This window comes from Pseudomonas sp. GW821-FHT03C07 (genome assembly GCF_059420925.1).
In genome coordinates, this window is record NZ_JBWKUQ010000003.1 from 115,344 (window position 1) to 229,723 (window position 114,380).

At 62.0% G+C, this 114,380-nt stretch carries 107 protein-coding genes and 1 pseudogene (2 of these 108 cut by a window edge); 34 read left to right on the forward strand and 74 right to left on the reverse strand.

Annotated features, from left to right (window positions below):
* The 41 genes from AC07VG_RS06700 to AC07VG_RS06900 form a co-directional block, all read right to left on the reverse strand.
* Positions 1-1,046, reverse strand: the 5' portion of a protein-coding gene (locus AC07VG_RS06700) for an ATP-binding SpoIIE family protein phosphatase (RefSeq protein WP_495020701.1). Its footprint begins 661 nt before the window's first position; only the first 1,046 of its 1,707 coding nucleotides appear in the window; the start codon lies at positions 1,044-1,046; the stop codon falls past the left edge of the window.
* A gap of 5 nt (positions 1,047-1,051) precedes the next feature.
* A complete protein-coding gene (locus tag AC07VG_RS06705) occupies positions 1,052-1,357 on the reverse strand; it encodes an STAS domain-containing protein (RefSeq protein ID WP_494999782.1) in 306 nt (101 codons plus the stop codon).
* Positions 1,358-1,445: 88 nt separating this feature from the next.
* Positions 1,446-1,895 carry a flagellar export protein FliJ gene (gene fliJ / locus AC07VG_RS06710; protein WP_103495957.1) on the reverse strand — a complete coding sequence of 150 codons (450 nt, stop codon included), beginning with the start codon at positions 1,893-1,895 and terminating at the stop codon, positions 1,446-1,448.
* Positions 1,896-1,901: 6 nt separating this feature from the next.
* Positions 1,902-3,260 carry a flagellar protein export ATPase FliI gene (gene fliI, locus AC07VG_RS06715; protein WP_494999781.1) on the reverse strand — a complete coding sequence of 453 codons (1,359 nt, stop codon included), beginning with the start codon at positions 3,258-3,260 and terminating at the stop codon, positions 1,902-1,904.
* Positions 3,250-4,032, reverse strand: a complete 783-nt coding sequence (gene fliH / locus AC07VG_RS06720) for a flagellar assembly protein FliH (protein WP_494999780.1) — start codon at positions 4,030-4,032, stop codon at positions 3,250-3,252. The genes fliI and fliH overlap by 11 nt, the downstream gene beginning before the upstream one ends.
* Positions 4,033-4,042: 10 nt before the next feature.
* A complete protein-coding gene (gene fliG / locus AC07VG_RS06725) occupies positions 4,043-5,062 on the reverse strand; it encodes a flagellar motor switch protein FliG (protein ID WP_100939016.1) in 1,020 nt (339 codons plus the stop codon).
* Complete coding sequence (gene fliF / locus AC07VG_RS06730; protein ID WP_494999779.1) at positions 5,055-6,842, reverse strand: flagellar basal-body MS-ring/collar protein FliF; 1,788 nt, start codon at positions 6,840-6,842, stop codon at positions 5,055-5,057. Before fliF ends, fliG begins: the two co-directional genes overlap by 8 nt.
* A gap of 21 nt (positions 6,843-6,863) precedes the next feature.
* Positions 6,864-7,193, reverse strand: coding sequence for a flagellar hook-basal body complex protein FliE (fliE, locus tag AC07VG_RS06735; protein ID WP_103495961.1), 330 nt, complete (start codon positions 7,191-7,193; stop codon positions 6,864-6,866).
* Positions 7,194-7,325: 132 nt separating this feature from the next.
* Positions 7,326-8,738, reverse strand: coding sequence for a sigma-54-dependent transcriptional regulator (locus tag AC07VG_RS06740; RefSeq protein WP_495020702.1), 1,413 nt, complete (start codon positions 8,736-8,738; stop codon positions 7,326-7,328).
* Positions 8,735-9,931 (reverse strand): sensor histidine kinase, encoded by a 1,197-nt coding sequence (locus AC07VG_RS06745; protein WP_495020899.1) that lies wholly within the window; start codon positions 9,929-9,931, stop codon positions 8,735-8,737. The genes AC07VG_RS06740 and AC07VG_RS06745 overlap by 4 nt, the downstream gene beginning before the upstream one ends.
* A 128-nt stretch (positions 9,932-10,059) precedes the next feature.
* A complete protein-coding gene (locus AC07VG_RS06750; RefSeq protein WP_495020703.1) occupies positions 10,060-11,535 on the reverse strand; it encodes a sigma-54 dependent transcriptional regulator in 1,476 nt (491 codons plus the stop codon).
* A 171-nt stretch (positions 11,536-11,706) separates the two neighbouring features.
* Positions 11,707-12,003 (reverse strand): flagellar protein FliT, encoded by a 297-nt coding sequence (gene fliT, locus AC07VG_RS06755; protein WP_495020704.1) that lies wholly within the window; start codon positions 12,001-12,003, stop codon positions 11,707-11,709.
* Positions 12,004-12,013: 10 nt separating this feature from the next.
* On the reverse strand, positions 12,014-12,409 hold the full coding sequence (gene fliS / locus AC07VG_RS06760) for a flagellar export chaperone FliS (protein WP_495020705.1): 396 nt from the start codon (positions 12,407-12,409) through the stop codon (positions 12,014-12,016).
* Positions 12,410-12,539: 130 nt separating this feature from the next.
* Positions 12,540-13,964, reverse strand: coding sequence for a flagellar filament capping protein FliD (gene fliD / locus AC07VG_RS06765; protein WP_495020706.1), 1,425 nt, complete (start codon positions 13,962-13,964; stop codon positions 12,540-12,542).
* Positions 13,965-14,046: 82 nt separating this feature from the next.
* A complete protein-coding gene (locus tag AC07VG_RS06770; RefSeq protein WP_495020900.1) occupies positions 14,047-14,418 on the reverse strand; it encodes a flagellar protein FlaG in 372 nt (123 codons plus the stop codon).
* Between the two features lie 73 nt (positions 14,419-14,491).
* Entirely contained in the window at positions 14,492-15,343 is an 852-nt protein-coding gene (locus tag AC07VG_RS06775) for a flagellin domain-containing protein (protein WP_495020707.1), read from the reverse strand.
* Between the two features lie 192 nt (positions 15,344-15,535).
* Positions 15,536-15,805, reverse strand: a complete 270-nt coding sequence (locus AC07VG_RS06780; RefSeq protein WP_495020708.1) for a hypothetical protein — start codon at positions 15,803-15,805, stop codon at positions 15,536-15,538.
* On the reverse strand, positions 15,802-17,094 hold the full coding sequence (locus AC07VG_RS06785; RefSeq protein ID WP_495020709.1) for a motility associated factor glycosyltransferase family protein: 1,293 nt from the start codon (positions 17,092-17,094) through the stop codon (positions 15,802-15,804). The genes AC07VG_RS06780 and AC07VG_RS06785 overlap by 4 nt, the downstream gene beginning before the upstream one ends.
* Positions 17,095-17,175: 81 nt before the next feature.
* Positions 17,176-18,102 carry a ketoacyl-ACP synthase III gene (locus AC07VG_RS06790; protein ID WP_494999769.1) on the reverse strand — a complete coding sequence of 309 codons (927 nt, stop codon included), beginning with the start codon at positions 18,100-18,102 and terminating at the stop codon, positions 17,176-17,178.
* Positions 18,103-18,331: 229 nt separating this feature from the next.
* The gene (gene pseI / locus AC07VG_RS06795; protein WP_495020710.1) at positions 18,332-19,384 is read right to left on the reverse strand and encodes a pseudaminic acid synthase; all 1,053 of its coding nucleotides are present in this window, start codon (positions 19,382-19,384) and stop codon (positions 18,332-18,334) included.
* The gene (gene pseG, locus AC07VG_RS06800) at positions 19,377-20,882 is read right to left on the reverse strand and encodes a UDP-2,4-diacetamido-2,4,6-trideoxy-beta-L-altropyranose hydrolase (protein ID WP_495020711.1); all 1,506 of its coding nucleotides are present in this window, start codon (positions 20,880-20,882) and stop codon (positions 19,377-19,379) included. The genes pseI and pseG overlap by 8 nt, the downstream gene beginning before the upstream one ends.
* Entirely contained in the window at positions 20,879-21,589 is a 711-nt protein-coding gene (gene pseF / locus AC07VG_RS06805) for a pseudaminic acid cytidylyltransferase (protein WP_495020712.1), read from the reverse strand. Before pseF ends, pseG begins: the two co-directional genes overlap by 4 nt.
* Positions 21,586-22,206: a pseudaminic acid biosynthesis-associated methylase gene (locus tag AC07VG_RS06810; RefSeq protein ID WP_495020713.1), complete on the reverse strand. Its 621-nt coding sequence runs from the start codon at positions 22,204-22,206 to the stop codon at positions 21,586-21,588. Before AC07VG_RS06810 ends, pseF begins: the two co-directional genes overlap by 4 nt.
* Before the next feature lie 34 nt (positions 22,207-22,240).
* Entirely contained in the window at positions 22,241-23,410 is a 1,170-nt protein-coding gene (gene pseC, locus AC07VG_RS06815; protein ID WP_495020714.1) for a UDP-4-amino-4,6-dideoxy-N-acetyl-beta-L-altrosamine transaminase, read from the reverse strand.
* Positions 23,407-24,408 (reverse strand): UDP-N-acetylglucosamine 4,6-dehydratase (inverting), encoded by a 1,002-nt coding sequence (pseB, locus tag AC07VG_RS06820; protein WP_495020715.1) that lies wholly within the window; start codon positions 24,406-24,408, stop codon positions 23,407-23,409. Before pseB ends, pseC begins: the two co-directional genes overlap by 4 nt.
* 30 nt (positions 24,409-24,438) lie before the next feature.
* Complete coding sequence (locus tag AC07VG_RS06825) at positions 24,439-27,381, reverse strand: TIGR00180 family glycosyltransferase (protein WP_495020716.1); 2,943 nt, start codon at positions 27,379-27,381, stop codon at positions 24,439-24,441.
* A 53-nt stretch (positions 27,382-27,434) separates the two neighbouring features.
* Entirely contained in the window at positions 27,435-28,169 is a 735-nt protein-coding gene (locus AC07VG_RS06830) for a cephalosporin hydroxylase family protein (RefSeq protein WP_495020717.1), read from the reverse strand.
* A gap of 20 nt (positions 28,170-28,189) precedes the next feature.
* Positions 28,190-29,260 (reverse strand): class I SAM-dependent methyltransferase, encoded by a 1,071-nt coding sequence (locus AC07VG_RS06835; RefSeq protein WP_495020718.1) that lies wholly within the window; start codon positions 29,258-29,260, stop codon positions 28,190-28,192.
* Positions 29,250-30,107 (reverse strand): NAD-dependent epimerase/dehydratase family protein, encoded by an 858-nt coding sequence (locus tag AC07VG_RS06840; protein WP_495020901.1) that lies wholly within the window; start codon positions 30,105-30,107, stop codon positions 29,250-29,252. The genes AC07VG_RS06835 and AC07VG_RS06840 overlap by 11 nt, the downstream gene beginning before the upstream one ends.
* A 5-nt stretch (positions 30,108-30,112) precedes the next feature.
* The gene (locus AC07VG_RS06845) at positions 30,113-31,339 is read right to left on the reverse strand and encodes a methyltransferase domain-containing protein (RefSeq protein WP_495020719.1); all 1,227 of its coding nucleotides are present in this window, start codon (positions 31,337-31,339) and stop codon (positions 30,113-30,115) included.
* A complete protein-coding gene (locus AC07VG_RS06850; protein ID WP_495020720.1) occupies positions 31,336-31,896 on the reverse strand; it encodes a dTDP-4-dehydrorhamnose 3,5-epimerase family protein in 561 nt (186 codons plus the stop codon). The genes AC07VG_RS06845 and AC07VG_RS06850 overlap by 4 nt, the downstream gene beginning before the upstream one ends.
* Complete coding sequence (rfbG, locus tag AC07VG_RS06855) at positions 31,893-32,975, reverse strand: CDP-glucose 4,6-dehydratase (protein ID WP_495020721.1); 1,083 nt, start codon at positions 32,973-32,975, stop codon at positions 31,893-31,895. The genes AC07VG_RS06850 and rfbG overlap by 4 nt, the downstream gene beginning before the upstream one ends.
* Positions 32,957-33,730 (reverse strand): glucose-1-phosphate cytidylyltransferase, encoded by a 774-nt coding sequence (gene rfbF, locus AC07VG_RS06860; RefSeq protein WP_495020722.1) that lies wholly within the window; start codon positions 33,728-33,730, stop codon positions 32,957-32,959. The genes rfbG and rfbF overlap by 19 nt, the downstream gene beginning before the upstream one ends.
* Before the next feature lie 286 nt (positions 33,731-34,016).
* The gene (locus AC07VG_RS06865; protein ID WP_495020723.1) at positions 34,017-37,610 is read right to left on the reverse strand and encodes a glycosyltransferase; all 3,594 of its coding nucleotides are present in this window, start codon (positions 37,608-37,610) and stop codon (positions 34,017-34,019) included.
* Between the two features lie 112 nt (positions 37,611-37,722).
* Positions 37,723-39,288: a flagellar hook-associated protein 3 gene (locus tag AC07VG_RS06870; RefSeq protein ID WP_495020724.1), complete on the reverse strand. Its 1,566-nt coding sequence runs from the start codon at positions 39,286-39,288 to the stop codon at positions 37,723-37,725.
* Positions 39,289-39,301: 13 nt separating this feature from the next.
* A complete protein-coding gene (gene flgK, locus AC07VG_RS06875; protein ID WP_495020725.1) occupies positions 39,302-41,353 on the reverse strand; it encodes a flagellar hook-associated protein FlgK in 2,052 nt (683 codons plus the stop codon).
* Positions 41,354-41,363: 10 nt separating this feature from the next.
* Positions 41,364-42,659, reverse strand: coding sequence for a flagellar assembly peptidoglycan hydrolase FlgJ (gene flgJ, locus AC07VG_RS06880; RefSeq protein WP_495020726.1), 1,296 nt, complete (start codon positions 42,657-42,659; stop codon positions 41,364-41,366).
* Between the two features lie 10 nt (positions 42,660-42,669).
* Positions 42,670-43,779: a flagellar basal body P-ring protein FlgI gene (locus tag AC07VG_RS06885; RefSeq protein ID WP_494999758.1), complete on the reverse strand. Its 1,110-nt coding sequence runs from the start codon at positions 43,777-43,779 to the stop codon at positions 42,670-42,672.
* Between the two features lie 11 nt (positions 43,780-43,790).
* Complete coding sequence (gene flgH / locus AC07VG_RS06890) at positions 43,791-44,468, reverse strand: flagellar basal body L-ring protein FlgH (protein WP_494999757.1); 678 nt, start codon at positions 44,466-44,468, stop codon at positions 43,791-43,793.
* 55 nt (positions 44,469-44,523) lie between these two features.
* The gene (flgG, locus tag AC07VG_RS06895) at positions 44,524-45,309 is read right to left on the reverse strand and encodes a flagellar basal-body rod protein FlgG (protein WP_494999756.1); all 786 of its coding nucleotides are present in this window, start codon (positions 45,307-45,309) and stop codon (positions 44,524-44,526) included.
* A gap of 46 nt (positions 45,310-45,355) precedes the next feature.
* Complete coding sequence (locus AC07VG_RS06900) at positions 45,356-46,096, reverse strand: flagellar basal body rod protein FlgF (RefSeq protein ID WP_494999755.1); 741 nt, start codon at positions 46,094-46,096, stop codon at positions 45,356-45,358.
* 334 nt (positions 46,097-46,430) lie between these two features.
* Between AC07VG_RS06900 and AC07VG_RS06905 the strand changes: the two genes are divergently transcribed.
* Positions 46,431-47,297, forward strand: coding sequence for a 2OG-Fe(II) oxygenase family protein (locus AC07VG_RS06905; RefSeq protein ID WP_495020727.1), 867 nt, complete (start codon positions 46,431-46,433; stop codon positions 47,295-47,297).
* On the forward strand, positions 47,294-48,016 hold the full coding sequence (locus AC07VG_RS06910) for a TylF/MycF/NovP-related O-methyltransferase (RefSeq protein ID WP_100938982.1): 723 nt from the start codon (positions 47,294-47,296) through the stop codon (positions 48,014-48,016). Before AC07VG_RS06905 ends, AC07VG_RS06910 begins: the two co-directional genes overlap by 4 nt.
* Before the next feature lie 157 nt (positions 48,017-48,173).
* On the opposite strand, the gene AC07VG_RS06915 is transcribed toward AC07VG_RS06910, so the two are convergent.
* The gene (locus AC07VG_RS06915) at positions 48,174-49,730 is read right to left on the reverse strand and encodes a sigma-54-dependent transcriptional regulator (RefSeq protein ID WP_495020728.1); all 1,557 of its coding nucleotides are present in this window, start codon (positions 49,728-49,730) and stop codon (positions 48,174-48,176) included.
* Between the two features lie 293 nt (positions 49,731-50,023).
* Here AC07VG_RS06915 and phhA point away from each other — a divergent pair, with 293 nt between their 5' ends.
* The 3 genes from phhA (at position 50,024) to AC07VG_RS06930 (ending at position 52,464) form a co-directional block, all read left to right on the forward strand.
* Positions 50,024-50,809 carry a phenylalanine 4-monooxygenase gene (phhA, locus tag AC07VG_RS06920; RefSeq protein ID WP_494999753.1) on the forward strand — a complete coding sequence of 262 codons (786 nt, stop codon included), beginning with the start codon at positions 50,024-50,026 and terminating at the stop codon, positions 50,807-50,809.
* Positions 50,810-50,911: 102 nt separating this feature from the next.
* Positions 50,912-51,268 (forward strand): 4a-hydroxytetrahydrobiopterin dehydratase, encoded by a 357-nt coding sequence (locus AC07VG_RS06925; protein WP_100938979.1) that lies wholly within the window; start codon positions 50,912-50,914, stop codon positions 51,266-51,268.
* On the forward strand, positions 51,268-52,464 hold the full coding sequence (locus AC07VG_RS06930; protein WP_495020729.1) for an amino acid aminotransferase: 1,197 nt from the start codon (positions 51,268-51,270) through the stop codon (positions 52,462-52,464). Before AC07VG_RS06925 ends, AC07VG_RS06930 begins: the two co-directional genes overlap by 1 nt.
* 151 nt (positions 52,465-52,615) lie before the next feature.
* Here the strand turns inward: AC07VG_RS06930 and AC07VG_RS06935 are convergent, their stop codons facing one another.
* The gene (locus AC07VG_RS06935) at positions 52,616-53,383 is read right to left on the reverse strand and encodes an anti-sigma factor family protein (protein ID WP_494999751.1); all 768 of its coding nucleotides are present in this window, start codon (positions 53,381-53,383) and stop codon (positions 52,616-52,618) included.
* Entirely contained in the window at positions 53,376-53,888 is a 513-nt protein-coding gene (locus AC07VG_RS06940; RefSeq protein WP_494999750.1) for a sigma-70 family RNA polymerase sigma factor, read from the reverse strand. Before AC07VG_RS06940 ends, AC07VG_RS06935 begins: the two co-directional genes overlap by 8 nt.
* A 149-nt stretch (positions 53,889-54,037) precedes the next feature.
* Between AC07VG_RS06940 and AC07VG_RS06945 the strand changes: the two genes are divergently transcribed.
* The 4 genes from AC07VG_RS06945 to AC07VG_RS06960 all read left to right on the forward strand — a co-directional run bounded on the left by AC07VG_RS06945 (position 54,038) and on the right by AC07VG_RS06960 (position 57,089).
* The gene (locus tag AC07VG_RS06945; RefSeq protein ID WP_494999749.1) at positions 54,038-55,009 is read left to right on the forward strand and encodes a metallophosphoesterase family protein; all 972 of its coding nucleotides are present in this window, start codon (positions 54,038-54,040) and stop codon (positions 55,007-55,009) included.
* Between the two features lie 12 nt (positions 55,010-55,021).
* Complete coding sequence (locus AC07VG_RS06950) at positions 55,022-55,336, forward strand: cupredoxin domain-containing protein (protein WP_494999748.1); 315 nt, start codon at positions 55,022-55,024, stop codon at positions 55,334-55,336.
* Between the two features lie 253 nt (positions 55,337-55,589).
* Positions 55,590-55,721, forward strand: coding sequence for a hypothetical protein (locus AC07VG_RS06955; protein ID WP_494999747.1), 132 nt, complete (start codon positions 55,590-55,592; stop codon positions 55,719-55,721).
* A 168-nt stretch (positions 55,722-55,889) separates the two neighbouring features.
* A complete protein-coding gene (locus AC07VG_RS06960) occupies positions 55,890-57,089 on the forward strand; it encodes an MFS transporter (protein ID WP_495020730.1) in 1,200 nt (399 codons plus the stop codon).
* 135 nt (positions 57,090-57,224) lie between these two features.
* On the opposite strand, the gene arfB is transcribed toward AC07VG_RS06960, so the two are convergent.
* From arfB to AC07VG_RS06985, 5 genes are all read right to left on the reverse strand, one after another.
* Positions 57,225-57,638 (reverse strand): alternative ribosome rescue aminoacyl-tRNA hydrolase ArfB, encoded by a 414-nt coding sequence (arfB, locus tag AC07VG_RS06965; RefSeq protein ID WP_191488724.1) that lies wholly within the window; start codon positions 57,636-57,638, stop codon positions 57,225-57,227.
* Between the two features lie 134 nt (positions 57,639-57,772).
* Positions 57,773-59,185, reverse strand: coding sequence for an amino acid permease (locus AC07VG_RS06970; RefSeq protein WP_494999745.1), 1,413 nt, complete (start codon positions 59,183-59,185; stop codon positions 57,773-57,775).
* Between the two features lie 500 nt (positions 59,186-59,685).
* On the reverse strand, positions 59,686-60,540 hold the full coding sequence (locus AC07VG_RS06975) for an alpha/beta hydrolase family protein (protein WP_495020731.1): 855 nt from the start codon (positions 60,538-60,540) through the stop codon (positions 59,686-59,688).
* Positions 60,537-62,633 (reverse strand): tetratricopeptide repeat-containing sulfotransferase family protein, encoded by a 2,097-nt coding sequence (locus AC07VG_RS06980; protein ID WP_494999743.1) that lies wholly within the window; start codon positions 62,631-62,633, stop codon positions 60,537-60,539. Before AC07VG_RS06980 ends, AC07VG_RS06975 begins: the two co-directional genes overlap by 4 nt.
* Before the next feature lie 134 nt (positions 62,634-62,767).
* On the reverse strand, positions 62,768-65,188 hold the full coding sequence (locus AC07VG_RS06985) for an autotransporter outer membrane beta-barrel domain-containing protein (RefSeq protein WP_495020732.1): 2,421 nt from the start codon (positions 65,186-65,188) through the stop codon (positions 62,768-62,770).
* Positions 65,189-65,432: 244 nt separating this feature from the next.
* On the opposite strand from AC07VG_RS06985, the gene AC07VG_RS06990 reads away from it, so the two are divergent.
* Positions 65,433-66,464: a helix-turn-helix domain-containing protein gene (locus AC07VG_RS06990; RefSeq protein ID WP_494999741.1), complete on the forward strand. Its 1,032-nt coding sequence runs from the start codon at positions 65,433-65,435 to the stop codon at positions 66,462-66,464.
* On the opposite strand, the gene AC07VG_RS06995 is transcribed toward AC07VG_RS06990, so the two are convergent.
* The 6 genes from AC07VG_RS06995 to AC07VG_RS07020 form a co-directional block, all read right to left on the reverse strand.
* Positions 66,424-67,773 carry an MFS transporter gene (locus AC07VG_RS06995; protein ID WP_494999740.1) on the reverse strand — a complete coding sequence of 450 codons (1,350 nt, stop codon included), beginning with the start codon at positions 67,771-67,773 and terminating at the stop codon, positions 66,424-66,426. The two genes, AC07VG_RS06990 and AC07VG_RS06995, sit on opposite strands and share 41 nt — an antisense overlap.
* A gap of 323 nt (positions 67,774-68,096) precedes the next feature.
* Positions 68,097-69,302, reverse strand: coding sequence for a 23S rRNA pseudouridine(2605) synthase RluB (rluB, locus tag AC07VG_RS07000; RefSeq protein ID WP_494999739.1), 1,206 nt, complete (start codon positions 69,300-69,302; stop codon positions 68,097-68,099).
* A 125-nt stretch (positions 69,303-69,427) separates the two neighbouring features.
* Complete coding sequence (gene scpB / locus AC07VG_RS07005) at positions 69,428-70,474, reverse strand: SMC-Scp complex subunit ScpB (protein WP_494999738.1); 1,047 nt, start codon at positions 70,472-70,474, stop codon at positions 69,428-69,430.
* A 12-nt stretch (positions 70,475-70,486) separates the two neighbouring features.
* The gene (locus AC07VG_RS07010) at positions 70,487-71,305 is read right to left on the reverse strand and encodes a segregation and condensation protein A (protein ID WP_494999737.1); all 819 of its coding nucleotides are present in this window, start codon (positions 71,303-71,305) and stop codon (positions 70,487-70,489) included.
* Positions 71,306-71,935, reverse strand: a complete 630-nt coding sequence (locus AC07VG_RS07015; RefSeq protein ID WP_494999736.1) for an L-threonylcarbamoyladenylate synthase — start codon at positions 71,933-71,935, stop codon at positions 71,306-71,308.
* A 13-nt stretch (positions 71,936-71,948) separates the two neighbouring features.
* Positions 71,949-72,812: a PHP domain-containing protein gene (locus AC07VG_RS07020; protein ID WP_494999735.1), complete on the reverse strand. Its 864-nt coding sequence runs from the start codon at positions 72,810-72,812 to the stop codon at positions 71,949-71,951.
* An 84-nt stretch (positions 72,813-72,896) separates the two neighbouring features.
* Here AC07VG_RS07020 and AC07VG_RS07025 point away from each other — a divergent pair, with 84 nt between their 5' ends.
* From AC07VG_RS07025 to AC07VG_RS07050, 6 genes are all read left to right on the forward strand, one after another.
* Positions 72,897-73,493 carry a septation protein A gene (locus AC07VG_RS07025; RefSeq protein ID WP_248800514.1) on the forward strand — a complete coding sequence of 199 codons (597 nt, stop codon included), beginning with the start codon at positions 72,897-72,899 and terminating at the stop codon, positions 73,491-73,493.
* A gap of 1 nt (position 73,494) precedes the next feature.
* Entirely contained in the window at positions 73,495-73,794 is a 300-nt protein-coding gene (locus AC07VG_RS07030) for a YciI family protein (protein WP_494999734.1), read from the forward strand.
* A gap of 109 nt (positions 73,795-73,903) precedes the next feature.
* Positions 73,904-74,314 carry an SH3 domain-containing protein gene (locus tag AC07VG_RS07035; RefSeq protein ID WP_494999733.1) on the forward strand — a complete coding sequence of 137 codons (411 nt, stop codon included), beginning with the start codon at positions 73,904-73,906 and terminating at the stop codon, positions 74,312-74,314.
* Positions 74,315-74,347: 33 nt separating this feature from the next.
* Positions 74,348-75,025, forward strand: a complete 678-nt coding sequence (locus AC07VG_RS07040) for a response regulator transcription factor (protein WP_495020733.1) — start codon at positions 74,348-74,350, stop codon at positions 75,023-75,025.
* Between the two features lie 289 nt (positions 75,026-75,314).
* On the forward strand, positions 75,315-75,740 hold the full coding sequence (locus AC07VG_RS07045) for a Spy/CpxP family protein refolding chaperone (RefSeq protein WP_494999731.1): 426 nt from the start codon (positions 75,315-75,317) through the stop codon (positions 75,738-75,740).
* A 74-nt stretch (positions 75,741-75,814) separates the two neighbouring features.
* Entirely contained in the window at positions 75,815-77,149 is a 1,335-nt protein-coding gene (locus AC07VG_RS07050) for a sensor histidine kinase (protein ID WP_494999730.1), read from the forward strand.
* Positions 77,150-77,151: 2 nt separating this feature from the next.
* Here the strand turns inward: AC07VG_RS07050 and AC07VG_RS07055 are convergent, their stop codons facing one another.
* Positions 77,152-77,712: a nitroreductase family protein gene (locus AC07VG_RS07055; RefSeq protein WP_494999729.1), complete on the reverse strand. Its 561-nt coding sequence runs from the start codon at positions 77,710-77,712 to the stop codon at positions 77,152-77,154.
* Between the two features lie 119 nt (positions 77,713-77,831).
* Here AC07VG_RS07055 and AC07VG_RS07060 point away from each other — a divergent pair, with 119 nt between their 5' ends.
* Positions 77,832-79,286: a TrkH family potassium uptake protein gene (locus AC07VG_RS07060; RefSeq protein WP_494999728.1), complete on the forward strand. Its 1,455-nt coding sequence runs from the start codon at positions 77,832-77,834 to the stop codon at positions 79,284-79,286.
* On the opposite strand, the gene AC07VG_RS07065 is transcribed toward AC07VG_RS07060, so the two are convergent.
* Entirely contained in the window at positions 79,243-80,304 is a 1,062-nt protein-coding gene (locus tag AC07VG_RS07065; RefSeq protein ID WP_494999727.1) for an AraC family transcriptional regulator, read from the reverse strand. The two genes, AC07VG_RS07060 and AC07VG_RS07065, sit on opposite strands and share 44 nt — an antisense overlap.
* A gap of 159 nt (positions 80,305-80,463) precedes the next feature.
* Here AC07VG_RS07065 and AC07VG_RS07070 point away from each other — a divergent pair, with 159 nt between their 5' ends.
* Both AC07VG_RS07070 and AC07VG_RS07075 read left to right on the forward strand, forming a co-directional pair.
* Positions 80,464-80,775 carry an Mpo1-like protein gene (locus AC07VG_RS07070; protein ID WP_494999726.1) on the forward strand — a complete coding sequence of 104 codons (312 nt, stop codon included), beginning with the start codon at positions 80,464-80,466 and terminating at the stop codon, positions 80,773-80,775.
* A 99-nt stretch (positions 80,776-80,874) separates the two neighbouring features.
* A complete protein-coding gene (locus tag AC07VG_RS07075; RefSeq protein WP_494999725.1) occupies positions 80,875-81,465 on the forward strand; it encodes an HD domain-containing protein in 591 nt (196 codons plus the stop codon).
* Positions 81,466-81,471: 6 nt separating this feature from the next.
* Here AC07VG_RS07075 and AC07VG_RS07080 read toward each other — a convergent pair whose 3' ends face one another.
* Positions 81,472-82,293, reverse strand: a complete 822-nt coding sequence (locus AC07VG_RS07080; RefSeq protein ID WP_495020734.1) for a UDP-2,3-diacylglucosamine diphosphatase — start codon at positions 82,291-82,293, stop codon at positions 81,472-81,474.
* A 129-nt stretch (positions 82,294-82,422) separates the two neighbouring features.
* Here AC07VG_RS07080 and AC07VG_RS07085 point away from each other — a divergent pair, with 129 nt between their 5' ends.
* From AC07VG_RS07085 to AC07VG_RS07095, 3 genes are all read left to right on the forward strand, one after another.
* Positions 82,423-83,172 (forward strand): AraC family transcriptional regulator, encoded by a 750-nt coding sequence (locus AC07VG_RS07085; protein WP_494999723.1) that lies wholly within the window; start codon positions 82,423-82,425, stop codon positions 83,170-83,172.
* 87 nt (positions 83,173-83,259) lie between these two features.
* Entirely contained in the window at positions 83,260-84,153 is an 894-nt protein-coding gene (locus AC07VG_RS07090; RefSeq protein WP_495020735.1) for a DMT family transporter, read from the forward strand.
* Positions 84,154-84,305: 152 nt separating this feature from the next.
* A complete protein-coding gene (locus AC07VG_RS07095; protein WP_495020736.1) occupies positions 84,306-84,599 on the forward strand; it encodes a hypothetical protein in 294 nt (97 codons plus the stop codon).
* Between the two features lie 8 nt (positions 84,600-84,607).
* Here the strand turns inward: AC07VG_RS07095 and AC07VG_RS07100 are convergent, their stop codons facing one another.
* The 4 genes from AC07VG_RS07100 to recQ form a co-directional block, all read right to left on the reverse strand.
* Positions 84,608-84,895, reverse strand: a complete 288-nt coding sequence (locus tag AC07VG_RS07100; protein WP_494999720.1) for an Rdx family protein — start codon at positions 84,893-84,895, stop codon at positions 84,608-84,610.
* A gap of 119 nt (positions 84,896-85,014) precedes the next feature.
* Complete coding sequence (locus tag AC07VG_RS07105; protein WP_495020737.1) at positions 85,015-87,192, reverse strand: motility hub landmark protein FimV; 2,178 nt, start codon at positions 87,190-87,192, stop codon at positions 85,015-85,017.
* A 175-nt stretch (positions 87,193-87,367) separates the two neighbouring features.
* The gene (locus AC07VG_RS07110) at positions 87,368-87,802 is read right to left on the reverse strand and encodes a MarR family transcriptional regulator (protein ID WP_218224036.1); all 435 of its coding nucleotides are present in this window, start codon (positions 87,800-87,802) and stop codon (positions 87,368-87,370) included.
* A 140-nt stretch (positions 87,803-87,942) separates the two neighbouring features.
* On the reverse strand, positions 87,943-90,072 hold the full coding sequence (gene recQ / locus AC07VG_RS07115) for a DNA helicase RecQ (protein ID WP_495020738.1): 2,130 nt from the start codon (positions 90,070-90,072) through the stop codon (positions 87,943-87,945).
* 252 nt (positions 90,073-90,324) lie between these two features.
* Here recQ and AC07VG_RS07120 point away from each other — a divergent pair, with 252 nt between their 5' ends.
* Positions 90,325-90,912 (forward strand): UPF0149 family protein, encoded by a 588-nt coding sequence (locus tag AC07VG_RS07120; protein WP_248800494.1) that lies wholly within the window; start codon positions 90,325-90,327, stop codon positions 90,910-90,912.
* A 142-nt stretch (positions 90,913-91,054) separates the two neighbouring features.
* Here the strand turns inward: AC07VG_RS07120 and AC07VG_RS07125 are convergent, their stop codons facing one another.
* Both AC07VG_RS07125 and AC07VG_RS07130 read right to left on the reverse strand, forming a co-directional pair.
* Entirely contained in the window at positions 91,055-91,678 is a 624-nt protein-coding gene (locus AC07VG_RS07125) for a tRNA-uridine aminocarboxypropyltransferase (RefSeq protein ID WP_495020739.1), read from the reverse strand.
* Positions 91,679-91,691: 13 nt separating this feature from the next.
* A complete protein-coding gene (locus AC07VG_RS07130; RefSeq protein WP_121137834.1) occupies positions 91,692-92,585 on the reverse strand; it encodes a LysR family transcriptional regulator in 894 nt (297 codons plus the stop codon).
* Between the two features lie 266 nt (positions 92,586-92,851).
* Between AC07VG_RS07130 and speB the strand changes: the two genes are divergently transcribed.
* From speB to AC07VG_RS07155, 5 genes are all read left to right on the forward strand, one after another.
* On the forward strand, positions 92,852-93,802 hold the full coding sequence (gene speB, locus AC07VG_RS07135) for an agmatinase (protein WP_494999716.1): 951 nt from the start codon (positions 92,852-92,854) through the stop codon (positions 93,800-93,802).
* A gap of 9 nt (positions 93,803-93,811) precedes the next feature.
* On the forward strand, positions 93,812-94,222 hold the full coding sequence (locus tag AC07VG_RS07140) for a YybH family protein (protein ID WP_494999715.1): 411 nt from the start codon (positions 93,812-93,814) through the stop codon (positions 94,220-94,222).
* Between the two features lie 54 nt (positions 94,223-94,276).
* A complete protein-coding gene (locus AC07VG_RS07145; protein ID WP_495020740.1) occupies positions 94,277-95,785 on the forward strand; it encodes a purine-cytosine permease family protein in 1,509 nt (502 codons plus the stop codon).
* A 150-nt stretch (positions 95,786-95,935) separates the two neighbouring features.
* Positions 95,936-97,318, forward strand: a complete 1,383-nt coding sequence (locus AC07VG_RS07150; RefSeq protein ID WP_494999713.1) for a sodium:solute symporter family protein — start codon at positions 95,936-95,938, stop codon at positions 97,316-97,318.
* Positions 97,319-97,684: 366 nt separating this feature from the next.
* Complete coding sequence (locus tag AC07VG_RS07155) at positions 97,685-97,936, forward strand: acyl carrier protein (RefSeq protein WP_495020741.1); 252 nt, start codon at positions 97,685-97,687, stop codon at positions 97,934-97,936.
* A gap of 146 nt (positions 97,937-98,082) precedes the next feature.
* Here the strand turns inward: AC07VG_RS07155 and AC07VG_RS07160 are convergent, their stop codons facing one another.
* Together AC07VG_RS07160 and ptrR are read right to left on the reverse strand one after the other, a co-directional pair.
* A complete protein-coding gene (locus AC07VG_RS07160; RefSeq protein ID WP_017903325.1) occupies positions 98,083-98,208 on the reverse strand; it encodes a PA1414 family protein in 126 nt (41 codons plus the stop codon).
* A gap of 126 nt (positions 98,209-98,334) precedes the next feature.
* Positions 98,335-99,237 carry a putrescine utilization regulator PtrR gene (ptrR, locus tag AC07VG_RS07165; protein ID WP_494999711.1) on the reverse strand — a complete coding sequence of 301 codons (903 nt, stop codon included), beginning with the start codon at positions 99,235-99,237 and terminating at the stop codon, positions 98,335-98,337.
* 103 nt (positions 99,238-99,340) lie between these two features.
* Between ptrR and AC07VG_RS07170 the strand changes: the two genes are divergently transcribed.
* On the forward strand, positions 99,341-100,519 hold the full coding sequence (locus AC07VG_RS07170) for a YbfB/YjiJ family MFS transporter (protein ID WP_495020742.1): 1,179 nt from the start codon (positions 99,341-99,343) through the stop codon (positions 100,517-100,519).
* Positions 100,520-100,697: 178 nt separating this feature from the next.
* On the opposite strand, the gene AC07VG_RS07175 is transcribed toward AC07VG_RS07170, so the two are convergent.
* Complete coding sequence (locus tag AC07VG_RS07175) at positions 100,698-101,534, reverse strand: CvfB family protein (RefSeq protein WP_495020743.1); 837 nt, start codon at positions 101,532-101,534, stop codon at positions 100,698-100,700.
* Positions 101,535-101,880: 346 nt separating this feature from the next.
* On the opposite strand from AC07VG_RS07175, the gene AC07VG_RS07180 reads away from it, so the two are divergent.
* The gene (locus AC07VG_RS07180; RefSeq protein ID WP_176987101.1) at positions 101,881-102,069 is read left to right on the forward strand and encodes a PFL_1563 family small protein; all 189 of its coding nucleotides are present in this window, start codon (positions 101,881-101,883) and stop codon (positions 102,067-102,069) included.
* A gap of 220 nt (positions 102,070-102,289) precedes the next feature.
* The gene (locus tag AC07VG_RS07185) at positions 102,290-103,159 is read left to right on the forward strand and encodes a DUF6279 family lipoprotein (protein ID WP_495020744.1); all 870 of its coding nucleotides are present in this window, start codon (positions 102,290-102,292) and stop codon (positions 103,157-103,159) included.
* An 87-nt stretch (positions 103,160-103,246) separates the two neighbouring features.
* Here the strand turns inward: AC07VG_RS07185 and AC07VG_RS07190 are convergent, their stop codons facing one another.
* From AC07VG_RS07190 to AC07VG_RS07210, 5 genes are all read right to left on the reverse strand, one after another.
* Entirely contained in the window at positions 103,247-104,605 is a 1,359-nt protein-coding gene (locus AC07VG_RS07190; RefSeq protein ID WP_495020745.1) for a hypothetical protein, read from the reverse strand.
* On the reverse strand, positions 104,605-105,852 hold the full coding sequence (locus AC07VG_RS07195; protein WP_495020746.1) for a DUF6384 family protein: 1,248 nt from the start codon (positions 105,850-105,852) through the stop codon (positions 104,605-104,607). The genes AC07VG_RS07190 and AC07VG_RS07195 overlap by 1 nt, the downstream gene beginning before the upstream one ends.
* Position 105,853: 1 nt before the next feature.
* Positions 105,854-106,981, reverse strand: a complete 1,128-nt coding sequence (locus AC07VG_RS07200; protein ID WP_495020747.1) for a merozoite surface protein 3b — start codon at positions 106,979-106,981, stop codon at positions 105,854-105,856.
* A 345-nt stretch (positions 106,982-107,326) separates the two neighbouring features.
* Positions 107,327-108,673 (reverse strand): DEAD/DEAH box helicase, encoded by a 1,347-nt coding sequence (locus AC07VG_RS07205; protein WP_494999704.1) that lies wholly within the window; start codon positions 108,671-108,673, stop codon positions 107,327-107,329.
* 28 nt (positions 108,674-108,701) lie between these two features.
* A complete protein-coding gene (locus AC07VG_RS07210; RefSeq protein ID WP_494999703.1) occupies positions 108,702-109,679 on the reverse strand; it encodes an AraC family transcriptional regulator in 978 nt (325 codons plus the stop codon).
* Positions 109,680-109,957: 278 nt separating this feature from the next.
* Between AC07VG_RS07210 and AC07VG_RS07215 the strand changes: the two genes are divergently transcribed.
* The 3 genes and pseudogenes from AC07VG_RS07215 (at position 109,958) to AC07VG_RS07225 (ending at position 113,079) form a co-directional block, all read left to right on the forward strand.
* Positions 109,958-111,271 carry an ABC transporter substrate-binding protein gene (locus tag AC07VG_RS07215; RefSeq protein ID WP_494999702.1) on the forward strand — a complete coding sequence of 438 codons (1,314 nt, stop codon included), beginning with the start codon at positions 109,958-109,960 and terminating at the stop codon, positions 111,269-111,271.
* A 97-nt stretch (positions 111,272-111,368) separates the two neighbouring features.
* Complete coding sequence (locus AC07VG_RS07220; RefSeq protein WP_494999701.1) at positions 111,369-112,142, forward strand: L-iditol 2-dehydrogenase; 774 nt, start codon at positions 111,369-111,371, stop codon at positions 112,140-112,142.
* Positions 112,130-113,079: pseudogene (locus AC07VG_RS07225) on the forward strand (mechanosensitive ion channel family protein). The gene AC07VG_RS07220 and the pseudogene AC07VG_RS07225 overlap by 13 nt, the downstream one beginning before the upstream one ends.
* On the opposite strand, the gene AC07VG_RS07230 reads toward AC07VG_RS07225, so the two are convergent.
* Positions 113,076-113,936: a carboxylate/amino acid/amine transporter gene (locus AC07VG_RS07230; protein ID WP_494999700.1), complete on the reverse strand. Its 861-nt coding sequence runs from the start codon at positions 113,934-113,936 to the stop codon at positions 113,076-113,078. The pseudogene AC07VG_RS07225 and the gene AC07VG_RS07230 sit on opposite strands and share 4 nt — an antisense overlap.
* A 376-nt stretch (positions 113,937-114,312) precedes the next feature.
* Positions 114,313-114,380: the end of an FMN-dependent NADH-azoreductase gene (locus tag AC07VG_RS07235; protein WP_494999699.1), read on the reverse strand. The gene runs 532 nt beyond the window's last position; 68 of the gene's 600 nt are visible here — the last part of the coding sequence; the start codon falls outside the window, past its right edge — the gene reads right to left on this strand; it ends in the stop codon at positions 114,313-114,315.

Below are 114,380 nucleotides of genomic sequence, written 5' to 3' on the forward strand. Positions count from 1 at the left end.
GCGAAGACCTCGTGCAGACGCTCCACGCCAAATAACTGCTCGTCGCTGTTACAGGTATCGATCACCCCGTCGGAGAGCAGGAACACCCGGTCACCGTGGGCCATGGGGTAGACATCGGTGCGGTGGTCGAACAACTCGGCTCCCAGCACCCCCAGCGGCAGGTGCCGGGCCACCAGCGGCTGGCGCTCCCCCGTGGCGAGCCGGTGCAGGTAGCCGTCCGGCATGCCGCCATTCCACACTTCCACCACTTGGCGCTGCGGACTCAGGCAGACAAAGGTGGCGCAACAGAACATGTCCACCGGCAGGATGCGCTTGAGCTTGGCATTCATCTCCCGCAGGGTTTCCGGCAGGCCATAACCCTTGGCGGTCATGCCGTAGAACACTTCCGCCAGCGGCATCGCCCCGACCGCCGCCGGCAGGCCATGGCCGGTGAAGTCACCGAGCAGCACATGCATGTCGCCGGCCGGCGTATAGGCCGCCAGCAACAGGTCGCCGTTGAATAGCGCATAGGGTGATTGCAGGTAGCGGATATTCGGCGAGCTAAGGCAGCCGGCGTGGGCCACCTTGTCGAACACAGCCTTGGCCACCCGCTGCTCGTTGAGCAGGTAGTCATGGTGCCGGGCAATCAGGTCGCGCTGTTGCAGGACGGTGTCCTGCAGGCGCCTGAGGCGGTCCATGGCCTTGATCTTGGCGCCGAGAATGACCTGGTTGTAGGGTTTCGCGAGAAAATCGTCGCCGCCGGCTTCCAGGCAACGCACCAGTCCATCGACTTCGGTCATGGAGGTCAGGAAGATGATCGGCACCAGCGACTCGCCGGCCAGCACCTTGATCCGCCGCGCCGCCTCGAAACCGTCCATCACCGGCATCATCGCATCCATCAGCACCAGCTGTGGCCGCTGGGCCTCGAACAAGGCCACGGCCTCCGCGCCGTTGCTGGCGGTCAGCACCCCATGACCCTGGCGCCGGACAATACTCGAAAGCAACAACCGATCAGCCGCGCCATCTTCGGCGATCAGTACCGTCAGCGACTCCGCTCCCGACTGCATGGAGGTCAGCCGATGTCGAAGAGTTTGTCGAAATTGGAGATGGCGAGAATCTTGCGCACATCCGAGTTGCTGTTGATCACTCGTACATCGGAATGATCACCACCGGCGTGATCGCGCAACAAGAGCAACATGCCCAGCGCCGAACTGTCCAGATAGGTCGCTTCCTTCAGATCGACCACAATGGACGACGGTTTCCTGGCAAGCCCCTCATAAGACTCACGAAATTCCTGATGCCGACCAAAATCAAAGCGCCCCTTGATGGAGATCGTCAATTTTGCGCCATCGGGCGATACTACTGCGACTACAGCCATGATACTGCTTCCTTGTCAGTGGCGACGTGTACAAGGTTTAGCACCCCGCCGAAGGTAGGGCAACCGTGAGCGTCAAAATTCCTGCAGATCAATACGGACTCTGCCGCGGCAAACGCTGGGACAACTCATCCAGCAACTTCTGTTCACGCTTGTCTTCCAAATGGCGCGCCTCGTCGACATAACGTTGCACCAGTTTGCGCAAGCCTTCGACCCGGGCATAGGCCTGCTGCCAGGCCTCGCGCGCCTTGTCGAGATTGTTCTGGTGCCAGGCCAGACTCTGGCGCTGTTGGCCAACCGCCGTGTCCAGCTGGGTGAGAAACTGCTGGTAACCCAACAACCATTGGCCGGAGACCCCGAGGCTGCCACGCTGGATCCACTGTTCCTGGTATTCGAGGCGAAAACGCTCGAGATCCTCCAGCTTGTTCTGCGCGACCCGCACCTGGCCCTGGAAATAACCAAGGCGTTGGACTGCCGTGCGCTCGGTACTTTCGGCCATATCGACCACCGGGGCCAGGCGCGCGGCGCGACTCAGGGCCATGATCGATTAACCGCCCGCCGCGGGAGCGAAGATCGACGCCAGATGCGCGCCGCTTTCACCCAGGCTGATATTGTCGTTCAAGCCCTGGCGCAGGTACTGCACCATTGCCGGCTGCAGGGCAATCGCGGTGTCGGTCTCACGGTCGCCGCCAGCCACATAGGCACCGACGCTGATCAGGTCGCGGCTCTGCTGATAACGTGACCAGAGCTGCTTGAAGTGCTGGGCGCGACTCATATGCTCGGGACTGACCACCGCGGGCATGACCCGGCTGATGGAGGCTTCGATATCGATCGCCGGGTAATGGCCTTCCTCGGCCAGGCGCCGGGACAGGACGATATGCCCGTCGAGCACGCCCCGCGCCGAGTCGGCAATCGGGTCCTGCTGGTCATCGCCTTCGGACAGCACGGTGTAGAACGCGGTGATCGAGCCACCGCCGGCCTCGGCGTTGCCGGCACGCTCTACCAGCTTGGGCAGCTTGGCGAACACCGACGGCGGATAACCCTTGGTTGCCGGCGGTTCGCCGATAGCCAGGGCGATTTCCCGCTGAGCCTGGGCGAAACGGGTCAGGGAGTCCATGAGCAACAGGACGTTCTTGCCCTTGTCGCGGAAATACTCGGCAATCCGTGTGCAGTACATGGCCGCGCGCAAACGCATCAGTGGCGCGTCATCCGCCGGCGACGCCACCACCACCGAACGCTTGAGACCTTCTTCACCGAGGATATGCTCGATGAATTCCTTTACCTCGCGACCCCGCTCGCCGATCAGGCCGACGACGATAATGTCGGCCTCGGTGAAGCGGGTCATCATGCCCAGCAGCACACTCTTGCCCACGCCGGTACCGGCGAAGAGCCCTAGGCGCTGGCCGCGGCCCACGGTCAACAAACCATTGATGCAGCGAATGCCCACGTCCAGCGGCTGGCTGATGGGATTGCGGTTGAGCGGGTTGATGGTCGGACCGTCCATCGGCACCCAGTCCTCGGCCTTCATCCCACCCTTGCCGTCGAGGGCACGGCCGGCACCGTCAAGCACCCGCCCGAGCATGCTCATACCCATCGGCAGGCGCCCGGTATCGGCCAACGGCACGACCCTGGCGCCTGGTGCTATGCCGGCCACGCTGCCCACCGGCATCAGAAACACCTTGCCGCCGGAAAAACCCATCACCTCGGCCTCGACCTGCACCGGGTGATAGCTGTCGTCGTTGATCACCATGCAGCGTGCGCCCATGGCGGCGCGCAAGCCCTCGGCTTCGAGGGTCAGGCCGACCATGCGCAACAGGCGCCCTTCGAGGATCGGCTGCCCAGGCAAGTCGATGGCTTCGGCGTAGCCGCTCATGCGCTTGCCGAAGCTGGTGCGCTCAAGACGCATCGGACAGGTCCGCTTCGGAAACCGTGGCCAGCGCTTCCTCCAGCTCCAGAGCCATGTCTGGCATCGCCGGGTGCAGGGATTGCTCGTGGAGTTGATCGAACAGTTGTCCGATGGCCTTGCTGATACGGGTTTCGATGGTTGCATCGATCCGGCTGTGCTCGGTTTCGATCCGGCAGCCACCGGCCAGCAGGGCCTCGTCCTCGACAATCCGCCAACTGGCCTCGTGGCGCTCGCGCAGAGCCTTGATCTGGTCGAAATCCTGGGGGTTGATGTACAAGCGCACATTGTCGGCGCCCAGCGGCAACAGCTTGAGGGCTTCGCGCAGGACATGTTCGATCTGGCTGGAATCGGTCTTCAGTTCACGCTGGATGACCTCGCGGACCATGTGCTCGACCAGGCCCACCAGGCTCTGCTCGATCTGCCGGTCCTGCTCGGCGATGGGCGCGAACAGATTGCCCATCAACACTTCCAGGGACTTGAGCTTGGCGCTGAGAGCGACTTCCGCTTCCTGCCGCACCTTGAGCTGCGTACTGTGGAAACCTTCGCGCTCGCCCACGGCGAAGCCTTCGTTGTAGGCTTCCTGGCGAATGCTTTCGAGTTCTTCGAGGGTCAGCGGCTGGACTTCCTCCAGCGGCACTTCCTCCATCTCGAGCGGTGCTTCTTCCACCGGCTCCGGCTCGGGTGCTTCGACATGCGGGTCGAAGCTGGGCAGCGACCAGAGGTCAAAACCGCCCACGTCCCGGGCGCGGATCAGATCGGTTGGATCAGTCATGGCTTGATCCTTAGATCATCTCTTCGCCGCCCTTGCCACCGAGCACGATTTCTCCGGCTTCGGCCATACGGCGGGCGATGGTAAGGATTTCCTTCTGCGCGGTCTCCACGTCGCTGACGCGAACCGGACCCTTGGCTTCGAGGTCGTCGCGCAGCAGTTCCGCCGCACGCTTGGACATGTTCTTGAAGATCTTTTCCTTGACGCCTTCATCCGAGCCTTTGAGTGCAAGAACCAGCACGTCGGAAGACACTTCGCGCAGCAGCGCCTGGATACCACGGTCGTCGACATCGGACAGGTTGTTGAAGACGAACATAAGGTCTTCGATCTGGGTCGACAGGTCCTCGTCGACTTCGCGGATCGAGTCCATCAACTGGCCTTCGATCGAGCTGTCGAGGAAGTTCATGATGTCCGCGGCACGCTTGATACCGCCCAAGGTGGTACGGGCCGCGTTGGAGTTGCCGGAGAACTGCTTCTCGAGAATCTGGTTGAGTTCCTTGAGCGCCGCCGGCTGCACCGTGTTCAGCGACGAGACCCGCAGGATGATGTCCAGGCGCACCTTGTGGTCGAAGTTGTTCAGTACTTCGCCGGCCTGGTCGGGGTCGAGGTAAGCCACGACGATCGCCTGGATCTGCGGGTGCTCGTAACGGATCACGTCCGCCACCGCCCGCGGCTCCATCCACTTGAGGCTGTCCAGGCCGCTGGTATTGCCGCCCAGCAGGATCCGGTCGATCAGGCCGTTGGCCTTGTCTTCGCCCAGGGCCTGGGTGAGCATCTTGCGTACGTAGTCGTCGGAGCCGACGCCCAGGCTGGTCTGGTCGCCGACGATCTCGACGAACTCGCTCATGACCTGTTCGACCTGCTCGCGGTGCACGTTGCGCATCTGCGCCATCGCCACGCCGACCCGCTGGACTTCCTTGGGCCCCATGTGGCGCAACACTTGTGCAGCATCAGTGGAGCCCAGCGACAGCAGCAAGATCGCGGCTTTGTCGACCCGGGTCAGCTTCTGGTTGACGGCGGCGTTATTACTCATCGGCGTTAATCCACTCTTTGACGACCTGTGCCACACGGCCCGGGTCTTCGGCTACCAGACTCTTGATGGCGTTCAGCTGTGCGTCATAACCTTCGCTCGGACTCGGCAGCAGGATGCTTTGCGGACCGCCCAGGCTGACCCGGTCGTTGGCCAGCTCGCCATCCAGGCCGCCCATGCCGCCCAGTTCGACGTCGCCGCCGAAACCGGCCAACTGCTTGCCCTTGCCGCCACCGGTGATGTTGTTGAGCACCGGACGCAACACACCGAACACCAGCACCAGGATAAACAGCACACCCAGTACCTGCTTGACCACATCCCAGAACCAGGGTTGCGAGTAGAACGGAATATCGGCGATCACTTCACCGCGCTCGGCGGAGAATGGCACGTTGATCACGCTGACGCTGTCGCCGCGACTGGCGTCGAAACCGACGGCGTCCTGGACCAGGCGAGTGAAGCGCGCCAGTTCGTCGGCGTTCCACGGTGCACGGGTGGTTTCGCCATTGGCCGGGTTGATCTTGACCTGGTCGTCGACCACCACCGCCACCGACAGACGAGTCACGCGACCCTGCTGTTGCTTGGTGTGGCTGATGGAGCGATCCAGTTCAAAGTTCTTGGTCGATTGTTGACGCTTGTCCGCCGGATACGGCGCCAGCATCGGTTGGCCGGTGGCCGGATCCATGATCTGCTGGCCATTGGCATCAAGCAATGGCTGACCAGCAGCAATGGCCCCGGTCGAAGCGCCAGCACCGCCAGTGGTCTGCGGTGCGCTGGCCGGACCTGGCGGCTGGTTGCTCAAGGCCCCCGGCACGCCTTGCGGGCCATTGCTGGCGGTGCGCTGTTCGGTGGTCGATTGCTCGCTGCGCAGCGCCGGCTGGTCAGGGTTGAACTGTTCGGAGGTCGACTCGACGGCGCTGAAATCCACGTCGGCGGAGACTTCGGCCTTGTAGCGGTCGTTACCCAGCACCGGTTGCAGGATGTTGTGCACCCGCTGGGTGAGCATGCTTTCCACACGCCGGCTGTAATCGAACTGCTTGCCGGCCATGCTCAATTCGGAGTTTTGCGCCTGGTCGGAGAGCAGGTTGCCCTTCTGGTCGACGACGGTGACCTGCGACTTGTTGAGCTCCGGAACGCTGGTAGCCACCAGGTTGATAATGGCAACCACCTGCCCGGGTTCCAGGGAACGACCGGAATACAGCTCGACCAGTACCGAAGCACTGGGTTTACGCTCATCGCGCACAAACACCGAGCTTTTCGGGATCGCCAGATGCACGCGGGCACCCTTGACGTTGTTCAGGCTGGAAATGGTCCGGGCCAATTCGCCTTCCAGGCCGCGACGATAACGGGTCGCCTCCATGAACTGGCTGGTACCCAGGCCCTGGTCCTTGTCGAGGATTTCGAAACCGATATTGCCATCGCTCGGCGTCACGCCAGCCGCGGCCAGCTTGAGACGGGCACGGGAGACGTCATCGGCCTTGACCAGCAGCGCGCCGGAATTCGGCTCGACGGTGTAGGGAATATCTGCCGCCGCCAGGGTTTCCATGACCTGCTTGGCATCCATACCGGCCAGGCTGCCATACAGCGGCCGGTAGTCGGGCTGCTGGGACCACAACACCACGGCAAAGCCGATCGCCACGCTCGCCGCCAGGCCGACCATCAGGCCAACCTGACGAAGCATGGTCATTTCGGAAAGATTTTCCAGAAAGGACAACCCGAACAGCGGCGGTTTACCGTCTGTGGGGCCGGACTTGGCCGGTACGTTATCGGCGAGAACTTCTGCCATGACTGTTTACGTCCCTAACCCTTAAACCGGCATCTGCATGATGTCTTGATACGCCTGGACCAACTTGTTGCGCACCTGGGTCAAGGCCTGGAACGAGACGCTGGCTTTTTGCGAGGCGATCATGACGTCAGTCAGATCGACCCCGCTCTTGCCGATTTCGAATGCGGTGGACAGCTGGCCAGAGGCTTGCTGCACGTCGTTGACCTTGTTGATGGCATTGCCGAGCAAATCGGAGAAGCTGCTACCGCTGACTTCCGGCGCGGCCACGGCCGACTTGGGTTGAGCCATGGCATCCATTTGCATGGAGCGCATGTCCAGCATCAATCGATTAAATTCAACACCCTGGCTCATGAACGTCTCTCTCCGGCGACCTGCAATTTTTTGACACTTGTGCAGCAGTTAGTGAAGGGTTAGCAACAAGGGTGCCAGCTCCTTGTCGTCCTCGAACAAAATCCGATACACGACGCGCGAGCCTGAATCGACTTACGTGGCAAACAGATAGGCTTCGACATCCATTCCGGCATCGCGCATCTGCGCCAGTTTGTAGCGCAGCGTACGCGGGCTGATACCCAGTCGCTCGGCGGCTTCCTTGCGCCGCCCGCGCTCGGCGCGCAGGGTGTCGATGATCATCTGGAATTCACGCCGACGCAGGTCGTCGCCCAGGCCACCCGCCTGCTCCCCCGCCACCGCCTCGACCCCTACCGACTCACCGACAGACGGCCTGGCGGTCACCACGAGCCCTGGCATGGACACCGCACCAACCGGGCCGACCAGGCAGAAATCCTCGGCCTGGATCAACCCGCCCTGTTGCAGGATCAGCGCCCGCTGGATCGCATTGTCCAATTCACGCACATTGCCCGGCCACGGATAACCGATCAGGCAGGCCTGCGCCTGGGGTGACAGTCGAACAGTTGCATGTTTCATTTTGGCGCTGTGCTTGGCAAGTAGACGTTCGGCCAGTGGCAGAATATCGGCGGTACGCTCGCGCAACGGGCGCCAGGCCAACGGAAAAACCGACAGGCGATAGTAAAGGTCTTCACGGAAACGCCCCGCCGCCACTTCCCCGGCCAGGTCCCGGTTGGTGGTAGCCACCACGCGGATATCCAGGCTGATCGGTTTGCGTGCACCGACCCGCTCGACCTCGCGTTCCTGGAGCACGCGCAACAGCTTGGCCTGGAGACCCAGGGGCATTTCGGAAATCTCATCGAGCAGGAGGGTCCCGCCATCGGCTTGCTCGAACTTGCCGGCCTGGGCCGCGATGGCGCCGGTGAACGAGCCCTTTTCGTGACCGAACAGGGTTGCCTCAAGCATGTTGTCGGGAATCGCCGCGCAGTTGATGGCAATAAACGGCTGACTGGCACGCGGCGATTGCTGATGGATATACCGCGCCAGCACCTCCTTGCCGGTGCCGGACTCCCCTGAGATCAGCACGGTCGAATCACTGCGCGCGACCCGTGCCGCCAGCTCGAGCAACTGCGCACTGGCCGGCTCCGAAGCGATCGGCCCCTCACCGTCCACCGCGCCCGACTGTCCCAGGGCATGCCGCGCCACCAGGTCGAGCAGGGCCTTGGGCTCGAATGGCTTGACCAGGTAGTCGGCCGCACCCTGACGCATCGCATCCACCGCCCGCTCCACCGCCCCGTGGGCGGTCATCAGCAATACCGGCAACTGCGGCTGGCGCGCGCGCAGCAGGCACAGCAACTGATGGCCATCCATGCCCGGCATATTGACGTCGCTGATCACCAGGCCGAACGACTCCGCGGCCACCGCCTCCAGCGCTTCCTCGGCCGAACCGACCGCATGGAAGCTATGCCCGGCCAGCAGCAGGGTATCGGCCAGCGCTTCGCGCAAGGCATGATCGTCCTCGACCAGCAGGACCTTGAGCAGCGGTTTCATTCTTGAGCCTCCATGGCGCCGGGAATCAGCGGCAGGCAGACCATCGCACAGGTGCCACGCCCCGGCCGTGAATGTAATTGCATGTCGCCCTGATGCGCCCGGGCAACGGCCTTGACCACGGCAAGACCGAGGCCGGTACCGGTGGTCTTGGTGGTAAAGAAGGGTTCGCCCAGGCGCGCCAGCACCGCCGGCTCGATACCCGCGCCGTTGTCGCTGATGCACAGGCGCAAGGTGCTGCCACGGGCGTACAGGTGCACCTTCAGGCGCGCCTCGCCGGTGCTGGCCTGCTGGGCATTTTCGATCAGGTTCAACAGTGCCCCCACCAGGGTGTCGCGGTTGCACAACAACTCGCCGACATGGCTGTCGCACTGCCAGCGCACGGCGGCGCCCTGGACATGGGTCTGTGCCGCGGCTTGCAGCGCCTGCATCAGCACTTTGGGTGTCAGCCGGTTGGTTAGCGGCAGTTCGCCACGGGCGAATACCAGCATGTCGCGCACCTGGTGCTCCAGTTCATGCAGGCGCTCTTTCAAGCGCCCGGCAAAACGCTGCTGGGTCTCCACTGGCAAAGCCTGTTCGGTGAGGTGGCTGGCATAAAGCAAGGCCGCCGAGAGCGGTGTGCGGATCTGGTGCGCCAGGGACGCGACCATCCGCCCCAGCGATGACAAGCGCTCATGCCGGGCCAACTGATCCTGCAGGCGACGGGTTTCAGTCAGGTCGTTGAGCAGCACCAACTGACCCGGCTCGGCATCCAGCGAACGGGTGGAAATCGACAGGCGCCGACCGTCCTTGAGGGATATTTCATGGCCGTCGTCTTCACGCGGAGCGAAGCAACGGGTAATCACCTGGCGCCAGAGCTCACCGACCAGGGGCAGACCAAGCAGCTCCCGGGCCGCCGGATTGGCTTCACTGACAATGCCATGGGAATCGATGACGATGACCCCGCCCGGCAACAGGTCGAGCAGGTTCTGCAGACGATTGGCCAAGCGTTCCTTTTCCGCCAGTTCCGCCATGCGCTGGGCGCTGACCACGGCCAGCTCGCCCTTGAGCTCGGTGACCCGGGCTTCGAGCAGGCTGTAGGAGTCGTTGAGTTGCGTCGACATCTGATTGAACAGCGAGAAGGCCTGCTCCAGGCCCAACCGGCCGACCTGCTCGACGGACGACGAGGATCCCGCGGCTTCAGGGACAGGTGACATCGGGGCGGCTTGGGGCATGGTGCTCTCTCGCTTGGCTGACCGTCATTTAAACGGAACGTTACAAGAGACTTAGCAATACCCGTGCCGAAAAAAAACCAGCCGTTTTTCAACAGGTTGAAAAACAGGCGTCAATCATCCGCCTGTTCATCGCCCTCGCGACGGCTCATCCCGTACTTGCGCATCTTCTCCACCAGGGTGGTACGACGAATACGCAGGCGCTCGGCGGCGCGGGCCACGATGCCATTGGCGTCGTCCAGCGCTTGCTGGATCAGCCCCTGCTCCAGACCACCGAGGTAGTCCTTGAGGTCCAGGCCTTCGGGCGGCAGCATCGCCGAGGTGGTGAAGTCCGGGGTATGGCCATTGATCGCGACCCGCTCTTCGAGATCGCTGCGCAGGCTGTCCACCAGTTGCTCGTCTTCGTCATCGACGTAGCGGAATTTCTTCGGCAACTCGGCGACACCAATCACCCCGTACGGATGCATGATCGCCATGCGCTCCACCAGGTTGGCCAGTTCGCGGACGTTGCCCGGCCAGGCGTGCCGGCACAGCGACATAATCGCCGCCGAGTTGAAACGGATGGAGCCGCGCTTTTCGTGCTCCATGCGCGAGATCAATTCGTTCATCAGCAACGGAATATCTTCGACCCGCTCACGCAGCGGCGCCATCTCGATGGGGAACACGTTCAGGCGGTAGTAGAGGTCTTCGCGGAAGCTGCCGACCTCGATCATGCTCTCGAGGTTCTTGTGGGTGGCCGCGATGATCCGCACGTCGATGCTCTGGGTCTTGTTGCTGCCGACACGCTCGAAAGTGCGTTCCTGCAGCACACGCAGCAGCTTGACCTGCATCGGCAACGGCATATCGCCGATTTCGTCGAGGAACAGCGTACCGCCGTTGGCCAGCTCGAAACGCCCGGCACGACTGGTGATGGCACCGGTGAAGGCGCCCTTCTCGTGACCGAACAGCTCGCTTTCCAGCAACTCGGCCGGGATCGCCCCGCAGTTCACCGGCACGAAAGGTGCGTCGCGGCGCTTGGAGTGATAGTGCAGGTTGCGCGCTACCACTTCCTTGCCGGTGCCGGACTCGCCGAGGATCAGCACGCTGGCATCGGTGTCGGCCACTTGCTGCATCATCTGGCGCACATGCTGGATGGCACGGCTGGTACCGACCAGACTGCGGAACAGGTTCGGCTCGCGCTGCCGACCGCGCTCACGGGCCTGGTCGTACATCTCGCGATAGACCTGGGCACGATGCAGGGAGTCGAGCAGCTTGCTGTAGCTGGGGGGCATTTCCAGGCTGGACAACACCCGGCGGCGTTGGTCTTCGGGCAGGTCGGCAGAAGAAATATCACCCAGGAGCAACACCGGAAGGAACTCATCCCAGGTTGAGAGTGTCTTAAGCAAGCCAGTCACTCCGCTCGCGGCGTTGACAGTCCCAAGCAGGACACACAGCACTTCGCGACTGGACGACAAAGAGCCGACCATCTGCTGCCAGTCATCGCTGGTGCAGGAAATATTTTCTTCGCCGAGAAAATTTAAGATCACCGCCAAGTCGCGGCGGCGAACGCTATCGTCATCAATCAGCAGAATTTTGGTTTCACGCCACATGCAATAGCAACTTCCCTAGTCAACTCGATGCCCGGTATGGGTGGGGCAAGCTAGACATCCGAGGCCGGACAGGGCCTCCAAGGACGACTGAAATCTGGAAACAGCACTAGTTAAGTCAAAAAAGCGTACATAGTCAAATTTATGGCGCAATACGGTTCGATTAACCCAACATTAACCGAACAGATGGTAAACCTTTGCAGCGCTCCTTGCTTGCTGGATCTTCGACATCTCATCGACTATCGACTGGCGTTCGGTCATCGCCGCTTCCAGCAGCTGCCGATAAACATGCAACAATTCCTCAAGTTTGACGCGCAGCGCATCCTCATCCAGCCCAGTCTCGCCAAGCACGTCTTCCATGCACGCGCGGCAGTCCAGATCCAGCTGGGTGATTGCTTCCCAGTCACGCCCGGCCAAAGCCCTTACCAGGGCTTCGCGGGTTTCTTCGATACGCTGCAGTACAAGACTCATGATGCACTCCTCAGAACTGCGGACCCGGTGGTGCGATGGCGTCCCAGCCTTCCTTGACCGTGGTGAGCAGGCCGGCGACTTCGTCGAGCATCTGGATGTCCGAGTGGACATTGGCTTGCAGCAGGCGCGTCATCATATAGGCGTAAAGGTTGTCCAGATCCGTCAGCGAGTCAGCTGACTTTTCCAGATCCAGGCCTTCGCGCAAACCACCGACAATATCGATGGCCTTGCCGATGGCGACCCCCTTGGTGGGGATGTCCTTGCGCTCGATGGCACCTTTGGCTTGGGCGATACGATCCAGGCCTCCTTCCATCAACATCTGCACCAGACGGTGAGGACTGGCCTCGGAGGTCTGTGCCTGAGCTCCCACCTTCTGGTATTGCCGAAGGGCTAGCATAGGATTCATGTTCTACCTCATTACCACTCAAGGGTTCGTATAAGAAGTGTATCGCCTTTGAGTCATAAAACTTTAGACCCAGAAGGCAAAAACCCGGCACGCGCTAAACGCAGCCGGGTTTCTGGCGGTCGAACAGGGATTAGCCCGACTTCGACGCGGTCAACGAAGTGAAGAACGACGTGATACTGGTGGCGGTCGCCTTCAACTGCCCGACCAACGCATCCATGGCATTGTACTTGGCCGTCAGGGTCGCGGTCAGACTACTGACATGCAGATCCAGCGCCGTTTGCTGACTCGTCAGGGCGCTGGCCTGGGTGTTCAAGCTGGTGCTGCGCTGATCGAGCAAACCACCGGTCTGGACGTAGGGGGTGATCGCCGCGGTCATCCGCGCCAACACACCATCCGCGCCCGCTTTGGCGGTGGTACCGCTAAACAACGTCTGCACCTGGCCGCTCAGACCATCAGTAGTCATGGCCCTGGTGAACGTGGTGGAGTTGAAGTTCAACTGCCCCGTAACCGGATCAGTCCCGACACCCAGTTGCGAGAGCACCGCCAACTTACTGCCCGGTCCAGGTGTGGTGAGCACGCCACGGATACTGGCAATCAGCGCACGAGGCATGGAATCGCCGGTGAACGCCGCCGACACGCTATTACCTTTGGCATCCTTCGTTGGCGCACTGAGGGTGCCGATGGTCGTCATCAAGCTGTTGTAGGCGGTCACGAACGTCTGGATCGAGGTCTGCAGACCGCTGGTGTTGGTGCCCACGGTGACCACCGAGGTCCCCGTTCCCGAGAGCAGATTCAGTGTCATACCACTGATGGCACCGGTGACGGTATTGGTCTTGCTGGTGACCGTCAGGCCGTCAATGGTGATACTGGCATCCTTGGCCAGACCATTGACCGCCCCCGAGCTTGACGCTGTCGGGGGATTGGCCATTGTCTGGGTACCGTCGATTGTCAGGCCGGCAATGCCACTGACCGACAAGTCGGAGCCCGCGCCGGTGACGGTGGAACCGAACACAAGACGCGAAGCGCCGCTACTGTCGGTCACGATGTTGGCGGAAATACCGTTGCTTGACAGCGTGGAGTTGATCGCGTCACGGGTGCTCTGCAGCGTTGCATTGGCCGGGATGGTGACATTGTAATTAGTGCCATTCTGACTGATGGTCAGGGTACCACTCGGAATGGCACTGGTTGCACCGCCGGCAAAAGAAGCACTGGAAACCTTCGAACTGGTGGCGAGATTACCCACCGTAATGCTGTAGTTACCGGCTACCGCAGTATTGTCAGTAGTGGCCGTCAATACGGACGGCGATCCCGAGGTTGCCGAGAAGCCGGCGAACTGCGGAGTGGTCGTGCTATTGAGGTTGGTCAGTGCGGTCTGGAAGGTCGTCAGCGCACTTTTCAGCGAGCCCACGCCAGAAAGCTTCAGCGTGTTGGTTGCTTGCGACGTGGTTATCTGGTTCTGCGCGGCATATTTATCGGCGCCGACCAACGCGGTCACGATCGAACCGATATCCAAGCCGGAACCCAGGCCCACAGACGGTGTAATTGGACTTGCCATGCTTGTCTCCCTTCAATTTGCAGCCAGTCTTTTGACCTTTACCAGCGCCCAAAGCAACTGCACACACGATTCATGCCAGCTGTCAGGCTTTCGCATCAAACAGCACATTGCTCGCCGAACTCAAGCTGTCAGCCAGTTTCAAGGCCTCCTCGGAGGGGATCTGTCGAACCACCTCGCCGCTGTCGCTGGCGATCACCTTGACCACGACTTGCCCGGAGTGCTCGTCAATGGAAAATTCCAGGTTGCGCTTGATCGATTGAACGAACTTCTCGATATCCTGCACAGCCTTTTTGAGTCTGTCGGAAGAATCCGAATCATTGCTGGTGGCCGAAACCGGTTTTACCGGAACCGCCTGAGGCGCCGCCGTGGCCGATACCGGCTTGTCGGCAACAGGACTGGAACTGGCCGGCGTAACAGCGGGGTAAGACAGACCAAGCTTCACACTCATGTCCATATCCATCACCTCTCAACGTGAAAAAGCGAGAGAGTGCGACCAGCACACCCCCCCGCCAAAACTCATTCCGAAATTACTGAAGCAGCTTCAGTACAGCGGAAGGCAGTTGGTTGGCCTGAGCCAGAACCGAGGTAGAAGCCTGTTGCAGGGTTTGCTGCTTGGTCAGCTCGGCGGTTTCAGCGGCGAAGTCGGTGTCTTGTACGCGGCCCTGTGCAGCGGTCACGTTCTGAGTCACGTTGTTCAGGACCGAGATGGTGCTGGTCAGACGGTTCTGCGAAGCACCGAGGTTGGCGCGGGTAGCACCGATGGAGGCGATTGCAGCGTCGATCGCGGTGATCGCGTTGTCGATGTTGGAGGCTGCGGCGGCGCTGGTAGCACCGGTCAGAACCAGGGTACCGCTGTCCACGGACAGGCTGACGGCGTCGAACTTGGAGCTCAGGGTCAGGCTGATCTGGTTGGCCGAACCGGTGTTGGAACCCACTTGCAGGGTAACCACGCCAGCCGAACCGTTCAGCAGGAACTTGCCGTTGATCTGGGTGCTTGCGGAGATACGGGTCAATTCGTCCGACATCTGGGCGAATTCGGAGTTGGTCGCGGTCTGGTCGGCGGTGCTGTTGGTACCGTTACGGGCTTGAACAGCCAGTTCACGCATACGCTGCAGAATGTCGGTGTCGGTTGCCATCGCGCCGTCAGCGGTCTGTGCCAGGGAGATACCGTCGTTGGCGTTTTTGATCGCAACGGTCTGGCCGCGGATCTGGCTGCTCATACGAGTGGAGATCTGCAGACCAGCGGCGTCGTCCGCGGCGCTGTTGATTTTCAGGCCGGAAGACAGGCGCTGCATGGCGGTGGAGAGCGCGCCGGCTGCGTGGTTCAGGTTCTGCTGAACAGCCAGGGAAGTGACGTTAGTATTTACGCTTAAAGACATGACGAAATCCTCGTTGGTTGGGTACTGCGGCTTCCGGCCCTGGCAAGCGCCGGGTATGGCCTAGAGAACCTTCGTAATAGTTATCGTCGGGATTGCAAGTTGCTTGAGGGCTTTTTTCAAAAATTTTGCCATCACCCTGCCACCCCTTGGAAAACAAGGGCTTGGCGCCCCACCCCAGAAGGAAAAATGACGTCAGGGAAGTGCCGCCGATTCCAGCAGCCCCACCAGCTCATACTCCATCCAGTCGGCCAGCCCCAACCAGTCCTGGGATTCCTGGCAAACCAGCATGCACGTCAGCAGTTGCGCCCACTGCTGCCGCACGGCCTGCGGCGCACTCTCCAACGCCAACCGCGCGGCGTCGAACACCTCGACCATGTTCAAGGCCGCCTCCACATCACGCCCCAGACGAAACAGCCCGGCGCATTCGCGGGCCTCGTCGATACACTGCCCCAGCCGGCTCATTGGACAAACTCCGGGTCGAACCCGGCGCCGACGACCCCTGCCCCCGCCCGGCTGCTGTTAAGGAACGCCACCTGCGGATGACGGGCGATATAGCGCTCCAGTTCCACCAGGTAACGACGGAAGTTCAACTGCGTCCTGACCCGTTGCCCTTGACCGTCCAGTACCCAGTGCCGCGCCAGGTCGACACCCGGGCCGAGATCGCCATCCTTCCAGCCCGCATGGGTCTTGTTCAGCGCAAAGGCGAAGTCAGCGCCGAACAGGGTGATCCGCGCCGCGCCCATCTTCACCGCCAGGTCGACCGCCGGGTGCAGCACGCTGCCGCCGACGAACAACAGGCCGCGCTGGCACTGCTCACGCACCGAGGCATAGATCGGGCTGATGGAATAGCCGCCGTAGCGCGGGCCTTTCCAGGCCTGCAGCACCTGCGGATCGCTCATCGGCATATAGACCAGGGGAATGCCGTCGGATGCTTCAACGGGCAAATGCCGGAAACCGATGCGCTGGTCGATGCTGACCACGATATCCGGCCTGATCCCCTGCTCACGCAATGGCCGGTAGGCGGTGTCGACGCTGATGAACAACGGCCGCTCCGCTTGCTCGCTGATCGCGCGCAACTTGTCGAACTGCTGCTCCAGCGTCGGCCCGGTGCCAATCACATAGATGTGCCGGCCCACCTGGGTCGAAAACAGCTCGGCGACATCGCGGTCCGCGCCAAATACCTCGCGGGTGTCCCGCAGGCGCTGGAGAATTTCCGCGGACTGCGGATCGAACTCGCGGTTGTTGAAGGTCAGGTGCACCTCGCCGACCAGCCGATCACGCATCCGCGCATTGTCATCATCGGCCAGCACCAGTTCGGCCGGCAGCGCGAAAAACGGCAAGAGAATCTCGGGATGGTCGGCGGCATAGCTCAGCTCGACCCGTGGATCGCTCAGCCATGGGCGCTGATCCAACAGCCCCAGCACCCGTTTGAACAGCGCCCCATTGAGGACATGCACACACAGGCGTTGCAGCGTCGGCAGCTCCAGCAGGACCTGCTGCAGGTCCCCCAACCCGGTGCCGTACACATGCAGCAAGGGACTCCGCGACGGCAGGCTGGCGGCCTGCAGGCGGGCCTCGGCGAGGCGATCATGCCGGCTGGTGAGCTGAATGCCGCCCACGCTCAGGGTCGAACCCAAGCCTTCCACCAGTTCGACCGACAATGCCGCGCCGTCCTCGGCCAACAGCCGCGCGAGCAAGCCCGGCCAGCGGTCGCCAATGACCTGCAGATTCTGTTCGAAATATTCGCTCATGCCGGCCTCACTCAACATCCGCGCAAAAAAATGGCGCTCAAGGTTATCTCACCTGAAGCGCCCTTTTGCGACCTTATGCAATCAACGCCGATGAATAATCGCCGAGCCCCAGGACAAACCCACGCCAAAGCCACTGAGGGCCACGCGCTTCCAGGTCGAGTCCAGGACATGTTTTTCCAGCAACAGCGGAATGCTCGATGACACCGTGTTACCGGTCTCGACCATATCCTTGATGAACTTCTCGGGCTCGCCCTCGAAACGCCGTGCCACGGCATCGACAATCGCCGCGCTGCCCTGGTGAATGCAGAACGCATCGATATCGTCCGCCTGCAAGCCGGACTCCTCGAGCAACTCGTGCAGGTGCGCCGGAACCTTGAGCAGGGCGAAGTTGAACACCTGGCGACCGTTCATGAAAAATACGCCGTTGCTGACCTTCAGGTGCGGCGCGCCGGACCCGTCGGTGCCGAACTTGGCCTTGCCCAACTGCCAGGGCGCGTCTTCACCCATCCAGGTGGCCGTCGCCGCATCACCGAAGAGCATGGTGGTGTTGCGATCTTCCGGGTCGACAATCTTCGAATACGGGTCGGCGGTCACCAGCAGGCCGTTCTTCAGGCCCGCGGCTTCCATAAAACCCTTGATCGCGTAAATGCCGTAGACATAACCGGAGCAGCCCAGGGAGATATCGAATGCGGCCACGCTGGTGGGCAGGCCAAGCTTGTCCTGGACGATGGCGGCGGTATGCGGCAGGCCTTCCTCATCACCGTTCTGGGTGACCACGATCAACACATCGATGGATTCGCGCTTGAGCTCGGGATTGCGGGCGAACAGCGCGTTCACCGCCTCGACACACAGGTCCGAGGTTTCCTGCTCGTCATCCTTGCGGGGCAGGAAGGCCGAACCGATCTTGCCCAGGATGAACGCTTCATCCTTCTCGAATTTTGCACCTTGTGCGTAATTGTCCACGCCGGCTACAGGCACGTAGCTCGCAATGCTCTTTATGCCAATCATTACGGCTTCCCAATAATAAACAGCTGAAAACCCTCGCTCACCAGAACCGAGGGCTGCCGACAAACAGAGATTTGACGCCGCCCACGGAGGGGCGGCTGCCGGAAGAACAAAAGGCTAACACCGGACCGGTCATGAGCCAGGCGCCATCTTCCAGGTCAATACAATACAGTGAAGATGCGCGTTATGACTCGCAGGTCACGCTATTTTGCCGAATCATCCCTACAAAGGCTTATTCAACCAGCGACCACGCCAGTGGCGTGCCGCGCTTGAGGGCCTGCCGGGCGCTGCGTCCGAGCACGGCGTCGAGATGCTTGGGCGCCAGTCCCAGGCCGGGGCGGATCGCCCGCAGATTCTCGGCGCTGAAGGTTTCCCCCGCCGCCATATCGCGGGTGACATACAACGAGCGCCGATACACCAGGGACTTGCGTTCGGCCTCGGTGACGCCATAGTGCACCTGCCCCAGGGCTTGCCAGGCCCGTTCGGTCTCGACGACCAGGCTGGCCAGTTCCGCGGGTTCCAGGGAAAAACTCGAGTCCACACCGCCATCGGCCCGATCCAGGGTGAAATGCTTCTCCACCACCGTCGCCCCCAGCGCCACCGCCGCCACCGCCACCCCCACGCCCATGGAGTGATCGGACAACCCGACCTGGCAGCCGAACAATTCGCGCAGATGAGGAATGGTCCGCACATGGCTGTTTGCCGGGCTGGCCGGGTAGGTGCTGGTGCATTTGAGCAGCACCAGGTCCTGGCAACCGGCGGCCCGGGCGGCGCGTACGCTTTCATCGAGCTCGGCGACGCTGGCCATGCCAGTGGAAATGATCAGCGGTTTGCCGGTCGCCGCCACGCGCCGGATCAATGGCAGATCGGTGTTTTCGAAACTGGCGATCTTGTAGGCCGGCACGTCGAGGCTTTCGAGAAAGTCCACCGCCGTTTCATCGAAGGGCGTGGAAAACGCCAGCATGCCCAACTCCCGGGCGCGGGCGAAGAGCGGCGCGTGCCACTCCCAGGGCGTATGGGCCTTTTCATACAAGGCATAGAGCGACGAGCCGGCCCAGAGGCTGGCCGGGTCCTGGATGAAGAACTCGCCTTCGTCCAGGTCCAGGGTCATGGTCTCGGCGGTGTAGGTTTGCAGCTTGAGCGCATGGGCACCGGCCTTGGCCGCGGCCTCGACAAGCCGCAACGCCACCTCCAGCGACTGGTTATGGTTGCCACTCATCTCGGCAATGATGAACGGTGGCGCGTCCGGGCCGATCAGCCGCTGGCCGATCTTGAAACTAGTCATGCTGCTGATCCTTTATCACACGCTCGAAACGGCAGGCCGACTGGACATAGCCACCGTGACGGAACAATTCGAGGGAAGCCGGGTTGTCCGGCAGTACCAGGGCGTCGATCACCGTCACCTGTGGCCAGTGTTCACCTACGGCGGCTTCGCCACGGGCCAGCAGCGCCCGGCCCCAGCCGAGGCCGGCGCGGCCTTGAAACAGATACAGCGAGACCTCGGCGCGACTGCCCGCCAGATCGTAGCGCAGCACGCCCACCGGACCATCCGCGGCCTCGGCGATCAACAGCAGACGCCTGGGGCTGCGCAGGCTGGCGGCCAGCCAGACCTGATGCGCCGCCCAACCGATGGGCTCAGGGTTCAACGAGACACGCCGCACCGACTCGGCATTGCGACCATCGAACAACAACCGCGAATCCTCCACAGTGACCGCACGCAACACCAGGCTGGTGCCAGCCAAGGCCACGGCGAAGCGGCGCGCGCCCAGCCCATCCACCAGGCGCCGCGATTGCTCGGCCAGGCTACGCCGCAGACTGACATTACCCAGAACAAAACCGATGGCCTGGCGCAGGCTCTCGACATCCACCTCGTCGCTGCTGCCCAGATAGACATGCACCCCGGCCGTCGCCAGTCGCTCGGCATTCGCGCGCTGATTTTCCGCCACGGCAATGCACAGGGTCGGCAGGCCGAGGACCGCGCGCTCCCAACTGGTACCGCCACCAGCACCGATAAACAGCTCGGCCCGGGCCATCAACGCGGCGAAATCACTGACAAAGGTCTGCACCCGCCACTGCGGACGATCAGCCGCCATGGCCTGGATCGACGCCAGCATCGGGTTGGCGGTGCCGGCGATAAAATCCACTTCCAGCGCGCTGAAATCCGCCAGGGCGCGCATGGCTTTCCAGGTTTCGCCGGCGGCATCCAACCCGCCAAAATTCACCAGCACCCGACGGGGTTGCCTGGCGATGGGCACCGGGCCCTGGCAGAACTCGTCGCGAATCAGCGCGTAACGCGGACCGAAAAGCTCACGGCAAGGCTGCAAGCAGCGATTGGCGTACTCGGCATCGTTGGCGGTGAAGTTCTGATCGAAGAGCAGGTCCACCGCATGCCGGCGATTGTTCAGGTCATCGATCGCCGCGATTTGCCGCGCCCACTGGCGCGCGGCGGTTTGCCAGGCATGATCGAGGCCATAGTGATCGACGATGATCCAGTCGAAGCCGGGCTCGGCCACCAGGCAGGCGCCCAGGGCGGCAATATCCGCCTGCCAGGGTAGCGGCGCCGCGATGTCCGCGCCAGCCTCCTCACCCGCATACTCGGCCGGCAATGACAGGGCACGAAAGCCCTGCTCGGCGATACGCGCCAACGAGTGGCCGGGCAAGGCCCGACAGGCGAACAACACTTCGGCGCCGCCACTGCGCAGCACCTGCGCGAGGCTCAGGCAGCGCGCCACATGCCCACTACCAATAGCAGGCGAGGCATCCGCGCGGATCAGCACTCTCATGCTTGCAACTCTCCTCCGGCCAACAAGGCACTGTAAAGATACTCGGCGCGCCGCCAATCCTCGTCGGTGTCGATGTCCTGGACCAGATGGCGCGGCAGGATAACCGGCAGGCTTTTCTCCGAAAACAGCACGTCGCCGCGCAGCCAGGCCGCGCTACGCCCCCAATAGAACTGTCCGGCATCCTGGAAGGCACGGGGCAAATCCTGGGAACGGGTCTGTCGATGTTCGGGATACAGCGGCGTCAGCGCGCCATCCTGGCTGAGGGTCAAGGCACGCTGTACCGGGAAACCGAACTCGCAGACCGAAAAGGCAAAGGACTTTTCGGCATGGGCCTCGAGCAGATCCAGCCCCTGGCGCAAAAAACGCGCCTGCAACAGCGGCGCCGTGGCATAGATGCAGCAGGTATGCTCAAAAACGTAACCGACCTGTTGCAAGGCTTGCACCGCATGGGCTATCACCGCCGCCGTGCCGGTGAAGTCATCGGCCAGCGCCGCCGGACGGATAAACGGCACCTCTGCCCCCCGGGCCCGGGCCAGGGCAGCGATTTCCTCGTCATCGGTGCTGACGATCACGTGTTCGAACAGGCCCGAATCGAGCGCCAGGCGAATCGAGCGGGCAATCATCGGCTCGCCATGGAACAGCTTGAGATTCTTGCGCGGGATGCGCTTGCTGCCACCACGCGCCGGAATGATTGCAATCGCACTCAAGGGCGTTTTTCCAGCAGGAACCAGTTGATATCGTCGGTCGGGAACTGCGGATCGCGGTGATAACTGAAACCGTAGTCCAGCAGTTGCAGGTCCGGGTAACGATCGAGCATTTCCCCAGCGAAGTCGCGCTTGAACAACTTGCCGCTGTTACCACGATAGGACACTTCCACCGGCACCGGGTTATAGTACTCGGCAATCAGGATATAGCGCCCGCTCAGCGTATACAGCTGCTCATAGGCCGTCGCCAGCAGCTCGGGCGCCAGGTGGATCAGCACACCCTTGCTCAGGGTCAGGTCGAAACTACGCTCGCGCGGGTAATCGAACAACGAGCCGTGCCAGATCTCAGCGATGCCCAACTCGCGTGCCTGTTCGCAGGCCTTGGCATTGATCTCCACGCCCTGCAGGGCACATGCGGGCAGAAGCTGATGCAAGGCTTGCAGGTTGTTGCCGGTGTTGGTGCCCAGTTCCAGCAGGCTGGCCAGCCGGCCGGTACGCGCCAGGGCCTTGGCGAACAGCGCCAGGTTGGCGGCGACCAGCGCCTGCCCCTGGTTGCGGCCCACATATTGATCGCCGAACTCGCCACGCCAGAACACTTCCTGTTCGCTGAACTCACGCATGTCGGGTATTTATCCTAGGGCCATTGAGCGTCGTTTAACCGACAAGGTTTCGTAATTGTTCGACCACGTAGTCCTGCTGCGCTTCAGTCAGCAGCGGGAACAACGGCAAGCTCAGGGCTTCGCCGAAGTAGCGCTCGGCTTCGGGGAAGTCACCGGCCTTGAAGCCCTGCTCGCGGTAGTAGGGTTGCAGGTGCACGGGAATGTAATGCAGGTTCACGCCGATGCCGGCTGCCCGTAACCGCTCGAACACTTCACGCTGGCTGATCTGGATCCGCTCCAGCTGCAAGCGCACCACATACAGGTGCCAGGCTGACTCGGCGCCGGCCTGGGCCACCGGCAGTTGCAGCGGCAGGTCGGCCAACAAGCGGTCATAACGGCCGGCCAGTTCACGGCGACGGGCGACAAAGCTGTCGAGCCGGGCTGTTTGCGACAGGCCCAGCGCGGCGTGCAGGTCGGTCATCCGGTAATTGAAGCCCAGCTCCAGTTGCTGGTAGTACCACAGCCCCTGTGCAGGGACATTCATCTGCGCCGGATCGGCGGTAATCCCATGGCTGCGCAGACGGCGCAAACGTTCGGCCAGCTCGGGGCGATTGGTCAGCACCATGCCGCCTTCGGCCGAGGTGATGATCTTCACCGGATGGAAACTGAAGATGGTCATCGCCGCAAAGGCACCACAACCCACTGGTCGCCCGAGGTACGACGCGCCGACCGCATGGGATGCATCCTCGATCAGCGTGAAGCCATAACGCTCGGACAATTCGGCGATGCGGCGCATATCGCAACTCTGGCCGGCAAAGGCCACGGCCACCACCACCTTGGGCAAATGCCCGCTGGTCTGGGCGATCTCCAGTTTCTGCGCCAGCAGGCCGGCATCGAGGTTCAAGGTCAAGGGGTCGATGTCGACGAAGTCCACTTCGGCGCCGCAGTAGCGAGCGCAGTTGGCCGACGCGACAAAAGTATTCGGGCTGGTCCACAGGCGGTCTCCCGGCCCCAAGCCCGCCGCCAGACAGGCTATATGCAAGGCCGCCGTGGCATTGCACACCGCCACGGCGAAATCGGCCTGGCAATGTTCGGCCAGTGCCGCCTCGAAGCGCGGGATGGTCGGCCCCTGGGTCAACCAGGGCGACTTGAGCACCGCGACCACCGCATCGATATCGTCCTGTTCGATGCTCTGGCAACCATAAGGAATCTGATAAGGCGTCATACCGGCAGCCCGGCATGCAGATCGGCAATCTGCATCACGTTGAGAAAATCCGGATTGGTATCGGAACGGTATTCGAAGTCCTCGCCCACCGCCTTGCCCTGTTCACCCAGACCATCCACGGCGAAATCGACATCAACGCTGGTGAAACGAATCGACGGTTGGATGGTGTAATGGTCGGCGAATTCCAGGGTCATACGAGCATCGTCCAGCGGTACCATCAGTTCATGCAGCTTCTCACCCGGTCGAATGCCCACGTGTTTGTGCGGCAGGTGCGCGGCCATGCCGGACGCCAGGTCAACGATGCGGATCGACGGGATCTTCGGTACGAACACTTCACCACCGTGCATACGGGCAAAGCTGTCGAGCACGAACTGCACGCCATGGTCGAGGGTGATCCAGAAGCGGGTCATGCGCTCGTCGGTGATCGGCAGTTCCCGGGCCCCCTCGGCAATCAGTTTGCTGAAGAACGGCACCACCGACCCCCGTGAACCCGCCACGTTGCCGTAGCGCACCACGGCAAAGCGGGTCGCCTGCTCGCCGGCGATATTGTTGGCGGCGACAAACAGCTTGTCCGACAGCAGCTTGGTGGCCCCGTAGAGGTTGATCGGGCTGGCCGCCTTGTCGGTGGACAGGGCGACCACCTTCTGCACGCCATTATCGATGGCCGCGGCGATGATGTTTTCCGCACCGTTGACATTGGTGCGAATGCATTCGGTGGGGTTGTACTCGGCCGCCGGCACCTGTTTCAGGGCCGCGGCATGCACGACAAAATCGATACCGCGCATGGCCAGGCGCAAGCGCTCGGCATCCCGGACATCACCGAGGAAATAGCGCATGCACGGCGCGTTGAACGTCTGCTGCATCTCGTACTGCTTGAGCTCGTCGCGCGAGAACACCACCACCCGCCGCGGCTGGTACTGCTCCAGCAGACGACGGATGAAGTTGCGACCGAACGAGCCGGTGCCGCCAGAGATGAAAATCGATTTGCCGTTGAACATACCGTGAGTCCCTTTAACTGTCTGCCAGGCTTAAACGAGCAACTGCGCCCAGCCCACCGGGCTGGCGCTGCCCAGGCTGAAGCCCTTGCCTGTCAAGGACAGGTGTGGGTTGTAGGCGGTATCGTGCTGGAAGTTCGCCGCCCACTTCTCGCGCAGGGCGGCCAGGGCGCGTGGCGCCTCGGGCAGGCAGCCCGGGTGGAGCACCTGCACTTGCGGCGTCCACGACACCAGGCCGCCGATCTGGCCGATCTTGAGGCACAGATCGACATCGGCGAAGGCCTCGGCGAAGTCCTCTTCGTCCAGACCACCGACCGCCTCGAAGAACGCCTTGCGCACCATCAGGCACACCGCGGAGACTGCCGAATAGTTCTGCTCCACCGTCAGCCGCTGCATGTAGCCCTTGGCATCCGTCTTCTCGCCGACAAACGGCGAACCGACGCCGCCGTTCAAGCCGAGAATCAGCCCGGCCTGGGAGACCTTCGTATCACGGCTGTAGAGCTTGGCGCCGACCACGCCGACTTCCGGACGCAGGGCCTGGTTGAGCAGCGACTCGATCCAGTTGGGGTTGACCACTTCGCAGTCTTGCGCGAGCAGCACCAGATACTCGCCCAACGCCTGGTGGGCCGCCGCGTTGCAGAACACCGAGGCGCTCGCCCCATCGGATTGCAGCACACTGACCTTGGCGGCCTGTGGCTGTGCCTGGAGCCAGCTGGCGAGGGCTTCGCTGTAGCTTGGGTGATCGGCCACCAGCACTTCGTATTTCAGGTAGCGGGTTTTTTGCAAGACCGCGTTCAGGCAGCGCTCCAGTTCGGCGAAGTCAGCCTGGCCGTGGAGGATGATCGACACCAACGGGCGCTCGGTATGCCGATAATCGACAAAGTAGCTGCCTGGATTCTGGGACGTGACCTGAGCCTTGTAGCCACGCGTGCCCAGGTGGCGGATCAGCGTCAGGCGTTCATGAGCGTTCTCTTCGAGCGACGGCACGCTGGAAATCAGCAACGGCTCGTCCAGATGGGCCAGTCCGGCCATGCCGCCCTGCTCGATCAGACGCAGCAACAGATCGAATTCCAGCGCTTTGCTGAAGTCGGCCTTGTAGCCGCCGGCCTCGAGCAGCACTTCACGGCGGATCAGCCAGTGCCTGGCCATCAGCGCCGGTACGCTTTGCAGCAGATCGAGGTTGAAACCCGGACGAAAGACATCGCTCAGCGCGCCATTGGCGTCGCGCTGGATTTCATCACAGGCCACCGCACGACAGCCCTCGGCCTCACGCAATTCAAGGCCGGCGCGCAACAGGCCGCTGGTGGTGAACTCGTCCCCCGCCTCGGTCAGCATCACCCAGTCGCAAGGCAACTGACGGATCGTCTGGTTCAGCTTGTCGACCAGATTGCCCGGAGTCACCCGGATAAAGTGCAAGGTGTTCTGCAAGGTCGTCGCCGCCTGCGGTTCGCCGGTGCTGAAGACGACGATGCGGAAAGCCTTGCTGTGCCCTTCCAGCAGGCTGTCGAGGGTCACCTGCAACTTGCTGATGTCGTTGTTCAGGTCCAGTACCAGCAGACCGAAGACCGGACCGTTGCCCTGGGCAACCTGGTAACCGCCTATCGCCTCAAGCTCACCGGCGGACGGCTCGCGGACCTGCAGCCAGTCAAGCAGGCGTCCCGAGAGCATCGCCTCGAAGGTCGCGTGATTGTCTTCGGTGGAAACGGCGTCCAGGCGCTCGGCCCAGGCGAACATATCCCGTGCGTCCTCCTCTTCGCCCAGGCTCTCCAGTTGCCGGGCCAGGCGCTTGACCACCCGGCGGTTGAACAGGTTGCACTCCTGGGCCTGCCACAGCCGGTCCACCACACTTTCCGGGGTGTCGTTGTTGTGCGCGCGCATCAGGGCGTCCTGGCGGGTCCACACACCCTCCAGCCCCATCAACTGCACACGACCGGCCGGCATCGCATGGAGCAGGAATTCGAACTGGGTCAACTGATCGAAAAACGCCTGGTTGTAGTAAGGCATTTCCACGTACTGCTTGGGCCCGAAGCGCCGCACGGGAGCGTCTTTGATGCTGACCCAGGTGGACTCGAAAAGCCCCTCCATGGTCAGTGCCCGACCGGTGCGCAGGCTATCGGTCATGGCTTCGAAACTTTCCAGGGCGAAAGCCTTGGTCTGGGCTTGATCCAGGCCTTCGATGGCGGTGGGCAAAGAGGCCAGGAACTCAGCAAAGGCTTCGCGCTCGGTCACCGACTTGGCATCGGTGTAGCTCAGCGAGTGATAGACCTCGGTGCTGTGTTCCGAATCGCCATAGTTGACCTCACGGACCACATAGGGAATCGGCAGGATCCGCGCCTTGGCCCTGGCGAGCATGTAGTAGACATGGCCGATTTCCTGCCATTGGAAACTGGTGCCTTCAGGCAAGGCCGAATGCCAGTCGCGCATCAGCGCGGTACGGTGCACGGCATAGAACGGTGGCAAATACTGGAGCATATAGTCCACCACCCGATCCTGGGCCCGCTCGGAACCGTAGTCCTCACAGACTTTCTTGTCGCGACGGTAGTAACTGACGCTGCCCGCCAGCGACAGGTACATCATGCAGTAGCCATGGCACATGCCGTAGTCGGCATTGTTCTCCAGGAACGCCACCGCTTCGGTCAGCGCACCGTGAACGATAAAGTCATCGTCGGCGGCAAACACCATGTACGGCGTGGTCACGCTCATCACGCCATGGGCGAACTTGTTCTGCAGTTTCCAGTAATCGTACTGTGGCACATGCAGGTATTCGATCGAGTCATGCCCCTGTGCGACTTCGGCGTAGGCCACCGGGGAGGAGTCCAGCACCAGCAGTTTGCAAGGCAACGCGCTGTAGAACTTCACCGCCCGGCGCAAGAACGCCGGCCGATTGTGGGTGACCAGCACCACGGTCAACAAATCCCCCAGGAGCTGCACATTCCCCTGAAGCGATGCCTGTTCAGAAACGTACTTGCCTTGCATAACCTTTCCCCAAAACTGCGAATCGACCAATGAACTCAGGATAATCTTGCGACTCAGCGAACCCGGCGCAGGTAACCGTCAGGTGCAACGGTGACCAGCAGCTTGTTTTCCAGCTGTTTGTCGATCTCGAAATCACGGTTCTCTTCCAGGTACGCCCAGACCGCGGTCTTCGGGTTATCGCCCGGCCCCCATGGACGATCAGGGAAAAACTCCGGCGGCATGTCCTCGACCACGGTGTCCATCACCACGCAGTAGCTGCCGACCGACACCAGCGGTGCGTACAGGCGCAGCTCTTCCAGTACGTGATCGTGGGTATGGTTGGAATCCAGGACCAGGATGACCTTCTTGCCCTCGGCGGCGGCACGGACCTGCTCGGCGGTCGACTGCTCGATGCTCGAGCCCTCGATCATGCGGATGCGCTTGCTCATCGGATGGCTCTCGATGGCCTCGCGGTTGTGCCGACGGATATCAAGATCGATGCCCAGCACTTCGCCGTGGCCTTGCAGCTCCAGCAGTGAGGCGTAGTAGATGATCGAACCGCCATGGGCAATACCGCACTCGATCACCAGGTCCGGCTTGACCTGCCAGATGATCTCCTGCATCGCCATCATGTCCTGGGGCAGTTGAATGATCGGCCGGCCCATCCAGGAAAAGTGGTAGCTGTACTTGTGCTTGGCCGACTCGTTGAAGAAGTCGCGGGCCAGGCCCTGGAGTTTTTCGTCCTGGCCCTGGGCGGCGATTTCGGCCAGGCATTCGGCTTCGAAGGTTTGCATAACGGTCTTGGTCATTGTTCAGTCTCGGCAAAAGTTCATTGAAAGGTGGCGCTGTCGACGGCGTGGTAGACGTAACGCCCGCCCGTCATGCGCTTGATTTCTTCGAGGTAGTTGGAGTTCATCACAAACAGGTTGGCACCTTCGGGCAGCGTATCCAGGGCTTCCTGCGGCGACGACACGCGCACACCGCTGAGCGGCAGGTAACGGCCCTGCTTGGCCGGGTTGATATCCACCACCTGGTCCACGGCCACCCCCGCCCGCTGCAGGAACAGCGAATAGATCACGCCCTTGGAGGACGCGCCCCAGATGCACGAACCTTGTTCGGGCGCTTCGCGAATAATGCGGATCGCCTTGGCCAGGCTGCCGCTGAAGTCATCCGGCAACTGCTGGCGCTGCACCGGCTCGGTCGGCGTCAGACGCAGGCTGCCGAGATCGGCAACGAGATACAGGTACTGCCCGCCGAACAAATGTCCGGCCTCATGCACAGTGCCGAACAAACGGCGCAGGTCATCGAGACGGAAGTAGTTGACGTGCTCGTAGAACAGGTCGAACCAGGCCCGGTGCTCGACGATCCAGTCGAAACACGGCACCTCGATATAGATCTGCCCGCCCTGGTTGGCCTCGGCCATCGCCGCCAGGAACGCCAGCGGGTCGGCGATATGCTCCAGCACATGGCGCAACACCAGGGCATCGGCGGACAGGCCCAGGCCACGGGTGAACGGCGCCTTGATCACCTCGGGATTGCTGCCCTCGTAGGCCGGGTCGATACCAGTGATGGCGTAGCCCAGGCCGCGCAGCAGTTCGAGGAAATAACCCTTGCCGCAGCCGACTTCGATCAGGCTCCGACCCTTGAAGTGCCGGGCAATGATGCCTTCCACGTCGTTCAGGTGCTGCTGGAACTGACCGGAATGAGCCTGCTCGTTCTGGTAATCGCTGTCGTAGCTCAACTTGTCGGCATCGAAGGCCTGGTTGAAGATCAACCCACTGACTTCATCCTGTACCAGCACGATATCGGCACGGGCCGAAGCCCTGGCCGAAGCCGCGTCGGCGAAGGTGCGATTCTGCAGGACCGGCAGGTCGCCCGCCCGATACAACTCATGCGCCATGTTCGACTCCCAATAGCTGTTGCAGTCGCTCGGCCACGCCCCAGAACGCCATCGGCTCGTGACTGGCATAACCGTAGTGGCCCAGGTTCAGCGCGATGGACGATCCGCGCTCGCGCAGACGTTGCTCGACCAGGGTCCGGACCGCGATCGGCCGGCCGCTGGCACAATTGACCACACCGGAAAACTCCCGCTGTTCCAGCAGCCGCGCCAGGTAATCGGCGGCCACTTCAATGGCCAGGTAATCACGCAGTTGCTCGCCCGCGGACATATTGAAGTGACTGTCCCCGGCCTCGATGGCGCGGTCCAGGCTGGCCAGCAGGCTGTTGCGGTTCTGCCCCTCGCCGTACAGGTAGAACAGCCGGGCCCATTGCAGGTTGAACGGTATCTGCTGGCGCAACGTTTCCAGGAACAGGCGCAGGGTGTTCTTCGCCAAGCCATAAGGATTGCTCGGCTGCGCCGGCGTTGCTTCGCTCAATGGCCCACTCTGCAAGCCATATTCGAAGCAGGTGCCGGTCACCAGGACCTGGGGCACACCGGCCTCGACCGCCTGTTTGATAAAGCGGTAATCGGCGAACAGGTTGTGTTCGAAGTGAAACAGCGCCTGGTAGTTCGGCAAGCCTGGCCAGGCCAGGTGGGCCAGGACATCCACACCCTCGATCAGCGTGCTCAGGTCCAGGTCCGCGGCATGCACGTCGGCGGCGACGAATTCCACGTCATCGATCCACGGCAACTGCCGCGCGGCCTCAGGATCGCGAGCCACGGCGCGTACCGAATGCCCGCGCGCCAACAAGGCCGAGACCAGATGGCGACCGACAAAGCCGGTCGCACCAGTCACCAGCACTTTCAGGCCGCTCACAGGATGGTCAACTCGGGCACGGCGACGACGAAACGCCCGCCCCACTCACGCACGACGGCCTGCTGCTGACTCACTTCCTGCAACAGGTTCCACGGCAACACCAGTACATAATCCGGTTTCTCCGCTTCGATACGCTCAGGCGAAACCACCGGAATGCGACTGCCCGGCAGGAACTTGCCCTGCTTGTGCGGGTTGGCATCGGCCACCCAGGCCAGCAGGTCCGGGCGGACCCCGGCATAGTTGAGCAACGTGTTGCCCTTGGCCGCCGCGCCATAGCCCACCACGCGTTTGCCTTCGGCCTTGGCCTGCAACAGGAAGCGCAGCAGCTCGTGTTTGATCCGCTCGGCAGCCGGCGCCAGGGTCGCGTAGAACGCCAGGGTTTTCACCCCGGCGGCGAGCTCGGCTTCCAGCACCTGGCGGACCACCGCCTGCACCGCGCGAGGCGAACCGTCGGCGCGCTGCACGAAGACCCGCAATGAGCCGCCATGGGTCGGCAAGCCGCCGACGTCGAAGATTTCCAGGCCGTTGCGCACGCACAAGGCCTGCACCGCGGTCAGCGACAGATAGGAGTAGTGCTCGTGATACAAGGTATCGAACTGCTGCCCGGCAATCAGCGCAAGCAGGTGCGGGAATTCGAAGGTCGCCACCCCCGCTGGCTTGAGCAGCGTCGCGAAGCCCTGGAGAAAATCATTGATGTCCGGCACATGGGCCAGCACGTTGTTGGCCGCCATCAGGTCGGCTGCCCAACCCTCTTCGCGCAACTGCAACGCGGTGTTCCGACCGAAGAACAGCTCGCGGATCTCCAGGCCCTTGTCCCGTGCCGCCTGGGCGGTGCTGCGGGTCGGCTCGACGCCCAGGCAACGGATGCCGCGCCCGGCGACATATTGCAGCAGGTAGCCATCGTTGGCGGCCACCTCCACCACGCGGCTGTCCGCGCTCAGTTCGAAGCGCTCGACCATCTCGGTCACATAACGCTCGGCATGCTCCAGCCAGGTACTGGAAAACGAACTGAAGTAGGCGTAGTCAGCGTCGAACAGCGTATCGGCGCGAGTGTAGTCCTCGGTCTGCACCAGCCAGCAACTCTGGCACACCGCGACTTTCAACGGCAGCCACGGCTCCGCCTGCTCCAACTGGTCAGCCCGCAGATACGCATTGGACGGCGGCGAAGTTCCCAGATCGATCAACGGCAAAACCAACGGGGTGCCGCAACCTCGGCAGTTCATAAACGCACTCCAGGGAAAGACGTGTCGATCAGGGGGTGACTGCTGTCCCTGGCCGACAGATTTTTGACAGCCTCGGGCCAGGCGATTGCCAGGCGCGGGTCGAGCACCGACAGGCCGCCTTCAGCGTCCGGCGTGTAGTCGGCGCTGTGCAGATACAGCAGTTCGGCGTCGTCGCTCAGGGTTTGGAAGCCGTGGGCGAAGCCGGCGGGAATCAACAGGCTGCGACCGTCGCCGGCACGCAGGTGCTCGGCGTGCCAGTGCAGGAACGTCGGCGAATCCGCACGCAGGTCCAGCGCGACATCCCAGACCTCACCGCGCAGGCAGGTGATCAGCTTGGCTTCCGGGGCCTGCGCATTCTGATAATGCAAGCCACGCACACTGCCCCGCTCGCGGGTGCAGGAATGGTTGATCTGGCGGATATGAAACACCTCGCCGAAGGCGCTCAAGCTGCCTGCGCAGAACAGCCGGGAGAAATGCCCGCGCTGATCGGCGTGGCGCTTGTGCTGCACACTGAACAGCCCCTTGAGGGGCAAGTCACGGATCAGGAACTCACTCAAAGCCCACCCCGGTACCGATGCAATTGCGCCAGGGTCACGCTGCGCATGTCCTCGCCATTTTTCCAGGCCAGGTGCCAGTCGAGGGTCTGTTCCAGACATTGTTGCAATGACCAGCGTGGTTGCCAGCCGAGCAACTGTCGGGCGCGGCTACTGTCCAGGCGCAACAGGCCGGCCTCATGCAATTCGCTGGGCTCGACCCGCAGGCCCGGCGCCTGTGGCCAGCGCCCGGCGAGCCGAGCGACGACGTCGCCGACACTGCACATGTCGTCCTCGCCAGGCCCGAAGTTCCACGCCCCGGCCGCTTCCGGCCCACGCTCATAAAGCGCGGCGGCCAGTTGCAGGTAGCCGGCCAACGGCTCCAGCGCATGCTGCCAGGGCCGTACCGCCTGTGGATAACGCAGGGTCACCGGCTCCTCCGCCGACCAGGCCCGGAGCACATCGGGAATCAAGCGTTCCGCGGAGAAATCACCGCCGCCCAGGACATTCCCGGCCCGCGCGGTCGCGACCGCCAGGCCATGGGCCTCGTAGCGTTCAGCGGAGAAAAAGGAGGCCACGTAGGACTGCGCCAACAGTTCGCAACAGGCCTTGCTGCTGCTGTAGGGATCATGACCGCCGAGGGCCTCGTTCTCACGATAGGGCCAGGCCCATTCCTGGTTGGCGTAGACCTTGTCGGTGGTGACCAGCACACAGGCACGCACCCCACCGACCTGGCGAATCGCTTCCAGCAGATTGAGGGTGCCCATGACGTTGCTCGAATAGGTGCCAAGCGGATCTCGATAGGCCTCGCGCACCAGCGGCTGGGCCGCCAGGTGCAGGACGATTTCCGGCTCGGTTTCGGCGATCAGTTCAAGCAAGGCGCCAAGGTCGCGCAGGTCACCGCGCTGGTCGTTGAGGCCCTCGCCGACCCGGGCCAGTTCGAACAGACTGGGTTCGGTGCCGGGGTCGAGGGCGAAGCCACTGACCTGGGCGCCCAGGCTCTCGAGCCACAGCGCCAGCCAACTGCCCTTGAACCCGGTATGGCCGGTCAGCAGGACCCGCTTGCCGCTCCAGAAGGTCGGGCTCAGTCCCACTGCTTCCATGGGGCCTCCCCACTCTGCCACAGCTGTTCCAGGTGATTCTTGTCCCGCAGGGTGTCCATCGGATGCCAGAAGCCGTCATGCTGGAAGGCATTCAGCTGCCCCTGGGCCGCCAGTTCCGCCAAGGGTTCGGCTTCCCAGACGGAGCTATCGTCCTTGACCATCGACAGCACCTTGGGCGACAGGACAAAGAAACCGCCGTTGATCCAACCGCCATCGCCACGGGGCTTCTCGATAAAGCCACGGACCATGTCGCCGTCGCGCTCCAGCGCGCCGTAACGACCGGGCGGCTGCACGGCGGTGACCGTCGCCAACTTGCCACTGGAAAGGTGGAAATCCACCAACGCGCCGATATTCAGGTCCGAGACGCCGTCGCCGTAGGTGAAGCAGAAGGCTTCTTCGTTCTCCAGGTAACGCCCGGCACGGCGTAGACGGCCGCCGGTCATGGTTTCTTCGCCGGTGTCGATCAGGGTCACGCGCCATGGCTCGCTGTAGTTCTGGTGAACGTCCATGCGATTGTTGCTCATGTCGAAGGTGACGTCGGAGGTGTGCAGGAAGTAGTTGGCGAAGAAGTCCTTGATGGCGTAGCCCTTGTACCCCAGGCAGATCACGAAGTCGTGGATGCCGTGGGCCGAGTACTGCTTCATGATGTGCCAGAGAATTGGCTTGCCGCCGATCTCGATCATCGGCTTGGGCTTGAGGTGCGACTCCTCGCTGATCCGCGTGCCCAGGCCACCCGCCAGAATAACTGCCTTCATCAACGTCCCCTCTTGTTCGACACAGCGCCTGCTGAGGCGCCGTGGGAATTCCCAGACTGCCGGGTCAAATCGCGCCAACGGCTCGCGACCCGTGGGCCGCGCCGCCAAATGCACGATTTATGGCGATATTCAGGGGACTTGCAGGAAACGCGCCAGCTCCACAGGCCGGGCCTGTTGAGCGCCACAGCGCGAAACCTGTAGGAGCCAGCTTGCTGGCGATAGCTGCGGTAAGCTCACCATCGCTATCGCCGGCAAGCCAGCGCCTACAGGTTCGCGTGAAACCGAATCAATCGGCCAGCCAACCGTTCTCCCAGTAACGCAGGTTGTCGCCGCGCAGCATGTAGTCGCGCAGGACAATCTCCCGCAGTTCATCGCCCATGCGGTAGCTGGCATCGGGATCGGACAGGTGCATGCGAATCGCCTGTAGCCACTCATCGGTGGAGTTGGTCTTGACCTTCGTACACGGCAGGTAGCCGGTATAGGCCTTGGTATCGGTGCAGATCACCGGATAGCCACAGGCGCCGTACTCCAGCAGCCGCAGGTTGCTCTTGCAGTCGTTGAAGATATGAAACTCCAGCGGCGCCAGAGCCAGGTCCAGATTCAGGCTCGCCAGTTTCGCCGGGTAGACATCCAGTCCGATGACCCCATGGAACTCATGCATGTAAGGGCGCAGGTCGTCCGGGCACATGCCGAAAAAGACCCAATCGACCTCCGTCGCCAACTCGCGCACAACCTCGGCAATTACCGCCAGGTCACCGGAGTGACTGGTCCCGCCGCCCCAGCCGACACGGGGCTTTTTCGAGGTGCGGCGCTGTCCTTTCAAACCCGTCCAGAGGTTGGTTGCGAGCATATTGGGAACGACACGAATATCGCTGTGCATGGATGACAGGGCATCGGCCAATGGCGCCGTGGACACCACGACCCGATCGCACAAGCCTATGCCACGGCGAACCAGCGCCTCCATCTCGTCACGGGTCGGCATATTGCGAACATGGGCGTTTTTCTTGGTCGGCTGGATCACATAGTCATCCAGCTCATAGACGCGCCGGGCATTGGAATAGGTCTTCAGCGGCACGCATTCATTGATCGGCCCTTCGGTATAACGCCCCTGCAACACGATAACGTCAGGAGACTGACGCTCCACCTCGATAATCGACGGCATTTCATACATGACCCGCCCGACTGCGCGCCCCGCGGCCTGCAGTTCGATCAGCGGCTGCGTCACCCGGTAATGGCCGATGGCCGAGGCATTCACAGGAATCGCCAGGACATTCGGCAGACTACGGACCGAAAACGGACTCCAGCCGGACAGAAGACCCGGCTCGAGACCGAAACTACCGTTGCCCATGGTGCGCAGGCCCAGGTTGGGGTTGTAGGCAGGATCGCGGGCGATGACAAGCAGCCAGTGCCGGTAGAACGCCTCCTGTTCACGCTCGCGCGAGGCTTGCTGATCCGCCTCGAGCACCACGGTTGGCCGAGCCCCCAAGGCCAGTTGCGCATGCGGGGTCCAGACCACCAGGTGACCACTGCGCCCGACCTTCAGGCACAAGTCGACCTCGCTGAGGGTCTGGGCCCACTGCGTCTCATCCAGCCCTCCCACGCTGTCGAACACCTCTTTACGCACCATCAGACAATCGGCGCCGACCGCACTCAGGTCATGGGCCACCTGTAAACGATGCATATAACCCGCGGACTGCAGGGACTCGCCGTAGAAAGGCACACCTGCCGGCCCGTGCAATCCAAGCACCAGGCCGGCGTGCACCACTCGCCCGTCGGCGTTGAACAGCTTGGCACCCACCACGCCGACTTCCGGGCGCTGCGCATGGTTCAGCATCTCGTCGAGCCAGAGGCCGTCAGTCACCACCAGGTAGGGGTTGAACATCAACAAATAGTCGCCCCGGGCTTGCCCCGCAGCGGCGTTGATAACCGCAGCCTGGTCCTGTTGCGCAAAGGTCAATACACGCAAACGAGCGCTGCCCATGCTCGCCATGGCGCTCAGCCAGGCGAGCATCTCGGGACTTTCACTGCCGTTGTCCACCAGCAGCAACTCGTATTCGCTGTAAAGGGTTTTTTCCAACACGGCTTCAACACAACGCTGCACGGCCGCCAACTGATCCTTGCAGACGATGACAATCGAAACCAGCGGACGATCCGCGTGCAGATAATCCACCCGACTGAACAGCGACTGCCCCCGGTCACGCAACTCATGGGCCACGCCGAGACGTCCCAGATGCGCCTCGAGCACCTGGGCGTTCAGTTCGAGCAATGCGGGCAGCGACATCCATTGCGAAAGCGACAGCGCAGACTCCACCAACACTTCGGTGATATGCCCGATGGCCTGGGTACCGCCCTGCTCGACCATTCGCCAGAGCAAGTCGTGAGGCGCCAGCTCGCCATGCCGCGATTCGAAACCGCCGAGCGCCAGGAAAACCTCGCGATTGAAGGCCAGCACACGCCCGACATAGGGATAGCTGCGCATCAGGTCGAGGTTGAAGTCAGGCTTGAAAACCGGCTCCGCCGGCTCGCCGTTGTGCATCCCCCCTTCGTCACTGTAGAAGCAGCAGGCCTCGCCCGCGTGGACGATGCGGTCAGCCAGCACCAGCAGTGCCGGCTCCACCAGACGATCGCCGGCACGCAGCAGATAAAACCAGTCAGCCCCGTCGACCTGAGCCAGCAGTTCATTGAGCTGCTGCTGCCAGTCCTCTTGTAACGGCAGGGTAAACACCTCGTCCAGCACGACCGCTTCATTGCAGGCGGCGGACAGGACCAGCGTCAATTGCGCCGGATAGAGCTGCCCGGCCAGACTCTGCCGCGTACTCTCCAGACCGGCGGCACTGCCCTCCGGATCGATCACCACCGCGACGATCTTTGGCTGCCACGACCACTCCTGCAGGGCATCGGGCAGCAGTTTGCGCTCAGGCTCCGTCAGGGTCCGACAGGCCAGCCACTGGGCATACATTTCGGAAAAACTATCGCAGCTAACACCGACGCGCCAGACTTCGGTGCTTTGCTTGGTACCCAGGGTCCGCAGCAATGCCAGCTCCCCCCAGACACGGGGTGACTCGTGGGCCCGGGTCAGCGGCAACAAACGCACCCAGCCATGGGCCGGGGCCGATTCACCGCTGCGCGCCTTGAGCATCTGCACCAGCCATTCGCGTTCCGAGAGCACCGCGTCACGCATCGCCTGCTGGCGGCTGGGGCGTTCCGGATAACGACGTTCAACACTGAGGATATGGTTGAGCATGACCATATTGCCTCGCCGCAACAGGCAGATATAAAGCGCCAGCTCCAGCGAAGCGACGAAGCAATGCCCCGGCTGGGTCAAGGCAGGCAACCATTCCAGCGCATCCGCGCGACGCAACAGCGCATTGCTGAAACCGCCGAGGATATTGACCGGAAAGGTCTCGAAAATGGCCAGCAGGTCCTCGCCCTTGAAGACCGAGCAAACGGGCGCCAGCGTCGCGTTCTCCAGGCGAACCGGAAGCTGCATATCGTCGGCGTCCCAGAACAGCCGTTGGGCCAGCACCAGATTGACGTCGACCTGCTCGACCAGGACCTGCGCCTGACGTTCGATACAGGCGCCAAACAGCTGGTCGTCATCATAGAGAAACTTGATGAACTCGCCCTCGGCCAGCTCAAGACCCGCAAGCACGTTGGCCACATGACCGAGCTTGTGCGAGTGACGCACATAGCGCACCGTCGGGCCGCCCTCTTCGCTTGCGGCCTCGACCAGACGGACGATCTCGTCACCCTGACTGTCATCGCACACGATGATCTCGAGATTACCGTAGCTCTGGTGCAACGCGCTGTGCAGGGCCTTGCCAAAAAAACGTGGATTGACAGCGGGAATGACGAGGCTGACGAGTGGGACTGGATTCACGACGGGGCTCGCAAGCGGCGCGACTCTCCCGATTGGACGAGCCACTGGAACCGCTGAAAAAGGCGGTTGATGAAGGCGCGAGAGCCACGATGGCTCCCACGCCCAGGTCGAATCAGATCTTGTTGAACAGGCCCAATTGACTGATTTTGCTGAATGCCAACTGCGCCGCCTGCAACATGGTCTGTTGCAGGGTCAGGCGCGTCATGACCTCCGCCGGATCGGAGTCGCGAATCGCCCCTTGGCTGGTGGTGTTGGCCAGGACCAGGCTCTGGTTGGTGGAGTCCTGGGCATCCAGGGTCTGGCCGCGGGTACCGATGGCGGTGACCGCACTGCCCGCCTGGTCCATGGCGCTGGTGACGTTGCTGACCCCGGCGTTCATGTTTGCCAGCAGCTGCTGCTGGGCAACCGGATTGCCATCGGCCGGTGTGTTCAACGCACCAACCATCTGGCTCAAGGTGTCGAGGATGTTCTGCGTCTGGTGATTGTTCGGTTGAACCACAAACTGATCACCGGCCGCCGGCGCACCGCCAAAGGTCAGGCTGACCCCCGCCGCCGTGGCCGTCGATCCGGCCATGGTACCCGAGGACACCGGCCGGCTGCTGGCCGTGACCGGTGCCGCGTAGAGGTCGTAGGCCGTGGCACTGGTGAACTTGAGGATCGCCCCACCGGTGGGGAAGGTGCTGTCGTAGGCCGCCTGGTTGGTGGTCGTCGCCCCGGTCACCACCGCGGTCGACGGGTTGCCGGCGCTGCGCGAGGCATTGAAGGTATCCGGCTGCGCCGCCAGGGTGAAGCTATGCCCGGCAATCACGGTATCCGGCACATCGCCAGTCTTGAGGTTGAGGTTCAGCCCCAGGTCCACGCCACGGAAGGTGACCGTCTGGTTCGCCCCATTGCTGTTGCTGATCACGCCATTCTGGCTGGCTTCGGAAGTGACGTCAGTGCCGCCAGCATCGGTGATCTTGATCTGGGTACTGCTGAGGAAGCTGACGGTATACGGCTGCCCGCCAGCGAACTTGGCGTCGTAGGTCGCGCTATTGCTGATCTGGCCGTTGGACAGGGTCACGCGCCCGTCGTCCACCGCCGGCGCGGTCATGGTGACCTGGGTCCGGGCAGTGTTGATGGACTGCTGGAACGCGTCCCAACCGGTCACATTGCTGGCCACCGAACTGTTGTCGCCAACGGCCAGGTTCAACTGCGACTGATCACCGTTGTAACTGTAGGTGCCGTCGGAGTTGGCGGTATAGGGCGGGGTACTGGTCTTCGAACCGGCGAACAGGTAGTTGCCGTTGGCATCCTGGCTGTTCATCAGCCCGAGGACCGTTTGCTGGATCTGTCCCAACTGCTGGGCATAGGCCTTGCGATCGGCATCGGTGTTAGTACCGCTGATGGCCGACAGGCCGATTTCGCGGGCCGATTGCATAGCGTTCTGAATCGCGGTCAAGGCCGTTTCCGACTGGCTGTACGAGCCTTTGAGCGAGCTGATATTGCTGGCGTACTGGGTCAGCGAAGCACTTTGCTGGCCCAGTTGCAACAGCCGCGCAGCCCCTACCGGGTCATCCGCCGCGGTATTGACCTTGACCAGGCTGCTGGCCTCGGCACTGGTCTTGAGCGTGTCGTTGTAGCCGCGCTGATAGTTGGCGGCCGTGGTTTCGTAATACTGGGCGGTGGAAATGCGCATGAATCACGACTCCTTAAAGGCTGCTGATCAGCGTGCTGAAGATGGTTTGGGCGGCCTTGATGATCTGCGACGCCGCCGTGTAGTACTGCTGGTACTTGACCAGGTTGGCGGACTCTTCATCCAGGTTGACGCCGGACAGCGAGTCGCGGGCGCCCTTGGCGGTGGTCAGGATCGTCGTCGTGGCCGTATTGTCCGAGGTCGCCGTGGCCGCCTTGGTACCGACGGTGGAGACCAGCGTGCCATAGGCATCGGAGATACTGCTGCCCTTGCTCGCGGTATTGGTGCCCACCGTCTGCTTGGTCTGCAGGGCGATCATGGCAACGCTGTTGCGGTTGTCCGAAGAACCGGCGCCGGTCATCGACATGGTGAAGCTTTCACCGGTTTTCGGGTTACCACTGACCGTGGTCTGAACGGTGAAGGTCTTCTGCACACCCAAGGCATCCAGCACTGGATTGCCGCTGGAGTCGACCATGTTCACTTTCAGGTTCAGGGTGTTGGCCTGGCCTGGCACGATGGTACCGGCGCCCATCACGTTGCCCTGGGCATCGGTCAGGGTGTAGCCCTGGGTACCCGCTGCCGCGCCGGTGCCAGCCGCGGCGAAGACGATCTTGACCGGCGTGCCGTACTTGATGGCGTCCTGCAGTTGCGCGTTGTTCGTCGCGTTGGTCGTGCCCAACTGATCGACCAGGGTCGGCTGGGTGTAGGTGCCGCCGTTGTTGGCACTGGTGACACCCGCCAGCGGTGCCGCCGCGGCGATGTTCTGCGCGTTGGTCATCACGGTCTGGATGTCGCTGGCGCCGCTACGGGTCGGGGTCACCTTGAAGGTGTCGCCGGCACTCATCGCACCGCCGCCATTGAGACTCAGGGTGATCCCGTCGATCACCGGTGGCGGCGTGGTGGTGGTGCTGAAGGCGCCCATGGCGGTGCCATCCGAGCGCGTGACGCTGTAGTTGGTCGCGCTACTGAAGGTCACCTGGTAGTCGTTGGTGGTCAGCGCGCCGGTATCGGCGATGTTCACGTTCAGATTGCCGGAACCGGCGCTGTTGTTCGCGCTGGCGATACTGCGCTGGCTGACCAGGGTCGCACTGTTGATATCGTTGAAGATCGCCGAACCGAAGTTGCCGTTCTTGTCGATGCCCTGGGCCTGCTGCTTGTTCATCTGGTCGGACGTGACCATGGCAATGCGCCCCAACTCGTTCATCGACGGGTCGAGCACATCGCTGCGGTAGCGCAGCAGGCCACCGATCTCGCCGCCGGTCACGGTGGAGGTGATATCGACGGTACTGGTGCCACGATCCAGCTGCAACGCCGACTGGCTCGGGTCGTTCTTGCTCGGCACGGCGGACAGGGTGTTGGTGCTGTTGCCCATCACCAGCGGCTGGCCGCTGCCGATGTAGACGTCATAACTCGAACCGCGCTCGACCACCTGGGTCCCGACCAGCTGGGACAACTGGCGAACCGCCTCGGTACGCTGGTCCAGCAGGTCGTTCGGGGCACCGGCGGCGGTGGTCACCTTGGAAATCTGGTCGTTGTACTGGGCGATGGTGGTCGCCAGCTTGTTCACCTGGCCCGCCATGTCCGACAGGTTGGTGTTGATCCCGGTGTTCTGGGCGCTCAACTGCTGGGACAGGGAGTTGAGTTTGTCGCTCAACGCCTGGGCGCTGGTCAGCGTGGTCTGGCGCGACGCATCGTCCGTCGGGGTGGTCGACACGCTTTGCATCGAACTGAAGAACTTCTGCAACGAAGCGGTCATGCCGGTGTTGGTATCCGACAGCATGGCGTCGGTCGGCGTGACCTGGGCCAGGTACGAGGACGAATCACTGTTGAGCGAGGTCGAAGTCTGCAACTGCGCATCCAGGTAGGCGCTGTAGACCCGGCGAACATCCGCCAGGGTCGTACCGGTACCGATGAACACGTTACCGTATTTCTGCGAGGCAGAGCTGGTCTGCACGGTCTGCTGACGTGAATAACCGGCTGTATCAACGTTGGAAATGTTGTTACCGGTGGTGTTCAAAGCCGTCGAGGCCGTGTTCAACCCCGTCATACCGATATTGAGCAAGCTCATGATTCAGACCTTATAAATTCGTGGAAGCGCCCGCCGCAGCGTAGTTCTGGTAGCTCTTCATCTGTTTTGCTATTTGCGAAATCTTGCTGGCGTAGTCCGGGTCGGTGGCATACCCGGCCTTTTGCAACTCGCGTACAAACTGTTCCGGTTTATCGGCCGACTTCAGCACATCTTGATAGCGATTATTGCTTTGCAGCATGGTCACCAGGTCGTGGAAGCTGTCCTGGTAGGAGGCATAGGAACGGAAGTCCGCCGTCTCCTTGACCATCTGGCCATTTTTGAATTCGCTGGTGATGGCGCGGGCCTGCGGCCCCTGCCAACTGCTGCCGGCCTTGATGCCGAACAGGTTGTGACTGCTGCTGCCGTCCTGCTGGCGCATGACCGATTTACCCCAACCAGTTTCCAGGGCCGCCTGGGCCACCAGGTAACGCGGGTCGACACCGATACGCTTGGCCGCCTGCTCTGCCATCGGCAGCATGGTGGCGACGAACTCGTCGGGCGAGTTGAAGGCGTGCTTGGCCGGCGCCAACGGCGGCTGGGCCACGGCGCGACCGTAGATCTGCAGGTTCGCGGCCGGCACGTTGCTCAAGCGGCGGGTGGCCTGCCCCTGGAGCACGGAATCGCTGGCGGCGCTGTTGCGCGCCGGCAAGGCCTGGGTGTTGAGCGTCGCCAGGCTGCCGTCGGCCGACGGCACCAGCCCGGCGACCAGGCGATCGGTCAGTTTGCTCGGCAAGGACAGGCGGCGCTGATTGATCTTGGCCATATCGTTGCGCAGGCTGCCGTCGCTGTTGTGGATCGGACTGGCGACCCGCGAAGCCCACAACGGCCGCTGACCATTGGAACGCACGAACGGCGAAGCCGAGGTCGCCGTCGTGCTGGTGCCGGCACCGACCGGGGTCTCCACCGGGGTTTCGGTCGCCAGCGTACCGGCCGGCGGCCCGACCTTGAGCCCGCTCTCGGAAGGCCGCGACGGCTTGTTCTTGGACATCTGGCGCACCAGCACATCGGCCAGACCGATACCACCACCCTGGCGCGACATGGTCACGGCCAACTGATGGTCGTACATTTCCTGGTACTGCTTGGTCGCCGGGGTATTGAGCGGGTTGTCCTTGGCCAATACATCACTGGCCGAGCGCGCGGACTTGAGCATTTCACCGATGAACAGCGACTCGAACTCCTGCGCCACCTTGCGGATGTTGGCGTCGCTGTCACGCTTGCCGACCTTCAGGCTGTTCAGTCGGTTCAGGTCGCTGTAGGCACCGGAGTCGCTGGTACTTGCCAGCCCGCTCTTGCGCATGTCCACCATATCGACGACCTCAAATCACGATCAGGTCGGCTTGCAAGGCGCCGGCCTGTTTCAAGGCTTCGAGAATCGCCATCAAGTCGCCTGGCGCCGCCCCCACCTGGTTCACCGCACGGACGATCTCGTCCAGGGTGGTCCCCGGGCCAAACTTGAACATCGGCTTGGCTTCCTGCTGGGCATTGACCCGCGAACGCGGTACGACCGCCGTGGTACCGTTGGACAGCGGCCCCGGCTGGCTGACGATCGGGTCTTCGGTAATGGTCACGGTCAGGCTGCCGTGGGTCACCGCGGCCGGCGACACCTTGACGTTCTGGCCGATCACGATGGTGCCGGTGCGCGAGTTGATGATGACCTTCGCCACCGCTTGGCCCGGATCAACCTCAAGGTTTTCCAGCATCGACAGGTAGTCGACCCGCTGGCTCGGGTCCAGCGGCGCGGTGACGCGGATCGAGCCGCCGTCGATGGCCTGGGCCACGCCCGGGCCGAGCAGGTCGTTGACCTTGTCGACCACCCGCTTGGCGGTGGTGAAGTCGGAACGGTTGAGGTTCAGGGTCAGGCTGTTGCCCTGGTTGAAACCACTCGGCACCGCGCGCTCCACGGAGGCCCCGCCAGGAATGCGACCGGCCGACGGAACGTTGACGGTGATCTTCGAACCGTCCGCGCCCGAGGCATCAAAGCCGCCTACCACCAGGTTGCCCTGGGCAATGGCGTAGACATTACCGTCGATACCCTTGAGCGGTGTCATCAACAGGGTGCCGCCGCGCAGGCTCTTGGCGTTACCGATCGACGAGACAGTGATATCCACCACCTGCCCCGGCTTGGCGAACGCCGGCAGATCGGCGCTGATCGATACCGCCGCGACGTTCTTCAGCTGCACGGTACCGGCATTGCTCGGCACCTTGATGCCAAACTGCGAGAGCATGTTGTTGAAGGTCTGCAAGGTAAACGGTGTCTGGGTGGTCTGGTCACCCGAGCCATTGAGACCGACCACCAGGCCATAACCAATAAGCTGGTTGGAGCGCACGCCGGAAATACTGGCGATGTCCTTCAACCGCTCGGCCTGGGCACCGAAAGCGCTAGACATCAGCAACACAGCCACCATCAGATGCTTGAGATTGAACATGGTCATAGCACCTAGAAAGGCCAGAGCGGGCTGAGGAAGAAGCGGTCGAGCCAACCCGGTTGGCTCGTATCGGCAAAGGCTCCGGTACCCGAGTAGGTGATGCGAGCATCGGCCACGCGCGTGGACGGAACGGTATTGTCGGTGGCGATATCATCCGCCCGGACCAGTCCGGCGATGCGCACCAGCTCATTGCCGGTGTTGAGGGTCAACCACTTCTCGCCACGTACGGCGATGATACCGTTGGGCAGCACGTCGGCCACGGTCACGGTGATAGAGCCGGTCAGGCTGTTGCTCTGCGCGGCCTTGGACGAACCGTCAGTGGTCTTGGTACCGCCATAGCCGACACTCAGGTTCGCGTTGCCGCTGGTCACCGCCGAGCCGAAGAGCGTGGTCAGGCCAAAGTTGTTGGCATCTTTCTTCGACAGGTCGGAGTTGGCGTTCTTGCTCGCCTGAGTGGCTTCATTAAGGGTAATGGTGACAATGTCACCGACCCGGAAAGCCTTACGGTCGCCATACAAGTTCTGCTCGAAACCGGCCTGATAGATCGAACCGTTGTTCGCCGCCGCGGGCAATGGGGTGCGCGGCATCACCGGGGCGTAATACGGGTCATTGGGCTTGGGCGGCGGGCTCATACAGCCTGCCAACAGCGCCATCGCGCTCAACGCGAGCATGGAAAACAACCGATTCATGACCCTATTACCTCACGGTGTTGCAGGCGCCCTTCAGGCCGCCTCATAGACTTGATTACAGGTTCTGTGCGACGTACTGGAGCATCTGGTCAGCGGTGGAAATCACCTTGGAGTTCATTTCGTAGGCACGCTGGGTGGTGATCATGTTGACCATTTCTTCCACGGTGCTGACGTTGGACGTTTCCAGGGTGCTCTGCTCGGTGGTGCCGAAACCGTTGAGGCCCGGGGTGCCGACTTGCGGCGCGCCGCTGGCGGCAGTTTCCAGGAACAGGTTGCCGCCCTTGGACTGCAGGCCGGCCGGGTTGATGAAGTCGGCGGTCTGGATATTGCCGATCACTTGCGAAGTCGGGCTGCCGGCGACGGTGATCGAGACCGTGCCGTCCTGGCCGACGGTGAAGGTCTGGGCGTTGTTCGGGATGATGATCGCCGGCTGCAGGGTGAAACCGCTGGCGGTGACGATCTGCCCGGTGTTGCTCAGGTGGAAGGTACCGTCACGGGTGTAGGCCGTGGTGCCGTCCGGCTGCAGGATCTGGAAGAAACCGCGGCCGTTGACGGCCATGTCCAAAGGCTGGTCGGTGGTTTGCAGGCTACCGGCAGCGAAGTTCTTCTGGGTGCCGACGATCCGCACACCTGTACCCAGTTGCAGACCCGACGGCAGTTCGCTGTCCTGGGTCGACTCGGCACCCGGCTGACGCTTGATCTGATAGAGCAGGTCCTGGAACTCGGCGCGATCACGTTTGAAACCGGTGGTCGAGACGTTGGCCAGGTTGTTGGAAATAGTCGTCAGGTTGGTGTCTTGTGCCGCCAAACCTGTTTTTGCAACCCATAGAGCCGGAAGCATTCTGTTCTCCTTCGCGCGCCTGTTTTACGGCGCTACGTTCTGGTGATTAGCTGTTCTGCAAGACCCGAGCCATAGCCGTGTCATCTTCTTTGGCGGTGTTCATCATCTTGATGTGCAATTCGAACTGTTTGGACAGGGCCAGCACCGAGGTCATTTCCTCGACGGCATTGACGTTGCTGCCGACCAGGAAGCCCGAGACCACCTTGACGTTGGCATCGACCGGCGCAGTCGTGCCGTCTTTGGTATGAATCACGGCATCCGGCCCCTTGACCATGTTCTTGAGATCCGGATTGACCAGCTTGATGCGATCGACCTCCGCCACCACCCGCGGCCCCTCGCCCATGGCACGGATGCTGATGGTGCCGTCCTCGCCCACTTCGATCTTCGACTCGGGCGGCACGGCAATCGGCCCGCCGTTGCCCATGACCGGCATGCCGTTGCCGGCACGCAGCACCCCGAGGGCGTCAATATTCATGCTCGCGGTGCGCACGTAACCTTCGCCGCCATCAGGTGTCTGCACGGCCACCCAGCCGTCACCGGCCACTGCCACGTCGAGATCGCGACCGGTCTCGACCATCGGACCCGACGCGAAATCCGTGCCCGGGCGCTCGGACATGGCATAGGCACGCGACGGAAAGCTGTCACCGAACACCGGCATCGAACGGGCCTGTTCCAGGTCACGCTGAAAACCGTTGGTCGAGAGGTTCGCCAGATTGTTGGCATGGGCCTTTTGCGCCAGGGCATTCTGCGCCGCACCGGTCATTGCCACGTAAAGGTACTTGTCCACAGTCTTTCCTCTTCCTGACGGACGTTTGCCGCCACCGCTGTACGGCGAGAGGCGCAAGCAATTTCCGAACCAACTTGTTTTTTGACGCCGGACAAGCCGCCAGGGCGGGAGTTTGAGTACCTTTCGCAGGTTTTCAAGGTCTTGAGGGCAGACGAAAAAACGGCGCCGTTATGCCGCTGGCGGCAAATACCGGTCATTCCCCCCGACGCGACGAGCGCCAAAAAAACACCTTGGAATAGACCTTGCAAGCCAACCCGGCATACGGCGACCGACGTCAAGTTTGCCCAGTGACTGCCGACACTCAGAATTAGCCACAGTATTCAGGAGGGCTGACGTGAACCTGTACATCAACCAGCTACAGCAAAAAGCTGACTTCAAGGAAGCCATCTATTCAGGCGCCATCTTCCTGGACACCCAGTTGGCGACCGCCAAGGAGCTTTGTGGTTTTGCCAAGGAAAGCATCACCCTGGCCTTCGACGGTGAGACCGATCACCAATCCCTGCACAAGATGATGCCGGTCGATGAGTTCGTCAGCCGGGTGACCCGCCTCAAGGGCCAGTTCACCAACAGCCAGCGTGTCAAGGACCTGATCCTGGGGTTTATCCATGAAGTCGGCATCGACCCGCGCGAGTACATCTTCGATGTGCCGCGCCTGCGCGTCGTGCCCAACTACAACTACCTGCATGCCGGCGTCAGCTATGCCTACAAGCCGCATCGCGACACCTGGTACGGCAGCGTCGATTGCCAGATCAACACCTGGATGCCGGTCTACACCATCGCCCCGAACCAGACCATGATGATCAACGCCGGCTACTTCGAAAAGCCGGTGCTCAACACCTCGAAGGACTGGAGCCTGAACGACTGGATCAACAACCAGCGGCACAAGGCCAAGGACAACCTGACCGAGGAAGTGCGCGTGCACCCGGTGCCCCTGGCCGACATCGATACTTCGTCGGAAGTTCGCATTGCCGGCAACACCGGCGACATGCTGATCTTCTCCGGTTCACATTTGCATGGCACCGTACCCAACTACACCGAACAGACCCGTTTCAGCGTGGACTTCCGCCTGATGCACCTGGACGACCTGCAACACAAGCGCGGCGCCCCCAACGTCGACAGCGCCTGCCCGGATGTCGGGGCCGGCTTCAAAGACTACTTCCACGCCCACGACTTCTCGAATTTCCAAGGAATCTATCAATGACCAAGCGCCGCATTACGCCTGCCGAGGCCCAATACAACGAAACCCGTGCCGGCGTGCTCAAGCGGGTCGATGCCGAGTACGTGGCCGACGCACCGTTCGTGTTCGCCAACCGCATCAACGTGACCGCGGCCCTGTCGCGCATGGAGCTGTTCAAGAAGGTCATGGATGTGCCGGGGGCGATCATCGAATGCGGCGTGTACAAGGGCAACTCGCTGATGCTCTACATGCACCTGTCGATGATCCTCGAGCCGTATGCGATCAACCGTTCGATCGTCGGCTTCGACACCTTTGAAGGTTTCACCAGCATCAATAAGGATGAAGACCCGGCCGACATCAACGAGAACATGTTCTCCGACACCGACCAGTCGCTGATCCAGGACATGATCGACGCCAACGACCTGCTGCGTCCGGTCAACCGCATCCCGCGCTGCGAGCTGGTCAAGGGCGACATCTGCAAGACCGTGCCGGAGTTCGTCAAGTCCCGTCCGGACCTGGTGGTGGCCATGCTGATCCTCGACACCGACCTCTACGAGCCGACCAAGGTTGCCCTGGAAACCTTCCTGCCGTACATGCCCAAGGGCGCCATCGTGGTCCTCGACGAGGTTGCCTACCGCAACTTCCCGGGCGAAACCAAGGCCCTGCGCGAAGTGTTCGACATGAACAAGATCGAACTCAAGCGCCTGCCGTTCGACTCGTGCGTGGGTTACTTCCACATCTGACAGCGCCGTGAAAGCAATGCCTGACACTGGCGTTGTTTTCGACGACGTCCTGTACCTGTAGGAGCCGGCTTGCTGGCGATAGCAGTGGTGAATGTGACATCGCCATCGCCAGCAAACTGGCTCCTACAGGGTTCGCGACCCGTTCAAGATATCCCGCCTACTCGCCCTTGAGTACGTCATACGCCTTCAGTTTGTTGGCAATGGTCGTATGGGAAACCCCCAGGCGTTTGCCCAGCAAGCGACTGCTCGGGTGCTCCGAGTACAGGCGCGCCAACACCGCCCGCTCGAACCGACCGACAATCTCGTCCAACCCACCTTCCAGGGAAAATTCCCCCAGCGGCTGGCGCACGCCATAGTCCGGCAAGCGGATATGCTCGGCCTTGACCACCCCACCCTCGCACAGGGAAACCGCCTGGAACAGCACGTTCTCCAACTGCCGGACATTACCCGGCCAGTGATAGTGCGCCAGGCGCTCCATCGCCGCCGGCGCCAGCTTCGGCAACGGGCAGCCGATCTGCCGACTGGCCTGGTCGAGAAAATGCTCCACCAGCGGGGTCAGCCCATCCAGACACTCGCGCAAGGGTGGAATATGCAGGGACAAGACGTTGAGACGGTGATACAGGTCCTGGCGAAACTCGCCCCGCGCGCACAGTTCCGAGAGGTCGACCTGGGTCGCGCAGATCACCCGCACATCCAGGTACACCTCCTCGTCGCTGCCGACCCGACGAAAACCGCCATCCTGGAGAAAACGCAATAACTTGACCTGCAAGCGCGGGCTCATCTCTCCCACCCCGTCGAGGAACAAGGTGCCGCCAGCCGTCAGTTCCAGCAAGCCGAGCTTGCCCTCGGCCCGCGCGCCCTCGAACGCGCCGGGACCGTAGCCGAACAGTTCGGTTTCGGCCATGGACTCCGGCAAACCGGCGCAATTGAGTGCCATCAACGGCGCCTGCCCGCGTGGACTGGCCAGGTGACAGGCCCGCGCCAGTAGCTCCTTGCCGGTCCCGGTCTCGCCTTCGATCAGCAACGGTGCATCCAGTGGCGCCATGCGCCGGGCCTCACGGACCACCGCGGCCATGACTTTCGAACTCTGGAAAATACTGTCGAAGCCGCGCAGCTCCTGCTTGCGCACGTTGTAGATGCGCTCGCCGACCTGGTCGGCGCGATGCAAGGTCAGCACCGCGCCGGCCATTGCCTCGCTGTCATCGTGCTCTGACTGCAACGGGGCGATATCCGCCAGGAAAACGTCACCCTTGATCTTGACCCGCAGACCATTGATCCGTGACTTGTTGGCACGGACCAATTCCGGCAAGTCGAAATCCGGCGCATAACGCGCCAGCGGGATGCCCGGCACCTCGTCGACCCGGACCCCGAGCAACTGCGCCGCCGCCCGGTTGGCCGCGACAATCGAGCCGCCCATGTCGATGGACAGCACCGGAAACTCCAAGGCCCCGAGCAAGGCGTTGAGCTCCATATGCCGACGCTCGCTGGGCATCAAGCCGACGCGTTTGACACCAAACACCCCGGCAATGGTTTCGAACTTCGGTCGCAGGGCCTGGAACTGCAGGTTGATCAGATTCGGGCAGTGCAAATAGATGGCATTACCTTGATCGCCGCCGACCTCACCACGGGCGACGTTGATGCCGTAGTCCACCAACAGGTTGAGAATGTCGCGAAGAATGCCGATGCGGTTCTGGCAGTGCACTTTGATACGCATGGTAAGGCTCGAAAAGGGTGATGGCCGGGACACGCATGCTCCTACAAAAAGCAGCACTTTTTTCAGTACCCCGCAGTTAGTCGTCAAGATTATGTTACACAAACTCGCCTTATCGCCACATCAAAACGCTTTACGCATCAACAAAATGCAAATTCGTAACGTTTTATTTACGAAATAGAGCAATCCACCCTGCCCTTGGCCGCCTGACCCCGGATGCGCACCGGCCCTCAACGGGTTAACACTAGAGCCATCGCTGCACATAACAAGAACGAATCCCCTAGCAGGAGAGCTGTATGAAGCAGACGCACTACGTGGCTCGCGAGCCTGATGCGCAAGGTTTTATCGACTACCCGGCCGCCGAGCATGCCGTGTGGAATACCCTGATCACTCGTCAACTGAAAGTGCTCGAGGGTCGCGCGTGCCAGGAATACCTGGACGGCATCGACAAACTGGCCCTGCCCCACGACCGGATTCCGCAGCTCAGCGAGATCAACCAGGTGCTTGGCGCCACGACCGGCTGGCAAGTCGCCCGGGTGCCGGCGCTGATTCCATTCCAAACCTTTTTCGAGCTGCTGGCCAACAAGCAGTTTCCGGTGGCGACGTTCATTCGCACCGAAGAAGAACTCGACTACCTGCAAGAACCGGATATTTTCCACGAGATCTTTGGCCACTGCCCGCTGCTGACCAACCCCTGGTTCGCCGAATTCACCCACACCTACGGCAAGCTCGGCCTGCAAGCCAGCAAGGAACAACGGGTATACCTGGCGCGCCTGTACTGGATGACCATCGAGTTCGGCCTGGTGGACACCCCGCAAGGTCGGCGCATCTATGGCGGCGGCATTCTCTCCTCGCCGAAGGAAACCGTGTACAGCCTGTCCAACCAGCCCGAGCATCAGCTGTTCGACCCGCTGGAGGCGATGCGCACGCCTTATCGCATCGACATCCTGCAACCGCTGTACTTTGTCCTGCCGAACCTCAAGCGCTTGTTCGACCTGGCCCACGAAGACATCATGGGCATGGTCGAGCGCGGCATGCAGTTGGGTCTGCACGCACCGAAATTCCCGCCCAAGGCCGCCTGATCCGCGACTTTGCCTGGTACGTGCGGCTTTCTCGAACCGACGTTTTCGAATAACGTATTCGAACGGCGTCCTTGAATAAAAAAACCATTTCAGGAATCCACCATGAACACCTTGAACCAAGCCCACTGCGAAGCCTGCCGTGCCGACGCCCCCCAGGTCAGCGACGAAGAACTGCCGCTGCTGATCAAACAGATTCCGGACTGGAACATCGAAGTGCGGGACGGCATCATGCAACTGGAGAAGGTCTTCCTGTTCAAGAACTTCAAGTTCGCCCTGGCCTTCACCAATGCCGTCGGCGAGATTTCCGAAGCCGAAGGCCATCACCCGGGTCTGCTGACCGAATGGGGCAAAGTCACCGTCACCTGGTGGAGCCATTCGATCAAGGGCCTGCACCGTAACGATTTCATCATGGCGGCACGCACCGACGAGGTCAGCCACGCCGCCGAGGGCCGTAAATAATGCATTTCGACGCCATTGCGCGTGTACCCGGCGACCCGATTCTCGGGTTGCTGGAGGCTTATGCCCAGGACCCCAATCCGCGCAAGTTCGACCTGGGCGTTGGCGTCTACAAGGATGCCCAGGGCCTGACCCCGATCCTGCAATCGGTCAAGCTGGCCGAACAGCGGTTGGTGGACGAACAACGGAGCAAGTCCTATATCGGTGGGCATGGCGACCTGCGCTTCGGCAGCCTGCTCAACGAGCTGGTGCTGGGCGCCGACTCACCGCTGATCGCCGCCCAGCGTGTCGGTGCGACCCAGACCCCGGGTGGCACCGGCGCCTTGCGCCTGAGCGCCGACTTCATCGCCCACTGTCTGCCGGGCCGGGGCATCTGGCTCAGCGATCCGACCTGGCCGATCCACGAGACCATCTTCGCCGCCGCCGGCTTGAAGATCAGTCACTACCCTTACGTCGACAGCGACAACCGCCTGAATGTCGAGGGCATGCTCGCCGCCCTGGAACAGGTACCGCAGGGTGACGTGGTGCTGCTGCACGCCTGCTGCCACAACCCGACCGGTTTCGACCTGTCCCACGACGACTGGTACAAGGTGCTGGACATCGTCCGCCGCCGCGAACTGCTGCCGCTGATCGACTTTGCCTACCAGGGCTTCGGCGATGGCGTGGAGCAGGATGCCTGGGCGGCGCGGTTGTTTGCCCGGGAACTGCCGGAAGTGCTGATCACCAGTTCCTGTTCGAAGAATTTCGGCTTGTACCGCGAGCGTACCGGCGCGCTGATCGTCTGCACCGGCGACGCCGAGAAACTGCTGGATGTGCGCAGCCAACTGGCGGCGGTGGCCCGCAACCTGTGGTCCAACCCACCGGATCACGGCGCGGCGGTGGTTACCAGCATTCTCGGCGACCCCGAGTTGAAGAGCCTGTGGGCCGATGAAGTGGAAGCCATGCGTTTGCGTATTGCGCAACTGCGCAGCGGCCTGGTGGAAGCACTGCAGCCCCATGGACTGGCCGAGCGCTTCGCGCATATTGGCGTGCAGCGCGGCATGTTCTCTTACACCGGCCTGTCACCGGCCCAGGTCAAACGTCTGCGCGACGAGCACAGCGTGTATATGGTCAGCTCCGGCCGGGCCAATGTCGCCGGTATCGACGCGACGCGCCTGGATGCGCTGGCGCAGGCGATTGCCGCGGTCTGCAAGGACTAATGTAGGAGCGAGCTTGCTCGCGATGGTAGCCCAGGCGCCGCGAGGCATCAGGCTCTCCGCGTCATCGTTGACGTCCATCGCGAGCAAGCTCGCTCCTACAGTCCTCGCGATCAAACCAGGCTTGCTGAACGCACAAAGCCCCGCGCCACACTCACACGCCCTTCTCGATCAACTGCCCGAACGCCTCGAGCTCGCCCCTCTCCAGGTCCGAGACCAGGATGAAGCGCAGGTGATCGCGTCGCCACGACACCACGTTGTAGCCCCGCAGCGACAGGCTCTCCCGAGCCCGATCAGCCTCGGCCGTCGGCAGGATAAACAGATTGATGGTGTGCTTGGCATGCCGATACGCCAGCGCGGCGGCGGTCTGGTGTTGCAGATAATCCAAACGACCACCCAGCAGCGGATAGCCCTGCGCCGCATAGTCGAAGACCGGTGGCGCAAAGTCGAGCTTGCCGGTAAACCAGGGTTTCACCGTATGCCGGTCGGACGACACCACATCGTTCAAATGCTCGGCCATCAACGAACGCACATGACTGGACACCGCCTCATCCAGCCAGGGTTGCTCGGCGGACGGCGTCACCACGTAGAGCATCAGTGCCAGGCTCAACACCAGGGTTGAAAACACTGGCGCCCACCAGCGCCCCGATAGTGCCCGCAAGCCCTGAATGAAACCGCTGCCCGCCGAGGGACGCGCCGAGACAGCGCTCAACAGGCCCCGGCTCAAGGCCTCGGGTGCGCGGTAATAGGGAGCCTGCATCTTGACGTCGCCGATCAGTTGACGAGTCTGCTCGTGCAGCCGCGCGCACTCGGCGCAACCCGCCAGGTGCCCGGCCACTCGCGCCGCGGTCGCGGCGTCCAGTTCATGGTCAAGATAGCCATGGATCAATTCATTACAGGTCTTGCAGTCGAGGTCATTCATAAGGGTGCAACTTCAGCAGTTCGCGCTTGAGCATCGCGCGTGCCCGGGCCAGCCGTGACATGACGGTGCCCAAGGGAATATCGACGATTTTCGCTATGTCCTTGTAGGGCATGTCTTCCAACTCCTTCAGGACAATCACTTCACGGAACACCGGCGCCAACGCCAGCAATGCCAACCGGACCTGGGCGGCCTGCTGGGCCCGAATGATCTGCGACTCCGGCGTGCACCCATCGGCCAGCGCCGGGTCGTCCTGCAACCACTCTTCGTCGAGGGCCACCCAGCGCGACCCCATCGAGGCCTTGAGCCAGTTGTAGCTTTCATTGCGGACAATGGTCAGGAACCAGGCCTTGGCATTGCCGTCGATGAAACGGTGCTGAAACTTGAACGCCCTGAAGGCACTTTCCTGGACCACATCCTGCGCGGCGCTCTCACTGTCGGTGAGCCAGCGCGCGAGGTTATAGGCCGCATCCAGATGCGGCGCAAACAGCGCCTCGAATCGCTTCATAGTGGCTCCGATACCTTTGTCCCTATAACGGTGAAAGCACTGGTTTTATTCCCGGAAGATTTTTTTTATTTTCCTGGAATAAAGCCCCGCGTCGCCCGGTTTTACAGATGTGAGCTCAATCACTGTAGACCGCCAGCGAGGGCGTTCCCATGGACCTGCACCCAACACCCCACGACAAACGTACCGACGGCCCACTCGACCCCGACCGCCGGACCCTGCTCAAATGCTCGGCCTGGGCCGGCGCGGGGGTCCTCTGGGCCCTGAGCGGCGGTATTCCGCGGGCCTTTGCCCTGGACCAGAATGGCCAGCCCACCGATCCGGCCGCGCTGGCCGCGAATTTTCACTTCGTGCAAATCAGCGATTCGCATATCGGCTTCAACAAGGAAGCCAACCCCGAACCGGTGAAGACCTTGCAAGTGGCCATCGACAAGGTCATCGCGCTGCCCAAGCGGCCGGCGCTGATCCTCCACACCGGCGATATCACCCACCTCAGCAAGCCGGAGGAATTCGACACCGCCGCGCAACTGCTCAAGGCCCTGCCCGCGACCGTGCACTACGTGCCGGGCGAGCACGATACCCTCGACGAGGGAGGCGGCCAACTCTATCTGCAGCGTTACGGCAAGGGCACCAAGGGTAACGGCTGGTACAGCTTCGACGACCATGGCGTGCACTTCATCGCGCTGGTCAACGTCTTCAACTTCCAGGCCGGCCATGAAGCCAACCTCGGCGCCGAGCAGATCGCCTGGCTGGCCGATGACCTGCGGGCGGTGGCGACGAGCACGCCGATCGTGGTGTTCACCCATATTCCGCTGTGGACCATCTACCAACCCTGGGGCTGGGGCACCGAGGACGGCGACCAGGCCATTGCCCTGCTGCGCAAATACGGTTCGGTGACCGTGCTCAACGGGCATATCCACCAGGTGATCCAGAAGGTCGAAGGCAATATCACCTTTCACACCGCACGCGGTACCGCCTACCCACAACCAGCACCGGGTGCGGCGCCGTCACCGGGGCCGATGACGGTGGCCGCCGATCAGTTGCGTAATTACCTGGGGATCACCGATGTCCGCGCGACACAAGGCGATCACCCGTTGGCATTGATTGACTCGACATTGATTTAGGAGAACAGGTGAATGAAAAGACTTTTGCACGGACTGGCGCTGGTTTGCCTGACGGTCTCGATCCCGGTGTGGGCGCAAGATGTGAAAATCGATATCAAGGAATTCATGTTCGGGCCCAAGGACGTGACGGTCGCGCTCGGTACCAAGGTCACCTGGGTCAACGACGACCAGATCCCCCATACGGTGGCCGAAACCCACAAGCTGTTCCGCTCGGCCGCGCTGGACACCAACGACAGTTTTTCCTATGAGTTCAAGACCGCGGGCACCTATGAGTATTTCTGTGCCCTACATCCGCAGATGATTGGGAAAATCATCGTCACCCCTTGACCGTGTAGGAGTCGACTTGTCGGCGATGGCGTCCGCAAGATCGATGCAAGACTTGCCGGCCTCATCGCCGGCAAGCCGGCTCCTACAGGATTCGCATTCCACGTTGCCAAAGTACCTGCCCTGACGAATGGCAGTCGAACACGGGGCGAAAAAGTCTTTCTGTCATTTTCACTGCTGTATCCTGCCCAGGCTTTTTTAAAAGCGCGGATCTACCCAGCGATTTAAAAAACAGACCTTGCGAGGAGCGACGACGATGCATGAGATACCCAACTTCCCCTTCCCAAGCCTGCACGAGACTGAGCAGAAAAACCCGCCACAAACCGCTGCCCAGCAGCCGGTAAACAACGAGGCCGCAGACAGCCTCAAGGCCGACAGCGAAGACTGAACGCTTGCCCGACCGGTCGCGTGAAAGCCCGTTCCCTGGTGTTTTTCACGCCGCCGGATATATTCGCCCCTCCCGAGCTTTTTTCGATTTAACTCCCCTGCAACCCACCCCACGCCGTTATCATAAGCCTCCTATCTTTCTTCTCCGCGGCAACGGTGGTTCTTGTCCATGTCAGATACACAGCGCCCCCTGGCGGTCACGCTGCAAGTCGTTTCCATTGTCCTGTTTACCTTTATCGGTTACCTGAACATCGGCATTCCCCTGGCCGTGCTGCCGGGCTATGTCCACAGTGACCTGGGCTTCGGCACGGTGATCGCCGGGCTGGTGATCAGCGTCCAGTACCTGGCGACCCTGTTGAGCCGTCCCTACGCCAGTCGGGTCATCGATAACCAGGGCAGCAAGCGCGCGGTGATGATCGGCCTGGCCGGCTGCGGCCTGAGTGGCGTGTTCATGCTGCTGTCGAGTTTCCTGCAAAGCCTGCCGTTGCTGAGCCTGACCAGCCTGTTTATCGGCCGCCTGGTCCTGGGCAGCGCGGAAAGCCTGGTGGGCTCCGGCTCCATCGGCTGGGGCATCGGCCGGGTCGGTGCGACGAACACCGCCAAGGTAATTTCCTGGAACGGCATCGCCAGCTACGGCGCGCTGGCCATCGGTGCGCCGTTGGGGGTATGGCTGGTTGGTCAGCTCGGCCTGTGGAGCATGGGGGTGAGCATCCTGCTGCTGGCCGCGCTGGGGCTGTTGCTGGCCTGGCCGAAACAGGCGGCACCGATTGTCGCCGGCGAGCGCCTGCCCTTCCTCCATGTGCTCGGCCGCGTGCTGCCGCATGGCACCGGCCTGGCCCTGGGCTCCATCGGCTTCGGCACCATCGCGACCTTTATCACCCTGTATTACGCCACCCAGCACTGGGCCAACGCGGTGCTCTGCCTGAGCCTGTTCGGCGCCAGTTTTATCGGTGCGCGACTGCTGTTCGGCAACCTGATCAATCGGCTCGGCGGCTTTCGCGTGGCGATCGCCTGCCTGTCGGTGGAAACCCTGGGGCTGCTGCTGTTGTGGCTGGCGCCGGACGCCCACTGGGCATTGGCCGGGGCGGCGTTGAGCGGGTTCGGTTTCTCGCTGGTGTTCCCGGCGCTGGGGGTGGAGGCGGTGAACCTGGTGCCCGCCTCCAGCCGCGGTGCGGCGGTGGGTGCCTACTCGTTGTTCATCGACCTGTCGCTGGGCATTACCGGGCCCTTGGCCGGGGCAATTGCGGCGGGCCTGGGCTTTGCCTCGATTTTCCTGTTCGCCGCCCTGGCGTCGTTTTCCGGGTTGCTGCTGAGTCTTTATCTCTACCGGCAGGCACCGAAACAGCGAGCGGCACGCGACAAGACCTGAGAACTGCTCGTAATCTCAAGAACGCCATAACCCCTGTAGGAGCCAGCTTGCTGGCGATGAGGCCCTTGAGGCTTGCATTGATCATCCGGCCGCCATCGCCAGCAAGCTGGGCTCCTACAAGGAACGTGACAGGATCTAGAAATCGATCTTGCCGCGTCCGGCCTTGATCGCACCGCGCTGGGACTTGCCTTCCAGACGGCGCTTCTTCGAGCCGAGGGTCGGCTTGGTCGGGCGGCGTTTCTTCTCCACCTTGGTGGCACTGAGGATCAGCTCGACCAGGCGCTCCAGGGCATCGCTGCGGTTCTGCTCCTGCGTCCGGTATTGCTGGGCCTTGATCACGATCACCCCTTCGCTGGTGATGCGACTGTCGCGCAGGGCCAGCAGGCGCTCCTTGTAGAACGGCGGCAGGGACGAAGCCGGAATATCGAAACGCAGGTGCACCGCGCTGGAGACCTTGTTGACATTCTGCCCACCCGCGCCTTGGGCGCGAATGGCCGTCCACTCGATCTCGGCATCGGGCAGATGCACATTGTTGGAAATCACCAGCATTTGAAAAGCGTCCGACATCAGGGTGTTCAGGATACCTGATCTGCACTGCGGCGAGCCGGTTCGCCCACGCCCCAACCGTGCAGAAACAACAGACCCGGCGGCCGCCGGGTCTGTTCTTGCAACGGATATGAAACCTACTTCACCGCCAGCAGCGCCTGCTGGGTACTGCGCCGATTCTTGATGCCGTAGCAGACCCACATGAACGCCACCCAAACCGGAATCGCGTACACCGAGACCTGGATGCCCGGAATCAGCAGCATGACGCCAAGGATGAACACCACGAACGCCAGGCACACATAGTTGCCATAGGGGTACCACAGGGCCTTGAACAGCGGGCGCTGTTGGGTCCGATCCATGTGCTGGCGGAACTTGAAGTGCGAGTAGCTGATCATCGCCCAGTTGATCACCAGGGTCGCCACCACCAGGGACATCAGCAATTCCAGGGCCTGTTGCGGCATCAGGTAGTTCATCAGCACCGCGATAAAGGTCACCAACGCCGAGGCCAGGATCGAGCGCACCGGCACGCCGCGTTTGTCGATCTTGGCCAGCGCCTTCGGCGCATCGCCCTGCTCGGCCATGCCCAGCAGCATGCGGCTGTTGCAGTAGGTGCCGCTGTTGTACACCGACAGCGCCGCCGTCAGCACCACGAAGTTGAGGATATGCGCCGCGGTGTTGCTACCGAGCATCGAGAACACCTGGACGAACGGGCTGCCGCTGTAGGCGTCGCCCGAGGCGTTGAGCGTGCTCAGCAGGCTGTCCCAAGGGGTCAGCGACAACAGGATCACCAGGGCGCCGATGTAGAAAATCAGGATCCGGTAGATCACCTGGTTGATCGCCTTGGGAATCACGGTTTTCGGCTTGTCAGCTTCAGCGGCGGTAAAACCGAGCATTTCCAGGCCACCGAAGGAAAACATGATGATCGCCATGGCCATCACCAGGCCACTGACGCCATTGGGGAAGAACCCGCCGTGTTCCCACAGGTTGCTGACCGAGGCCTGCGGACCGCCGTGGCCGCTGACCAGCAGGTAGCTGCCCAGGGCAATCATGCCGACGATTGCCACCACCTTGATAATCGCGAACCAGAATTCCGCCTCGCCGAAGACCTTGACGTTGGCCAGGTTGATTACATTGATCAAGACGAAGAACGCCGCCGCCGAGACCCAGGTCGGCACATCGGGCCACCAGTAGTGAATGTACTTGCCGACCGCGGTCAGCTCCGACATGCCCACCAGGATGTAGAGGATCCAGCAGTTCCAGCCCGACAGAAAGCCGGCGAAACCGCCCCAGTACTTGTGGGCAAAGTGGCTGAACGAGCCGGCAACCGGTTCCTCGACGATCATTTCGCCCAACTGGCGCATGATCATGAAGGCGATAAAACCGCAGATGGCGTAGCCGAGGATCATCGACGGACCGGCGGATTTCAGCACCCCGGCCGAGCCCAGAAACAGGCCGGTACCGATGGCGCCACCGAGGGCAATCAATTGGATATGACGATTTTTCAGGCCGCGTTTAAGCTCGCCCGAAGCAAGGGGTGTATCAGGGGTCATGCGTCACCTGTTTGTTTTTATCTGTGACGAAATCGAACCCATCGCGCTTGTGACGCGATGGAGTGAACAAGGCGGGTAGCCTTGAGTGCATGGGCCTTCGGGGCATCGCAAGGCCACCGTCGAAAGCCACAAAAATGCGCGGGTACGCAGTTGAGTCACAGGTAAAACGCCGCGCATTGTACACCGCCAGACCGCCACTGGCAGGCATCCGCGCATCTCACCGTCCCTGGCGCGGGAGGACAAGGGGCGTTTTCGCGACAAAGAAAAATCCTATAGAGCCTCTCGGCAACTATTCCTTACGCCAGCGCAAACCTGGTGTTTATAGGCGCCTTTGCTGTCCAGATCGTCAGATTTTCCTGACAAACTGTCACGTTTTCTTGCCAAGAAAGCCGTGCACAGCCCTGTTCGAAAATGGACAAACGGCCTGTTTAGCTCGGGCTTTGGCAGGTGAACTCGCCCGCCACCCAGCCCTGGAAGGACTCGACCATCAGCCGGTAGACCTAAGGGGGCGTGGCACATGGGAGCGGGGTTTTGAGCAGTGTCGGCCAGAGCCTGGCCCAATCACTTTCATGGCTCATTCCCGGCACGATTTGGCGCTGCGCGCAGACACCGGCCGTGGCGCTGACAAAACGTTGCGCGATCACATCGGGAACGACGCTGTCATCGGCACCGCTGAAATGTAGCTGCGGGATAGACGCGACCTGGCGCGCAACGTCGATGGCATTGAGCGACTCCGGCATCGCCGACACGTGATGCAGGCGATTGACTTCGGCATGATCAAGGTTGCCGGCCACGGTACGCAACGAGGCGACATCGCTACGCCTGGCCGCAATCAATACCGCCAGGGCACCACCACCGGAGTAACCAATCAGCTGGATACGCTGCCCCGGTACTTGGGCGGCATAGTGCGTCACGGCCTGGTTCATGGCCACGACCACTTCCTCGGCAAAGCGCTTTTGGGTCCAGTAGGCTTTATCACAGCGCGGGTTGAGCGCCAGCGGCGTGAATTGACAGGGGCGTGCCAGGTACACGACGTTGGCCGCCGGGTCCGCCGCCGCCAACGCCAGGCCCTCGGCCTGATGCGGTGTCGGATTTTCCGACGGGACGGTACGCGAGCGCCAGGCCATGCCGTCGCCCTCGATATACACGCTCAGAGGCAAGTCAGGTCGGGTTATCCGGAAGAAACTGGTCAGCAAGAACCCCTCGGCCTTGAACTCTCCATGCTGCAAGTGACCGCTCTGCGCCATGGCGTCGGCATGCCGGTTCGGATCGGCGCAGCCTGCGAGCATTGCCGCCATCAGGCACACACTGACAAACACGGCCGACCGCGGCCAGCGCGCACTTGAATCCCTCATGACGCAGTCATTCCCAGCGCCGCCAGCAGCGGCCCAAGTTGTTCGGCATGCGCGCGCCAGCGACCTTTCGAGGTTTTGTAGAGGGGCTGGCGCACCTGATTGACGCTCGCGGTACGCACCACACGTTGGGTCTTGTGGAAATCCAGGCAGGCCTCGTCCCAGGGCAGGTCAATGAAGTCGATCAAGCGCTTCGCCTGTCCTTCCAGATCGTCAACCACCGCTTCGTAGTCCACTTCAATAAAGGATTCAGCGGGTAGCCATTGGCGCCAGTGAGCCATCAGGGCTTGGTAGTCACGATAGAAATGCCCCAATTCGCTCTGGTCGTAGCTGAACAGCTGCTCACCGCTGAATTGCTTGCTGTAACAGGACAGGCAGGTATCGACCGGGTCGCGACGACAGTGAATGATCCGTGCGCCGGGCAGGATCAACGGAATCAGGCCGGCATAGATAAAGTTGGCCGGCATCTTGTCGACCAGGCGATCCCGACCGTCGGCCAGGGGCTTGATACGCTGAAGATAGTCATGACCGATCCTGGCCAGGTCCTGCGCTGAGCAGTTGAGCAGGCTTTGCGGGAAAGCCCCCTGGTTTTCCACCGCCAGGCGTAACGACGAGAGCTCGCCCGCGCCTTGCACTTGCGGATGGGAGGCCAGGATCTGCTCGACCAGGGTGGTGCCGGAGCGCGGCATGCCGACGATGAAGACTGGCAGCGACGATGCCACGCCCTGCCCTTGGTGCGCAGTCTGAAAAGACTGGCTGAAGACCTCGGCGATGCGCTGCATCCACTGCTGCGTGGCGTGGGAGTCAAAGCTGAAGGTAGAACGCTTGAGTCGGTTTGCCTGATCCAGATGATGGAAGGCTTGCACGGAATCACCCGTGTCGAGATACGCCTTGCTCAGGGCGAAGTGGGCTCCCAGCTTATCGGCCAGTGACAGGCCCTCCCCGCGCACCAGCCCGGCCTCCATGAGCGCGATATCGGCATCGTCGGCCTTGAAGGTTTTGCTGTCCGAGCGACCGGTCAGCGCCCGGATCGACCCCGGAAAGGCCCTCAATACCTGTTCAAAGGCCACCGCGGCCTCTTCCTTGCGACCCACTTCCAGGAGCAGTACGGCCCGCGCAATCAGTGCTTCTTCGGTCACCGAGCCGGGTAATGACGCCGCCTGGTCGAAATGCGCCAGGGCCTGATCGTGCAGACCGACGGCCTGTAGCGCATTGCCCATGGCGTTGTGGACACTGGCGTCGTTGGGCGCCAATGCCAGCGCTTGCCGGGCGCAGTTCAGGGCCTCGTCGAGGAGTCCGCCCTTTTTCAAGACCTCGGCGCGCGCGGTAAGACCGCCGACATGCTGGGGGGCGAAGCTGTGCAGGGTATTCAACCAGTGCAACGCATCGCCGTGGTGCAAGCGCTGCGTTTCGGCTTCGGCGATATTCAGGTACGCATCGATCAGCCGGGGGTTGAGTTCGATGGCCCGTCGTCCGGCCGCCACCGCATCGTCGAAATGCCCTTGTGAACTCAGCAAGAAAGACAGGTTGCTGTATACCTCGGCGTAATTCGGGTCGAGGGTCAACGCCTGTTTGTAATGCCACTCGGCACGGTCCGGTCGATCCAGGCGGCGATAGGTATTGGCCAGATTGTTGTGGGCTTGTGGCGCCTCGGGGCGCAGGGTCACGACGCGTGTCAAACATTCGAGGCTGTCGTTCAGCTTGCCGCTTTCCTGCAGGATGATCCCCAGGTTGCTCCAGGCATCCACCAGCGCGGGATCCAGCGCAACGGCCTGGCGACCGGCCTGTTCGGCCTCCACCAGCAAGCCTTGTTGTCGGCACATTTCGGCCAGGTTACTGAAGTAGACCGCCGGTGCGCTCTGTATCAGGCAGGCCTGGCGCAGGTAGCTGATGGCCAACTGCGGCCGCCCCGTGGCGTGGGCAATCAGCCCGAGCAAATGCAGGGCATCGCTCGATTGTGGCCATTTCGCCACGATGCGCTGACACAGTTGCTCGGCCTGCTGTGCCTGACCCGCGTTCCAGTGTTGATGGGCCAGCGTCATGGCTTCGGCAAATGTCAGTTGTGGGGTACCGGAGTCTGTCGGTGTACCGCTCATACGGAACCTTATAAATAGAGAGTGGAAACTGTTGTGCAACGGGTTTTGGTTCTTATCCGCTGCCGACCGAAAGATAAACGCCCATTGTTCATCACTGAACAATGGGCGTTATCCGATCAGCACAATTTAACGGATCAGAAGGTCCAGCGCACCTGCACATCACCGGTATTGGCGGTGTAACCACTCGCCGCCTCCAGGGTGTACTTCGCCGACAGGCTGAGGTTTTCGCTGCGCAGCAGGGTCACGCCCAGTGCCAACACCCCGGTGTCGGCGACCGGTTTCGCCCCCGCGCTGGTGAAGCTGGTGGCGCCCGAGGTATCGGCGGCGTAGTTGGCGACCGATTGCAGGCCGTTGTCGTGGTACTCATGCCGCCAGGTCAGTTGCGCCGAAGGCACTACGCTGCCGTAGGACGTGGCGAAGGAACGTTCCAGCTTGGCGCCGAGGTCGCTTTTCAGCGAGTTGGAATTGCTGGCGTCCAGGTGCAGCGCCGCGCCATTGCCGCCGCTTTCGGTGTAGCTGTCCTGGCGCAAGGTGCTGTAGGTCAAGCCGGCAATCGGTGTCAGGATGACGTTGGCCATCGAGGCGCCGAGGTCGATAGGGTAGCCGGCTTGTGCCGAGGCAATGTACTGCATGCCATCGTGTTGGCCTTTAGCCGCACCATTGAAACCGCTGAAGCTGATTTCACGCTGGGTATCGTACTGATGCTGGATGGCACCCAGCGACAGGTCCAGATACCACGGCTGGCCCTGGTAGCTGGCATAACCGAACAGACCGTAGGACTTCACGTCGGCGGAACTGCCGCTGTTGTCGCCGTCGTTGTTCACCGTGGTCTTGGTGTAGCTGAACAGGCCGCCGGCGCGCCAGCTGTCGTTGAGCGCGGCATCGGCGCCCAGCAGGAAGCCGCTGTAGCGGGCGTGGTAGCCGGCAATATCGTCGCGCTCGCCCAGGCGCGAACTGCCACCGAAGGCCTGACCCCAGAGCCCGGTGTTGCGGGCGCTTTCACCGGTGGCCACACCGCTGCCGGCGCTGTCGTTCTGTGCGGTGCGCAACCCATCGAGGTGCGCCGCGGCGACATTGAGGACTTGCACGGTGGAGGCGGTGGACGCCTGGGTGGCGGCACTGCTGTTCGCGGTCGGGCTCAACTGCGCCCCGGCGTGGTTGCCGGCGGCCGAAGAGTCGAGGGCCGCGGCGGCGTTGAACAGGTTCATCAGACCGGCATCGACACCGCTGTAATTGAACAGCCCGGTCAGGGGGGCGTTGCTGTTGGCGCTGGAGGCCTGATTGATCGGCGTGGACCCTGAAGAAGCCGTCCCCAACGTCACCAACAAGTCGGCATTGGCACCATCGGCCACACTGGTGCCTGCTGCGTTAAAACCCGCAACCGTGTAGTGCAGGCTGTCGGCGTTGTAGTTCGTCCCCGTGGAATTGGCTTGAATCACCACGTAGCGTTGGCCTTGGGCAAAACCATAGCTGCCCAGCGTCTTCAGGCCGATCGTCGAACCCGAGGCGATGTTCGCGCTGCCGGACACCACCAGGCGCCCGTAGCCTGCGTCGGTGTTGATATTACCGGTGGTCACGGCATTGTTGGCCACGCCGAGGATCAGGCTGGCGTCGCTGCCCTGGGTGTAGTTGCCGTTGATAAGGATCGTGTTATTGACCTGCAGCGTGGCCGCCAGGTTAGACACCGTATGGGTAGGGTCACCCGCAACGTTGATGTTGTCATTGAGCAACAGGTTGCCAGAGCCGAATACCAGGTTCGAGAAACTACTGGTGATCTGACCAATGTTGCTGGCGCTCACACCACCGACGCCTGCGCCGGTCAGGATGCCGAACACCGAGCCTGTACCGCCATTGATCGTCAGGCTCTGCGTGGCGTCATTGCGGATCGCGCCGGCGATGGTCCCGGAGTTGGTAATAGTGCCCAGGGTCCCGGTTGAAATGTTGTAAAGGGCGAATTGATTACCCGTGATGGTGCCGCTGTTATTCAGTGTCCCGATGCTGCCGGAGTTGTAAATACCAACGTTGCCACCAGAGATACTACCGCCAGTCTCATTGTTCAGCGAGGTGATGGTACCGTAGTTACCAATACCATTGTAGCCACTGGAGATACTGCCGCTGTTGCTCAGTGTCCCGATTCTGCCGCTAGGGGTGTTGCCAATGGCAGAGGAGCTACCAGCGACAATGGTGCCGCGGTTGCTGAGCGTCCCGATGCTGCCGGAGTTGCGAATAACAGTGCTGCCGGCTGAGATAGTGCCGCCAGTGTTATTGTTCAGCGAGGTGATGGTACCGGTGTTGTTAATGCCAACACTGCCGCCAGAGATAGTGCCGCTGTTGCTCAGCGTCCCGATGCTGCCAGAGTTGAGAACCCCGTTACTGTTGCCATGGAGGGTGGTCCCCACCGGGTTGTCCAGTGTAGGGATCGTACTGCTGTTGTTAATACCATCCGAAGGAACAACGGCACTGACCTGGCCCGCGGCCAATGCCGACCCAATGGCGATGGCCAGGACCGTCAAGCGGCCAGGTGTGCGAAAGGGTGAGTGTTTGAACGAGTGCATGTGATGTTTCCCCCGGTTGTAAGGAACGGGTCGTTGCGACTTTCGGGATCAACCATGCCTGACAGCACGTCCTCCTGAATCACGACCTGACTGGCAGCTTTTTAGGCTCTAGGTTTTTTGCTGGCATTTTGCCAGGCGTTACCGGAAGCACTTGACCGTGCGTCTCAGTTTTTGAACTTTTTTTGAACCTGAGAGCCGCGTTGCGCTAACGTGTGGCGATTGAGGTCTTGGCGGAAAGGATTGGATGGATAGCACCACGATCAAAAAGCCTTATGGTGGTCCATTGCCTGCTCTCGAACTCCAGCACCATCACTTCAATGTCAGTGGTGAGTCAGTCCCTCGGCAGTTGCTGGCCTGGCGGGAGCGGGTCAGTCATGTCATCGACGTGCTGCCTTCATTGGCACAAGTCGAACTGCCGTTCCAGGGGGCCATCGATCGATACGATTTCGGCCCTGCACGCTTCACCAACTGCCTCAGCGACAGCCTGCTGCTCGATCGGTCAGTGGCGCGTATCTCCACGGATACCCAGCGCGATTATGTCTTTCAGGTATTCACCACGGGCGGGATCGACTCCGTTGGGAGGGGCGGTCTGTCATGCGGTCGAAAGCATTCGACCGCCAGTATTTTTGCCATCGATCTGAATCAGCCGATACGCATGCAACGTAGCGCTTGCCAGGTGCTGACCTTGGTCGTGCCCCGGCCGGTTGTGGATGCAGTCTTCCCCCATGCGGAAGCCATCCACGGCAGAGCGTTTGAAAACAGCGGGCCCTTGATGCAGTTGTTCATCGAGCAGGTGCTGGCGTTTTCCAGAAACCTTCCCAGGCTAAGTGCACGTGAAGCGGACAGCACCTTCAATGTAAGTGTGCAACTGCTGCTCGCCGCGCTTGGCAAACAGACCAAACTCAGCGGCAATGCACGTGCCGCGGTGCGCGCGGCCATGTTCGACAAAACCCGACGTTATGTTCAGGCCAACCTCCATCGAGACTCACTATCCCCCGAAAGCGTGTTGAAAGCCTTGCAATTACCCCGCCCTACGCTCTATCGCCTGTTCGAACATGAGGGAGGACTCGGCGCCTATATCCGCAATCGCCGGCTGCGCGAGGCGGCCGATGAGCTGGTCAAATTCCCCAACCTGCCGGTGCTGGATATCGCTTATGGACTGGGTTTCAAAAGCGCTTCGGACTTTAGCCGAGCCTTTCGTCGGATCTACGAAATGGCCCCCCAGGATCTGCGGTTCATCGCGGCGCAGCGTCTGCACAATAGTTCGCGGACCTGATCGAACGTAATCGTTGAAGGCTGTCTGGAAACAGGATCAGTGCAAACAGACTGATACACATGACCGCCAACAGATACCAGGCAGGCGCCATTGGATTGCCGGTCACGCCGATCATCCAGGTCACGATAAAGGGGCAAAAGCCGCCAAAAATCAGGGTTCCCAGGCTGTAGATCGTCGAAATGGAAGTCGCCCGATAATGACGCGGAAAGGCTTCCAACATCATCACCGTGGTGGCGGCGTTGCTACACAGCAACAGCAGCGAATAGCCACCGATGAGCAGCAATGAGAGTGGCTCGCCAATCCCTGTCGTCAATAGCAGGAAAACCGGGTAAACCAGCACAATGCTGCTGATCATCGTCAAATACTGGATCGGCTTGCGCAGGCGCTGCCGGTCGGCGATGCGGGCCAGCAGTGGCACGCCGATGAAAACCAGGGTACTCGACAAGCAGGCGGATAGCAGGCTGACGGTCGCCGGCATATGCAGTGTGCCGACCAGATAGATGGGCATGTAAAACACCAGTATATAAATGCCCGCTGTCGGTGTTGCCATCAACAGGATGCCTAGCCAGAACGGCCGCGAGTACCGTACCAGGAGTGTCTTCATAGCCGGGCGACGGGGCTTTTTCATCGCCGCGTCAGGCATTTGCCGACGGAGGTACCAGCCGACCGGTCCGATCAACAGCCCGACAACAAACGGAATGCGCCAGCCCCACTGGAACAATGCCTCGGGGCTCAGCAGCAGCGTGGTAAAGGCACCGACCAGAGCCCCTGCCAGCGCGGCGGCAGCCTGGCTCGCCGCACGCCAGCTGACCCCATAACAACGATTCTTCCGCGCGGTCAGCTCCATCAGCACCACCGAGGAAACACCAATCTCGCCACCCACCGCGAACCCCTGCAGCAGCCGCGCGGCGACGATCAGTAGCGTGGCCGCTGGCCCTATAACGCTATAGGGCGGCGCAAATACCATCAGCGCGGTGCCCAGCGTCATCAACGCAATCGAGCAGGTCAGGCCCGCCTTGCGCCCTTTGCGATCGGCCAGTTGCCCCATGAACAACGCGCCGATCGGACGCATCGCGAATCCGGCACCGAAGGTGAGCAATGACAGCAACAGCGATGCAAATGCGCTGTCGGAAGGAAAAAACAACTTACCGATGGCTACAGCCGAAAAGCTGTAGACCGTGAAATCATAAGTCGCCAAGCCATTACCGATAGCGGCGGCGAGGGCCACGCGCTTGTTGTGCGCACGGGTCTGTGCTGACAACTCAATCAATGACGCTGGAGCCTGTGGAGAGACTGCGGAATTTTGCATTTTCCCTGCCCTTGGACAGCATTGAACATCAGAAAATGCTCACTTCAGCCTCCTTGCCATGAACATACGTGCGGGTGTATGGCGATTGTCCGGGTGATGCCGGTCTTCCCTTGCGAATCAGCTACCGATGCAGCCTGGATACCCGGACGGAAAATAAATGTCAAATTGACATCACCGCCAAAAAAACAAAGCCCCATGACCTCGGTTGGTCATGGGGCTGCGGGCATGCTGGCGATAAGGCCCGTGAGTCTTGCATCGCCTGATCGGCCGCCATCGCCGGCAAGCCGGCGCCTACAAAGGTTGCGGCGTTTCAGGCGTGCGCTTTACTCAGGCTTGCGCCGCCCGAACCCCGGACGCTGGCCGGAACCGGCCGGTGCGCCACGGCGCTTGCCCGACGGCGCGTCCTTGTCCAGCACCAGGCTTGGGCGCCTGGACTTGGGGGCCGGCTTGGCCGGACGCTTGGTGTCCGCCGGGCGATCCGCCACTGGCGTACCACGTGTCGACTCACCACGACCACTCGCCGGACGCGGGGCACGCGGTGCGCGCTCGCCGTCCTGACGCGGTGCCGGCTTGCGTGCTGGACGCTCGCCTTCGATCCGCGGCTCGCGCTCGCTGCGTTCGGCAGGTGCGCCAGCGGCCGGACGCAGGGTCCGCACACGCTCGCCCTTGCCCACCGGACGGGAGGACTTGCGCTGCATACGTTCCAGCTTGTCCTTGCTCTTGGCATTGAGCTGCGGCATGGCAACCGGCGTCAGGCCGACCTCGGCACTGAGGACATCCACCTCGTACTGGGTCATTTCACGCCAGCGGCCCATCGGCAGGTCGGAATTGAGGAACACCGGACCGAAACGCACGCGCTTCAGACGGCTGACCACCAAGCCCTGGGATTCCCACAGGCGACGCACTTCGCGGTTACGGCCTTCCATCACCACGCAGTGGTACCAGTGGTTGAAACCCTCACCGCCAGGTGCTTCCTGGATATCGGTGAACTTCGCCGGGCCGTCTTCGAGCATCACGCCGGCCTTGAGCCGGGCAATCATCTCTTCGTCCACTTCGCCACGGACACGTACCGCGTACTCGCGGTCCATTTCGTAGGACGGGTGCATCAGGCGGTTGGCCAGCTCACCGTCGGTGGTGAACATCAGCAGGCCGGTGGTATTGATGTCCAGGCGGCCGATATTGATCCAGCGGCCTTCTTTCGGACGCGGCAGCTTGTCGAACACGGTCGGACGGCCTTCCGGGTCGTCACGGGTGCAGATTTCGCCGTCGGGTTTGTTGTACATGATCACGCGGCGAACCGATTCGGACGCCTCTTCGCGCTTGATCACCTTGCCATCGATGGTGATGGCATCATGCATGTCGACGCGCTGGCCGAGGGTGGCGTCTTTGCCGTTGACCTTGATTCGGCCTTTGCTGATCCAGCCTTCCACGTCGCGGCGCGAGCCGACGCCGATACGGGCGAGGACCTTCTGCAGTTTTTCGCCTGCTGGGCCGATTTCCTGGTCGTCTTTCTGGTTGATATCACTCATCTGGGCACCTCCCGGTGTGTCGATTCAGGCCTTGGCCTGAAGAAATTGAATCTGTTGCCTGGGCGAAGGGATCGCCGCGGGGGCGCGAATCATACGCCGATGTCGGCCATTATGCACTCACCGGATCAATCATCGAGCAGACGGCGTTCCTGTTCGATCGCCTCGGCCAGGGCCAGCGCCTCGGCTTCTTCATCCGTCAGTTGCGGCCGGCCAGCGGCCTTGTCCAGGGCCGCGACCGCCGCGAGCAACTGTTCCCGGGCCTGCTGGGCGCCGACGCGATCCGCCTCCTCGGGGGCTGCGGGCTCTTCGACTATTTCCGCCTCTGCTTCCAGCGCTGCGTCGGCCTCAACTACCTCGTCGGCCTCAACCGCCACACCGGGCTCCACAGGCTCAACCTCTTCAAGCCCAGGTTGCCGAGGCAACAACTCGCCCGCTGGCACCATCGCGCCATCGCGAAGCAAATCATCGAAGTCCGTCTTGATCCCTTCTTCCATGGAGTCAAGCTCCAGCAACAGGGTATGGAAACTGGTCTCCTCCTTCGGCGCCTCGGCACCCTCCGGATCAATACTGGCATCGGCCAGGGCCTGCAGGCTCGCGGGTACCGGCGCGTCCTCGACATCGAGCATCGGCTCGGGCTCCAGCTCCCGCAATTCGGCCAGCGGCGGCAGGTCATCGAGGTTCTTCAGGTTGAAGTGATCGAGAAACGCCTTGGTGGTGGCGAACATCGCCGGTTTGCCCGGCACCTCGCGGTAACCAACGACCCGAATCCACTCGCGTTCCAACAAGGTCTTGACGATCTGACTGTTGACCGCCACACCACGCACATCTTCGATCTCACCGCGGGTAATCGGCTGACGATAGGCAATCAGCGCCAGGGTTTCGAGCATCGCCCGGGAATAACGCTGCGGACGCTCTTCCCACAGCCGCCCGACCCAGGGGGCGAATTTCTCGCGCACCTGCAGGCGATAGCCGGAGGCTACCTCGCGCAGTTCGAACGCCCGGCCTTCGCAGGATTTGGCAAGGATCGTCAGGGCTTTCTTGAAGACCGGCGGCTCGGGTCGCTCGCCCTCCTCGAACAGCTCGAACAGCCGCTCCAGGGATTGCGGCTTTCCCGAGGCCAACAGAAAGGCTTCAAGCAGCGGGGCCAGCTCGCGGGGTTCACTCAGGTTCATGGATTGTGCTCGTTATTCAGCGCGCGCCCGCACATGGATCGCCGTAAAGGGTTCATTCTGCACCAGTTCGACCAGGGATTCCTTGACCAGCTCAAGAATCGCCATAAAGGTCACCACCACCCCCAGCCGTCCTTCCTCGGCGGTAAACAGCTCGACAAAGGGCACGAAGCCGCCGCCCTTGAGGCGCTCCAGCACATCACTCATGCGCTCGCGCGTCGACAGCTGCTCGCGACTGACCTGGTGGCTTTCGAACAGGTCGCCACGGCGCAGGACTTCGGCCATGGACATCAACACCTCTTCCAGGCTCACCTCCGGCAACAGCTTGCGTGCCCGGGCCTCGGGGGCATCGAGCTTGGGCACCAGCACATCGCGGCCGACCCGGGGCAAGGTGTCGAGGCCCTCGGCGGCGCTCTTGAAGCGTTCATACTCCTGCAGGCGACGGATCAGTTCGGCCCGTGGGTCGTCCTCTTCCGCCTCGATTTCAGCCGAACGCGGCAGCAGCATCCGCGACTTGATCTCGGCCAGCATCGCCGCCATCACCAGGTACTCGGCTGCCAGCTCCAGGCGCACCGACTTCATCAGTTCGACATAGCCCATGTACTGGCGGGTGATTTCCGCCACCGGGATGTCGAGGATATCGATGTTCTGCTTGCGGATCAGGTAGAGCAGCAAGTCCAGCGGGCCTTCGAAGGCTTCGAGGAAGACTTCCAGGGCGTCCGGCGGAATATACAGGTCCAGCGGCATCTCGGTGACCGCCTGGCCATAGACCAGGGCGAACGGCAATTCCTGCTGGGCATCGGCCTGGCTGTCGACGATTTCCACGGCGGACATTCAGGCCTCGACCATGAACGGCGCGGGATCGCCACAGCCGACACGGACCACTTCCGGCTCACCATCAGCCAGGTTGATCACGGTCGACGCCTTGATCCCGCCGAAACCGCCGTCGATTATCAGGTCGACCTGATGCTCGAGCAACTGGCGGATCTCATAGGGATCGATCATCGGATCGGTCTCGCCGGGCATGATCAGGCTGACGCTCATCAGCGGCTCGCCCAGCTCTTCGAGCAGCGCCAGGGCAATCGGATGGCTGGGGATACGCAGGCCGATGGTGCGCTTTTTCGGGTGCAGCAACAGCCGCGGGACTTCCCGGGTGGCATTCAGGATAAAGGTGTAGGGCCCCGGCGTATGGGCCTTGAGCAGGCGAAACAGGCCGGTATCGACCTTGGCGAACAGCCCCAGTTGCGAGAGATCGCTGCAGATCAACGCAAAGTTGTGCTTATCGTCCAACTGCCGCAAACGGCGCACCCGCTCGACCGCATTCTTGTCGCCGATCTGGCAACCAATGGCATAGGACGAATCGGTGGGATAGATCACCACCCCACCCTTGCGAATGATTTCCACCGCCTGTTTGATCAGGCGCGCCTGCGGGTTTTCCGGATGAATCTGGAAAAATTGACTCACATTTTCTACCTGTTCAGACGACGGCAGTAGGTTGCTCATGTTTGAAGCGACACCAGAGTGGCGGCAGATCTTCAGGAACCGGGCGGTATTCACCGATTTCGGACCAGCCTCCAGGACCATGGAAATCACTGCCGGCACTGACCAGCAGCCCGAACTCACGGGCAAGGATCGCCAGACTGCCTACCTGCTCGGCGGGTTGATGCCCATTGACCACCTCGATAGCGTGGCCACCTGCTTGAATATAGTCCGCAATCAACTTGCGGCGCTTGCTGCGGGTGAAATCGTAGTGCCATGGATGGGCCAGGCTGACCCAGGCGCCTGACTCGCGCAGGGTTCCGACGGTGTCTTCCAGGGTCGGCCAGTGCAGCTTGACATCCCCCAGCTTGCCCGCGCCCAGCCACTTGCGAAAGGCTTCGGCGCGATCCTTGACGAAACCTTCGCGCACCAGGAAATCGGCGAAGTGCGGACGCGCCGGGGCATTGCCACTATCGCCCAGCGCCTGCTGGATCGCCCGTGCGCCTTCCAGCGCGCCGGGCATGCCCTTGAGCGCCAGCTTGCGGCTGATTTCCTCGGAACGCAGCCAGCGGCCCTCGTGCAAGCGGGCGATGGCCTCGACCAGCGCCGGTGCGTTGACGTCAAAGCCGTAGCCCAGCACGTGGATGGTCGCGCCGCCCCAGGTACAGGACAACTCGACGCCGTTGACCAGCCGCATGCCCAGCGCCTGCGCCGTCGTACGGGCTTCGGCCAGGCCTTCGAGGGTGTCGTGATCGGTCAGGGCCAGGACCCGCACGCCTCTCTCGTGCGCACGGGCAACCAGGACCGCGGGCGCAAGGGCGCCGTCGGAGGCCGTGCTATGGCAGTGCAGATCGATTTCCACGGGAATTGAATAACCTCTAGGCGGCGCTTTCGCTGGCAATGATGTTTGTTATTATGCCGTCACATCCTGCTTCTGGCTGCCACTGTGAAACAATTCATCGATTTCATCCCGCTCTTCCTGTTCTTCATCGTCTACAAAATCGAACCGAGGGTGATGGAGATCGCCGGCCACAGCCTGACCGTGGGCGGTATCTACAGTGCCACGGCGATGCTGATCATCAGTTCCCTGGTGGTCTACGGCACCCTGTTCATTACCCAACGCAAACTGGAGAAGAGCCAGTGGCTGACCCTGATCGCCTGCCTGGTCTTCGGCAGCCTGACCCTGGCCTTCCACAGCGAAACCTTCCTCAAGTGGAAAGCCCCGGTGGTCAACTGGCTGTTCGCCCTGGCGTTTGCCGGCAGCCACTTCATCGGTGACCGCCTGCTGATCAAGCGCATCATGGGCCACGCCCTGAGCCTGCCCGAGCCGATCTGGACTCGCCTGAATCTGGCCTGGATCGTGTTTTTCCTGTTCTGCGGCGGTGCCAACCTGTTCGTCGCGTTCACCTTCCAGCAGTACTGGGTCGACTTCAAGGTGTTCGGCAGCCTGGGCATGACCCTGCTGTTCCTGGTCGGCCAGGGCATCTACCTGTCCCGCCACCTGCACGACAGCGACCCGACCATCCCGAAAACCGAGGACTGACATGCTCTACGCGATCATCGCCACCGACGTCGAAAACTCCCTGGACAAACGCCTGGCCGTGCGTCCGGCGCACCTGGAGCGGCTGCATCAGTTGCAGGCGCAAGGACGCCTGGTCCTGGCCGGCCCGCACCCGGCCGTGGACAGCAACGACCCAGGCGCCGCCGGTTTCAGCGGCAGCCTGATCGTCGCCGAATTCGACAGCCTGAGCGCGGCCCAAGCCTGGGCCGAGGCGGATCCGTTCGCCACCACCGGGGTCTACGCCCACGTGTTGGTCAAGCCGTTCAAGCAAGTCCTGCCATAAATTTCTCTCCTCGCGATGAACCTTCAGGGTTCATCGCGGCCCAATCGCTCATTATTCTCGTTCAGCAGCCGACAACCTGCCCAATGCCGATTGGAATCAGGAGTTTGCGATGCGCCAAGGTCCGTTGTTGCTGCTAGTGGTCATCTTGTCGATAGGGGCCGCCGCCCACGCCGAAGAGAGTCAGGGTTCGAGTAACTCCACACCCCTGTCCTTGAGTGCCGGTAGCCAGATCACCGATTTGCAGCAACGCTTGAAAGAAAGCGAGCGACAGCGAGAAGAGTTGAGCCAACAATTGCAGAGTGCCGACGCGATGCGCGAAAGTGCCCAGCTGAGCCGTCTGCGCCAGGAAAACCAGCGCCTGATGCTGCAACTCAAGGAAGCCCAGGCCAGTGCCGGCCCACGCCTGCTGACCGATCAGCAGCAATGGTTTGTCACCGGTGCGGGAGTTGCACTCCTGGCCCTGCTCTGCGGTATCTTCGCCAGTGGCGGACGTAGACAACGTCGGCAATGGCTGAATTGAGCAGGCCATTAGCGATCCGTAATCGAGAGAGTCATGAGCGACCTGTTACTGATAGACGATGACCAGGAGTTGTGTGAACTCCTGACCAGTTGGTTGAGCCAGGAAGGCTTCCAGGTACGCGCCTGCCACGATGGCCAGAGCGCGCGCAAGGCTCTGGCGGACAGCGCCCCGGCCGCCGTGGTGCTGGACGTGATGCTGCCCGATGGCAGTGGCCTGGAACTGCTCAAGCAGTTGCGCAACGATCACCCTGAGTTGCCGGTGGTGATGCTCTCGGCCCGTGGCGAGCCGCTGGATCGCATCCTCGGCCTGGAACTGGGCGCCGACGACTATCTGGCCAAGCCCTGCGACCCCCGGGAACTGACCGCGCGCCTGCGCGCCGTGCTGCGCCGCAGCCACCCCGCCGCGACCCCGAGCCAGATGGAGCTGGGCGACCTGTGCTTCAGCCCGGTGCGGGGCGTGGTCACCATCGACCAGCAGGACTTCACCCTTACCGTCTCCGAAAGCCGCCTGCTCGAAGCCCTGCTGCAGCAACCCGGCGAGCCCCTGGACAAACAGGAATTGGCGCAGATCGCCTTGGGCCGCAAGCTGACCTTGTACGATCGCAGCCTGGACATGCACGTGAGCAACCTGCGCAAGAAAATCGGCCCGCACCCGGACGGGCGCCCGCGCATCGTCGCCCTGCGCAGCCGCGGTTACTACTACAGCCTGTAAACCCCTACCACCCCGCCTTTGACCACAGACTGTAGGAGCGAGCTTGCTCGCGATAGACGTCAACGATAACGCTGGGCACCTGATTCCCCGCGGTGCCCTGACGACCATCGCGAGCAATCGAGCGTCGACCGGCTGCTCCTACAAGAGTCGGCGTTGCGAGTCAGGCAAGTGTCAACCCGCGACAAAAACGTCTTTACTCAAGCTTTACCCTCCGCTGACCGCCGCTGACCTTGAACTCCTTAATCTGTACTCATCCGGACTGACCGGAATCGAGACAAGGAGAAACACCATGCGCAAGACCCTGATCGCCCTGATGTTCGCTGCCGCACTCCCTACCGTGGCCATGGCCATGCCTGAAGGCAGTGGCCCGATGGGCGGCCCGGAATACGGCCAGCATCATGGCAAAGGTGGCTTCCAAAAACTGGACCTGACCAAGGAACAGCGCCAGCAGATCCGTAAACTGGTGGGTGAACAACGCCATGATCGCAAGGCAATCGCCATCAAGTATCTGGAAAAGCTCTCGCCTGCCGACAAGGCTGCCTTCAAAGGCGAACTGGATGCCGCTCACCAGAAGACCCAAGGCCAGATCCGTGCCCTGCTGACGCCTGAACAGCAGAAGACCTTCGACGAGATGCAGAAAAAGCAGGCCGAGCGCCGTGCCGAATGGACCGAATTCAAAGCCTGGAAGGCGCAGCAACCGCAAAAAGCGCAATAATCCGCTTATGCTCCAGCCCGACGGCCAACGCCGCCGGGCTTTCTTCGTTTGTACTCTTTGGTTGAGGATTTGCTGTGCGATCACTGTTCTGGCGCATCCTGGCCAGCTTCTGGCTGGCCATTGCCCTTGTCGCGGGCCTATCGATTCTGCTCATGCACATCCTCAACCAGGACACCTGGATTCTCAGTCGTCATCCGGGTTTGAACAGTCTGGCCGAAGAGTGGACGCAGACCTATGAAAGCCAGGGCGAAGAAGCCGCCCAGGCGATTCTGGAACAGCGCAAGCAGCGTTATCATATCGATGTGCAGGTGCTCAACGAAGGCGGCGACCCGCTGGTCCGTGGGACTTTTCCACGCCGGGCCGCGGCCTTTGAAGCACGCCAGAACAACGATGACCGCAAGCTGCCCTGGCGCCGCCTGACGGTCGAGTACACCAGCCCGAAAAGCGGCGAAACCTACCTGCTGATCTACCGCATTCCCCACCCGGAACTGGACGCCTGGCACCGCGAAAGCCTGCTGCGCCCCCTCAGCGCCTTGGGGATTGCCCTGGTGGTGCTGACCTTGTTCAGCCTGCTGGTGACCTTGTCCATCACCCGCCCCCTGAGCCGCCTGCGCGGCGCCGTGCATGACCTCGGGCAGACGACTTATCAGCAGAACAGCCTGGCGAAACTGGCGGCGCGGCGCGATGAGTTCGGTGTGCTGGCCAAGGACTTCAACCTGATGGGCGCGCGTCTGCAAAGCCTGATCGGTAGCCAACGCCAACTGTTGCGGGATGTCTCCCATGAATTGCGTTCACCGCTGGCACGCCTGCGCATTGCCCTGGCCCTGGCCGAACGCGCCGGCCCTGAAGAACGCGAGCGACTCTGGCCGCGCCTGACCCGTGAATGCGACCGGCTGGAAGCGCTGATCAGCGAAATTCTCACCCTGGCCCGGGTCGACTCCGACCAGGCCAGTGCCGAAGAGGTCGACCTCACAGCACTGCTCACGACCTTGCAGAAGGACACCAACCTCGGCTGCCCGGAACAGCCGGTGCGCTTCGACGACGAACCGCCGCTGAGCTTCAAGGGGTGGCCGACCATGATCGAACGGGCTGTGGATAACCTGCTGCGCAACGCTCAGCGCTTCAATCCCGAGGGCCGGCCCATCGAACTGCACGCGCAACGTCAGGGTGAACGCATCGAAATCAGCGTGCGCGACCATGGCCCCGGTGTGGAACCCGCGCACCTGGCGCAACTGGGCGAGCCCTTCTACCGGGCGCCCGGACAGACCGCCCCGGGCCACGGCCTGGGACTGGCCATCGCCCGGCGGGCGGCGGAACGGCATGGCGGCAGCCTGATACTGGCGAATCATCCCGAGGGAGGATTTATCGCCAAACTGGATCTGCCTTTGGAACCTGGAGCGCAGGTTTAATTTCAAGCCGACCAGGCGCTGACAAACTCCGTCAGATCGACCTTCGGTGGCTGGCGCAGTTCGTTCTGCGGCGTGCCCAGGTACAGGAAGGCGATCACTTCCTCGTTGTCGCCCAGCCCCAGGCCCTTGGCCACATGGCGCGAATAGGACAGCTCGCCGGTGCGCCACACCGCGCCGATTCCCTGCGCATGGGCCGCCAGCAGAATGCCGTGGGCCGCGCAACCGGCCGCCAGCAACTGCTCGGACTTCGGCACCTTGAAGTGCTCCTGCAAACGCGCCACCACCACAATCAGCAACGGCGCGCGCAAGGGCATGGCGTGGGCCTTGTCGATGGCCGCCGGGGTCGCCTCGCCCTCTTGCAGGCGCACCGCCTCGGCCAGCAGGCTGCCCAATTGCTCACGGGCCGCGCCTTCCACGGTGAGGAAACGCCAAGGCCGCAGTTGCCCATGATCCGGGGCGCGCATCGCGGCGGCGAACAGAATATCGCGCTGGGCCTGGGTCGGGGCCGGATCGAGCAGGCGCGGTGCGGAAACACGGTTGAGCAAATTGTCGAGAGCCTCCATCGGCCACCTCCACTGGAAAATGATCGGGCTATTCTAGCCAGATCCTGGGTAGCCGTGCCGGTTTACATGACCGGGGTCGCGGGTAGAATGGCGCCCTGCCCCTTTCCCGAGCTTATTTCATGGCGATGCCGACCCTGCGCATCATCGGTTTCATCATCGGCATCTTCCTGATTACCCTGGCCGCCAGCATGGTCATCCCCATGCTGGTGCTGGTGGTCTTCGAACGCACCGGCGACCTGCCGGCTTTTCTCTGGGCCAGCACCATCACCTTTCTCGCCGGCCTGGCACTGGTCATGCGCGGTCGCCCGGCGCAGGTGCACCTGCGCCCCCGGGACATGTACCTGCTGACCGTGTCCAGCTGGGTGGTGGTGTGCATTTTCGCCGCGCTGCCCTTTGTGCTGACCCTGCACACCAGCTACACCGATGCCTTTTTCGAAAGCATGTCGGGTATTACCGCCACCGGCTCGACCGTGCTCAGCGGCCTGGACAGCATGTCCCCGGGCATCCTGATCTGGCGCTCGCTGCTGCACTGGCTGGGTGGGATCGGCTTTATCGGCATGGCGGTGGCGATTCTGCCGCTGCTACGCATCGGTGGCATGCGTCTGTTCCAGACCGAATCCTCGGACCGTTCGCAAAAGGTCATGCCGCGCTCGCACATGGTGGCGCGCCTGATCGTCACCGCCTATATCGGCATCACCCTCCTCGGCAGCCTGGCCTTCTGGTGGGCTGGCATGAGCCTGTTCGATGCGATCAACCACGCCATGTCGGCGATTTCCACTGGTGGTTTCTCCACCTCGGACCAGTCCCTGGCCAAGTGGCGCCAACCAGCGGTGCACTGGGTGGCGGTGCTGGTGATGATTCTCGGCAGCCTGCCGTTCACCCTCTACGTGGCAACCCTGCGCGGCCATCGCAAGGCGCTGCTCAAGGACCAGCAGGTGCAAGGTTTGCTTGGCTTGCTGCTGGTGACCTGGCTGGTGCTCGGCACCTGGTACTGGTGGACCACCCACCTGCACTGGCTCGACGCCCTGCGCCATGTGGCGCTGAACGTGACCTCGGTGGTCACCACCACCGGCTTCGCCCTCGGCGACTACAGCCTGTGGGGCAACTTCTCGCTGATGCTGTTTTTCTACCTGGGCTTCGTCGGCGGTTGCTCCGGCTCGACGGCCGGAGGGATCAAGGTGTTCCGTTTCCAGGTGGCCTATATCCTGCTCAAGGCCAACCTCAACCAGTTGATCCATCCACGGGCGGTGATCAAGCAGAAATACAACGGTCACCGTCTCGACGAAGAAATCGTGCGTTCGATCCTGACCTTCTCGTTCTTCTTCGCCATCACCATTTGCGCCATCGCCCTGGCCTTGTCGCTGCTCGGCCTGGACTGGATGACCGCCCTTACCGGCGCCGCCAGCACCGTCTCCGGCGTGGGGCCAGGCCTGGGCGAAGTGATCGGACCATCCGGCAACTTCGCCACCTTGCCGGATGCGGCCAAGTGGATTCTGTCCCTGGGCATGCTGCTCGGTCGGCTGGAAATCATCACAGTGTTCGTTCTGTGTATTCCCGCATTCTGGCGTCATTGACCGAAGCCACCGCCCCCAACAGCCGCGCCCGATACTCGCCAGGCGTAACCTCGAACCAGCGGCGAAAGGCGCGGAAAAAGTTGCTCGGATCGGCAAACCCCAGCAGGTAGGCGATTTCCAGCAAGGTCATGCGCGGCTGCGCCAGGTACTGCTCGGCCAGCTCGCGACGGGTGTCATCGAGGAGTGTCTGGAAACTGGTGCCCTCTTCCTGCAAACGCCGCTGCAGGGTGCGCTGGGACAGGTGCAGGGTCTGTGCCACCATTTCGCGCTTGGGCTCGCCCTGAGGCAGCAGGCGGCACAACACCTGGCGCGCCTTGTGGGTCACCCGGCTTTCGGAGAAGCGCGCCAGGTATTCACCGGCGAAACGATCGTGGAGCAAGGCCATGGCCTCGTTGGCGGTCGGCAGCGGCGCCTCCATGTCGGCCTGCTCGAAGATCAGCGCATCGTAGGGTGCGTTGAACACCAGCGGCGCATGGAACACCTCCTTGTAAGGGCCGATATCCTCCGGCTCCGCGCCCTGCACCAGGACCTTGCGCGGCTGCAAGGTGCGCCCGCTCAGCCAGCCACAGAGTGCCAGGGCGCAGGCCAGGGAAGCCTCGGCGCTCTGGCGGGTGGGCGGCAGGTGGTCACCGTGCACCGTCAGGATCAGCGCATAACCTTCAGGCAAAAGACGAAAGCTCAGGTCGGCACTTTCCGCGATGATCCGCTGATAACGCACCAGGCGCCTGAAGCCCTCGGCCAGGGTCTGGCTGGACATCAGCGCATAGCCGGCGACATGAAAGGACGCCGGGCGCACCACCCGGCCCATGTTCAAGCCAATCGCCGGGTTGCCGGAAAGCTCCACCGCACGCTGCCACAGTCGCGTAATCGAGTCCTGGGGAAAGCGCGCATCGGGATCGTCGAGCGCCGCGTAATCGAGCCCCAGCTGCCTGAACAGGACACGGCAATCCAGGCCATCCATCTCCAGCGCCTTGACAATCCCCATCGCCCAGCTTGCAGAAGTCGTTCTCTCGCTCATGGCCTTTTCTTGCATGATAAGTCGCATATGACGACTAGTGGCCTAAGGATACTAAAGTGGCGCCTATTGTCACTGGTAGCCGCTGTCAATCACTCTAGACTCAAATAAGCTCCCCGTGGAACCCTCCGTGGGCGAGCTCGCCAACGCGGAGAGTAACCCGTGGAAAACATCAGAAAATTCAACAGCTTCGCAGAATTTTACCCCTACTATCTGAGCGAACATGGCAACAGTACCTGCCGTCGGTTGCATTTCGTCGGCACCAGCCTGGTGATTTTTTTCCTCGCCCTGGCCATTGGTCGCGCCGCGGGAGGGTTCCTGTTGGCGGTGCCGATCGCCGGCTATGGCTTCGCCTGGGTCGGACATTTCTTTTTCGAGAAGAACCGCCCGGCCACCTTTGAACATCCTTTCTACAGTCTGCTCGGCGATTTCGTCATGTTTCGCGACATGATCCTCGGCAAGGTGCCGTTTTAGGCCCGGGAAGCCAGCAAAGCGTCCTGTGCAGCCACTGCCAGGACGCCGGCAAGCCCTAGACTGGGACCGGCATCGATAAAAACCACAAGAGGACAGCCGATGACCGGACAAGCCCGCTTTACCCATATGCAGGACGGCACCCAGGCCGATTGGGCGGTGATTGCCGCTGACTTCAGCGCCTACGCCCGGCAACTGCCGGCGCGGATCCTGACCCACCTGAAGCTGCTGGAAGGTGATTTTGGCGGTTTTCCGGTGGATCGCCTGACCCACTCGTTGCAAACCGCCAGCCGGGCCTGGCGCGATGGCCGGGACGAGGAGTACGTGGTCTGCGCGCTGCTCCACGATATCGGCGACACCCTCGGCTCCTACAATCACCCGGATATCGCCGCGGCGATTCTCAAGCCCTTTGTCAGCGCCGAAAACCTGTGGATGGTGGAAAAGCATGGGATTTTCCAGGGCTACTACTTCTTCCACTACCTGGGGATGGATCGCCATTTGCGCGAGCAATTTCGCGAGCACCCGCAGTACCTGGCAACGATCGAATTCTGCGCCAAGTACGATGCCGCAGCCTTCGACCCAGACTACGAGAGCCTGCCCCTGAGCTTTTTCGAACCGCTGATGGAGCGGGTGTTTGCCCAACCCCGGCAATCGATCTACAAGGCCGCGATGGTGCCCAACCAGACGGCCTGACGCGCCCTACCCCAGCTCGGCAACTTTCTCCAGTTCCAACTTGAGCTGCGCCTCTTTCGCCTGGGCATCGGCCAGACGATACAGCTCGATGGTGCCATCCCAGTGTTCGATCAGGGCGGTGCAGGACTCGACCCAGTCGCCACAGTTGAGGTATTCCACCTCGCCGACCTTGCGGATCTCGGCGTGGTGGATATGCCCGCACACCACCCCGTCGAGCCCGTGTTTCACGCATTCGTGGGCGATGGCCTCTTCGAAGTCGCTGATGAAACTGACCGCGGTCTTGACCTTGTGCTTGAGGTAGGCCGACAACGACCAGTAGCCATAACCGTAGCGGGCTCGCCAATGGTTCAGCCAGCGGTTGAGGGTCAGGGTGAACTCGTAGGCCGAATCGCCGAGAAACGCCAGCCAACGGTGATATCGGGTGATCACGTCGAACTGGTCGCCATGGATCACCAGCAGCTTGCGACCGTCGGCGGTGGTGTGCACCGCTTCATCGACCAACTGGATATTGCCGAGGATCAGCTTGGAGTAACGGCGCAGGAATTCATCATGGTTGCCGGTGACATAGATCACCTCGGTGCCGCGCTTGCTCATGGTCAGCAAGCGACGGATCACGTTGGTATGCGCTTGCGGCCAATACATGCCGCCGCGCATCTTCCAACCGTCGATGATATCGCCCACCAGGTAGATACGGTCGGCCTGATAGCCCTTGAGAAACTGCGACAGGTGTTCGGCCTGGCAGTCCCGGGTCCCCAGGTGCACGTCGGAAATCCACAGGGTTCGCACACGCTGCTTACGGCTGGGTTTGGCGAGCTCCGCACGGGTCATGGGCATTCTCCGGATTTTTCCTGAGCTTGCACCGGGGTAGTTAATAGTCCATGACAGTCACATGGCAATCCTATGACAACCGCCTGGACGGCAAGCGGTGTAAACTGCGGCGATGCCAAGGAGACCGCGATGGGACCGATCCTGACCCTGCGCCACTACAGCCGCGACCTGATTACCCACAGCCACGCCCATGCGCAGCTGGTGTTCGGCCTGTCCGGACTGCTCGACTTCGAAATCGAGGGCCACGGCAGCCAGGTGGTGCAGCAAAGCGTCGCGGTGATTCCCAGCGAGGCCCATCATGTCTGCGCCAGCCCCAACGGCAGCCGCTGCCTGGTGCTGGATGTGCCGGACCAACACTGGTTGCTGAGCACCCTGGGCGACCACGCCGACGCCAGCCGGCGTCTGCTCGACAGCCCCGGGCCGCGAACCCTCGATGCCGCCCAGAGCCAACTGGTGCAGTGGCTCGCGGCCAGCCCGGTGCAGGACCCGCTGATCGCCCAACAGGGCGCGGTGCTGCTGCTCGCCAGCCTGAACAGCCCCGGCCCCCACCCGCTCGGCGGCAAGCGCCTGCCCCTGGCCGCCCTCAATGCGCATATCGATCGCCACCTGGCCCACCCGCTGCAGGTGGCCGACCTGGCGCGCATCGCCGACTTGTCCAGCGCGCGCCTGCATACACGCTTTGTCGCCGAATGCGGGCAGACGCCCATGGACTATGTGCGCAGTCGCCGCCTGCATAACGCCCTGGGACTGCTGCGCGAATCGGCCCTGCCGATCGGTGAGATCGCCAGCCGCGTCGGCTACCAGTCGCAAAGCGCCTTTGCCGCCGCCGTGCTCCGTGAGTTCGGCCGTACGCCCGGCGCGCTGCGGCGCGAGTCCTGAGACAAACGACAGCAGGCACGCGACAGACAGGCGCAGCGACCGCCCTCTAGACTGCGGTTCTGCCCGTCACTGTATTCAAGGACCGCCATGACTCCCCGTACCGCCCTGGGCGCCCTGCATATCGGCGCATTGATGTTTGGCCTGACCGGCGTGTTCGGCAAACTCGCGAGCGCCGCGCCGGCCATCATCGTCTGCGGCCGGGCCATCTTTGCCGTGCTCGCCCTCAGCCTGTTCGCCCGTCTGGCTCGCAGCCAGCGCTGGCAACCGTTGCAGTCGCGGGACTGGCGGCGCCTGCTGCTCAGCGGCCTGCTGCTGGTCGGGCACTGGGTCAGCTTCTTCATCGCGGTAAAAGTCGCCGGCGTGGCGGTGGCGACCTTGGGTTTCGCCAGTTTCCCGGCCTTTACCGTGATCCTCGAGGGGCTGATCTTTCGCGAACGTATCCGCTTCAATGAAATCTTGCTGGTGGTGCTGGTCAGTATCGGCCTGGTGCTGGTCACCCCCGACTTCGATCTCGCCAGCCAGGCCACCGGCGGACTGCTCTGGGCCGTGCTTTCCGGCCTGTTGTTCTCGCTGCTGTCGCTGGCCAACCGGGCCGGCTCCGGGCGAATTCCCGCGGTGCAGGCGGCGTTGTGCCAGAACCTGGTGGTCGCCGCCTGCCTACTACCCTGGGCCGCCCCAGCCCTGGCGCAAGTGCCGGCGCTGGACTGGTTGTGGATCGGCCTGTTGGGGGTGCTCTGCACCGGCTTGGCCCACAGCCTGTTCGTCGCCAGCCTCGCGGTGATCAAGGCGCGTACCGCCGCGGTGGTCTTTGCCCTGGAGCCTGTGTACGGGATCACCGCCGCCTGGCTGCTGTTCGGCGAAAACCCGACGCCGCGCATGTTGCTCGGTGGTGCCCTGATCATTCTCGCCATCGTCGTGTCCAGCCGTCTGGGTGCGGCGGCCACGCCCCGGGAAAGCCAGAAAGCCGCGCCAGTTCATTGACGAAAAGCCAATCCGCCTATACTGGTGACATCCGCAACAGTTTGCTGTCGTTCACGGAGATCAGGGTTTCTCGACGACAGCGGCAGTGATTCCCCCCTGAATCGACTCGATTCGAGCGGCCCTCCCCATCAACATGTTGGAGGGTTTCATCCATGGACATCGTCAGTCTTTTGATTCAAGCCATCAGCGGCGCCGTGGGCGGGAACGTGGCCGGTTCGGTACTGGAGAAATACAACCTGGGCCCGCTCATCAATTCCATCCTGGGCATACTCGGCGGCGGCCTCGGCGGACAGCTACTCGATCTGGTCACCGGCGGCAGCATAGGCGGTAGCAGCGGCGCACTGGACCTGACCTCGATCCTCAGCAGTATCGCCAGCGGCGGCGTGGGCGGTGGGGTGCTGATAGTCATCGTCGGGCTTATCAAGTCGAAGCTGAGCCCGTCGTAACCGCGCGCCTATCGGGGCCGGTCGTTGTGCCCGAGGTCGCGCTCTGGGTCGATCCGGTCCCGTACCCGCTGCTTGAGCACCTTGGCTTCCGGAAAGCCACCGTCCGCCTTGCGCTCCCAGATCTGCACCTCGTCGCAGGTGATCCGGAACACCCCGCCGGTCCCCGGCTCCAGGGCCACCTGGCCAAGCTCGTCGGCGAAAGTGCTGAGCAGTTCCTGGGCCAGCCAGGCGGCGCGCAGCAGCCATTGGCACTGGGTGCAGTAAGTGATGACGATGTGCGGTTTACCTGCGGTCATGGGAGTTCTCTCTGGACAAGGCCCTGAGCGAAGGACGGAATACCTGGATCCTGGGCGGGCGTGATAGACGCGCCCAGGATCAGGCCGAAGAGCTCACCCCGCGCCTACGCCCAGCAGTATCAGCGAATGCTCGCCAGCAGGGTGCGAGCTGTTTGCTTCAAGGGTTCATCGCCTTCCCGGAGCAGCTCGTGGAGCAGTTGGCTGGCATGGTCCAGGTCGCCGACATTGATGCAGGTTTGCGCCTGCTCCAGCTTGCTGGCCGAGGCGTGCTCAAGCTCCAGGCTGTCGAAATCCACTTCCAGGGGTTCGATGTCCAGGGGCTCGGGGTCGTTCATGAAACCGTCGAGAAACACGTCATCCAGTGAATCCCCGTCCTCCGGCAAGCTTAACTCCACTTCGCGCACAGGCGCAGGCTCTGGCTCGGACTCAAGCTCGGAAAAATCACTGAGGAACTGCTCGTCCGGCATCTCGAACACTTCCGGCAGCTCATTGAAGCTCTTGGTGAATATCGGCTCGGGCTCAGGCTCCAGCTCGACAGGCAAAACCGGCTCGTCAGCGTTCTTGCTGCGGGGCTGCGGCGTATTGTCGAACGGGCTGACCAGGTCCCAGTCGGCGTCCATGGACAGGTCATCGAGGTTGAGCTGGAATTCGTCCTCCAGCGGTTTTTCCGCCGCCGGTGCGCTTGCCGCTGCCGGCTCGGCCGGCTTGTTCCAATCTGCCGCCAATACCGGCGCGGCCACTGCCACGGCACTGACCACCGCCAGAACCGGTGCTGGGGACGCGGCGGCAGGAACTGGGGTGGCGGCAACGGTTTGCAGCTTCGGATACTTGGCGCGCAGCTCCTGCAGAGCCGACTCGCTGAACCCGGCCTCCAGCAGATTGCGCTCTTCTGTCGCATACGCCGCACTGTCACCCTGCTGGGCCAGCACCTCCAGCAAGCGCAGGCGCAAGTCCGTGCGTTCGGGCTCCTTGAGCATGGCCTCGCGCAGAATGCCCGCCGCCTCGCTGAAGCGACCGTAGGCGATGTAGATACTCACGCCTTCAAGCGCGTCCGGCACCTCACTGGACTGCCGTGAGGCCGCCGCCACCGGTGCCATCACCGGCTCGATCCGAGTCGACGCGGGAGTCGCCAGCTTGGTCGGCGGGGCCGGCGTTACCACACGACTGACCATCGGTTCCGGAACCGGAGCCGCCTGCGGCACAGCCTCGGGCGCCTGTTCAGCCTGCTGGCGGTTGCGCCGCAGGATAAAGGCCACGGCCAACAGCGCGATCAGCAACAGCACCGCCGCCCACAGCAGCCAGTTCGGACCATCGGAAGTCCCGGCAGCCGGGGTCGGTAGCACGACCGGAGCGGCCACCAGCGCCGGAGCCGGCGCAGCAGCCTTGGCCTTGAGTTCGGCGAGTTGCGTCTGTAGTTCGACGGCCTGTTTCTGGCTGCCGGCAATCAGTTCGTCCTGGGCCTTCAACCTGACCTGCAGATCCTCGACAGTCTTCTGCAACTGCTGGTTTTCCAAGGCGGACTTGGCCAGTTCCTCGGCATTTTGCAGCGTCTCGGCCGCCAGCGCAGCCGGGGTCGGCGGGGTCGCGGCGGCAGTGCCCGTGGTGGCCCCAGGCATCGCGGAAGACGCCGGGGCCGCAACCACTGCAACATCCGGCAGCAACAAGCTCTGGCCGACCCGCAAATGGTCGCTTCCAGGATTAAGCGCACGAATGCCCTGGGACAGTTCATTGACCGAAACCTGGCTGCCGGCGTCACGCAGTCGTTTGGCAATTCCCCAGAGATGATCGCCCTTGACCACGGTGTAGCGCTTGCCCTGCACGGCCGGCGGCGGCGGAATACTCGCCACAGAGGCCGATGGCTCCAGGGCGGCGCTGCGGGCCGGCAGGCTATAGCCCGCTGGCCGGTTACCCGGCGGGTCGAGCAACACGGTGTATTCGCGCAGCAAGCGTCCGTTAGGTCGGTTGACCTGCACCAGGAAATTCAGGAAAGGTTCGCTGACCGGCTTGTTGCTCTGCACTTGGATAACACTGCTGTTACCCCGTAACACCGGGGTAAAGCGCAGGTCATTGAGGAAGAACACCCGCTCGACGCCAGCCCGGGCGAACTCCTCGGGTGTCGCCAGGCTCACCGAGAGCTCGCCTTCGGCCAGGTCGCCCGGTTCAATCAAGGTGATTTCCGCGTTCAGCGGCTGGTTGAGCGCCGAATGCAGGGTGATATCCCCCAGGCCCATGGCCGGGGCCAGCACCGAATACAACAACCCGCCGGCCAGCACGGCCAACAGGCGAGCCCGGTTCAAGGAGGATTTTCCAATGGAGCACCGCAACGCGGACTGCAAACTCTCGAGCATGAGCATCCCTTAACTGGCGTGACGGCCCGCGCGCGCTGGCCGGACACCGACACAATACACAGAACCTGTAACTCTTATAGTCTGCCGCCTGAAGATTCTCCAAGCCCGGCAGCCCGGGAATACCTCAGGATTTTTCCAGATTGGCCAGGATCCGGCTGTGGACCCGCATGCAGATCCGCAGTTCTTCATCGTCGACACCGACGAACAGCTCATGACGCAAGGCCGTGGCGATGGTCTCGATCTGTTCAATCAGGGGCCGTGCCGAGGCACTCAGGACGATTTTCTTCGCGCGCCGGTCTTCCAGCACTGCCTGGCGCTGGACCAGTCCCTGGGTTTCCAGACTGTCGAGCAGGCGTGCCAGGGTCGGCCCTTCAACGCCGACACTCTGGGCCAGCTCACGCTGGGTTGGGGCCTCGGTAAACCGTGCCAGGTGCAGCAAGACCAGCCAGCGCGCCTGGGACAAGCCCAGGCCCGCCAGACGGCGATCCAGTTCCGCGCGCCAGCCTCGGGACATGTGCGCCAACTGCATGCCAAAACGGTGTTCATCGGTCAACGGCATAAAACACTCAGGGTTAGACTTAAAATAGACAAAACTAATTATTAGTCAGCTAAGCATGGCCCATGCCCAGAGGCAAGGTCTGCTCAGCGCTGAATCGTTACTTGTCGTGAATAGAACAATGACCGGGGACAATACCGACCTCACATTTCAAATTCCGCCTGCAAGGCGGCCCGCACGCAATACAGAACCCCTTCCGGCACACGCCCGGCAAACAGCTCGGCAATGGCAGTCACCGGGGGCAATTCGCCTTCGCCGTCGAGAAAGGCGTCCTGGATTTCCCCCAGCAGGTCTTCCGGCAAGTCCAGTGCCTGCTCCAGCGACAGTTGCTGGCGGCCGATGGCTTCGGCCAGCAAGGTGTAGACATTCTTTTCCGAGCACTGCAACTGCCCGGCAATCTGCAACGGCGTCATGCCGGCCCGGGCCAGGCTGATCAATTCGTGACGGATATCGGCCACCGTCTTCGGAGCCTCGGCCTCCCCGCCCAGCACTTCGAGGAACGCCTCGCCGTAACGCTCCAGCTTGCGCGCGCCGATACCGCTGACCTTGGCCATTTCCGCCAGGGAAGTCGGCTGGCTGCGGAGCATTTCCAGCAAGGTGGAGTCGGGAAAAATGACATACGGCGGCACGCCATGTTCCTGTGCCAGCTTGCGTCGCAGGGCGCGCAGGGCTTCCCACTGCTCACGCTCCTCGCCACGCACCAGTTGGCTGGCGGGGCTGGCGGAAACGCTTTTGGCCGTGGTCTGCGGCTTGAGGTCGCGGCGCAGCTCCAGGCTCACTTCACCCTTGAGCAAGGGGCGGCAGCTATCGCTCAGGCGCAGGCCGCCGTAGCCTTCCAGGTCGATATCGGCCAGCCCGCGGGCCACCAGTTGGCGGAACAGGGTGCGCCACTCGCCTTCGGCCAGCGCCTTGCCGACGCCGAACACCGTCAGGTGCTGATGACCGAAACTGCGCACCTTGTCGTTTTCCTTGCCCAGCAGCACATCCACCAGGTGCCCGACACCATAACGCTGGCCAGTGCGGAAGATCGCCGAGAGCGCCTGGCGTGCCGGTTCGGTGGCATCCCAGGTCTGCACGCCATCGACGCAGTTGTCGCAATGCCCACAGGGTTGCGGCATGTCTTCATCGAAATAGGCGAGCAGGGTCTGGCGACGGCAGCGGGTTTCTTCGCACAGGGCCAACATGGCGTCGAGCTTGTGGTGCTCCAGGCGCTTGTGCCGCTCGTCCCCCTCGGAGTTCTGCAGCATCTGCTTGAGCATCACCACATCCTGCAAGCCATAAGCCATCCAGGCATCCGCCGGCAGCCCGTCGCGCCCCGCCCGACCGGTTTCCTGATAGTAGGCTTCCAGGGACTTGGGCAGGTCGAGGTGGGCAACAAAACGCACGTTGGACTTGTCGATGCCCATGCCGAAGGCGATGGTCGCGACCATGATCAGGCCTTCCTCGTTGAGGAAGCGCTTCTGGTTGGCGGCCCGCACATCGCTGGCCAGCCCGGCGTGGTATGGCAGCGCCGGATAGCCCTGCTCGCAGAGCATCGCGGCGACTTCGTCGACCTTCTTGCGCGAGAGGCAATAGACGATCCCGGCATCGCTGCGCCGTTGCGAAAGGAACGCCAGCAACTGCTTGCGCGGCTGCTCCTTGGGCACGATGCGGTAGAAGATATTCGGCCGATCGAAGCTGGACAGGAAACGCTCGGCATTTTGCAGGTGCAGGCGATTGACGATTTCTTCGCGGGTCCGCTTGTCGGCGGTGGCGGTCAAGGCAATGCGCGGTACATTCGGGAACAGCTCGGCCAACTGACCGAGTTGCAGGTACTCGGGACGGAAGTCGTGCCCCCATTGCGACACACAATGGGCCTCGTCGATGGCGAACAGGGCGATCTCGAGGTTCTGCAGGAACGACAACATGCGCGGCTGCACCAGGCGCTCGGGGGCCAGGTAGAGCATTTTCACCTCGCCACGACGAATCCGCGCAGCCAGGTCGCGTTGCTGCTCGGCGCTCAGGGTCGAGTTCAGCGCGGCGGCAGCCACCCCCAGTTCCTCGAGGGTCGCAACCTGATCGTCCATCAGCGCGATCAACGGCGAGACCACCACCGTCAGACCCTCGCGCAGCAACGCCGGGACCTGGAAGCACAACGACTTGCCGCCACCGGTGGGCATCAGCACCAGGGCATCGCCGCCATTGGCCACGCGCTCAATAATGGCACCCTGGCGACCACGAAAGCTGTCGTAACCGAAGATGTCCTTGAGGACGCGTTGAGCCTGTTCGAGCATAGCCACTCCAAAAAATCACCGAAACGCCTACTCAAAGGCTGGTCGAAGATTCACCAATTTCACGAAAAAATCCGTAAGCAGGCATTTCTTGAACCGCCACAGGGTCAGCAGCGCATCACAAAACGCGGCAGTATACCCGAGCGTCCGACGGCAATGGGCGATGCCGGTCGGTTAAGGGAATTCAGTGCTTGCTGGCCTGAGGGCTCAAGAACGCCTAGAATTGCCTATCGTTTATTCCCAAGGTAGCCTTCAATGTCCTTCGCTGAGCAACTCACCCGCCTGCAAGCCTTCCTCGACGCCGACGAGCTGCACGAAGAAGCGCTGGACTATGTGGCCGCCCACGGCTACCTGACCGCGTTGTCGATCTGCGCCGAGATCGTCCCCGAGCGTGAATGGATCGACGCCCTGTTCGCCGAGGAGCCGCACTACAGCGACGCCGCCCAGCGCGAAGAGATCGAAGCCACGCTGATCCAGCTCAAGGCGCATATCGCCCGCCAACTGGCGTCCGATGAGGAATTCGAACTGCCTTGCGACCTGGACCTGGGCGACGACCCGGACGATTCCGAGCTGCGCGGCTGGTGCATCGGTTTCATGGAAGGCGTGTTCCTGCGCGAAGAAGCCTGGTTCGAAACCGCCGAAGACGAAGTCAGCGAGATGCTCCTGCCGATCATGGTCGGTTCCGGCCTGTTCGACGAACAACCCGAGTTCGCCGATATCGCCGCCGACGCCAACCTGATGGACGACATGATCGTGCAGATCCCGGAAGCCCTGACCGCGTTGTACCTGCTGTGCAACGCCCCGGACGAAAAACCGGCGATCCTCAAGCCACGTCATCACTGACCACTGAGCCGGCGGAATGGAAGCCGGATTCTGTGGGCGCAGGATTTTCCGGGACGCCGGACCGCCGCGAAGAGGCCCTCAAGGCCGCCAAAAGCTTCGCGGGCAAGCTCCGCGCCCACAAGTTACCCGGCGCCTTGCAGATTCAAGCATCCCGAATTGTCGGGTGCCCTTGCCCGTGATTGCGTAGAAAAGTCTCCTCGCCCATCGCCCGGATCTGTCCTTCGATCAGCGCCTCGAACGGCCGCAGCAACGCCGCGAACGAAACCGGTGCTTCAAGGGTTTCCAACGCCTGGACAATCGCCTCCAGCGTCGACAACGCGCCCGGCTCCGGTGCCTTGCGCAATCGATAGCGCGACACCGCCCCCGCCTCCAGCATCACCCGTGGCAACGCCGCCAGCAATGGATTGAGATACAGCATCTTGCGCACCTTGCGCCAGGTGCCGTCGGGCACCACCAGCAACAGCGGCAGCTCGCTCGACGCGGCCGCATAAGCCTGCAAGGGTTGCACAGCATCTCCCGGAAACAACAATTTCGCCTCGTACCCTGGTTGCCGCAGCCATTCGGCCAGGTCCTCGAACACCTCCCCCACCCGCAACTCGGCATTGGTCAAACCCAGCACCGCCAGCCGGGCGGTGTTCAAGGCATGATTGACCTCACTGGGGTGCTGCAATAGCAGCACCCGGGTGCGGCTGTCCAACTGCGGGATCAGCGCGCACAAGCAATGGCTTTCAGGACGCAGGCAGCGTTCACAACGGGCTCTGGACATTGATAGGTACCGATCAGGGCTGGTTGAGCTGCGCTTTGAGCAGGTCGCGGAAGGTCTGGATCAAGGGTTCGCGACTGCGGCCCCGGCGCAGGATCATCGAGAACGGCGCCTGGTAGCCGAAGGTCGCCGGCAGCAGTACCCGCAGATCACCCTTGTCGGCCCAGGGTTGCGCGTAGTGCTCCGGTAGGTAGCCGATATAAGCGCCGGACAATACCAGGATAAGCTGTGCCTCCATACTTTCCACGGTCGCCGCACTGTGCTTGAAACCGTGGCGCGCCAGCTCGGCCTGACTCCAGTAACCACGTCCGACCATGCGTTGCTGGGTGATCACCTGTTCCGGGATGCGCCGTTCGTTGTACAGCGGATGGCGATTGCTGCAATACAACCAGTGCTGCTCGCGGTATAGCGGCTGGTAGACCAACCCGCTCATGCGCGTGGAGAAAGCGCCGATGGCCAGGTCCAGGCGATTGTCCTGTACACCGAGTTGCAATTCGTAGGGACTCATCACCGACAGGTGCAGGTGCACCGCCGGGTGCTCCTGGCTGTAGGCGCCGATGGTCTCGGCCAGCGGCAATGCTGGCTCGCTGACCGTGGAATCGATCACGCCGAGGTTCAAGGTGCCGCGCAATTCGCCCTTGAGGGCCGCGGCGTATTGCTCGAAACCTTCGAGTTCGCCCAGCAGGCGCAGGGTTTCCTGGTGGAACAACTCGCCCTTGCTGGTCAGGCTGAAACCACCACGCCCGCGATGACACAGCACCAGGCCCAGGGACGCTTCAAGCTGGCTCATGTAGGTGCTGATGGCCGACGTCGAGAGATTGAGCTCCTGCTGGGCATTGGCAAAGCCCTGGTGCCGGACCACGCTGACGAAGATGCGCAATAGTTTCAGGTCGGGTAAAGCGTTGGCCATGGGCACTCCGGTTGTGGGGCGTCAGTTAGGGCCTCATCGCGAGCAATCGAACGTCGACCGGCTGCTCCTGCGAAAAGCAGCGCCAACCACTGTAGGAGCGGGCTTGCTCGCGACAGGTCGCGTGGCGACCGGCAAAATTCTACCGCCACCTCGCCCATTAGTTTAGAAAAATCTGAACTAACTATTTGCCGTCAGCGATTCTTCCCGGGCGGTGCCTTTCGCAGAATCGCCCCCCTGATAACCAAAATAAATGATGAGGCTTACCCGTGGACAAGATTCTTCACCAACCACTGGGCGGTAACGAAATGCCGCGCTTCGGCGGTATCGCCACCATGATGCGCCTCCCGCACCTGCAATCGGCCGCCGGCCTCGACGCCGCGTTTATCGGGATCCCGCTGGACATCGGCACCTCGCTGCGCGCCGGGACCCGTTTCGGTCCACGGGAAATCCGCGCCGAATCAGTGATGATCCGCCCGTACAACATGGCCACCGGAGCCGCGCCCTTCGACTCGCTGTCGGTGGCCGATATCGGCGATGTAGCGATCAACACCTTCAACCTGCTGGACGCCGTGCGTATCATCGAGGAAGCCTACGACGCCATCCTCGAACACCCGGTCGTCCCGCTGACCCTGGGCGGTGACCACACCATCACCCTGCCGATCCTGCGCGCTATCCACAAGAAGCACGGCAAGGTCGGCCTGGTACACATCGACGCCCACGCCGATGTCAACGATCACATGTTCGGCGAGAAGATCGCCCACGGCACCACCTTCCGCCGCGCCGTGGAAGAAGGCTTGCTGGACTGCGACCGGGTGGTACAGATCGGCCTGCGCGCCCAGGGCTACACCGCCGAAGACTTCAACTGGAGCCGCAAGCAGGGCTTCCGTGTGGTCCAGGCCGAAGAGTGCTGGCACAAATCCCTCGCCCCGCTGATGGCTGAAGTGCGCGAAAAAGTCGGCGGCGGCCCGGTGTATCTGAGCTTCGACATCGACGGCATCGACCCGGCCTGGGCGCCCGGTACCGGCACCCCGGAAATCGGCGGCCTGACCACCATCCAGGCGATCGAGATCGTCCGTGGTTGCCAGGGCCTCGACCTGGTCGGCTGCGACCTGGTGGAAGTCTCGCCACCCTACGACACCAGCGGCAACACCTCGCTGCTCGGCGCCAACCTGCTGTACGAGATGCTCTGCGTACTGCCCGGCGTGACCCACCGCTGAGGAGTCGCCATGAACCACCGTGACCAGGTACTCAAGGCGGCCGCCGAGCTGGTGGCCGCCTTCGCCGCCAACGATCGCGAAGCCTACTTCGCGGCCTTCAGCGAAGATGCCAGCTTCGTCTTCTACACCCTCGAACAGCCCCTGCTGTCACGCGACGCTTACCAGGCGTTGTGGGATAGCTGGCGTGCCGAGGATGGCTTCGAAGTGCTCGCGTGCACCTCAAGCAACGCTTTTGTCAGCCTGCAGGGCGACGTGGCGATATTCATTCATGACGTCGCCACCGAGCTGCGCATGCAAGGCGAGCTTCTCTTTAGCCAGGAGCGCGAAACCATTGTGTTTCGCCAACAACAAGAACGCGGCCGATGGCTGGCCTGCCACGAACACTTATCAGCGACACCCCAAGGACTGCCCTCCTCTTAGCCAACGCTGATAGCCCTCACAGAAGATGAGGACAGCGCAATGATCGGAGCGATCATGAATAAAAACAACAATGAAAAAAGCCTTAGCAACATCGAAACCAACGGGGTCGAACAGATCCCCGACCACGAACGCGATGCCCGACCCAGCGACCTGTTTCGCCTGATTTTCGGCGGTGCCAATACCTTTGCCACCGCCGTGCTCGGCAGCTTCCCGGTACTCTTCGGCCTGTCCTTCCAGGCCGGTGTCTGGGCGATCGTCCTGGGCGTGGTGCTCGGTGCGTTGATCCTCGCGCCCATGGGCCTGTTCGGGCCGATCAACGGCACCAACAACGCCGTGTCCTCCGGTGCGCACTTCGGTGTGCACGGGCGGATCGTCGGTTCGTTCCTGTCGTTGCTCACCGCCATCGCGTTCTTCTCGCTGTCGGTGTGGAGCTCGGGGGATGCGTTGATCGGTGGTGCCAAGCGTCTGATCGATATGCCTGAAACCGACCTGACCCTGGGCCTGGCCTATGGCCTGTTTGCGATCCTGGTGCTGACAGTGTGCATCTACGGCTTTCGCTTCATGCTGTGGGTCAACCGCATCGCCGTGTGGGCCGCAAGCCTGTTGTTCCTGCTCGGGATCTTCGCCTTTGCGCCGACTTTCGACAGCCACTTCGCCGGTACCGTGGCGATGGGACAGGCGGGGTTCTGGGCGGCCTTTATCGGCGCCGCGCTGGTGGCCATGAGCAACCCGATTTCCTTCGGCGCGTTCCTCGGTGACTGGTCGCGTTATATCCCCCGTGAAACCTCGAAAGCCCGGATCATGCTGGCGGTGATCGCGGCGCAGCTCGCCACCCTGATTCCGTTCCTGTTCGGCCTGGCGACCGCCACCATCGTCGCGATCAAGGCACCGGACTACATCACTGCGAACAACTACGTCGGTGGCCTGCTGGCCGTCTCGCCGACCTGGTTCTTCCTGCCGGTGTGCCTGATCGCGGTGATCGGCGGCATGTCCACCGGCACCACCTCGCTGTATGGCACCGGGCTGGACATGTCCAGCGTGTTCCCACGGCTGCTGTCGCGGGTCAGGGCAACCTTGCTGATCGGCGTGCTGTCGATTGCCTTCATCTTCATCGGACGCTTCGCGGCGAACCTGGTGCAGAGCGTGTCGACCTTCGCCGTGCTGATCATCACCTGCACCACCCCATGGATGGTGATCATGATCATCGGTTTGCTGGTGCGTCGTGGCTACTACTGCCCGGATGATCTGCAAGTCTTCACCCGCGGCGAAACCGGCGGTCGCTACTGGTTCAGCCACGGCTGGAACTGGCGCGGCCTCGGCGCCTGGATCCCCAGCGCGCTGGTGGGCCTGTGTTTCGTCAACCTGCCGGGGCAGTTCGTCGGCCCGCTGGGCAACCTGGCCGATGGCATCGACATCAGCCTGCCGATCACCCTCGGGCTGGCGTCGCTGATGTACCTGGCCCTGCTCAGCCTGTTCCCGGAAACGGCAGAGGTTTATGGACCGCTGGATGCGCGCAGCCAGGGTGGCAAAACGTTGAAGCCTGGAATGCGCCAGGCGGCCTGACCCTGTAGGAGCCAGCTTGCCGGCAATGAGGCCCCGGCGCCTTGCCGCGCATGCTTGGCCACCATCGCCGGCAAGCCGGCTCCCACAAAAACCAACGCGCTCAACTACCTATTGCTTCACCATAAAAAAGATAATCGGAGACACGCCTTCATGGCTTTGGATCTATTGGTTGTACTCATTTATGCCGCTGGCATGCTCGTGCTCGGTTACTACGGCATGCGCAAGGCCAAGACCCACGAAGACTACCTGGTGGCCGGGCGTAACCTGGGCCCGACGCTGTACATGGGCACCATGGCCGCCACGGTACTCGGTGGGGCATCCACCGTCGGCACCGTACGCCTGGGCTATGTCCACGGGATTTCCGGCTTCTGGCTCTGCGCCGCCCTGGGTTTCGGCATCATCGCGCTGAACCTGTTCCTCGCCAAACCGCTGCTGAAGCTGAAAATCTTCACCGTGACCCAGGTCCTGGAGAAACGCTACAACCCCATGGCCCGCCAGGCCAGTGCGGTGATCATGCTGGCCTACGCGCTGATGATCGGCGTGACCTCGATCCTCGCCATCGGCACCGTACTGCAAGTGCTGTTCAACCTGCCGTTCTGGCTCTCGGTGCTGCTGGGCGGCGGTGTGGTGGTGGTCTATTCGACCATCGGCGGCATGTGGTCGCTGACCCTGACCGACATCGTCCAGTTCGTGATCAAGACCGTGGGCCTGATGTTCATCCTGTTGCCGATCTGCCTCTACCGCGTCGGCGGCTGGGACCAACTGGTGAACAAGCTGCCGGCGAGCAGCTTCAGTTTCACCACCATCGGTTGGGACACCATCATCACCTACTTCCTGATCTACTTCTTCGGCATCCTGATCGGCCAGGACATCTGGCAACGGGTGTTCACCGCCAAGGATGAGAAAGTCGCGAAATATGCCGGCAGTGTCGCCGGGGTCTACTGCATCGCCTACGGCCTGGCCTGCGCCCTGATCGGCATGGCCGCCCATGTGCTGATTCCAGACCTGGCCAACGTCAACAACGCCTTTGCCGCCATCGTCAAGCAATCGCTGCCCGACGGCATTCGTGGCCTGGTGATCGCCGCAGCCCTGGCGGCCATGATGTCCACCGCCAGCGCCGGCCTGCTGGCCGCCTCCACCGTGCTGACCGAAGACCTGCTGCCGAAACTGCGTGGCGGCAAGCAGTCGAGCCTGGGGATCAACCGCCTGTTCACCTGCCTGACCGGGATCGTCGTGCTGGCTATCGCCCTGGTGGTCAGCGACGTGATCAGCGCCCTGACCCTGGCCTATAACCTGCTGGTGGGCGGCATGCTGATTCCACTGATCGGGGCGATTTTCTGGAAACGCGCCACCACCAGCGGCGCCATTACCAGCATGGCCCTGGGCTTCATCACCGCCCTGGTGTTCATGCTCAAGGACGGCCTGGATGCCAACACCCCGATCTACTACAGCCTGGCCATCGGCCTGATCAGCTTCGTCGTGGTCAGCCTGCTGCCTCCACGTCCGGCCAGCGTAGCCGCCAGCGCCATCTGACAGTGCAGTGACTTCAGCGGGGGCGACGTCGGTTGTCGCACCCGTTTTTTGCCTGTCCCCCGCGCTGAGCGGCCCTGCTCCCGCCCGGAAGGATGAACGGTCAAATCCCTCACAGAACTTGTGCTGTACTGGCCTATAGCGACTACTTTCTTGGTTAACAAGAAAGTACAAGGATCGCTAGCGTCAGCCCTGACAGCGATCGCCCTGCCCCAGGAAAGGGTCAAACAATAAGAAAACTTTCCCCGAGGCGTTTATGAACAGACTCGAGATTCATCCGCACAGCGGCCATTCCATCGCGGAGCAGTTGTCGTTGCAATGGCCGCAGGATCCCTCCCAGCCGCCAAAGCAACAGGGGAGACCGCAGGCATGAAAAGAGCCGATATTCGCAAGATCGTGCATGACTTTATCAGCCTGCGGCTCGACGACCCGCAGACATTCGCTGACGATCAGACCTTGCAGGCATTGGGATTGGACAAACAGGACATTGAAGACCTGATGTTCCATCTTGAAGATGAGTTTGATCTGACGGCGTTTACCGAAGAGGAAGACCGCTTGCTCAAGGAAGCGGTCACAGTCAACGACCTAAGTCGTTTCCTACAGAAAATCGCCCGACATTGAGCGACGCAAACGCCGCTGAACCGGGTTGCCCGCGAAGCCATGGGTAATCTGGAGGGGCGTTTCGCGGCGGTGCGGCGATCCGACCAGCCCCGCGCCCACACCGACCGCGTTATCCAGTCAGAAGACTGCGACCCACCCGCAGGCGCTTACCGACGTGGCTGACGGCGACGGCGATCATCGTCGGTACGAATAGGTACCGGCTGCAGCGGTGGTTCGATCAAGCCAAGGGCAACACCGAGGTCATGGAGCCAAGTTTGCAGTTTGTCTTTCATATAGCCCCCTTCAGGGTAATGCGAGCGACGGAGTTCTGTAGCCGCTTCACACAGATCATAGCCCTAAGTCCTACGCAATGCTGTCCCTTGCAGCAGGATCTTTGATTTAAATCATGGCAAAACGCTTCAAGCCGACGCACGGAACTCTTCGGCACTGTTTGCCAGCGGCAACAAGGCGTTTTTCTGCAGCTCGATCCAGGCCGCCAGATTGGCGCCGACCATCCCCTTGCGCCACATCAACCAGGTGGTGGCGCTGGCAAAAGGCTCGGCCAGTCGATGCACCGACACGCTTTCACGCCCTGGCAGGCTGGCCAGCATCGACTCGGACATCATCGCCACGCCGGAACCGGCGGTGACACAGGCGAGCATCCCGGGATAGGACTCGATCTCGATGGCCCGGCCCATGCTCGCGTGATAGTGGCCGAACCAGGCCTCCAGGCGCAGGCGGTAGGCACAGCCACGGCGAAAGGTGAAGACCGGCTGCCCCTGCACGTCCAGGGCACTGCGCACCGGCGGGTGATCGGCCGGGCAGATCAGCACCAGGGTTTCATCGCAGAACGCAATACCGTCGAGCCCGGCCAGTTGCAGCGGGCCATCCACCAGGGCGGCATCCAGGCGCCCGGAAACCACGCCCTCGAGCAATTCGCCGCTGGGCGCGGACTGCACCTGCAGGTTCACCTCGGGATAAGTACGGTGATAACGCGCCAGCATCGCCGGCAGGTAAATCGCCGCGGTGCTGTACATGGTGCCCAGCACGAAATCCCCCGCCGGCTGCCCGCCGCGCGTGGCGGCCTGGGCCTCGTCATGCAAGGCGAACAGCCGGCTCGAGTAATCGAGCAGGACCTTGCCGGCCGGAGACAGTTGCAGGCGCTGGCGCTCACGCAGGAACAGTTCGACCCCCAGTTGCTCCTCAAGCTGCTTGATCCGCGTGGACAGGTTCGACGGCACCCGGTGCAGGCGCTCGGCGGCGCGGGTGATGGAGCCCTCCTCGGCCACGGCCTGGAAGATCCGTAATTGGCTGAACTCCATGACCCTCTCCAAAAATGAACAAGTTACTCACTATTATTCATTTTTAAAGAAAGTCAATCAGTCCTAGCCTGACGGTCATCGCTCTCTGCCTGGAAATGACGCCATGTCCCCCCTGATTCGTCTGACCGCCTGCTTTGTCGCCCTGATGATGGCCATGGGGGTGGGCCGTTTCGCCCTGACCCCGCAATTGCCGCACCTGATCAGCGAGGGCCAGATCGACCTGACCGCCGGTGGCCTGATCGCCGCCGCCAATTACCTGGGCTACCTGCTGGGCGCGGTGGATGCCCTGTTCGCCCGGCGCGCGCAGCATGTTCGCCTGCGTCTGCTCGCCGGCCTGTGGTTATGCGTGCTGCTGACCCTGGCCTCTTCCTGGGCTCACGGGTTCTGGTCGCACTGGCTGCTGCGCTTCGGCACTGGAGTCGCGAGTGCCTGGGTGGTGGTCATGATCACCAGCCTGAGCCAGCCGCTGGCCCACGCCGCCGGGCGACCACGCCTGGGGGCCTGGGTGTTTGCCGGCCCCGGCCTGGGCATCATGCTCACCGGCCTGCTGGCGCTGGGTTCGAACCTGCGGGGACAGAACTCGTCGACCCTGTGGCTGGTGTACGCCGGCGTCGGCCTGCTGATGTTGCTGCTGATCCTGCCCTTCCTGCCGCTGCCGAATACCACGCCCGTGACCACCGCCACAGCCGCCCCCGTGGCCACGGACAGCGAGCAGCAGCCGATCGGTCATCTTGGCCTGCTCTATGCCCTGTATGGCCTGGGCTACATCATTCCGGCGACCTTTCTCTCGCAGATGGCCAATGCCCGCTTCCACGGGCAATGGCAGGCCGATCTGTTCTGGCCCAGCTTCGGCCTGGTCGCGGCCCTCGGCGTGGTGTTGGTGAGCCTGCGGCGCGCCAAACCCGACAGTACCCGGCGCTGGCTGATGGCGACCCTCTGGTTGCAGGCCGCCGGGGTCTTCGCCTGCCTGTTGTCGAGCGGTCTGGGGTTGGTGCTGGGGGTGATTCTCTGCGGCACGCCGTTCCTGGCCTGCATGCAGTTGGTCATGCAGCGCTCACGGGAACTGGCGCCTCACGCCACCCATCGCAATGCCGGGCTGCTGACCGCCTGCTTCGCCATCGGGCAACTCTGCGGGCCGCTGCTGGCAGCCTTGAGCAGCCACTTCAGCGGTGGCCTGCAAGCGGCCCTGATCGTGGCCGGCAGTGGCCTGGTGCTGGCGGGGTTGGTGGTGTTGCGGCCGGTACCGGCCGCGGTGCCAGGGGCGACGCTGGTGCAACGCTGATCATCGCAGGGCCGCAACACCGGGTTGCGGCAGGCAGGACAGCTGCGCTGTCCATCGCCGGCAAGCCGGCTCCTACAAGGATGCTGTTTCAACGCAAAATAACCTCAAGCTCGGTCCTGTAGGAGCCGGCTTGCTGGCGATGGCGTCAACTCGGGCAACACCACTCGTCGGGCCGGGCTCAGCTCAATTCGATGCGATCGGCATGGATCACAATCTGCCCTTGCTTGTAGAGCGCACCAATGGCCTTTTTGAAGTTGCCCTTGCTGACCCCGAACAAGCCACTGATCACGGTTGGATCGCTCTTGTCGCTGACCGCCAGCACACCGTTGTTTTCACGCAACTTGGCGAGGATCTTGCTGTTCAGGCTGCCGGAAGCTTCCTCGCCCACGGGTTGCAGGCTCAGGCTGATCTTGCCGTCGGGGCGAATCTCCTTGATAAAGCCTTTTTCTTCTTTGCCGGCTCGCAGGAACTTGAACACTTCGTTCTTGTGAATCAGGCCCCAGTGCTTGTTGTTGATGATCGCCTTGAAACCCATATCGGTCGCTTCAGCCACCAGCAGGTCGACTTCCTGGCCGAGCACGTAGCTCGCCGGAGTCTTGTCCAGGTAGCGATCCAGGCGGGCCGTGGCGGTGATACGACGGGTATGCTTGTCGAGGTAGACATGCACCACGCAATAGTCACCGGCGCTCAACTGGCGCTTCTCTTCGGAATACGGCAACAGCAGATCCTTGGGCAATCCCCAATCGAGGAATACACCGATACTGTTAACTTCCTTGACTTTAAGACTGGCGAATTCTCCGACTTGAACTTTGGGTTTTTCCGTGGTGGCAATCAACTTGTCAGCACTGTCCAGATAAATGAAAACATTGAGCCAGTCTTCATCTTCACTGGGAATATCCTTGGGGATATAACGGTTGGGCAGAAGAATCTCGCCGTCCGCGCCACCGTCCAGATACAAACCGAAATTAGTGTGTTTAACCACTTGCAAGCTGTTATAACGCCCGACTAAAGCCATTTCCAATACCCTCATTGCGTGGCTGGCATTCTACCCGAGTTTGACGGCGCTGTTTCACAGCGCTTGCCACCTGCTGAAAAGCCCTCTGCAAGGCTTGATTTTCAAGGGTTTGCCGACAAAAGCCTGGCCGTTCGTCAGACCGCCGGCGGCGCTCACCCTTGAAAACCTACCCTTTCGCGGAAAATATCGAGGCCTGGTTGCGAGTTAAAACAGTAGCTTAGCCAACAATAACAAGGCCTACGCGCAGCTATTGCGAACACCCCTTACCTTTGCACTGGATATTTATCAAGCAATTGTCAAGCCTTTCAGGTAGAATGATCGATCCAGTTAATATCTACACAGGTTAATGGCCGCCATGCGCGTAAAAGCATCGAACAGCAAAGCAAAGCCCGCTCCAGCCGTTGAAACCAGCGATTCGATCAACGAGCAAATTGCAGCTTTCCTGAAATCCGGCGGCGAAATCCAGCAAATTGCCAAGGGTGTCAGCGGCCAGACTTTCGGTCCGTCGAAACAGATCACCCTCGGCAAGAAGTAATTCCCTCCGCGCAACACCCAAGCCACTCTGCGCTTTGAACCTCAAGGCGCAGGGCTGAAGCGACACTCCCGCCCCCCGCTGCACACACCGCGCCGCTCGATCCGCGCGCGAGCCGCTGTGCGCGAGCATCCGCCTGTCGTCATCGCTGGTAACCATTACGCGATTGAACCACTGGCCGCATAAGCGTTCCATGGAGAAATGTCCTCAGCAGGATTCATCCATGTCGCACCGGCTGACCGCCCTCTTCTGGCTGCTGCTTCTGAGCCTGGCACTCGCTGCCTGCTCGCGGGTCAGCCTGGCCTACCGCAACCTCGATGTGATCATCCCCTGGACCCTTGGCGACTACGTGGACATGAACCGCGGGCAGAAGGACTGGTTCCGCGAGCGCCTCAAGGAGCACCTGCACTGGCATTGCACCACGCAATTACCGAACTACCTGGACTGGCTCGACCGCGTGCGGCAGATGGTCGAAACCCGTCAGGTCACCGATGCCAGCGTGCAGGCCCGCACCGACGAGGCCCGCCAGGCCATTGCCCAGGTGGCACGGGCCGTCACGCCTTCGGCGGTCGAACTGCTGCGGGGCCTGAGCGATCAACAAGTGGCCGAGATGAGCCAGGCCTTTGCCAAGGACCAGCGTGAGCATCGAGCACAATACGTGGAGCCACCCCTCGACGAACAGATCCGCAACCGCGCCGAGCGCATGAGCAAACGCCTCAAGGGCTGGCTGGGGCCATTGAGCCTGAGCCAGCAACAACGCATCACGGCCTGGTCCGCCAGCCTGGGGGAGCAGAACCGGCTCTGGGTGGCCAACCGGACGAACTGGCAGACGCAATTGAGTGAAGCCGTCGAACAGCGCCAGCGCGCGGACTTCGCGCAACGGATCGAACAGTTGCTGCAAGATCAGGACAGCCTGTGGACCGCCGAGTACCGTCAGGCCCACGAGCGCTCGGAGCGAGCCACTCGTAGCCTGTTGGTGGAGCTGATGGCCGAGAGCAACGCCGACCAGCAGGAGCGGCTGCTGAAGAAAATCGACGAAATGCGCCGGAACTTCTCGGAGCTCAAGTGCCTGAAAACCGCTCAGGCCAAGTAAAGAAAGACCTCCGCCTGGCAAGCCGGCTCTCACAGCGACCACGCGGATCAGCTGTTCCGGCAGGGGACACTGTTCCTCCCGTCCTCCCTAGAGGCTGTCGCTGGTGGAGAACCCTCCACCGCTCCCGGAGGAACTGGACGAGCTATCGGAATTGGAGCCGCCCGACGAACTGCTCCCGAAGAAGCCGCCTGAGCTACTGTGCGAGCGACTACCCCGACTGCTGCTCGGACTGGTAGTGCTGCGTGGGCTGGGGGCAACCTGGATGAACTGGCGACGGTTATCCACCTCACTCACCACCTGGGAGAGTGATATCGCGCCCTGCATGAACCCGACGAGCAGCCCATCAATATCCACATTCCGATAGTCGTAGCGGGAACTGATCAGCCCCCCCGACTGCAACGCACGCTCCAATTGCCGGGCTCGCTCATAGCTCTCCTCGACGTCCCGGCACTGCCGCTCCAGAGACGGCACGCGCAGCTGTAGCACTTCCAGCTCAGCGCGTAAATCACGCACCCTGCGCACCAGTTCGTCATCCTGCGAACCCTGGGTCTGTCCGGCCAGTTGCTCCAGGCTCACGTCCGTCATCTCGGCCAGTTGCCGGGACAACAGCTCGGACGCCTGGGCGAAAAACTCGTCGCGCTTGCTGGCATACGGCGCCAGACGCTGATGAATCATATTGGCCTGCGCCTTGCCCGCTTCCAACGCCTGCTGCGCTTGCCGCTGACGCTCCTGCAACAGCGGCATATCGCTGGCGGACAGGGCACTTTGATGCAGTCGCGCGCGCTCGGCCTCCTGGGCCGCGCGGTTCGCCCGACGCTCCTTGCCCAGCGCTTCATTGGCGCGCTGCATGGCCAGCAGCGTGCGCTCGGCGGCATTGTTCTGGGTGAAATTGCACAGACGCGCCACCCAACGGTCCAACCCACGCCAGACAAACTTGCCGACATAAGCATCGGTACCGAATCCGCGCTCGCGAAGGTAGACATAAAACCGGTCGGCCTGGAAGGCCTGGAGCTTGAGCCAGCACTCATCCCGCAGTTCCTTGTAGGACTGCTCGTCGGCAGCGCTGACCAAGGCGGCCTGTTGCTGGTAGCGGAGGTCTTGCTCGACTTGTTGATCGAGGCCGCCGGCCAAGGTCTCCAGTTCTTCGGCCAAGCTCGCCAGTGCCTGCAACTGCCCGGCAATGCCCTCCTCCACCTGCGTCAGGTCCTGACGCAGAGCGGCCTCGGCCTGCTCGCGCTGGTCGAGCAGGCGCTGGACCTCGGCGGAAAGCGGCGCAGCGCCGGACAACTGATAATTGGCAATATGCGGGAAGGCGTTGCCGATCCCCTGCTGCAGGCGCAACGCCTGATCGTGCGCGGCGGACAACTCAAGCTGCAGTTGGCGCAGCTGGGCCTCATGGTTCCGGGAGTTGTCACGTAGGGAGGCTTCTATGCGGCTCGCGTTCATTACCACTCCAGGATGTAATCAGGTTTGGTTTTGACCGGTCCTTTGACGAATGCAAAGGACAGCGAGTTGGCCGCCTTTTTCCCCATCAGGCGATCATCGACGAGGCCATCCGCCAGCTTGTCGTTCCGGGCCGCCTGATAGGTGGCCTGATTGACCCGCACGCCAAACATCGAGGCATAACGCCGCTCTCCGGTCTCGACGCTGCTGATCGGCAGCGCGACCACATTGCCCGCGGCGTCGAGCGCCTCGACCAGCAGGTACCAGCTCTTGCCTCCGGTCGGATCAAAATTGCGTTCAACCATCGATTTCTCACCGGTACGGCTGACCACTTCCAGGGTCAAGGGCGTCGCTGCTACCGTCCGCAGCTGCTCGACCTCCTTCAGGGCCTGCTCGGCAGCCGTTGCATTCAGGTCCTTGATGGCTTGGTCGACCTTGGCAAACAGTAGCTGGAACTGCTCGCCATCGGCCTGGCTCAAGCCCATCTTGCGCACCTGGTCCCGTGCGCCTTGCCATTGCGTGAACGAGGGCCTGATCGCGCTCGCTTGCGCATTCAGCGCATCCAACTGAGTCGCCAGCGCCTGCAAATCGGCACTGTCCTTCTTCAGACTATCGATCGCCGAGTCGACCCGTTGGGAGTCTTGCCCACGACTCTGCTCAGTGACCTGCAGCGGCAGCGTGACCTGCTCTACCGCGCGGGCCTTCTCCAGCACCGGCCCGGCCTGTTCGAGTAGCCGTTGTGTCGCGGGCATATTCGCAACCAGCGCGTCAGCCCCCAACGTGGAGAGCCGTTTTTCCAGTTGCTCGCGCAACCCGATATGGCCGGCAATCAGCTCCCGAGCCTGATCCACTCGAATCTGCGCACCGTGCACCGCTGCCCGAGCAAAAAAACCCGAGACCGGCGTTGCAATCAGCACCAGCCACAGGCCCACCCCCAGCACAGTCACCGTGGGCAGCAGCCAGCGACCGCGATTAATGTAGGCCCGCGCCAGCAACCTGGCCAACGCACCGATCGGCGCCGAAGCCTGATAAGTCAGGCGGTTGGCAAAAAAGTTGCGAACGCCCTCTTCGACCAGAGCGTCCTCCACCTCGACGCCCTTGGCCCGGTAAAACTCGCGAATCTGCTCGGCCACCCGCAGGCGATGCTTGGGCAGGTCCAGCTGTTTCTGCAGTTCGGCCTGGCTGAAACGCATCTCGTCGATCAGCGCCATGGCCCCCATCTGCTCGGTGAGGGAGACAAGGTTGCTCACTTCAGATCCCCTTTTGCAGGAGCGCGCTGAAGCGACGCTTGCTGTCCTCGGTGATCGACTCGATTTCCGCCGCCGCCGCCGAGGACTCCTTGCGCAGCTCCTGGATCAGGCTCAGGCTGCTGGCCTGGAAGTCCACTACGGCCTCGGCCAGGGCCTTGACCGAACTGGCCTTCAGGGTCGAGCCGTAACCGGCCTTGAGCGCCGCATTCAACTGCTCGCCGCCGACCTTGGCCTGGATCTCGAGGCTGGAGTTGATCCCCTGGTTCATCGCATTCAGGGTGTTGGTCACCTCGGCCAACCCACCGGACGAGGTAAAGCCCGCCGCCAGTCCGGTCAGGACAATCTCGTTGGTGGCGAAAAAGCTGACGGCACGCTGGTACAACCGCTCTTTCACGCTGTGGTACTGGCTCAGGCGCGCGAACACCAGTTCGGCCGCGTTGTAGGCGGTCTTCAGCTGATCGGCGATATCGGTGATGATCTGGTAGCGTTTGTCCTCGTCCTGCAGGTCACGCAAGGCAACATCCCGTGCCAGCTCAAGCTTGGCCCGTTCGCTGGCGTCCAACTCGGCGCCTTCCAGGGCCGCCCCGGCCTCGGTCAAGCCCTGGCGTCCGCTTTCCATCTTCGCCTGGGCGATTTTCTGCACCTCGCAGGCATCCACCTCGGCTGATTTCATCGCCAGGCGGTAGTCCTGATAGGCCTCGAGAATCAGGGTTTCCAGCTGGATCTGCTCATTGGCCGACTTCGCCACATCCAGGTAGTTCTTGCGAATGCTCTCGAAGCGATCCGGAATCGAGCCGCGGCGCATATTCATCCAGCCCAGTTGGATGCGTTCAGAGAATTGCAGCTTGCCGTCGGCCATCCACTCCATCATCTGCCGGGCATCGGTCTGGATCGAATCGAAGCTGGCGGCGATATCGGCATAGCGGGTGCTGACATCCATGCTCTGCAACTTGTCGCGGACCACGGTGTTGAACACCGTGGACTGTTGCAGGGTGGCGGCGATGGCGGTGACTCGGGTGGCGTCATACACCGACACCTTGTCCAGCAGGGCCAGTACCGGGGCATTCTGGTCCGGAAAAGTGATGCCGATGGAGCGCAAGGCAGACATGGAGCGTTCGAGGTAGTTCATGAGCATATCCCTATATGGAGCCTTCCTGGGCTCCAACATCCTGCCGACGTGAGCGCGAAATACTAACAGAGCAGCGTAATCTTTTACCAAAGAGCCATTACCGCCCCGTGGCTTGAAGGACAGTGGCGGGGCGATGCCTGTGGGAAAAAATTCCCTACTTGAGCAAGGTGCTTTTGTGGGAGCGGTGCTTGCCCGCGAAAGGGATGCCACGGTTTTTCAGATACACCGCGTTATCGTTCTTCGCGGGCAAGCACCGCTCCCACAAAAAATGCCAATGCCCCGATCAGTCGGGGCATTGGCAGGGAGGCAACCGCTGTTCTGCGTTCTCACGCAGCCGGTGGCGGGTTATTCGGCAGCCGGCGCTTCCGGCTTACGGCGCTTGAGCGGCGCCATGCCGTCCTTGCTGACCAACGACAGGGCATCGGTCTTCGGTCGGTTGGCGATCTTGCGCTTGGTCGGGGCCTTGGCGGCCGACTTCTTCTTGTCACCCTTGACGTCGGTCTTTTTCTTTTTCACGCCTACAGCCTTGCCCGAAGCCTTGACCTTCTTCGGTCCGCCGTAGGTGCCTTTGACTTCCTTGATGGTCCGGCGCTCGAAGCTCTGCTTGAGGTAGCGCTCGATGCTCGACATCAGGTTCCAGTCGCCGTGGCAGATCAGCGAGATCGCCAGGCCGTCGTTACCGGCACGCCCGGTGCGACCGATACGGTGCACGTATTCGTCGCCGCTGCGCGGCATATCGAAGTTGATCACCATGTCCAGGCCGTCCACGTCCAGGCCGCGAGCGGCGACGTCGGTGGCCACGAGGATCTTCACCCCGCCCTGCTTCAGACGGTCGATGGCCAGCTTGCGGTCCTTCTGGTCCTTCTCGCCGTGCAGCACGAAAGCCTTGTATTCCTGGGCTACCAGGCGGCCATAGATACGGTCGGCCATGGCCCGGGTATTGGTGAAGACAATGGCCTTCTGGTAAGTCTCGTTGGCCAGCAACCAGTTGAGAATCTGCTCTTTGTGCTGGTTGTGGTCGGCAGTGATGATCTGCTGGCGCGTGGTGTCGTTCAGCTGGCTGACCGCATTGAGCTGCAGGTGCTCGGGGTTGTTCAGAACCTTGGCGATCATCTCGCGCAGGCCGGAACCACCGGTGGTGGCGGAGAACAGCATGGTCTGCTGGCGGTTCGTGCATTCTTCCACCAGGCGCTGTACGTCTTCGGCAAAGCCCATGTCGAGCATGCGGTCGGCTTCGTCGAGCACCAGCACTTCGACTTCTTTCAAGTCCAGGTTACCGGCGTTCAGTTGCTCGATCATCCGCCCCGGGGTGCCGATCAGGATGTCCGGCACCTTGCGCAGCATCGCCGCCTGGACCTTGAAGTCCTCACCGCCGGTGATCAGGCCGGACTTGATAAAGGTGAACTGGGAGAAACGCTCGACTTCCTTGAGGGTCTGCTGGGCCAGCTCGCGGGTTGGCAGCAGGATCAGGGTCTTGATGCTCACGCGCACCTTGGCCGGACCAATCAGGCGATTGAGGATCGGCAGGACGAACGCGGCGGTCTTGCCGCTACCAGTTTGCGCCGTCACCCGCAGGTCACGCCCCTGCAACGCCAGCGGAATGGCCGCGGCCTGCACCGGCGTTGGCTCGACAAATTTAAGCTCGGCCACGGCTTTGAGCAGGCGTTCGTGCAGGGCGAATTCGGAAAACACGGGTGCTACCTCGAAGAAATACAAAATATCAGCGGCATAGGGTAACGGTTTCGAGCGCCGAGGCCGAGTTTCTTTGTGAAAAGCGCGACAAACAGCGCGGTTTTTGTGCGCTGAATGCACTGGCGCGACGATATTCGGTCGGGGTCTGGCTCATCTCCACGCGAAAGTGCCGATTGAAATTGGAGAGGTTGCAGTACCCCACCTCGAAACAGATCTCGGCCACCGACATCTGTGTCTGCTGCAACAAACGACAGGCGCGCTGGACCCGGAGCTTGCGCATCAGGTCGATAAAGCCGTGCCCGGTAATACGTTTGAAAAACCGTGAAAAGCCCGGCTCGCTCATCCCCAACTGCCCGGCGATCACCGACAGCCGGACATCGCCGGTCAGTTCTCTGAGCAGGTAATCGAAAGCTTTATGGATACGCTCGGAGCTTTTCGCATCCAGAGCAGGCATATAGCAGGTGCTGGCCAGACAGCACGCCTCAGTCGCCGGCGCACTCGCCAGGGTGTTCAGCAGTTGCAGGAACATCAGCAAACGCGGCAAACCCTGGGCAGGACCGATGGCCTCCAGTAGTCGTGCCGCTTCAAGCGCCGTTTCGCCGGTAAACTCCAGGCCGCGCCGGGCACGCTCGAACAACACCTGCAACTCGCCAAGTTCAGGCAGGGCTTCACGCAGGGCCAGCAGCGCCGCGCCGTCGAATTGCAAAACCACATCGCGCCCCAGCAGTTGCTCTCCCGGCGCCAGGTCGCCCATCCAGTCATGGGGCAGGTCCGGCCCCATCATCGCCACGTGGCCAGCGGCAAACGCACCGATGTAATCACCCGCTACCAGTTTGCCGCTCCCCTGGCGAATCAGGTGGATTTCGTATTCGGGATGATGATTCCAGCGTGCAAGCGCATAGGGGTAGTCGTGCTCGTACCAGCGAAAACTGTGTTCCGGCTGCGGCAGGATGACTTCCAACTCGGCTGGAGGCTGCTCGAATAGCGCGGCGCGGCGATCAGGCATGGTTTGCCCCTTTTTATAGTTCTGAACAGCAACATAGCCGGATCAAACCCAGTTCGCTACTCAACGCATCACCTATAACTGGTACTTTTTTGATCCGGTCGGAGACAGGCCGGCACGATTAAAAAAGTACCGATTTCTCGTCCTCAATGCGTTTGTTGCGCCCTCTGCGAGCTGGTGTAATCCAATCGTCCCCTGCTGCGGTCCATCACGTTTTTGCCCAGCCGCGGCTTACAACAACAATAATAGTTCCGCGCCACCGGCGTGGAGTGGAGAGCATTATGAAGACCCGCCATCACGCGCTCATCCTGTCCGCAGGTTTGTCTTTGGCCTGTGCCGCCCAAGCCGCCGAAAGCATCACCATCGCGACGGTGAATAACAGCGATATGATCCGCATGCAGCGGCTCTCCAAAATATTCGAAGAGCAGCACCCCGAGCTCAAACTGAATTGGCTCGTGCTGGAAGAGAACGTCTTGCGGCAAAGGCTGACAACCGACATTGCGACCCAAGGCGCACAGTTCGACGTCTTGACCATCGGCACTTACGAGACCCCGCTGTGGGCCGCCAAACATTGGTTGGAGCCGATGAAGGACCTGCCGGCAGCCTATGACGTCGCCGATATCTTCCCGGCGGTGCGCCAGGGCCTTTCGCTCAACGACACGCTCTATGCCCTGCCCTTCTACGGTGAAAGCACGGTCACCTATTACCGCACGGACCTGTTCAAGCAGGCCGGGCTGAGCATGCCCGAACATCCGACCTGGACCCAGCTCGGCGAGTTTGCCGCCAAGCTGCACCATCCCGATAAAGAGCAATACGGCCTGTGCCTGCGTGGCAAGGCCGGTTGGGGCGAGAACATGGCGCTGCTGAGCACCCTGGCCAATACCTTCGGGGCGCGCTGGTTCGATGAGCAATGGCAACCCGAATTGACGGGACCGGAGTGGACCGCCGCGGCCAACTTCTACGTCAACACCCTCAAGCATTACGGCCCGCCAGGCGTCTCAAGCAATGGTTTCAACGAAACCCTGGCCCTGTTCAACAGTGGTAAATGCGCCATCTGGGTCGATGCGAGCGTCGCCGGCTCCTTTACCACGGACCCGACGCAAAGCCGGGTCGCCGACACGGTGGGCTTCGCCCCGGCGCCGGTCGAGGTCACGGATAAAGGCGCGTCCTGGCTGTATGCCTGGTCATTGGCAATACCCGCGACCTCCCAGCACAAAGAGGCCGCCAAGGCGTTCATCACCTGGGCCACATCGAAAGACTACATACAACTGGTCGCCGACAAGGATGGCATCACCAATGTGCCGCCGGGCACCCGCATCTCCACCTACAGCGATGCCTACCTGAAGGCCGCGCCCTTCGCCAAAGTCACCCTGCAGATGATGCAGAACGCCGACCCTGCCCACCCGTCGGCCAAGCCCGTGCCGTATGTCGGTATCCAGTACGTGACGATTCCCGAGTTCCAGGCCATTGGCACCTCGGTGGGCAAACTGTTTGCCGCCGCGCTCACCGGCCAGATGTCGGTCGAGCAGGCGCTGAGCGCTGCGCAAATCGCTACGGTCAAGGACATGAAGCGCGCGGGCTACCCGAAAAAATAGAGGCCGACGGTCAGCCGCGGCGCCTGGCAGCGGCTTGATTGAACAACCTGCAATGCCCCACCGGGCAATTCATTTTCGCAAACGGGAAGCACATCTGATGAAACGACTTGAAGGAAAAAGCGCGCTGGTGACAGGGTCGGCCCGAGGCATAGGCCGCTCATTCGCCGAGGCCTACATCCGCGAAGGCGCCAGCGTGGCGATCGCCGATATCAATCTTCAGCGCGCACAGGCCACGGCCGTCGAACTGGGCCCAATGGCTTACGCGGTGAAGATGGACGTCACCGATCAAACCTCTATCGAGGACGCCATTGCCGCGGTGGTTGCCCAGACTGGCAAACTCGACATCCTCGTCAATAACGCCGCGCTGTTTGATTTGGCACCGATCAGCGAGATTACTCGTGAAAGCTACGAGCGCCTGTTCTCAATCAACGTGGCCGGCACTCTGTTTACCCTGCAAGCCGCCGCGAAGCAGATGGTCGGCCAAGGTCATGGCGGCAAAATCATCAATATGGCCAGCCAGGCCGGCCGTCGCGGTGAAGCGCTGGTCGCGGTCTACTGCGCGACCAAGGCGGCCGTGATCAGCCTGACCCAGTCCGCCGGACTGAATCTCATCAAGCATAAGATCAACGTCAATGCGATCGCGCCCGGCGTGGTCGATGGTGAGCACTGGGATGGCGTTGATGCCCTGTTCGCCCAGCATGAAAACCTCCCCCCGGGAGAAAAGAAGAAGCAGGTGGGAGCGCAGGTCCCCTATGGCCGGATGGGCACCGCTGAAGACCTGACGGGAATGGCAATTTTCCTGGCCTCGGCGGAGAGCGACTACGTGGTTGCACAAACCTACAACGTCGACGGGGGAAACTGGATGAGCTGATATCGGCGGCCGCCCTCGATCAACATCCCCTGCTGCAAACCGGGCTGGGCCTGGCGCTGTTGCTGATCGTGGCGTTGCTGCTCGGCCGGGTCGCGCGTTATGTGATCCTGCATGCCGCCCGGCTGCTCGGACGCCAACCGGCGCTGCACTGGGTCAACGATCTGCTGCAGAACAAGGTGTTCCATCGTCTGGCCCAGACCACGCCCTCGCTGGTGATCCAGTTCGGCCTGCACCTGGTACCGGAGTTGAGCAAGAACGGCCTGATCTTCTTCGGTAATATCGCGCTGGCCTTTACCTTCCTGTTCCAGGTACTGGCCATGAGCGCCCGGCTCAATGCCCTGCTGGATATCTACGCACGCACCGAACACGCCCGCACGCGCTCGATCAAGGGTTATGTGCAGTTGGCGAGGATGGTGCTGTTCGTGTTCGGCGCCATCGTCATCGTCGCCACCCTGATCGACCGTTCGCCACTGTTGCTGCTCTCGGGCCTGGGCGCCATGTCGGCGGTGATCCTGTTGGTCTACAAGGACACCCTGCTGTCCTTCGTCGCCAGCGTGCAGTTGACCAGCAACGACATGCTGCGGGTCGGCGACTGGATCGAGATGCCCCAGGTCGGTGCCGATGGCGATGTGGTGGACATCACCCTGCACACGGTCAAGGTGCAGAATTTCGACAAGACCATCGTCTCAATCCCGACCTCAAGACCTGGAACGAGGCCCAGGGCGTGCCGCTGGAAATCTACTGCTTCACCCGCACCACCGTCTGGGCCGATTACGAGCGGATCCAGGGGGATATTTTCGACTACCTGCTGGCGGTGCTGCCAGAGTTCGGTCTGAGCCTGTACCAGCAGCCGAGCGGTAACGACCTGCGGGCCGGGATGTTGCCAGCGCTATTGGGCGCCAGCCATATTCCCGAGCCGCGGGAGCATGCGCTCTAGGCCCTGAGCGGACGCGCGCCCAGGCGGCTGACCCACACCGCCGCGAGGATCACCAGGCCACCGAAGAACAGCCGCCCCAACGGCTCATGCTGGTTCCAGATCAACAGATTGATCAGCAGCCCCACCGGCACATGCAGATTGTTCATTACCGCCAGCGTGGCGCCATTGACCAGGCACGCACCCTTGTTCCACCAATACATCCCCAGCGCCGTGCTGACCAGCCCGAGGAACACCAGCACGGCCCATTGCAACGGGGCCTCGGGCAGGTAGTTGGCCTTGCCGAACAACAAAAACGCCGGCAACGCCACCGCCAACGCGCCCAGGTAGAAATAGCCGAAACGCCGGTAATGCGGCAGGTCGCTGGGGTGCCGCGCCACCAGGTGCTTGTAGAGCACTTGCCCGGCGGCATAAGTGAAGTTGGCCAGTTGCAGCAGCAGGAAGCCCATGAAGAAATCCGGATTGATCCGGTCGTAGCGGATCACCGCCGCACCGGCCACCGCCACCAATGCCGCGAGCAAGGCCCAGGGGTTGAAGCGCCGGTTCAAGGCATCTTCGATCAGAGTCACGTGCAAGGGCGTGAGAATGGTGAACAGCAGCACCTCCGGCACCGTCAGCACCCGGAAGCTCAGGTACAGGCAGACGTAGGTGACGCCGAACTGCAAGGCACCGATCAGCAGCATGCCGCGCATGAATGCCAGCTCCACCTGGCGCCAGCGGGTCAAGGGAATGAACACCAGGCCCGCCAGCAGCACCCGCACCAGCACGGCGAAGTAGCTGTCGACATGACCGGCCAGGTACTCACCGATCAGGCTGAAGGAAAATGCCTGGAGCAGCGTGACGAAAAGTAGATAACCCATGAATGCCTCACCAATGTTGTCGCCCGCCCCGCCGTCTTGTAGGAGCCAGCTTGAACTGGCGAGGGCGATTGTCCAGGCGAGGGCGATGTCGGCCATCAGATCGCATCGCCAGCAAGCTGGCTCCTACAGGTTACGTGGGGATTTCAATATTCCATGCGGGCTTGCCGCTGAATGGCCGCGACCTTAGCGACTTTCCGCCGCACAAGGAATCCGGGGCGAAAAAAAACCCGATCGGGCTGGGCGGCCGGATCGGGTTGCATGCACTCAGGGAGCAACCAGTGCAAAGGGAGGTTCGCGCGTACAACTTGAAGGGGCTACTTGAAGATCTGTTGCTGACCACACTAAAACAATCGGCGATTAGCTGAACATTAAGCCTTCAAGCCACCTGGGCGATCCGCGCCTTGGCCTGGTTCAGGCCTTTCTCCTGGAAGTCGCCACCCATGT

Excerpts from the sequence above, each read along its gene's own strand:
- AC07VG_RS07200 (WP_495020747.1), bottom strand. The coding sequence starts at position 106,981 with ATGAACTACCTCGAACGCTCCATGTCTGCCTTGCGCTCCATCGGCATC.
- AC07VG_RS06770 (WP_495020900.1), bottom strand. The coding sequence starts at position 14,418 with ATGGACATGAGTGTGAAGCTTGGTCTGTCTTACCCCGCTGTTACGCCG.
- AC07VG_RS07055 (WP_494999729.1), bottom strand. The coding sequence starts at position 77,712 with ATGGAGGCTCTCGACAATTTGCTCAACCGTGTTTCCGCACCGCGCCTG.
- AC07VG_RS06935 (WP_494999751.1), bottom strand. The coding sequence starts at position 53,383 with ATGAATGACCTCGACTGCAAGACCTGTAATGAATTGATCCATGGCTAT.
- AC07VG_RS07155 (WP_495020741.1), top strand. The coding sequence starts at position 97,685 with ATGAAAAGAGCCGATATTCGCAAGATCGTGCATGACTTTATCAGCCTG.
- scpB (WP_494999738.1), bottom strand. The coding sequence starts at position 70,474 with ATGAACCTGAGTGAACCCCGCGAGCTGGCCCCGCTGCTTGAAGCCTTT.
- AC07VG_RS06910 (WP_100938982.1), top strand. The coding sequence starts at position 47,294 with ATGACCAAGCGCCGCATTACGCCTGCCGAGGCCCAATACAACGAAACC.
- AC07VG_RS06885 (WP_494999758.1), bottom strand. The coding sequence starts at position 43,779 with ATGTTCAATCTCAAGCATCTGATGGTGGCTGTGTTGCTGATGTCTAGC.
- AC07VG_RS06985 (WP_495020732.1), bottom strand. The coding sequence starts at position 65,188 with ATGCACTCGTTCAAACACTCACCCTTTCGCACACCTGGCCGCTTGACG.
- AC07VG_RS06835 (WP_495020718.1), bottom strand. The coding sequence starts at position 29,260 with ATGGCGCATGAGTTGTATCGGGCGGGCGACCTGCCGGTCCTGCAGAAT.
- flgJ (WP_495020726.1), bottom strand. The coding sequence starts at position 42,659 with ATGGTGGACATGCGCAAGAGCGGGCTGGCAAGTACCAGCGACTCCGGT.
- AC07VG_RS06960 (WP_495020730.1), top strand. The coding sequence starts at position 55,890 with ATGTCAGATACACAGCGCCCCCTGGCGGTCACGCTGCAAGTCGTTTCC.
- AC07VG_RS07220 (WP_494999701.1), top strand. The coding sequence starts at position 111,369 with ATGAAACGACTTGAAGGAAAAAGCGCGCTGGTGACAGGGTCGGCCCGA.
- AC07VG_RS06790 (WP_494999769.1), bottom strand. The coding sequence starts at position 18,102 with ATGATTGGCATAAAGAGCATTGCGAGCTACGTGCCTGTAGCCGGCGTG.
- AC07VG_RS06705 (WP_494999782.1), bottom strand. The coding sequence starts at position 1,357 with ATGGCTGTAGTCGCAGTAGTATCGCCCGATGGCGCAAAATTGACGATC.
- arfB (WP_191488724.1), bottom strand. The coding sequence starts at position 57,638 with ATGCTGGTGATTTCCAACAATGTGCATCTGCCCGATGCCGAGATCGAG.
- AC07VG_RS07030 (WP_494999734.1), top strand. The coding sequence starts at position 73,495 with ATGCTCTACGCGATCATCGCCACCGACGTCGAAAACTCCCTGGACAAA.
- AC07VG_RS06785 (WP_495020709.1), bottom strand. The coding sequence starts at position 17,094 with ATGAGCGAATATTTCGAACAGAATCTGCAGGTCATTGGCGACCGCTGG.
- AC07VG_RS07215 (WP_494999702.1), top strand. The coding sequence starts at position 109,958 with ATGAAGACCCGCCATCACGCGCTCATCCTGTCCGCAGGTTTGTCTTTG.
- AC07VG_RS06870 (WP_495020724.1), bottom strand. The coding sequence starts at position 39,288 with ATGCGCATTTCCACCGCCCAGTATTACGAAACCACGGCCGCCAACTAT.
- AC07VG_RS07230 (WP_494999700.1), bottom strand. The coding sequence starts at position 113,936 with ATGGGTTATCTACTTTTCGTCACGCTGCTCCAGGCATTTTCCTTCAGC.
- AC07VG_RS06990 (WP_494999741.1), top strand. The coding sequence starts at position 65,433 with ATGGATAGCACCACGATCAAAAAGCCTTATGGTGGTCCATTGCCTGCT.
- AC07VG_RS07035 (WP_494999733.1), top strand. The coding sequence starts at position 73,904 with ATGCGCCAAGGTCCGTTGTTGCTGCTAGTGGTCATCTTGTCGATAGGG.
- AC07VG_RS07130 (WP_121137834.1), bottom strand. The coding sequence starts at position 92,585 with ATGGCCAACGCTTTACCCGACCTGAAACTATTGCGCATCTTCGTCAGC.
- AC07VG_RS07080 (WP_495020734.1), bottom strand. The coding sequence starts at position 82,293 with ATGACCCGTGCGGAGCTCGCCAAACCCAGCCGTAAGCAGCGTGTGCGA.
- phhA (WP_494999753.1), top strand. The coding sequence starts at position 50,024 with ATGAAGCAGACGCACTACGTGGCTCGCGAGCCTGATGCGCAAGGTTTT.
- fliE (WP_103495961.1), bottom strand. The coding sequence starts at position 7,193 with ATGAGCCAGGGTGTTGAATTTAATCGATTGATGCTGGACATGCGCTCC.
- AC07VG_RS07185 (WP_495020744.1), top strand. The coding sequence starts at position 102,290 with ATGTCGCACCGGCTGACCGCCCTCTTCTGGCTGCTGCTTCTGAGCCTG.
- AC07VG_RS06980 (WP_494999743.1), bottom strand. The coding sequence starts at position 62,633 with ATGAGCGGTACACCGACAGACTCCGGTACCCCACAACTGACATTTGCC.
- AC07VG_RS06970 (WP_494999745.1), bottom strand. The coding sequence starts at position 59,185 with ATGACCCCTGATACACCCCTTGCTTCGGGCGAGCTTAAACGCGGCCTG.
- fliD (WP_495020706.1), bottom strand. The coding sequence starts at position 13,964 with ATGGCAAGTCCAATTACACCGTCTGTGGGCCTGGGTTCCGGCTTGGAT.
- pseG (WP_495020711.1), bottom strand. The coding sequence starts at position 20,882 with ATGAGAGTGCTGATCCGCGCGGATGCCTCGCCTGCTATTGGTAGTGGG.
- fliF (WP_494999779.1), bottom strand. The coding sequence starts at position 6,842 with ATGGCAGAAGTTCTCGCCGATAACGTACCGGCCAAGTCCGGCCCCACA.
- AC07VG_RS06830 (WP_495020717.1), bottom strand. The coding sequence starts at position 28,169 with ATGACCAAGACCGTTATGCAAACCTTCGAAGCCGAATGCCTGGCCGAA.
- AC07VG_RS07060 (WP_494999728.1), top strand. The coding sequence starts at position 77,832 with ATGGCGATGCCGACCCTGCGCATCATCGGTTTCATCATCGGCATCTTC.
- AC07VG_RS07210 (WP_494999703.1), bottom strand. The coding sequence starts at position 109,679 with ATGCCTGATCGCCGCGCCGCGCTATTCGAGCAGCCTCCAGCCGAGTTG.
- AC07VG_RS07175 (WP_495020743.1), bottom strand. The coding sequence starts at position 101,534 with ATGGCTTTAGTCGGGCGTTATAACAGCTTGCAAGTGGTTAAACACACT.
- AC07VG_RS06845 (WP_495020719.1), bottom strand. The coding sequence starts at position 31,339 with ATGAACTGCCGAGGTTGCGGCACCCCGTTGGTTTTGCCGTTGATCGAT.
- rfbG (WP_495020721.1), bottom strand. The coding sequence starts at position 32,975 with ATGGAAGCAGTGGGACTGAGCCCGACCTTCTGGAGCGGCAAGCGGGTC.
- AC07VG_RS07180 (WP_176987101.1), top strand. The coding sequence starts at position 101,881 with ATGGCCGCCATGCGCGTAAAAGCATCGAACAGCAAAGCAAAGCCCGCT.
- AC07VG_RS06775 (WP_495020707.1), bottom strand. The coding sequence starts at position 15,343 with ATGTCTTTAAGCGTAAATACTAACGTCACTTCCCTGGCTGTTCAGCAG.
- AC07VG_RS07120 (WP_248800494.1), top strand. The coding sequence starts at position 90,325 with ATGTCCTTCGCTGAGCAACTCACCCGCCTGCAAGCCTTCCTCGACGCC.
- pseC (WP_495020714.1), bottom strand. The coding sequence starts at position 23,410 with ATGACGCCTTATCAGATTCCTTATGGTTGCCAGAGCATCGAACAGGAC.
- AC07VG_RS06945 (WP_494999749.1), top strand. The coding sequence starts at position 54,038 with ATGGACCTGCACCCAACACCCCACGACAAACGTACCGACGGCCCACTC.
- fliH (WP_494999780.1), bottom strand. The coding sequence starts at position 4,032 with ATGACTGATCCAACCGATCTGATCCGCGCCCGGGACGTGGGCGGTTTT.
- AC07VG_RS07075 (WP_494999725.1), top strand. The coding sequence starts at position 80,875 with ATGACCGGACAAGCCCGCTTTACCCATATGCAGGACGGCACCCAGGCC.
- AC07VG_RS06940 (WP_494999750.1), bottom strand. The coding sequence starts at position 53,888 with ATGAAGCGATTCGAGGCGCTGTTTGCGCCGCATCTGGATGCGGCCTAT.
- AC07VG_RS07045 (WP_494999731.1), top strand. The coding sequence starts at position 75,315 with ATGCGCAAGACCCTGATCGCCCTGATGTTCGCTGCCGCACTCCCTACC.
- AC07VG_RS07040 (WP_495020733.1), top strand. The coding sequence starts at position 74,348 with ATGAGCGACCTGTTACTGATAGACGATGACCAGGAGTTGTGTGAACTC.
- flgH (WP_494999757.1), bottom strand. The coding sequence starts at position 44,468 with ATGAATCGGTTGTTTTCCATGCTCGCGTTGAGCGCGATGGCGCTGTTG.
- AC07VG_RS07065 (WP_494999727.1), bottom strand. The coding sequence starts at position 80,304 with ATGAGCGAGAGAACGACTTCTGCAAGCTGGGCGATGGGGATTGTCAAG.
- AC07VG_RS06955 (WP_494999747.1), top strand. The coding sequence starts at position 55,590 with ATGCATGAGATACCCAACTTCCCCTTCCCAAGCCTGCACGAGACTGAG.
- ptrR (WP_494999711.1), bottom strand. The coding sequence starts at position 99,237 with ATGGAGTTCAGCCAATTACGGATCTTCCAGGCCGTGGCCGAGGAGGGC.
- AC07VG_RS07190 (WP_495020745.1), bottom strand. The coding sequence starts at position 104,605 with ATGAACGCGAGCCGCATAGAAGCCTCCCTACGTGACAACTCCCGGAAC.
- flgK (WP_495020725.1), bottom strand. The coding sequence starts at position 41,353 with ATGAGCTTGCTCAATATCGGTATGACGGGGTTGAACACGGCCTCGACG.
- AC07VG_RS06825 (WP_495020716.1), bottom strand. The coding sequence starts at position 27,381 with ATGCAAGGCAAGTACGTTTCTGAACAGGCATCGCTTCAGGGGAATGTG.
- AC07VG_RS06995 (WP_494999740.1), bottom strand. The coding sequence starts at position 67,773 with ATGCAAAATTCCGCAGTCTCTCCACAGGCTCCAGCGTCATTGATTGAG.
- rluB (WP_494999739.1), bottom strand. The coding sequence starts at position 69,302 with ATGAGTGATATCAACCAGAAAGACGACCAGGAAATCGGCCCAGCAGGC.
- rfbF (WP_495020722.1), bottom strand. The coding sequence starts at position 33,730 with ATGAAGGCAGTTATTCTGGCGGGTGGCCTGGGCACGCGGATCAGCGAG.
- flgG (WP_494999756.1), bottom strand. The coding sequence starts at position 45,309 with ATGCTTCCGGCTCTATGGGTTGCAAAAACAGGTTTGGCGGCACAAGAC.
- AC07VG_RS07095 (WP_495020736.1), top strand. The coding sequence starts at position 84,306 with ATGGACATCGTCAGTCTTTTGATTCAAGCCATCAGCGGCGCCGTGGGC.
- AC07VG_RS06925 (WP_100938979.1), top strand. The coding sequence starts at position 50,912 with ATGAACACCTTGAACCAAGCCCACTGCGAAGCCTGCCGTGCCGACGCC.
- pseI (WP_495020710.1), bottom strand. The coding sequence starts at position 19,384 with ATGACTAGTTTCAAGATCGGCCAGCGGCTGATCGGCCCGGACGCGCCA.
- AC07VG_RS06745 (WP_495020899.1), bottom strand. The coding sequence starts at position 9,931 with ATGTCACCTGTCCCTGAAGCCGCGGGATCCTCGTCGTCCGTCGAGCAG.
- AC07VG_RS07100 (WP_494999720.1), bottom strand. The coding sequence starts at position 84,895 with ATGACCGCAGGTAAACCGCACATCGTCATCACTTACTGCACCCAGTGC.
- AC07VG_RS07110 (WP_218224036.1), bottom strand. The coding sequence starts at position 87,802 with ATGCCGTTGACCGATGAACACCGTTTTGGCATGCAGTTGGCGCACATG.
- AC07VG_RS07010 (WP_494999737.1), bottom strand. The coding sequence starts at position 71,305 with ATGTCCGCCGTGGAAATCGTCGACAGCCAGGCCGATGCCCAGCAGGAA.
- AC07VG_RS07170 (WP_495020742.1), top strand. The coding sequence starts at position 99,341 with ATGTCCCCCCTGATTCGTCTGACCGCCTGCTTTGTCGCCCTGATGATG.
- fliG (WP_100939016.1), bottom strand. The coding sequence starts at position 5,062 with ATGAGTAATAACGCCGCCGTCAACCAGAAGCTGACCCGGGTCGACAAA.
- recQ (WP_495020738.1), bottom strand. The coding sequence starts at position 90,072 with ATGCTCGAACAGGCTCAACGCGTCCTCAAGGACATCTTCGGTTACGAC.
- AC07VG_RS07090 (WP_495020735.1), top strand. The coding sequence starts at position 83,260 with ATGACTCCCCGTACCGCCCTGGGCGCCCTGCATATCGGCGCATTGATG.
- fliI (WP_494999781.1), bottom strand. The coding sequence starts at position 3,260 with ATGCGTCTTGAGCGCACCAGCTTCGGCAAGCGCATGAGCGGCTACGCC.
- AC07VG_RS06810 (WP_495020713.1), bottom strand. The coding sequence starts at position 22,206 with ATGCGTGAGTTCAGCGAACAGGAAGTGTTCTGGCGTGGCGAGTTCGGC.
- AC07VG_RS07145 (WP_495020740.1), top strand. The coding sequence starts at position 94,277 with ATGAATAAAAACAACAATGAAAAAAGCCTTAGCAACATCGAAACCAAC.
- AC07VG_RS06930 (WP_495020729.1), top strand. The coding sequence starts at position 51,268 with ATGCATTTCGACGCCATTGCGCGTGTACCCGGCGACCCGATTCTCGGG.
- AC07VG_RS07150 (WP_494999713.1), top strand. The coding sequence starts at position 95,936 with ATGGCTTTGGATCTATTGGTTGTACTCATTTATGCCGCTGGCATGCTC.
- AC07VG_RS07085 (WP_494999723.1), top strand. The coding sequence starts at position 82,423 with ATGGGACCGATCCTGACCCTGCGCCACTACAGCCGCGACCTGATTACC.
- AC07VG_RS06975 (WP_495020731.1), bottom strand. The coding sequence starts at position 60,540 with ATGAGGGATTCAAGTGCGCGCTGGCCGCGGTCGGCCGTGTTTGTCAGT.
- fliT (WP_495020704.1), bottom strand. The coding sequence starts at position 12,003 with ATGAGTCTTGTACTGCAGCGTATCGAAGAAACCCGCGAAGCCCTGGTA.
- AC07VG_RS07160 (WP_017903325.1), bottom strand. The coding sequence starts at position 98,208 with ATGAAAGACAAACTGCAAACTTGGCTCCATGACCTCGGTGTTGCCCTT.
- AC07VG_RS06780 (WP_495020708.1), bottom strand. The coding sequence starts at position 15,805 with ATGAGCCGGCTGGGGCAGTGTATCGACGAGGCCCGCGAATGCGCCGGG.
- pseB (WP_495020715.1), bottom strand. The coding sequence starts at position 24,408 with ATGTTCAACGGCAAATCGATTTTCATCTCTGGCGGCACCGGCTCGTTC.
- fliS (WP_495020705.1), bottom strand. The coding sequence starts at position 12,409 with ATGAATCCTATGCTAGCCCTTCGGCAATACCAGAAGGTGGGAGCTCAG.
- AC07VG_RS06915 (WP_495020728.1), bottom strand. The coding sequence starts at position 49,730 with ATGCGTATCAAAGTGCACTGCCAGAACCGCATCGGCATTCTTCGCGAC.
- AC07VG_RS06740 (WP_495020702.1), bottom strand. The coding sequence starts at position 8,738 with ATGAAACCGCTGCTCAAGGTCCTGCTGGTCGAGGACGATCATGCCTTG.
- AC07VG_RS07140 (WP_494999715.1), top strand. The coding sequence starts at position 93,812 with ATGAACCACCGTGACCAGGTACTCAAGGCGGCCGCCGAGCTGGTGGCC.
- AC07VG_RS06950 (WP_494999748.1), top strand. The coding sequence starts at position 55,022 with ATGAAAAGACTTTTGCACGGACTGGCGCTGGTTTGCCTGACGGTCTCG.
- AC07VG_RS07125 (WP_495020739.1), bottom strand. The coding sequence starts at position 91,678 with ATGTCCAGAGCCCGTTGTGAACGCTGCCTGCGTCCTGAAAGCCATTGC.
- fliJ (WP_103495957.1), bottom strand. The coding sequence starts at position 1,895 with ATGGCCCTGAGTCGCGCCGCGCGCCTGGCCCCGGTGGTCGATATGGCC.
- AC07VG_RS06750 (WP_495020703.1), bottom strand. The coding sequence starts at position 11,535 with ATGTGGCGTGAAACCAAAATTCTGCTGATTGATGACGATAGCGTTCGC.